This is a genomic window from Methylobacterium oryzae (assembly GCF_036441375.1).
Lineage (GTDB): Bacteria > Pseudomonadota > Alphaproteobacteria > Rhizobiales > Beijerinckiaceae > Methylobacterium > Methylobacterium oryzae_A.
This window is the reverse complement of record NZ_MLCA01000006.1, coordinates 1-109,416: the sequence shown is the minus strand read 5'-3', so window position 1 is coordinate 109,416 and position 109,416 is coordinate 1. Positions and strand designations below refer to the sequence as shown.

Below are 109,416 nucleotides of genomic sequence, written 5' to 3'. Positions count from 1 at the left end.
GCGCGCCACGACCTTGGCGGAGCGGGCCGGCCAGCGCCGCTCCGCCTCGATCCGCTCCAGGCCCTTCAGGAAGCCGCAAAGGTCGATCAGCAGGCCCGACAGGTCGCTCCCGACCGCGTCGAGGGCGCCGCGCACCCGCTGCCGGGCCGCGATCACGTGGTCGGCCGCCGAGGCCGGATCGCGCGGGCCGCCGCCGTCGATCCGCGGCGCCCCGAGATCCGCGCCCATCCGCNCGGCTCGCCGAGGCGCGCCAGCAGGCGCCGGGCCTCCGCCGGGAGGTCGCCGGCACCGCGCGGCCGCGACGGCGCCGCGGCGGAACGGCCGTCCTTGACTGATTTGTTCATGTTTTGTTCCGTGTGTGCTACGACGGACGTGCGGAGCCTCCAGTCTCTCAGGAAAACTTAGAAGGTCAAGGTTTTTTTACCTACAACCCACAGCTATCTCGCGGCGGCGCGTGTCGGCGGCCGGTGCAGGATGTCGGCGATCTCGGTCTCCGACTTGCCGCGGACCTCGTAGCCCATCGCCTCGAACCGGTCGATCAGCGCGGCGCTCTCGGCGGCGGAGCGTGCCGCCCAGACGGCGAGGACGTCGTTCACGCGCTCCAGGTCCGCGGCGGGGTGATCGTCCTGCGGATCCGGCTGCGGATCGGGGATCGCGTCCATGTCGGCACCTCGGCTTCGAACCGGCGACCGTGATCGGCGCCACGGCCCGCGGTTCAACGCCCGAGGCGGGAACCGGCTCCCGGCCGAGCCCGCGCGCCCCGCGGGTCCCGGCCGGATCCCCGCCCGCGTCAGAAATCCCGCTGCACGCGCGCGCGCACCTGGATGACGTCGACGTGCCTGGCGGTCGCGACCGGGTTGGCGGGGTTGTTGACGTAGGCCGCGTTCTGGTTGGGATACCGGCCCAGGTCGAGGATGCGGCCGCTCTGCGGCCCGTAGCGCGTGTACATCGCCTCGACGCCGATATCGAACTCCTTCACCGGCGACCAGATCAGGTTGGCGCCGACGACGAAGCGGTAGCTGTCCCGCAGGACCTGGCTCAGGTCGAAGAACCGGGTGCCGGGGGTGCCCGGCCCCGTCCCGGTCACGCCGAAATAGGCGCCCTGCGCCGCGCGGGCGCCGCGGGCGAAGCTCAGGGCGCCGTAGGAGCCGAAGAAGGCGGAGCGGACCGCGGGCGTCCAGTAATGGAGCATCGCCGCCGTGAACGAGTAGCTCGTCGACAGGTCCAGGCGCTGGGTGAAGGGGTTGATCACGCCGTCGCTGAAGAACTGCGAGAAGGCCGCCCCCTGCACCGCCGTGGCCGCCTGCGCGTAGGGGCCGTTATAGGCCGGCAGGCCGGTATACAGGGCGGCGCCCTCCCCGTAGGCGCCCTGCAGGTAGAGGGTGTCGCCGGCCGCAATGGCCGGCAGGTTGACCTTCACGCCGCCCTGCACGGCCCAGCCGAAGGCGGAGGCCGCCCCGCGCGGGGCGCGGTTGTTGCCCGGCGAGACGGGCGCGCCCAGGTTCGTGCCGGCGAACGAGACGCTGCTGAGCGAGCCGTGGTTGACCTCGTGCACGGCGCCCGAGAGCTGCGCGGAGCCCCAGGACTGGTCGGAGCGCAGCACGCCGACGAGGTCGGGCACGCGGCTGCGCTGGACCGTGTCCACGAAGCCCAGGCCGGTCGGGCGGCCGGCGGCGTCGTACCCGACGAAGATCGGGGCGACGGGGTTCCCGGGCGCGAAGACGGCGCCGGGGTTGGGGATCGCCGGGGGAGCGGCGTTCTGGGACGAATAGACCGGCGTGCGGCGGAACATCGGGTCCTCCACCGACAGCGAGGCGGACAGTCCCTGGCCCAGCGTCGCCGTGTAGGCGGCGAGGTTGGTCGAGGGGGTGTCCGAGCCGATGGAGGCGACGATGAACTCGAAGTCGTGGGCGTAGAAGTCGAAGAACGAGGAGGCGCGGCCGGCGGTGAGGCCGGCGAACTGGATGAAGGCCTTGTCGACGTTGAACTGCTGCTGGGCCCGCCCGAACTGGTCGACGCCCAGGGCCGGGAAGGCGCCGCCGATCCGGTTCAGCGCCCCGGCATGCATGGTGGCGAAGCCGGTCCGGCTCCCGGCGTCGAGGCGGAGGAAGGCGCGCAGCGTGCCGTAGGACGTCTGGGTCCGGGCATCGAGGTTGATCCGGAGGCGGCCCTGGTAGCCGCTGTAATCCCCCGGGGTGGCGGCGGCGGTCCCCGAGCGGCTGTAGGAGGGCTGGTAGGCGTACTCGAAGCGCGCGCGGCCGGAGAGGCGCAGGCAGGTATCGCTGCCGGGGATGAAGAAGAAGGCCTGGCCATAGGCCGAGCAGATCCGCACGTGCTCGATGAGCCGCGATTTCCGCCGATCGGGAAGTTCCGCCGCCTCGACCGGCAGACTCAGCAACCCCGCCATACCCGCCAGTACGCCCGTTGTCCGGCGCTTCGTTCGATGTTTCCGGTACTCCGCACACAAAACATGCATCGAATCGGCCATTGCACCATCCACATATCCCCCATTAGGTCGGACGGATTGCGACGGCCGATAATCCCGGGCCGCTTTTCTCAGGGCTGTGCTCGGCTCGACTTGTCACGATCTGTGCCCGGCCTGCGGAGCGCCGGCACCGGGCGGGCCGAAATCGGCCGTTCCGGCAGGTCCCCGGCGGGTTCGCCCCCGCTGAGCCCGCCCGGTCTGGCGGCGCCGGAGCGGACCCGGCCGCGGCATCGAACCGGCATATCGCGTCCGGGACCGGAGCGTCTCCCGCGCCACCGGTGCCCTCGGCGCGACGGGGCGGCGGGGCCGCGGGCCGCCCCGTTNGCGGCCCCGGCGCCCCGAACGCCTTGCATCCGCGCGCGCGGCGGGACACATCCCCTCACCCGGACGCGACACCCGCGCGCGCCGGGACCCGACGGGAGAGACGATGACGGAGATCGGTCAGGGCTTGCTCGCTCACAGGACCGGCGCGCCGGTGGCCGAGGCCCGGCCGCGGCGCTTCAGCGTCCACGGGCAGGAGATCACCGACGACTACGCGTGGCTGAAGGCCGAGAACTGGCAGACGGTCCTGAAGGACCCGGCCGCGCTGCCCGACGACATCGCCGCCTACCTGAAGGCCGAGAACGCCTTCGCCGAGGCGGCGCTCGCCGGGAGCGCGGATCTGCGGCGGCAGCTCGTCGCCGAGATGCGCGGGCGGATCCAGGAGGACGAGAGCGGCGTCCCGGAGCCGGACGGGCCCTTCGCCTACTACACGCGCCACCGCGAGGGCGGGCAGCACCCGCTGATCTGCCGGCGGCCGGCCAGCTCCCCCGACGTGCCCGATTCGGGCCCGGACCCGGACGAGACGATCCTCATCGACGGCGACCGCGAGGGCGAGGGCCTGCCGTTCTTCGAGATCGCCGCCGCGGTGCATTCCGACGATCACGCCCGGCTCGCCTGGAGCGTCGACACCAAGGGCTCGGAACTCTACACGATCCGGGTGCGCGACGTCGCCACCGGCCTCGACCTCGACGACCGCGTCGAGGCGACCTCCGGCGAGGCGGTCTGGGCCGCGGACGGCGCGAGCTTCTGGTACGTGGCGGTCGACGCCAACCACCGCCCCGCCAAGGTGATGCGCCACCGCGTCGGCACGGGGCAGAGCGAGGACGAGACCGTCTACACGGAGGCCGATGCCGGCTACTTCGTCCATATCGGCAAGACGCAGTCCGGCGCCTTCCTCGACGTGACCGTGAGCGACCACGAGACCTCCGAGGTCCGGCTGCTCGACCGACGGGCGGCGGACGCCCCCCTGCGCCTCGTGGAGCCGCGCACGCCGCTGCTGATCTACGGGGTGGAGCATCGCGGCGACCGGCTGTTCATCCGCACCAACGCGGACGGCGCCGAGGACTTCAAGATCGTCACCGCGCCGCTCGACGATCCGGGCCGCGCCCACTGGACCGACCTCGTGCCGCACCGGTCCGGGGTGATGATCCGCCACCTGCACCTCCTCGCCGGCCACCTGGTCCGGCTGGAGATCGAGAACGCCAGGCCGCGGATCGTCGTGCGCGACCTCGCTGACGGCACCGAGCACAGCGTCGCCTTCGCCGAGGAGGCCTACTCCCTCGGCCTGCGGGCCGGGCTCGCCTTCGACACGGCCACGATCCGCTTCGTCTACTCGTCGATGACGACCCCGTCGGAGACCTGGGACTACGACTGCGCGGCCCGCACCCGGCTCCTGCGCAAGCGGCAGGCGGTGCCGAGCGGGCACGACCCGGCCGCCTACGTGACCCGGCGGCTCTTCGCCACCGCGCCCGACGGCGAGCAGGTGCCGATCTCGCTGCTGCACCGGCGGGACCTCGCCCTCGACGGCAGCGCGCCGCTGCTGCTCTACGGCTACGGCTCCTACGGCACGCTGATGCCGGCGGCGTTCCGCACGAACCTGCTGAGCCTCGTCGACCGCGGCTTCGTCTACGCCATCGCGCATATCCGCGGCGGCACCGAGAAGGGCTGGCGCTGGTACCTCGACGGCAAGCGCGAGAAGAAGCCCAACACCTTCACGGACTTCATCGCCTGCGCCCGCGCCCTGATCGCGGCGCGCTACACCGCCGAGAGGCGCATCGTCGCCCATGGCGGGTCGGCGGGCGGGATGCTGATGGGCGCGGTGGCCAACCTCGCGCCGGAGCTGTTCGCCGGCATCGTCGCCGACGTGCCCTTCGTCGACGTGCTCAACACCATGCTGGACGCGGATCTGCCCCTGACGCCGCCGGAATGGCCCGAATGGGGCAACCCGGGCGAGAGCGAGGCCGCCTTCCGGACGATCCTGTCGTACTCGCCCTACGACAACGTCGCGGCCAAGGAGTACCCGGCGATCCTGGCGCTCGGCGGGCTCACCGACCCGCGGGTGACCTACTGGGAGCCGGCCAAGTGGGTCGCGCGGCTGCGCGCCACCATGACGGGCGGCGGGCCGGTGCTCCTGCGGATCAACATGGAGGCCGGCCACGGCGGCGCCGCGGGCCGGTTCGACCGGCTGGAGGAGGTGGCGCTGATCTACGCCTTCGCGCTCATGGTGGTCGGGAAGGCCTGAGCGCCACGTCCCTGCGGGCGCAGCGCCGATGACGGGGGGATCCGCCTGAGGCGCTCACGGCGGCCGGTCCCGTCCCGCCCTCATCCTGAGGTGCCCGCCCCCGCGGCCCTCGAAGGAGGGCTCCAGGGATCACCGTGGCCCCTGGAGGGCTCCGTCGCGACCTCCACTTCGCTCCGGCACCTCAGGATGAGGGCTGGGACGGGCGCGATCTCAATACGCGGCCTGCCTCACGGCCGGACCTCGGCGGGCGCAGGCGGCTGGGCGATCCCCTCCTCCGGATTGCGGGCCCGCTTCGCCGCCTCCTCGGCGGCCTTGTCCGCGGCGGCCTTCTCGGCCGCCGCCTTGAGGGAAGCCGCGCGAGCCCGGTCCATCTCGATCCGGGCGCGGCGGCGCTGCCGCTCGACCTGGTCGGCCTCGGTCAGCTCGATCGTCTCCAGCTCGCGCTGCAGCACGAAGGCCGCGAGGCCGTTCGACAGGGTGCCGACGTCCAGCACCCGCTCCGGCGCGCCCAGCGGCCCGGTCAGGCCGTACTGGACCGCGAGCGGGCCGGCATTCCAGCCGCGCGGCAGCGGGCCGCCCACGAGCGTGCCGCGGACGTCGAGGCGGCCGGCGCGCAGGTCGTAGCCAGGCGGGCAGCAGGCGGATCTCGCCCACCCAGACCCGCTCGAGCAGGCCGAGCAGCGGCGCCGCCGCCGGCGCCTTCAGGCGCCCGGAGACGCGGCCGGTCCCGTCCGCGCCGATCTGCCCGGACAGCCGGGCGCTGGCGCCGGCGAGGTCGGTGACGTCGAGGCTGTCGACCGTGAGGCCGGCGCCGTCCGACTGGATCCGCGCCGCGATCGTGCCGGTGCCGGAGCCCGCGGCGCCGAACCGGACGTCCTTGGCCTCGAGCGTCAGGGCGAGGTCGGTGTCGCGCAGGGTGCCGAGCGCGGTCCCGAGGGGCGGCAGGCCGGCGATGTCGAGGCCGGTGGCGCGGATCTGGGCCTCGAACCGGCCGCGCTCGGCGCCCTCGGCGGCGGTGTAGCGGGCGTTGCCGGTGATCCGCGCCGGCCCGAGGCCGAGGCGCATGTTGCGCAGCGACAGGCCGGTGCCGGCGGCCGACAGGTCGGCGGCGGCCTCGATCTTCCGCCCGTCGAGGAGCGCGACGAGCGGCCCCTCGGCGCCGAGGCGGCGCAGGTAGCGGCCGAGCGCCTCCGAATCGGGGGCGGCGAGCGCCACCGGGCCGGAGAAGCGCAGCGGCGCCGTCTCGACCTGCCCGCTCGCCGTGACGGTGGACTCGGCCGGGCCGGTCACCGCGAAGCGGCGCAGCAGCAGGCCGCCGGCCCGCTCCAGGGTGCCGGTGACGGCGAGGTTCGACCATTCCTCGCCGCCCAGCACGGCGCTGCCCACGGTGAGGTCGAGGTCGAGCATCGCCGGCAGGCTGCCGGCCGAGCGCGGCAGGCCGCGGGCGATCAGGCTCTGCCCCTCCGCCGAGGCCAGGAAGGCGTCGAGGTCGAGGCGGCGGGCGTCCAGGGTCAGGCCGGCGCGCCACTGGCGCAGGTCCAGCCGGCCGGTGCCGCCGAGGCGCAGGGCCCGGCCGCCCGGATCGATGGCGAGGTCGACGGCCTCGAACCGCACCTGCGTGCCCCAGGCCTTGAAGGTGCCGGCCAGCGAGAACGGCAGGTAGGCGCCGGCCGCCTGGGTCGGCGGCCCGACGACGAGGCGGGCGGAGCCCTCGGCCTCGACCTGGGCGCCGCCGGCTTCGGCGGGCAAGAGGCCGAACCGCGCGTCCGCCTCGAAGCGCGGGGTCGCGTCGCCGCCGCCCGAGATCTTGGCGGCGAGGCGCCCGTCCGGCCCCGGCGTTCCGCTCACCGCCCGGAACGGGACGCCGCCGCTCGTCCCCTCGATCCGCCAGGGCCCGACCAGGGCCGGCGCCTGCAGGCGCAGGTCCTGGACGTAGAGCTGGTCGGTCCGCCCGGTGGCGGGGACCTGCGTGGTGACGAGGAACTGCTGGATCTGCAGGTTCTCGATGGCGAGGTCCCGGTCGCGCAGGGCCCCGCCGAAATCGGGCGGCAGCTTCAGCGTGTCCGGGCCGGCGACCGGCAACTTGATCTCGGCCCGGCCGATCCGGGTCTCGGTGAAGCGGAACTCGCCCTTGAGGAGCGGCGCCAGGGCGATCTCGGCCTTGACGAACCGGGCATCGAGGCTGGGGCGGTCCGGATCGGCGCCGAGGTGGAGGCGGTCGACGCGCAGCCGCGGCGAGGGCAGCAGGCGGACCTCGATCCGGCCGTCGGTCCGGACCTGGACGCCGAGAGACCGGGCGAGCGCCCGGTCGACGAGCCCGCGATGGGCCTGCCAGTCGACGAAGGGCGGAACCGCGAGCGCCGCCACGAGAACCAGGATGACGGCGCACGCCAGCGCGGTCAGAAGATCACGCAATGGTCCCGTTCCGCACCATCTCTGCGCGAGGCCGCGACCGCACCGGGCCGCCGTGCCCCGCGTGCCCCCGCGAGTCAGTCGCCACGGCCATAGCACGATAAGCCCCCGGCGGCGCCAGCGGCGATGCCACGGTCGGGAGCGGCGGTCGGGGCACGCGCGAGGCCGCTCGGACACCCGGGCCCGCGGTCTCCGGTCCGAGCGCGGGTCCCCTCTCCCGTGGGGGAGAGGTCTGCTCTCGCAGAAAGCCGGGTGCGGGATGCGACCCCTCCGGATAATTCCCGCCCCTCACCCCGGCCCTCTCCCGCACGGGAGAGGGGGCTCGTCGCGCTCTGCCACCCCTGGCGCCTCCCGATCACATACATGTGCCGGTCCGTAGCCGCCGGCGGGAAGACGGCTCCACGGATCCGGCTGCGCGGTGACCCGAAGGGTGCGGATCGTCCCGGCGCCGACAGCCGCGCTTAACGGCCCCGCGCCCCCTCCGCGGCGCGTACGGCCTCGACGCCGTTCGCGATTTGGTCCAGGGAAGCGGGATGCAGAACCCCCCGCATCCGCAGTCCGCCGGGGACGGCGCGCCCGCCACGTCCATCGCCGCCCGCGCCATGGGCGCCCTCCGCCGCGAGGCGGCCGGCTACCTCGAGGGGCTGAACCCCGAGCAGCGCCGCGCCGTCGAGACCACGGAGGGCCCGATCCTGGTGCTGGCCGGCGCCGGCACCGGCAAGACCCGGGTGCTGACCACCCGCATCGCCCACCTGATCGCCACCGGGCGGGCACGCCCCTTCGACATCCTGTCGGTGACCTTCACCAACAAGGCCGCCCGGGAGATGAAGCACCGGATCGGCGCGCTGATCGGGCCGGCCGGCGAGGGCATGCCCTGGCTCGGCACCTTCCACGCCATCGGCACCAAGATCCTGCGCCGCCACGCCGAGCTGGTCGGGCTCAAATCCGACTTCACCATCCTCGGCACCGACGACCAGCTCCGGCTGATGAAGCAGGTCATCGCCGACCAGAACGTCGACGAGAAGCGCTGGCCGGCCCGGGCCCTGTCCCACGCCATCGACGGCTGGAAGAATCGCGGCCTCGGCCCCGAGCAGGTGCCCCCCGGCGAGGCCGCGTCCTTCGCGTTCGGCAAGGGCGGCGCCCTCTACACCGCCTACCAGGCCCGGCTGGCGACGCTGAACGCCGTCGATTTCGGCGACCTCCTGCTGCTCTGCCTCAAGCTCTGGCGGGAGAATCCCGACGTCCTGGCCAATTACCAGGACCGGTTCCGCTACATCCTGGTCGACGAGTACCAGGACACCAACGTCGCCCAGTACCTGTGGCTGCGCCTCCTGGCCCAGTCCCGCAAGAACATCGCCTGTGTGGGCGACGACGACCAGTCGATCTACGGCTGGCGCGGCGCCGAGGTCGACAACATCCTGCGCTTCGAGCACGACTTCCCGGGCGCGGTGGTGGTGCGGCTGGAGCGCAACTACCGCTCCACCGGCCACATCCTGGCCGCCGCCTCCGGGCTGATCGCCAAGAACGAGAGCCGCCTCGGCAAGACCCTGCGCACCGACGACGAGCCCGGCGAGCGCGTCACCGTGACGGGGGCGTGGGATTCCGAGGAGGAGGCGCGGATGCTCGCCGAGTCGATCGAGTCGCTCCAAGCGAAGCAGCACCCCCTGTCGGAGATCGCCGTGCTGGTGCGGATCTCCGCGCAGATGCGCGAGATCGAGGACCGGTTCGTCCAGCTCGGACTGCCCTACCGGGTCATCGGCGGCCCGCGCTTCTACGAGCGCGCCGAGATCCGCGACGCGCTGGCCTATCTGCGCGCCACCGTGAATGTCAGCGACGACCTCGCCTTCGAGCGGATCGTGAACACGCCCAAGCGCGGCCTGGGCGACGCCACGCTGCAGCAGCTCCACACCTACGGCCGCGCCAACCGGGTGCCCCTGCGGATCGCCGCCGCGCGCCTGTGCGAGACCGACGAGCTGAAGCCCCGGGTCCGCTCCACCCTGCGGGCCCTCACCGAGAGCTTCTCGCGGTGGGCGCGGCTCGCGGAGTCGCAGCCGCACAGCGAAGTGGCGCAGACCATCCTGGAGGAATCCGGCTACACCGAGATGTGGCAGAAGGACCGCTCCGCCGACGCCGCCGGCCGACTGGAGAACCTGAAGGAATTCGTCCGCTCCATGGAGGAGTTCCCCGACCTCGCGGCCTTCCTGGAGCACGTCTCCCTGGTGATGGAGGCCTCGGAGGCGGAGGGCGCCGAGCGGGTCTCGCTGATGACGCTCCACGCCGCCAAGGGGCTCGAGTTCGACACCGTGTTCCTGCCCGGCTGGGAGGACGGCCTGTTCCCGAACCAGCGGGCGCTGGACGAGAGCGGCCGGGCCGGCCTGGAGGAGGAGCGGCGCCTCGCCCATGTCGGCCTGACCCGGGCGCGCAAACGCGCGAAGCTGTCCTTCGCGGTCAACCGGCGCATCCACGGGCTCTGGTCCTCGACCATCCCGTCCCGGTTCATCGACGAGCTGCCCGAGACGGCGGTCGACGTGGTCGAGGCCCCCGCCCACTTCTCCGCCGGCGCCTCGCGGTTCGACCGCAACCCGGCGCCGTTCGGGTCGAGCTACGGCACGCCGGGCTGGCAGCGGGCGCAGGCCAACACCGCGCCGGGCGGCCGTTCCGGGCTCGGGTCCGGGGGCGGCTTCCGCTCGTCGGGCCCCGGCGGCCGGTCCGGCGGCCCCGCGGGTGGACCTCGCCAGATCGAGGGCGAGCTGATCGCCAAGTCGACCGGCGCGCCCTCGGCCTTCCAGGCCGGCCAGCGGGTCTTCCACACGAAGTTCGGCCCCGGGACGGTCGCGGCGGTCGACGGCAACAAGCTGACCGTTGACTTCGACAAGGCCGGCCGGAAGATGGTCCTCGACAGCTTCGTCCAGGCCGGATCGAGCTAGTCCCGCCGACCAAGCCCGGACGTGTCAGGGCGGCAGGGTCGGCCGGCTTCGCCCCCGCGGGCGGGGAGGATCGGAGATCGTGCCGGATGCCGCACCATCCCGTGTGATACGGTCTCCGGCCGGCGTTCTCCGTCCATGCAGCCCGCGCCGTCGATCGGACGTCCGATCGCGCGGCCCATCACTGATGCATCCGCGCCAGCCGCGCGGCTTTTTCGAAGCCTCCCGAGCGACCGTCACCCCTCAGTCACACCCGGCGCGCAATCGTCGGGCGCGAAGCGCGATGGTGCGCCAGTTGCATCGCGTATTCGGCCGCGTTCGGCACGTCGTGACGCTCTCCACAGGCGGACGAGTGCGGGGCGGAACCTTCGGCTCGGGGCCGGTATTTAGTTCCGCAAACGAGTAGAACCGGGAGCAAGCAGGTAAACGGCAGTTCAGATACAGATCCAGGTTGGCAAGTCCCGTTGGAGTGTACATCCATGAAGAGACGCCGCGCACGACTTGAACTGGTTGAAGACCGCACGTCCCGCATTCATCGCACGCGCTTCGACGAAGAACGCAACCTCGCTCCCATCCAACCGCTGACCGAACGCCAAGCCGAGTATCTCGAGGCCCTCGCCCGCTCCCCGCAGGTCATCGTCCTGGGGCCCGCCGGCACCGGCAAGACCTTCATCGCCGGCACCCGCGCCGCGGATCAGCTCCGCCAGCGCCGGATCTCCAAAGTGGTCATCACCCGCCCGAACGTGCCCTCGGGCCGCTCGCTCGGCTTCTTCCCCGGAACCCTCGAGGAGAAGATCGCCCCGTGGGTCGCCCCGCTCACGGAGGCCATGAAGGAGCGCATGGGCGCCGCCGCCTTCGAGATCGCCGTCAAGACCGGCGACATCGAGATCGTCCCGTTCGAGGTGATGCGCGGGCGGACCTTCAAGAACTGCCTCGTGATCCTCGACGAGGCCCAGAACACCACGATCAACGAGATCAAGATGTTCCTGACCCGGATCGGCGACGATTGCCAGGTCATCATCAACGGCGACGTCTCGCAGACGGATCTCCGCGAGACCTCGGGCCTGCGCACCGTCATGCACATGGTCAAGAGCCGGATGATGCCGATCCCGGTGGTGGAATTCACCCGCAACGACATCGTCCGCTCGGGCATCTGCGCCGAGTGGGTGAAGGCGTTCGAGGAAACGAATCTCTGAATCAAAAGTTGATGGCGGCGGGTCCTCGCAGACCCGCCGTGCCGTCCCCCGGCACGAGACGACTCTCCGCACCTCCCAATCGGGAGGATGAACCGGGCGTCAAACCCGGCCTTCAGAGAACTGGAGTCTCCTCGTGAGGAAACTGACTTTCGCCTTCGCCGTGCTGGCTTCCCTCGGCGGCGCCGCCCTCGTCCAGCCGGCCTCGGCGGCCCCAGCGATGCCCGGCGCGGTCGCGGCGCCCGATGCGGTGACCCATGTCCGCGTGACCCCGATGGAGCGCCGCATGATGCACCGGCGCATGGAGCATCGCATGATGCACCGCCGGATGGAGCGCCGGATGATGCATCGCCGCATGCACCGCCGCATGATGCGCCACATGTGATGAGGGCGTCGGCGGAGCGGGCCGGAACGGCCCTGCTCCGCCTTCCCGGGCGAAGCGGACGTTGCTCCCCATCGCGAAGATTCCTATCTCGTCGTCTCGAATCGCGCCGTCAGGCGGCCGCCGCGGCAGCCGGCCGATCCGGGAGACCCCGATGCCCCCCTCCAATCGACTGTTCGACGACCTCGCCCGCCTGATGACCGACGCCGCCGGCGCCGCCCAGGGCGTCCGCCGCGAGGCCGAGACCGTGGTCCGGGCGCAGCTCGAGCGCGTCGTCCGCGATCTCGACATCGCCTCACGCGAGGAGCTCGACGTGCTGCGCGACCTCGTGACCCAGCTCCAGGCGCAGAACGAGGCCCTGACGGCCCGCGTGGCGGCCCTGGAGGCGCGGTCCGGCAGCGCCGGAGCGGGCGCCGCGGGCCTGAGCGAGGTGGTCTGAGTCTCCGCGGCAACGCCGCGGGCTTTTACACAGGAAGCGGCGGCGACGATCCGGTTTCCTGTTCACTGAACGGGGCCTGCACTTTGTGTCGCGAGTCACGGCCGGTCTATAGTCGGGCATAGGGTGATTCGGGGGCTGCGGGGCGATGTCCGCAGAGCTTCGACAGTCGATCGTATCACCGCCGGCCTAGATCTGCCGGTCGTTCCAGTTCTCGGAGTGTTCTCGCGCTCCGGTTTCGCGTCACCGCCACGTCGGACCGGATCTCGTCCGGGTCGTCCTTTTGGATCGTCATGCCGCTTCTCAACGTCGACTTCCACGACCCGGACCGGAACGAGCATCCGCTCGACGTCGTCGAGCGGCTGGCCTCCCTGCGCGACTGGATCTTCGACCGGGCCGAGACCGACGAGATGTCGGTCACGAGCCCCGGTCGCTGGACCGACTACAACGTCGCCTTCACGTGGATCGAGGATGTCGAGGCGCTGCACGTCGCCTGCGCCTTCGACCTGAAGGTGCCGGAGCGCCAGCGCACCGAGGTGATGCGCCTGATCGCGCTGATCAACGAGCAGCTCTGGGTCGGCCACTTCGATCTCTGGACGACCGACAGCGTGGTGATGTTCCGGCACGCGCTCCTGCTGACCGGCGGCGCCGTCCCGACCCATCCGCAATGCGCCACCATGATGAAGACGGCGGTCGACGCCTGCGAGCGCTACTTCCAGGCGTTCCAGTTCGTGCTCTGGGCCGGCAAGAGCGCCCGCGAGGCCCTCGACGCCGTCCTGTTCGAGACCGAAGGCGAGGCGTGACCGGGCCGGGCGCCTCGACGGCGCGGATGCCCGCCTCCCTGGTCCTGGCCGGGGCCGGCAAGATGGGCGGCGCGATGCTGGCGGGCTGGCTGGACGCGGGCCTCGACCCGCGCCGGACGACGATCATCGACCCGGTGCCCGCACGCCCGATCGTGGATCTCTGCGCCGACCGGGGCATCGCCCTGAACCCGCCCGACCCCGAGCCCGGCGCCGTCCTGGTCCTGGGGATCAAGCCGCAGGGCCTGGACACGGCGGCCCCCGGCCTCGACCCGCTCATCGGCCGCGACACGCTCCTCGTCTCGATCCTGGCGGGCAAGACCGTCGCGGATCTCCGCGGTCGGCTGCCGCGGGCGCGCGCGATCGTCCGGGCCATGCCCAACCTGCCGGCGAGCATCGGCCGGGGCGCCACCGGCGCCTGCGCGAGTTCCGAGGTCTCGCCCGAGCAGCGGGCGGCCGCCGAGGCGCTGTTCGCGGCGAACGGCGCGGTGGCGTGGCTCGCCGACGAGGCGCAGATCGACGCGGTGACGGCGGTCTCGGGCTCCGGACCGGCCTACGTCTTCCTGCTCGCCGAGACCCTGGCGGAGGCCGGCATCGCGGCCGGCCTGGAACCCGACGTCGCCCGCAGCCTCGCCCGGGCGACCGTGTCGGGGGCCGGCGCGCTCCTCGACGCGAGCCCGGCCGAGGCGGCGGAGTTGCGCCGCAACGTCACGTCGCCCGGCGGCACCACGGCGGCGGCCCTCGACGTGCTGATGCGGGAGGACGGGCTCGGCGCGCTGATGCGAGAGGCGGTGGCGGCGGCCCGTCGGCGGGCCGGGGAACTCTCCGGCTGACGCCGGAGGCCGACATCGGGGCCTGACGTCGGGACCCGACATCGGGGCGTGACATCGGGCGGCGTCCGTGCGGCATGGCCGCGCGAGAGCCCTGCCCTTCGCCGCCCGCCTGCCTACATGAGGCGACACGACCGACAGACCGGGCGACCGACCCATGACCGACAGCAAAGCCCCCTCGAAGCGTCCCCGCAAGGCCGCGAGCCCCGCCAAGGCGAGCGCGGCCGACGAGACCGTCGCGCAGGAAAATGTCGCCCACGAGAACGTTGGCCACGAGAACGTCGCGCACGAGGGCGCCGCGGCCGGGGCCTCGGCGCGGGACGGCGCGGCCCAGGGCGCCGAGGCGGCGTCGACGGGCGTCGCGCCGAAGCTGCCGCCCCGGGCGGCCGCCGTCGNCGGGGCCTCGGCGCGGGACGGCGCGGCCCAGGGCGCCGAGGCGGCGTCGACGGGCGGCGCGCCGAAGCTGCCGCCCCGGGAGGCCGCCGTCGAGGCCCTGATGCGCCTCGCCGCCGAGCAGCCCTGGAACGACATCGAGGTCAGCGACATCGCCCGCGAGGCGGGCCTGACGCTCGCCGAGCTGCGCGACCTCTTCCCGTCGAAGGGCGCCGTCCTCGGCGGCCTGACCCGCATCATCGACCGCAAGGTCCTGGAGGGTGACCTCACGGGCCTCGAGGAGGAGCCGACCCGGGAGCGGCTGTTCGACGTACTGATGCGCCGCCTCGACGCCATGGAGCCCTACAAGCCGGCCTTGCGCCGGATCGCCTACGCGCTCCGCGGCGAGCCGCTCTCGATGCTGGCGCTGAACGGCGTCATGCTCAATTCGCACCGCTACATGCTGGCGGCGGCCGGGATCGACACCGAGGGACCGCTCGGGCAGCTCAAGCTGCAGGGCGTGGTCATCGCCTTCGCCCGCGTGACCCAGGTCTGGCTGGACGACGACGATCCGGCCCTGGCCCGGACCATGGCGCGGCTCGACAAGGAGATCCGCAACGGCGAGCGGATCATGGAGCGGGCCGAGGATGTCCGCCGGCTGACGGCGCCCCTGCGCGCCCTCGGCCGCTCGTTCCTGGACCGGCGCCCGCGGGAGCGCCGGAGCCGCGACGGCGACGAGAGCGACCCCGCCGCCGCGATCTAGGCCCGCGGCCTCACGCGGCCTGGATGTCGCTCAGGAAGCTGTCGACCTCGCGCTTGACCGTCAGGGACTGCGTCGCCAGCTCGGACGCCGCGCTCTGAACCTGCGCGGCGGCGCTGCCGGCCTCCCGGGCGGCGGCCAGCACCCGCGCGACGTTGGCCGAGACGTCCTCCGTGCCCCGCGCCGCCTCGCCGGCATTGCGCGAGATCTCGCCCGTGGCCGCCGTCTGCTCCACCACGGTCGCCGCGATGGCGCCGCTGATCTCGTTCACGGCGGCGATCGTGGTGGCGATCTGCGCCATCGCCTCCGCGGCCTGCCCGGAGGCCGCCTGGATGGCGGCGATCTGGCCGCCGATCTCCCCGGTGGCCCGCGCCGTCTGCGCGGCGAGCTCCTTCACCTCGGCGGCCACGACCGCGAAGCCGCGCCCCGCCTCGCCGGCCCGCGCCGCCTCGATGGTGGCATTGAGGGCCAGCAGGTTGGTCTGGTTCGCGATGCCGGAGATCATGACCACGGCGGCGCCGATCTGCTCGGCGGCGGCGCGCAGGCTCGCCATGGCGGCGTTGGTCGCCTCGGCCTCGTGGGCGGCGTGACCGGCCACCTCGTTGGAGCGCACGACCTGCCGCTCGATCTCCTGGAGCGAGGAGACCATCTCCTCGGCGGCCGACGCCACGGTCTGGACGTTCGCCGAGGTCTGCGCGGCGGCCGAGCTCGACGTCATCGCCTGGCTGTTGGTGTTGTCGGCCACCTCGGTCATCGCCCGCGCGGTCGCGTCGAGCTCGCTGGTCGCCGCGGTGACGATGTCGAGCGAGGCGGCGATCTTCTGCTGGAAGGCCTGGACGCGCTGCTCGACCCGCTCGGCCCGGCGCAGGCGGGCCTCCCGCTCGGCGGCCCGCGCCGCCTCCAGCTCGACCCGGGCGACGGCGTTCTGGCGGAAGATGTCGACGGCCTCGGCCATCGCGCCCATCTCGTCGCCCGCGTCGCGGTACGGCACCGCGACCTGAAGATCACCGCCGGCCAGGCGCGTCATCGCCTCCGTCATGCCGGCGACCGGGCGGATGATGCTGCGGGCCAGCACGAAGGCCAGGACGACCCCGAGGAGCAGGGCCGCGGCGACGAGGCCGATCAGGATGTAGCGGGCCCGCGCGGCGGCCTGCGCGGTGTCCCGGGAGATCCGCTCGCCGGCCGCCATGATCCGGTCGCGCAGCGCGATGCCGAGCCGGTCGATCGCGTCGGTATGGGGCTTGATCCCGGTGTCGAACGTCGCCTGTGCCGACGCCGTCGCCTCATCGTGGGCGCGGAAGCCGGTCGTGTTCGCGGTCAGCGCGTCGCGGACGGCCCTGACCTGCTGCGCGAAGACCGCGCCGGCCTGCGTCTCCTTGAACCCATCCATGATCGCCAGGGCCTGCTCGGTCCGCTCCTCGAAGGCTTTGCGGTCCTGCGGATCCCGGCCGATCACGAAGCGGGCCGACGCGATGCGGACTCGCAGGACGGCATTCTCGACATGCTCGACCCGCGCCAGCATCGTCTCGCCGCCGCGGGCGCGCACGTCCGCGAGCAGGTTGTCGAGAAGGGCGGTGAGCGTGTTGCCAACTTCGAACAGCTTCGCCTTGGCTTCGCGCAGGCGCGCGCCCGTCGCCGCGAGGCGTTCCAGCTCCGGTCTCATCGCGCGCGCGTGCTCCCGGACGTCGTCGTACAGTTTCCGCCCCCCGTCCGTCATGGCCAGCGAGAAGTACTTGTCGCAGGTCTGCTCGATCGCCCGCCGGGTCTGCTCCATCGCGCCGATCAGATCGGGATCCGGCTGGAGCCGGTACCGTTCGGCAGCGCCGATGAGGCGTGCGGCGTGACCGTCGATCATCAGGACCGATTGCGCCCCCCGCTCCACGCGCTCCCGAAGCGCGTGGTCTTCGCCGATCACACCCTGCTGGTGGACCGCGAATGCACCGATGATGCCCGTGATCATGACGAGCATCGCAAATCCCGCGTAGAGGCGAGCGCGTATCCCAGTTCTCACAGGCGTATCTTCCACAGAACAGGCCAATTTATCGGCCACCCGATAGACGATACGATCATGACAACATCGTGTCGCCCGATCAAGTTCAACTTGTACTCTAGATATAGAGCGGAATTACATCGGAATAGACTTGATGTTTCGGCCGCGCAAGGCGGCCACAGACGCCGGGCCGCGCTCGCAAACGGCAATCGGGGCGTTCTCGTCGCGATGGACCAGTTCTGACCGCGCGCGCCCGGCCGCCCGAAGGCTTCGCCTTGCGCGTGTCCGCTGCCGGGCCGCGTCGAAACTCCGCGCGGATCCCTCTTTCACCGGATCACGCGGGCGCTGCACTTGGATTGCCGCGCGGCCTGGCCCGCGTTGCTGACATCGGGCGGGAAGCTCCGGTCGCAACAGGCCCGAACCTGCGCGGAGGCGCGGCGACGCCGTGAGTCGCGTCGGCCACGATTCGGTCGACGCGTCGCGCGGCCCCTCGGGCCGTCGCGCCCGACCTCAGGCGGCGCGGCTCGCCAGCGCCTCGCGCATGGTCGTGGCGACCATCCCGTTCTGAAGCTGGTCGCGCGGGACGAGCAGCGCGTCGGGCACGCGGGCCGACGCTTCCGGGCCCATCGCGTCGACCGGATCGCTGGCGAGGATGATGCGCAGGGCCGGGCGCAGGGCCCGGGCCTCGACGGCGAGCTGCGCGCAGCACAGGCCGCCCTGGAGCGCGGTGTCCACCACCAGCACGTCCACCGGCAGGCCGAGGGCGAGCACCGCCATGGCGTCGACGCCGCGGTCGCAGGCGGTGACCTGATAGCCCAGCATCCGGACCTGCGCCGAGACCTCGTCGCGCCAGCGCTTGTGGCGGCCGACCACCAGAACCTGGATCCGGTAGCAGCTGCCCTGGGGCAGGCCGCTCGAGGCAGTCTCGACGTCGGCTGGGGGCATTCCGCACTCGACTTCGCGCTGGCTTTGCGATGCAGCATGCTAAGCTGGGACGCAATCCACGCGCAAGCCCGGCGCCGTGATCGCGCCGCATTCGGCGCCGCCGTTGCACAAACGCGATGCACCCGGGCGGGCTGACCATAGGCTGGGCACGGAGTTGACGCCGCGGGGGTCGCGCGGGCAACACCGGGCCGCCGCGGAACCTGTGCCGCGCGCTGCCGGAGCCCGAGCCGATGTCGTCCGCGAAAGCCCCTTCCGTCTCCCCGCTGGCGCCGGCCGCGATGCCCGAATTGCCGCCCCTGCCGGGGGTTCGAATCGCCACCGCCCAGGCGGGGATCCGCTACAGCGGCCGCACCGACGTGCTCTACGTCGCCCTCGAGCCGGGGACCCGGGCGGCCGGCGTGTTCACCCGGTCGAAATGCCCCTCGGCGCCGGTGGACTGGTGCCGCGACGCCCTGGCGGACGGGTCGGCGCGGGCGCTCGTGGTCAATTCCGGCAACGCCAACGCCTTCACGGGCCGCCTCGGGCGCGACGCGGTGGCGCGCACCGTCGAGATCGCCGCGGCGGCGGCGGGCTGCGGCGCGCGCGAGGTCTACGTCGCTTCGACCGGCGTGATCGGCGAGCCGCTCCCGGCGGAGCGGTTCGCCGGCGTGCTCGCGGATTGCGCGGCCCGGGCCGAGGACGGGCCGGCCGCCTGGGCCGAGGCGGCCCGCGCGATCATGACCACCGACACCTTCCCGAAGCTCGCCACCCGCACGGCCGAGATTGACGGCGTGCGCGTGACGATCAACGGCATCGCCAAGGGCGCCGGCATGATCGCCCCCGACATGGCGACGATGCTGTCCTTCGTGTTCACCGACGCGGCCCTGCCGCAGGACGTGCTGCAGGCGCTTCTCTCGGCCGGGACGAAGACGAGCTTCAACTGCGTGACCGTGGACGGCGACACCTCCACCTCCGACACGCTGATGCTGTTCGCCACCGCCAAGGCCGGCCATCCGGCGGTCACCGACCCCGCCGACGCGCGCCTCGCCGGCTTCCGGAAGGCGCTCGACGGCCTGCTGATCGAGCTGGCCCAGCTCGTCGCCAAGGACGGTGAGGGCGCGCGCAAGTTCGTCACCGTGCGGGTGACCGGCGCCGAGAGCGACGCCTCCGCGCACCGCATCGCCATGTCGATCGCCAACTCGCCGCTGGTGAAGACCGCGGTGGCCGGCGAGGACGCCAACTGGGGCCGCGTGGTGATGGCCGTGGGCAAGGCCGGCGAGCCCGCCGACCGCGACCGGCTCGCGATCTGGTTCGGCGACGTGCGGGTGGCGGTCCAGGGCGCCCGCGACCCCGATTACAGCGAGGCGGCGGCGAGCGCCGTGATGCGCGCGCCGGAGATCGCGGTCCGGGTCGATCTCGGCCTGGGCGACGGCACCGCCCGCGTCTGGACCTGCGACCTGACCAAGGCCTACGTCGAGATCAACGGGGATTACCGCTCGTGAGGGCGTTCCTGTCGGGCGTCGGCCTCGCCGCGGTCCTGGCGGCCGCGCTGGCACCGTCGGCGCGGGCCGACGACGCGGCGTGCAAGCGCCACATCGGCGTCGTCGGGCGCGCGTCGGAGACGCGGGCGCCGGACTTCGCCGAGGTGACAATCGGCATCGAGGCGCGCGGGGCGAGCGCGGCGGCCGCCCTCGACGCGGCCTCGAAGGCGGTGACCGGCGTCTCGGCGCAGGCCCGCGCCCTCGGGGTCCCGCCGGCCGATATCGGCACGGCCGCCGTCACCCTGCAGGCGGCGACCCGCCCCGTCGCCCGGCCGGGGGGCGCCGTGACCGAGGAGCCCGACGGCTACCGCGCCAGCAACATGGTCACGGTCCGGCTGGCCGACATGGACCGCCTCGGCGACCTGCTCCGGCAGGCCCTCGAATCCGGCGCCAACCGCATCGACGGCGTGAGCTTCGGGCTGCGCGACCCGGACAAGAGCGAGGCGGCCCTCCAGGTGGCGGCGACCCGGGACGCCCGCAGCCGGGCCGAGGCCCTCGCCGAGGCGGTCGGTGCCAAGCTCGGCCCGCTCTGCACGCTGAGCACAGCGGCGAACACGCCGTACCGCCCGGCGCTGGAGATGGCCCGCGCGGCACCGATGGCGGCCAAGGGGCGGCGGGTGCCCCTCGAGGCGGGCACGATCCAGATGTCCTCCGAGGTCTCGGCCACCTTCGCGGTGGCGCAATGAGCGCGCCCGGAAGCGCCCCCGCGGCCGCGCCCCCGCGCCTGCTCCTCGTGGTCGCCGTCGCCCTCGTCGACGTCGACGGCCGCGTCCTGGTGAGCGAGCGCCCGGCGGGCAAGCAGCTCGCCGGCCTGTGGGAGTTCCCCGGCGGCAAGGTCGAGCCCGGCGAGCGCCCCGAGCAGACGCTGATCCGGGAGCTCGCCGAGGAACTCGGCATCCGGGTCGAGGAGCCGTGTCTCGCGCCGCTCACCTTCGCCAGTCACGCCTATCCGGACTTCCACCTTCTGATGCCGCTCTACGTCTGCCGGCGCTGGACCGGCACGCCGCGCCCGATGGAGGGGCAGGCGCTCAGATGGGTCCGGCCGAAGGCGCTGCGCGATCTGGCCATGCCGCCGGCCGACGCGCCGCTGATCCCGTTCCTGATCGACCTGCTCGAGGTCTGAGACGGTATCCGGCTGGAGCGACCGGGTGACGGAAACGCTCCGTCATCGCGACCGCAGCGAAGCAACTCAGGGCAGCGCGACATCAGCCGGCGTCGCGCCGACGGGATTGCTTCGCTCCGCTCGCGAGGACGGCGGGACGGGAGCGATCACCGCAGTCCTCGGCCGGCCCGGCGCCCTCCGGCTGACGCCCGGCAACGCCGGCGACGTCACCGCCGCTCCGGCCGTCCTGGCCGAGGCACCCGGCCGGATCCGCCGCCTGAGCGCCGACAAGGGTCATGACGCCGATTGGCCGCGCGCTGACCTGTGCAAGCGCGGCCGCAAGAGAAGGATCCACCACGACAAGCGGCACGACCGGGACCGCTGGCGCATCGAGGCAACCTTCAATTACCTCAAGGACTTCCGCCGCATAGCCACCCGATACGACAAGCTCGCCCGCAACGACGCCTCAACCGTCGCCCTGGCTGCCGTCATCGCCTTCTGGTGCAGAACGAGTCCAAACCCTAGTCCGTCGGATCCAAATTTTTTCTTATCCAAGCGCCGGCCGCACCATCAAGTCGGAGAGCATAAGCTCCGTTCCCACACAGAACGGTATTATAGTATCCATTTGGCAGCCCCCGAATTAGAATACCTATAAGATACTTTACATCATTTTTGCGCGCAAAGACCGGCGACCCTGACTGGCCCTGGCATATCAAATCCGAGCGATCGACGATCATGTTCTCATGCATGCTGATCGAAAACGCCGTCGATCCGGCGCTTTTCGGCTCAGGAAGACTGATACGGCTTTGCTTATCTAGAGACAGAAGGACGACGTCATCGTATCCCTTCGAGTAATGCATAGGCACAATTTCAACGAGCCGGGAACGCGCGTCATGTCCATTGGCGTCAAATGTCTTTAATTCGATTGAGAAACTCTGCTTGTCATTGAAATTCTCGATCGGCTCAGCATCCCCGATGGCGATAACGCCATCAACTTCGGCCGCGAGAGGAACATTCGCCTGGAATATGGCTATGTCAATGATAGGCGAGCGTGAATACAAAGTTTTTACTCTTGATACTTCAGCAAATCCGACCCGACTGCCGACAAAATATCTAACTCCAAGCCCGTTTCTACCTCGGAAACAATGGGCGGCCGTTATGATATCGTTGCCGATTTTCAGCCCTCGACAAACAAATTGATCTTTTTCATATATACCTACGTGCGAATATTCAAACACTTTGCTCGCATACGATGTCGAAACTGAATGCAATAATCCTATGATGCAAATAAGCACAGACAAAATCGTGCAAAAATATTTCATATGACCTAATGCAATTGGGGGCAGGCACCCCGAAAAGCGCCTGCCAAGATTTATAATCCTCTATTTCAATGCTCGTCACCAGGATACCCCGGACCATACGGCGGGGGATCATAGGGAGGCGTTGGAGTTGGTTCCGGGTAGTCCGGAGAGTTCGGAATGATTTCCGGCGGGTTGTCGACTGGATTATTGGGAGGAAGGTCGTCACCCGGATTTTGCGGTATGTTTGCAGTTCGGAATATTGCTTCTCTGCTTGATGGAGACAGCGTCAGAGTCGATCGCGGATCGGCCGACTGCTTCAGCTGTGTTGTTTCGACATCGTCCAGAGAAGGCGCGGCCAAACGATCAGTCGGCAGCGGCACGGTCCGAAGGCGAGATGTCGTGAGAGAGGAAATGGCAGCACTCATTCAACGGCTCCTACAAAGACGTGAAATGACTGATGTTTCCTTTGACAACAGCTATGTTTGCTGCAGCCGAGCCGCGTTTTACGGTCTTACGATTGCATCCGCCCGCCAATAATCGATCCGGACCGATTTCAGATTCCGAGCCCGCATGGAGTCGCCGGGCTGTCATGCTCGATAGACCGCCACTGATACTTCAGCTGCAACCACAGCAACGTTGCCGGAGATGCCGGTAGGACAATCGTCTCAGTTCGTCAAGCATCCTGCTGCACGACAGCGCAGATCATCACTGTTGGCGCGCAGAAGCTCTCAAGCATTCCGCGCCGAATCTTGCCGGGAGCGATCTTCGAGTTTGTAAGGTCAGCTCTGTGAGATGTAGCGAACCGCAATCATGGGAGCATGCGATCGCAATTCCCAATCAGCCGCGCCTGGGATCCTTGCACGGGGTTTGCGGGGTCTGCCCCACACTCCGAGCAACCGGGCGCATATACGCTGCCTCTGGTATCGTCATCGTCGTGGTCGTGCCCAAGCTGATGGCGCGTGTGGCGGACGGGCTCTCGGGGGGCGCGCTCCCTTCGAGGGTTGCGCCCCTGGATCGCTTCGCTCTGCCCGCCAGGGCGGCGGGGCCGAAGCCATCACCCGGACAGGGTCCGAGGGCCTCCGCCCTCACAGCGCCAGGATAGCCTCGACGACCTCCTGCACGTCGAGCGCCTCCGCGAAGGTGGCGAGGTGGTGGGGCTCGCCGCGCGCCATGCGGACCACGCCCTCGATCTGGCGCCGGAGCGTGATCGGCCGCAGCTTCTCGTTCGGGATCGCGTCGGGCTCCGGCTCGAAGCGCCCGTCGGCGCCCCGCCGCTCGGCGATGGCCCAGTCGCGCAGCCGGACGGCGCCCGCGTCGCCCTCCAGCGTCCACGTGTTGTGGTCGTCGGCCGCGACGCCCCCGACCCGGCCGGTCAGGGTGACGGGGATCCCGCCCGCCGTGAGCGTCACGTCGATCGCGCGCTCGGACCGGCCCGGCTCCGGGAAGGCGACCCGTCCGGCGAGCCCCGCGAGCGGACCGAGCTGGCGGCGGGCCAGGAACAGGAAGTGCGAGACCACCTCGCGGGTGAAGCCGCCCTCGCCGCGCGCGTCGAGCCAGCGGGCGGCGTCGGCCTGCCACGGCCGGGGCCAGCGGGCGAAGGCCACCGCGACGGTGAGCGCCCGGGGCGTGCCGACCGCGCCGTCCGCGATCCAGCGCTCGAGCGTCGCCACGCCCGGCGACGAGGCGAACGGGAAGTTGACCGCGCCCGCGCCCCCGGCCTCCGCCACGAAGGCGCGGGCGTCGGCGCGGTCGGTGGCCAGCGGCTTCTCGCAGAACACGCTCCGGCCCGCGGCCAGGGCGGCGCGGGCGTAGCCGAGATGCGAGGCGGGCGGCGAGGCGACGTAGACGCAGTCGCTCGCCGCCACGACGGCGGCGGAATCGGCGACCCGCGGCACCGCCGGGAAGGCCGCGCCGACCCGGTCCAGGGCCTCCGGCGACGGGTCCCAGATCGCCGCGACCCGCACGGGCGAGTCCGCCGCCCCGTGGATCGCGCCGAGCAGGCGCTCCCCCATGATGCCCGCGCCGATGATCCCGAGGGCGAGCGGTGCGTCGGAGGTCGGCATGCGGGGATCCGTGCGGAGGTTGGCGTCTGACGGGCCGCGGCGCGCGGCCCGCCGCAGGCTTTAGGAGCCCGGACCGGCGCGGGAAAGGCCGGAAGTCTCCTCGATCCGAGATCTCAACCCCGGATGAAGGCGAGCAGGTCGGCGCTGAGCCGGTCCTTGTGGGTGGCGGCTAGCCCGTGCGGGGCGCCCGGATACTCCTTCAGCACGGCGCCCGGCACGAGCTTGACGGCGGCGCGCGCCGCGGCGTCGATCGGCACGATCTGGTCGTCGTCGCCGTGCACCAGGAGGGTGGGCACGTCGATGCGCCTCAGGTCCTCGGTGAAATCGGTCTCCGAGAAGGCCGCCACGCAGGCGTGCACGTTCCGCAGGCCGGCCATCATGCCCTGCATCCAGAACGTGTCCCGCAGGCCGCCGCTGACCGCGGCGCCCGGGCGGTTGGCGCCGTAGAACGGACCGCTCAGGTCCTTGAAGAACTGGGACCGGTCGCGCAGGACCGAGTCGCGGATGCCGTCGAACACGTCCCGGGGCAGGCCGCCCGGATTCGCGTCGGTCCGGATCATCTGGGGCGTCACGGCCCCGACCAGCACCGCCTTGGCGACGCGGGCGGTGCCGTGACGCCCGATGGTGCGGGCGACCTCGCCGCCGCCGGTGGAGTGGCCGACCAGCACCGCGTCGCGCAGGTCGAGATGGGCGATCAGCCCGGCGAGGTCGTCCGCGAAGGTGTCCATGTCGTTGCCCGACCAGGGCTGCGCGGAGCGACCGTGCCCGCGCCGGTCATGGGCGATGACCCGGAAGCCGCGCTCCGCGAGGAACAGCATCTGGTCCTCCCAGGCGTCGCCGTTGAGCGGCCAGCCGTGGCTGAAGACCACCGGCTGCCCGGTGCCCCAGTCCTTGTAGTAGATCTGGGTGCCGTCCTGCGCGGTGAAGTAGGGCATCGTGGTCTCCCGAGGGGCGATAGGCGGAGGGCGAGAGGCAGGGGTCGCGCGGATGGGCGGGCCGGTCAGGCCCGGCCCTGCCGCGCGTCGAGGCTGAGCGGGCCGGCCCCGAAGGCCGCGACCTGAAGCAAGCCGCCGGCCATGGCGAGGTTCTTCAGGAAGTGGAACATCTGGTTCTGGTCGCCGAGGGCCGCGTGGAAGGTCACCGCGGTGGCCACCGCGAACAGCGCGAGGACCAGGGCGACCAGCCGGGCGCGGTAGCCGGCGACGAGCAGCAGCCCGCCGACCACCTCCACGGTGGTCGCCCCCGCGTAGGCGAGAGGCGGCAGCGGGAGATGGGCGGCCTCGATGGTGGCGAGCGTCGCGGCCGGGGCCGCGAGCTTGCCGGCGCCGCTCACGAGGAAGATCGCGCTCATCAGGACCCGGCCGGTCACCGGCAGCAGGGCGGTCGCGCTGGAAGAGGAGATCGGGGACATCGTCGAACGCTCCGTGCTGTCGTGCGCGACCGAGTCAGGCCGCTTCGGGAAGTGCGAGGCCGCGCAGCCAGTTCAGCGCCAAGCCGAGATCGGCCTGCGACAGGCCGTGGCCCGCCGGCAGGATCCGGTGCTCGACGCGGGCTCCGGCCGCGGTGAGCTGCTGCGCGAGGCGCCGCGCGTTCTCCGCGGGCACGATCGGGTCCATCGCCCCGGAGAGGATCAGGACCGGCCGGCCGGCGAGATCCGCGGCCGGCGGCTCGGCGAACGGCACCATCGGGCGGATCAGGACCGCGCCCGCCAGGGTCTCCGGCCGGAGCAGCAGCAGCGACGCGGCGATGTTGGCGCCGTTCGAGAAGCCCAGCGCCACGGGCGCCCCGATCCCGTACCGCGTCCGGGAAGCCGCCACGAAGGCCGCGAGGTCGCCAGTGCGGCGGCGCAGGTCCGCCTCGTCGAAGACGCCCTCCGCCAGGCGGCGGAAGAAGCGCGGCATGCCGTTCTCGCTGACGGCGCCGCGCGGCGCGAGCAGGGCGGCCTCCGGCGCGACCGTGCGGCCGAGGGGCAGGAGGTCGGTCTCGTCGCCGCCGGTCCCGTGGAGGAGCAGCAGCGGACGCGCGGTGTCGGGACCGGGCTCGAAGCGGTGGATGAAGCCGGCGTTGTCCTGGGTCATGATGGCCTCACGGGTGACGGGGAGCGGTCCCGCCCCGCGCGGGCGCGGGGCGGGCAGGATGGTGGCGGGGCTCAGGCGACCTTGGGCAGGACGGCCTCGATCTCGGCCCGGTGCGGCTCCAGGCCTGCGGGGAGCTTGAGGGCCTGGCCGAGGGCATCGACCGGCTCGTCGACCGCGAAGCCGGGCGCGTCCGTGGCGATCTCGAACAGCACGCCGCCGGGCTCGCGGAAGTAGATCGAGCGGAAGTACTGCCGGTCGCGCTGCTCCGTGACGTGGAGCCCCCGCGCCTCGAGCGCCCGGCCCATCGCGGCCTGGGCGGCGTCGTCCGCCGCCCGGAACGCGATGTGGTGGACCGAGCCCGCCCCCGGGCGGCCGGGCAGGAAGCCGCCGACCGCCCGCAGGGTGACGAGACCGCCGAGTGCGGCGCTGCCCGCGAAACGGATCAGGCTGCCCTCGCGGCCGACCTCCTCCAGCCCGAGCACCTCCGTGAGGATCGCGGCGGTCGGCTCGGCCCTGTCGAGGAGGAGCGTCACCCCGTGCAGGCCGCGGATCGCGTGCTCGGCCGGCACCTCGCTCGACGCCCAGCCCTCCGCGTCGCCGACATCGACGCCCACCAGCGCGAGCATCATGCCGTCCGGGTCGCGGAACCGCAGCGTCGGCGCGCCGAAGACCTGGACCAGCGGCTCGTGGGCGACGCCCTTCTCGATGAGCCGGTGGGTCCACCAGCCGATGGAGGCGCGGGGCACCCGGAAGGCCGTCTCCTGGGTCTCGCCGATCCCGACGCGGCCCGGCGCGGCGTGCTCGACGGGGAAGAAGGTCAGGATCGTGCCGGGCCGTCCGGCGGCGTCGCCGTAGTACAGGTGGTAGGTGCCCGGATCGTCGAAATTGACGGTCTTCTTCACCAGCCGCAGCCCGAGGATTCGGGTGTGGAAGTCGAGGTTGCGCAGGGCCGGCCCGGAGAAGGCCGTGACGTGGTGGAGGCCGGTCTGAAGCATGGCGATGTCTCCCGACGGAAGGCCGCGACGGGCGGCCTGTTGCGATGACGGGAATGTGCCCCTTGCCATGACCGGCGGAAATAGAAACGATGGAAACCTATCGTTTCCGGATCTGACCGATGAGACTGCCCGATTTCGAGGCCTGGGCGGTGTTCGCCAAGGTGGTGGAGACCGGCTCCTTCGGCCGCGCCGCCGCGGAGCTCGGCCTGTCGAAGGCCACGGTCTCGAAGGCGGTGAGCCGGCTCGAGCTCCGGATCGGCGCCCGCCTGTTCAACCGCACGTCGCGGAAGCTCGCGCTCACCGAGGCCGGGCACGCCGCCAAGGACGGCGCCGCGCGCATCCTGGCCGAGGGCGAGGCCGCGGAGGCGCTGGCGACGGCGGGCGCCGCGGAGCCGCGCGGCCTCGTGCGCCTCGCCGCGCCGATGACCTTCGGCATCCTGCACGTGGCCCCGATCCTGCCGGCCTTCCTCCGGGACCACCCGGCCGTGTCGGTGGACCTCCACCTGTCGGACGCGGTCGTCGACCTCGTCGGCGGCGGGTTCGACATCGGGCTGCGCATCGCGGCCCTGCCCGATTCCTCCCTGCGCGCCCGGAGGCTCTGCGCGATCCGCCGCTCGCTGGTCGCCACCCCCGCCTATCTCGACCGGCACGGCCGGCCCGAGCACCCGGACGACCTCGTCCGCCACACCTGCCTCGGCTACGCCTACCTGCCGACGCCCGACCGCTGGCGCTTCGTGGACGGGAGCGGTGCCGAGGCCGTCGTGGTGCCGGCGGGCCAGCTCCGGGCGAACAACGCCGAGGCGCTGGCACCGGCGCTGCGGGCCGGCCTCGGCCTCGCCCTGCAGCCCGATTTCATGATCTGGGACGATCTCGAATCCGGGCGGCTCGAGCGGGTGCTGCCGGCCTGGTCGCCGCCGCCGATCGCCCTGCACCTCGTCACGCCCCCGGGCGATCCGCGGCCGGCGCGGGTGACGGCGCTGATCGCCCATCTCGGCCAGACCCTCGGCCAGGCGCCCTGGGCCGCGCCGGAGCTCCGGCGCGATCCGGCGGCCCGGTAAGCCGCGCGCCGGCGCCCGCGCCGCTTCCGGCCCCGATCCGGGCGTGTCATTCACCTGGATCAGTGTCGGGGCCGTGCGGCTGCGCTATCGGCGAGTCGCACGGGGCCGAACCGCGGCGTGGTCCTTGCTGCGCGGCGCCTAGGCCGACATCCGCGGTTCGCGATCCCCGTGCAATTCGTCGGGCGAACTAACCTCAGGTTTATTCGGGACAATCTGGCATTGGACAGGCGCGCGTTTTCCGGGCAAGAGGGTGCCGTGTATACATGTATACTCTTCTCCTGAGGCGTTGATGTCCCCCACGGGCCCTGGACGTCCCGCACCCGACCGGCTGCGGCACAAGACCGTGGCGGCGGCCGTCGCGGATTCGCTGCGCGAGCAGATCCTGAACGGGGATCTGCCGCCGGGGGTGCAGCTGCGCCAGGACGCCCTGGCGGAGGAATTCGGGATCAGCCGCATCCCGGTTCGCGAAGCCCTGCTGCAGCTGGAGGCCAGCAAGCTCGTGCGGATCATGCCGCATCGCGGGGCGGTCGTGACGGGCCTGTCGCTCCAGGAGGTCGAAGACATCTTCCAGCTGCGCGTTCAGCTCGAGCCGCAACTGCTCCTGCTCTCGGCCCCGCACCTGACCCCCGACGACATCCGCGATCTCGACGCCCTCTCGAAGGAGTACGGCGCGGCGCTGGAGACCGGCCAGGTCCTCCGCTGGGGCGACCTGAACAGCCGCTTCCACCTCGACCTGATCCGGCACGCCGGCCGGCCGCGCTCCCTGGCGATCGTGTCCGGCCTCCTGCAGGATTGCGAGCGGCCGACGCGGCTGCAGATCTCGACCTCCGAGGACGCGACCCGCGCGGTCAGGGAGCACGCGCAGATCCTGGCCCTGTGCGAGGCCGGCAAGTCCGACGAGGCGGCCGCCTGCCTGCGGCGCCATATCGAGCATATCGGCGCCTCGCTCATCGCCCTCTACCGGGGCGCGCTCGTCGAGGCGTGAGGGGGGGCCCCTCCCCCCGCGCGACCGGGTCAGTCCGGCTTGGCCGGCCGGCCGCCGATCCGGCCCGGAAGGCGGGTCAGGCGGTCCTTCATCTCCAGGACCTTCTGGACCTTCGAGCCGAGGGTGAGGAGCTGGACGAGGCGCTCGGTGTCGAGGCGGCGCACGTCGGCGTACCAGCCGGCGAACAGCTCGAAGAGGTCGTGCATCTCCCGGAGGCGTGCCTGCGCGTGCCGCTCCTCCTCGGTCCCGGGCTCCTGCATCAGGAGCTCGCGCAGGAGGGTCAGCGTCGGGTCGATCTCGCGCTTCTTGCGCTCCTCGACCAGCGTGCGGACGATCTGCCAGATATCCTCGGGCGTCGTGAAGTAGTCGCGCCGGTCGCCCGGCCTGTGCTGGAGCCGGACGAGGTTCCAGGCCTGGAGCTCCTTCAGGCCCATGCTGACGTTGGAGCGCGACACGCCGAGGCCCTCGACGATCTCGTCGGCGTTGAGCGGCCGCTCGGCCACGAACAGCAGGGCGTAGATCTGCCCCACGGTCCGGTTGATGCCCCAGCGCGAGCCCATCTCGCCGAAATGCAGCACGAAGGTCTGGACGAGCGGGGGCAGCTGCACGGCAGGGATCCGACGCGGTGAAGTGTCAGGCGGGCGCCCCCCGGTCTATCAGCTCTTGAGCCAATACCGGAGGACCGTCGCGACGAAGCCGAGGCCGACGATGCTGGAGGCCCAGAGCCCCACGAACCACGCGAGGCGCTTCCAGAGGGGCTGTGCTGCTGCGGGTGCCATCAGTGATATCCGTGCGCGTCGACCTTGCCGCGGAAGACCCAGTACGCGTACGCGGTGTAGGACAGTATGATCGGGATCAAAACCGACGCGCCGGCGAGCAGGAAGATCTGGCTCGCCTCGGGGGCGGCCGCCTGCCAGATCGTGATCCGGCCCGGCACGACGTCGGGGAAGATGCTGATGCCAAGCCCCAGGAAGGTCAGGGCGAACAGCCCCAGGGCGATCAGGAAGGGCGCCCGCTCGGCGCCGCCCCGCAGGGTCCGCCACAGGGCGTAGGCCGCGAGCGCCACGAGCAGCGGCACCTGCGCGGTGACGAGCACGTTCGGCATCGCCAGCCAGCGCTCGTAGTAGCGGCCCTGGAGGAACGGCGTCACCGCGCTGACGAGGGCGATGGCCGTGACCGTCGCCGCGGTGAGGCGCAGAGCGTAGCGCCGGGCCTGCGCCTGGAGTAGGCCCTCGGTGCGCATCACCAGCCACGTCGCGCCGAGGAGCGCGTAGCCGACGACGAGGCTCGCGCCGACGAGGACGCTGAAGGGCGTGAGCCAGTCCCACCAGCCGCCGGCATAGGCCCGCCCCTCGACCGCGATGCCCTGCAGCAGCGCACCCAGCGTGATGCCCTGGGCGAGGGCCGCCACCAGCGAGCCGCCCGCGAAGGCCACGTCCCAGGCGGCGCGGTGGCGGGGATCGCGCCAGCGGAACTCGAAGGCGACGCCGCGGAAGATCAGCCCGAGCAGCATCGCGATGATCGGCGCGTAGAGCGCCGGCAGGATCACCGCGTAGGCCAGGGGGAAGACGGCGAACAGGCCGCCGCCGCCCAGCACCAGCCAGGTCTCGTTGCCGTCCCAGACCGGGGCGACCGAGTTCATGGCGGTATCGCGCTCCGTGCCCGGCCGCAGGACCGGGAACAGGAGGCCGATGCCGAGGTCGAAGCCGTCCATGACGATGTAGGCGAAGACCGCGAAGGCGATCACGAGCGCCCAGACCACCGTGAGGTCGAAGCTGTAGGTCATGGGTTCCTCACTCGGCCGGCTGGAGGTGGCGGTCGGGATCGATCGCCGGGGCGGGCGTGATGCCCGCCGTCCGGATCGGCGCGCCGGGCTCGATCCCGCTCTCGCCGGCATGCGGGGGCTGGCCCATCAGGCGCAGGATGTAGCCGGTGCCCATGGCGAAGACCGCGAAGTAGATGACCACGAAGGCGGTGAGCGAGGCCGCCACCGCCGGCGCGTGCAGCGGCGAGGCCGACTGCGCCGTGCGCAGCAGGCCGTAGACCGTGTAGGGCTGGCGCCCGACCTCGGTGGTGATCCAGCCGGCCAGCACCGCCACGAAGCCCGCCGGGCCCATGGCCACCGCGAAGCGGTGCAGCGGGCGCCACGCGTAAAGGGTGCCGCGCCAGCGGGCGAGAAGGCTGAGGGCGCCCAGGAGCAGCATCAGCATCCCGAGGCCGACCATGATGCGGAACGACCAGAACACGATCGCCACCGGCGGCCACTCCGCCCGCGGCAGGCTGTCGAGCCCCTTCAGGGGCGCGTCGAGGGCGTGCTTCAGCACCAGCGAGGACAGTTTCGGGATCTCGACCGCGTAGCGCACGGTGCCGGCCTCCTGGTCGGGCAGGCCGAACAGCACCAGCGGCGCGCCGTCCGGGTGGCTCCGGAAGTGGCCCTCCATGGCCATGACCTTGGCGGGCTGGTGCTCCAGGGTGTTGAGGCCGTGCGCGTCGCCCGCGAGGATCTGGATCGGTGCGACCAGGGCGGCCATCCACATCGCCATCGAGAACATCGTCCGGGCCGCCGGGTTGGCCCGGTCGCGCAGCAGGTGCCACGCGCCGACCGCGCCCACGACCAGCGCGGTGGTGAGGTAGGCGGCCAGCACCATGTGCACGAGGCGGTACGGGAAGGACGGGTTGAACACGATCGCCCACCAGTCCAGCGGCACGAACTGGCCCTCGGCGTTCGTGCCGTAGCCCGCCGGCGTCTGCATCCACGAGTTCACCGCCAGGATCCAGAACGCCGAGAAGAAGGTCCCGAACGCGACCATCAGCGTCGCCGCGAAGTGCAGCCGCGGCCCGACCTTCGTCATGCCGAAGAGCATGACGCCGAGGAAGCCGGCCTCCAGGAAGAAGGCCGAGAGCACCTCGTAGGCCATCATCGGCCCCAGCACCGGGCCGGTCTTGTCCGAGAAGACCGACCAGTTCGTGCCGAACTGGTAGGACATCACCAGCCCGGACACGACGCCCATCGCGAAGGCGATCGCGAAGATCTTAATCCAGTACTTGAACAGGTCCATGAAGACCTGACGCCCGGTGGCGAGCCAGAGCCCCTCCAGCACCGCGAGGAAGCTCGCGAGGCCGATCGAGAAGGCCGGGAACACGATGTGGAAGGCCACCGTGAACCCGAACTGCATGCGGGCGAGGATCAGGGGATCGAGCCGGGACGGCTTCAGCCTGCTGATCGCGGGCTTCACCGGCGAGCGGGCCCTTAGTTGGAAGCACAGCTATATCAAGGCGTTCAACGTCATTGAGGCGGTGATTCGCAGCCGGACGACGCTGGCGGTCCTCGGCCTCAACGACTCCGGTGCGCTGCGGGGGCTCCTGCTGGGCTATGCCGGGCCGCGCCTCGCGGCGGCCGGGGCGGGCGCGGGCGGCGCCCGGGTCTGGACGTCCGAGCCCGAACCCGTCAGGGTCGCGCCATTCCCTACCGGTCGGGACCTCTCAGGCGCCGCGTGGCTCGCTGCGTCACGACCCGCCGCGCCCCGACGCAAGGAGAGCACGCGCCGCCATGGCCGACACCCCCGCACCCGCCGCGCCCGTCGATCTCGCCGCCGCGCTCTCGGCGCGTATCCGCGGCATCGGCACGAGCCAGATCGGCCTCGTGGCGGATCGCGGGCGCGACGACCCGGAGGTGGTCAAGCTCTGGATCGGCGAGGGCGACCTGCCGACGCCGCCCTTCATCGTCGAGGCGGCGCACCGGGCGATGCTGGCCGGGCACACCCGCTACACCACGTCGCTCGGCCTGCCGGCGCTGCGCGCGGCGCTCGGCGCCTACCACGCCCGCCACTGGGGCGTGGAGATCCCGCCGGACCGGTTCGGCGTCACGGCGGGCGGCATGAACGCGATCATGCAGGCGGCCCAGGTGCTGCTGGAGCCGGGCGACGAGATGATCATCCCCTCCCCGGCCTGGCCCAATCTCGGCGAGGCGGTCCGCATCGCCGGCGGCGTGCCCGTGACGGTGCCGTACCGCCGCCTGCCGGACGGGCGCTTCGCGCTGCCGCTCGCCGACATCGCGGCGGCGATCACGCCGCGCACCCGGGTGATCATGGTGAACTCGCCCTCGAACCCGACGGGCTGGACCATGCCGCTGGCCGAGATGACGGCCCTGCGCGACCTCGCCCGGGAGCGCGGGCTCTGGATCCTCTCGGACGAGGTCTACGCGCATTTCACCTACGGCAACCGGATCGCGCCGTCCTTCCTGCAGATCTGCGCGGAGGACGACCGGCTGATCGTGACCAACACCTTCTCGAAGAACTGGGCGATGACCGGCTGGCGGGCCGGCTGGGTGATCTACCCCCGCGGCCTCGCGCCGACCTTCGCCAAGCTCGGGCAGTACAGCACCACCTCGATCCCGACCTTCGTCCAGCACGCCTGCATCGCGGCCCTCGAGGAGGGCGACGGCTTCATCCGCACGATGGTGGACCGCTGCGCCGAGGCCCGCGCGATCCTGGTGGAGGGGCTGTCGCGCCTGCCGGGCGTCACGGTCGCGCCGCCGGACGGGGCCTTCTACCTCATGGCCCGGATGGGCGGCGACGAGCCGAGCCTCGACCTGGCGCTGCGCCTCCTGCGGGAGGCCAAGGTCGGCGTGGCGCCCGGCACCGCCTTCGGCCCGGAGGGCGAGGGTCTCGTGCGGATGTGCTTCGCCATCAGCCCGGAGCTGGCCCGGGAGGCGGTGCGCCGGCTCGCGGGCGCGCTCGGGACGCGGGCGCCGGCCGCGCACTGAGTCGGGCGCGGGCCTCGCGACCGGGACCCGTGGCCCCCCGCCTCAGCGCCCCCAGCGCAGGACCAGCGCGTCGTTCCGGCGGGCGAGCTCGATCAGGCCGGCCCGCGTCGCCGGGTGCAGGGGCTGGATCGGCAGCCGCGCGGTCTCGTGGGCGATCACCCCGCCCTCGGCCATGAGCGCCTTGCAGGCGAGCAGGCCGCACTGCCGATTCTCGTAGTTGATCAGCGGCAGCCAGCGCGCGTAGGCGTCCATCGCCTCCTCCCGGCGGCCCGCCGCGTAGGCGTCGGTGATCTGCCGGATGCCGTCCGGGTACCCGCCGCCGGTCATCGCCCCGGTGGCGCCGGCGTCGAGGTCGGCCATCAGGGTGATCGCCTCCTCGCCGTCCCAGGGGCCCGCGACCGCGTCGCCGCCCAGCGCGATCAGCTCGCGGAGCTTGGACGCGGCGCCCGCGGTCTCGATCTTGAAGTAGGCGACGTTCGCGATCTCCCGGGCCATGCGCGCCAGGAACGGTGCCCCGAGCGGCGTGCCCGCCACCGGCGCGTCCTGGATCATGATCGGGATGGAGATCGCGTCCGAGACCGCGCGGAAGAAGTCGAAGATGCCGAGTTCCGACACGCGGATCGTGGCGCCGTGATAGGGCGGCATGACCATGACCATCGCGGCGCCGGCCTCCTGGGCGCGGCGCGAGCGCGCGGCGCAGACCTGCGTGGCGAAGTGCGTCGTCGTCACGATCACCGGCACGCGGCCGGCCACGTGGTCCAGCACGGCGTCCATCACCCGCTCGCGCTCGTCGTCGGTGAGGACGAACTGCTCCGAGAAGTTCGCCAGGATGCACAGCCCCTGGCTGCCGGCGTCGATCATGAAGTCGACGGCCCGGCGCTGCCCGTCGAGGTCGAGGGCGCCCGCGGCGTCGAAGACCGTGGGGGCGACCGGGAAGACGCCGCGATAGGCGTGGGCGGGCGAAGTCATGCGCGGTCCTCCTGCCGGGATCGCGCGTCCCGGCGGACGGCCGTGTCCGCGGGCGGGATCCGGGCGCCTCTTAGCACGCGGCCTCTATCCTGGCGCGGGCCGGATCGAACCGACCAAGCTGTCGACAAGCGCACCGACTTTCCTGTACGGCCGAGCTCTTCTTTGCTTTGTCCATCGACAGCCGAGATCGCGCGCGGCGGCCGCACGAGAACAGCGTTTTCTTTTCGGAGCTACTGTAATGCGAATCTTCTCTGCCGGCCGCGTCGCGGCGCTCGTCGTCGCGGCGCTCCTCGGCGCCGCCCCCGCCTCGCCCTTCGCCGCGCCCGCGAAGGCCGACGATCTCGACGCGATTCGCGCCGCCAAGACCCTGCGCATCGGCACCGAGGGCACCTACGCGCCCTTCACGTTCCACGACGCGTCCGGGCAGCTCGTCGGCTTCGACGTCGAGATCGGCCGCAAGGTCGCCGAGCAGCTGGGCGTCGCGCCGCAATTCCTCGAGGGCAAGTGGGACGGGCTGATCGCCGGTCTCGACGGCAAGCGCTACGACGTGGTGATCAACCAGGTCGGCATCACCAAGGAGCGGCAGGCGAAGTTCGACTTCTCCGAGCCCTACATCCGCGCCCGGGCCGTGCTGATCACGCGGGCGGACCGGTCCGACATCACGTCCTTCGCCGACCTCAAGGGCAGGAAGGCCGCCCAGAGCCTCTCCAGCAACTTCGCGCGCCTCGCCGAGCAGTCCGGCGCCGAGCTCGTCGGGACGGACGGCTTCGACCAGTCGGTCCAGCTCGTCCTCACCGGCCGCGCCGACGCCACCGTGAACGACAGCCTGTCGTTCCTGGACTTCCACAAGCAGAAGCCGAGCGCCCCCGTGAAGATCGCCGCCGAGCAGGCCGACGCGGACGCCTCGGGGATCATCATGCGCAAGAACAACCCGGCGCTGAAGGCCGCGATCGACAAGGCGCTGGAGGCGATCAAGGCCGACGGCAGCTACGCGGCGATCGCCCAGAAGTACTTCGGGGCCGACGTCTCCAAGTAATCCGTCCGCAGCGCGCCCGCCCGGGCGCCGGCCCCGCACAGCCCGTCGCTCGATCCGCCCGGTAGGAGACGCCGCCCCGTGCCGCACTGGCTCGACCTCATGCTCCAGTCGCTGGGGCCGCTGCTCGCGGCCGGCCTGCGCTTCACCGTGCCGCTGACGCTCATCGCCTTCGCGCTGGGCCTCGCGCTCGGGCTCGGGACCGCCCTCGTGCGCCTGTTCGCGCCCCGGCCGCTGGCCGCGCTGGCGTGGCTCTACGTGTGGATCTTCCGGGGCACGCCGCTCCTCGTGCAGCTGTTCGTGATCTTCTACGGCCTGCCGAGCGCCGGCATCCTGATCGACGCCTTCCCGGCCGCCGTGATCGGGTTCACCCTCAACGTCGGCGCCTACACGTCGGAGATCGTCCGCGCGGCCATCGCCTCCATCCCGAAGGGGCAGTGGGAGGCGGCCTACGCCACCGGCATGACGCCGTTCCAGGCCCTGCGCCGGACGATCCTGCCCCAGGCGGCGCGGGTGGCGGTGCCGTCGCTGGCCAACTCCTTCATCGCGCTGGTGAAGGACACCTCGCTCGCGGCCGCCATCACGGTCCCGGAGCTGTTCCAGGCGGCCCAGCGCATCGTCGCCGTCACCTACGAGCCGCTGATCCTCTACATCGAGGTGGCGCTGATCTACCTCGTCCTGTCGACGCTGCTGTCCTGGCTCCAGACGCTGCTGGAGCGGCGCCTCGGGCGCTACGGCGGCTACCTGGAGGCCCGCGCGTGATCGCCCTGTCGGCCATCGAGAAGCGGTTCGGCGACAACCCGGTCCTGCGCGGCGTCGACCTCGCGGTGCCGGAGGGGCGCGTCACGGCGCTGATCGGCCCGTCGGGCTCGGGCAAGTCGACGCTCCTGCGCTGCGCGAACCTGCTGGAGGTGCCGCAGGCCGGGACGCTGACCCTCGGCGAGATCCGCCTCACCTTCCGGCCAGGCAGCCCGCCGGCGCGGCGGGACGTGCTCGCCGTGCGCCGGCAGACCGGGATGGTGTTCCAGAACTTCCAGCTCTTCCCCCACCGCACGGTGCTGGAGAACGTCACCGAGGGGCTCGTCACCGTCGGCAAGTGGCCGCAGGCCCGCGCCCGGGCGCGGGCCCTGGAGCTGCTGGAGCGCGTCGGCCTCGCCCACAAGGCCGCGGACTGGCCCGCCAGCCTGTCGGGCGGCCAGCAGCAGCGGGTGGCGATTGCCCGGGCGCTGGCCCCCTCCCCGCGCCTGCTGCTCTGCGACGAGCCGACCTCGGCCCTCGATCCGGAACTCGCCGCCGAGGTGGTGGACGTGCTCGCCGGCCTCGCGGGCGAGGGCACGACCATGCTGATGGCGACCCACGACCTGCGCCTCGCGCGGCGCGTCGCCGACACGGTGGTGTTCCTGGAAGGGGGGCATATCGTCGAGCAGGGCGCGGCCGCGGACGTCTTCGCCCGGCCGGCCGACCCGCGCACCCGCCGGTTCGTCCGGACGCTGCTCGGCGAGGCGGCCGAGGGGGGCTGAGCAGGGGCCTGACCGGCCCGGGCCGGGGCGCGCGGATCAGCGCGTCAGGCAGCGCAGTGTGAGCAGATCCTCGACGGTGAGCGCGGTCCCGAAGATCAGGGGCCGCCAGGCCGGCAGGGTGGCGAGGATCAGGCCGGCCGCGAGGGCGAGCCAGGGCAGGACCGGGCGGAGGCCGGGACCGGCGGCCCTCACGCGGGTCTCCGCGCCAGGGACGCCTCCTCTCCGCGGCCGACCAGCACGAGGCCCAGGCCCGCGGCCAGCATGGCGCCGCCCCAGACCAGGAAGCCGAGGTCCCAGTACAGCCACTGATCCCGGGGCGTCAGCTCGTTGACGTGGTGCACGCCGAGGATCTCGTGGTCGACCACGCCCTCGACGAGGTTGAACAGGCCCCAGCCGATCAGGAGCGACCCGGCGAGCAGCTTGCTGGACCAGTACAGATGCGTGCGGTGCGCGGCGCGCCAGAGGATGAACAGTCCGAGGACCACGAAGACGTAGGTCGCGCTGTGGAAGATGCCGTCCCAGAGGGTGTTCAGCTCGAGATTCGGGATCGTGTCGATCGGGTACCAGCTGCTCAGCATGTGGTGCCATTGCAGGACTTGGTGCAGCACGATCCCGTCGAAGAAGCCGCCGAGGCCGAGCCCGAACAGGATGCCGGCGCTCAGGGGGAAGGCGCGCTCCCGGGTGTCAGCCGCTCTCATGCGCAACTCCAGCGTGGCGGATGCCGAGGCCGCGAGCGCCGCCGGCGTGGCGGGCGCGGGGCGGCGCCGCGGGGCGCGCGACATCCGTGAGCGTCGTGTCGTCCGGACGGCCTCGTCCCGCCCGCGCGGAGGACGGCGCCCTGCGGGGAAACCGGCCGGCGACCCGGCGGATCCGTCACGACCCCCGCGGGGCCGCGTCCGGTGTCGAGACCATCCGCAGGTAGACGGCGAGCCCCGCCAGGAACACGGCGAGGCCGAGCCCCGTGGCGTAGGGCGCGAAACCCTTGCCGGCGATGGCGATCGCCGAACTGTGCCCCGCCAGGAGATCGGTGCCGGCGAGCAGCACGCCGACGCAGCTCTCGCCGACGAGGAACCCGGACGCGAGGAGCACGCCCCGGCGACGGGCGGCCCCCACCGCCCTGTCGGCCCTCGCGTTACCCTTCGCGGTCCTGCTGGCGTTCCCCTTCGCGTCGCCCCCGGCGCCGAGCCGGGCGCGCAGCCGGCGCTCGGCGATCCAGCCGAGGATGCCGCCGATGGCGATCGTCATCTCCACCGAGAGCGGCAGGTACATGCCGATCCCGACCGTCAGCGCGGGGAAGGTGAGGTTGCGCCGCTTCAGCCAGGTCTCGGCCGCCACCAGGACCACGCCGAGCCCGGCGCCGATCAGCACCATGCTCCAGGGCAGCTCGCTGTGCGTGATGCCGCTGGCGATCTGGGTCATCAGCGCGGCCTGGGGCGCCGGCATCGCGCTCCCCGCATCCTGCCCGTCGCGCGCGGGGGCGCCGACGAAGCCGTAGGCCTCGTAGAGCAGCGCCAGGAGCGGGGCGATCACCACGGCCCCGACCCCGACGCCGAGGATGAGCGCGACCTGCTGGTGCCAGGGCGTGGCGCCCAGCACCTGCCCGGTCTTCAGGTCCTGCAGGTTGTCGTTGGCGATCGACGAGGTGGTGATGATCACGGATGTCAGCAGCAGCGCCATGCCGGTGACGAACCGGTCCCCCTCGGGCCCGGCGGAATGCCCCAGGATCAGGGGCAGGAGCAGCGCGGTCGCCATCGTGGTCAGGATGCCGATCCCCGAGATCGGGCTGGACGAGGAGCCCAGCAGGCCCGCGAGGTAGCCGCAGGCCGCCGCCATCAGGAAACCGAACAGGATGGTGAACAGGGTGGCGGCCACCGCCAGCACGATCATCAGGCCGCCGAGGTCGGCCGGCGCGGCGAAGAACCCGAACAGGATTGCGAGCGGCACGCACAGGCCCAGCGTCGCGGCGGCGACCCAGGTGATCGGCAGGTCGCGCTCCTCGCGCGGGTGATCCTTGCCGAGGCCGCCGCTGCCCGACAGGGCGGCGCGGATGCTTCCGAAGATCGGGCGCGCCAGCGAGCCTACGGTCCAGAGCCCGCCCACCGCGATGATGCCGGCGCCCATGAGGCGCACTTGGCCCGACCAGATCGCCTCGGCGGCCGCGCCCGCGGACTTCCCGGGGTCGGGCGACAGGGCGGTGAGGATCGGGACCGCGATCCCCCAGGCGATCAGGACGCCGGTCAGCAGCGCGAGGCAGGCGCCGATGCCCACGAGGTAGCCGACGCCGACCAGCGCCAGCGAGAAGCCGGTCCCGGTGCGGAACACCGCGCCGCCGAGGCTGACCGCCCCGTTGAGGCCCTCGCCCAGGACCTTCAGCCCCGTCGTGGCGAGCCCGATCGTGCCGGCGGCCGCGGCGGCCCCGAGCAGGTCGCGCAGGCCGTGGCCGCCCTCCTCCTCGTGGCCGGTCTTGAGCACCTCCGCGGCGGCGATGCCCTCGGGATAGGGGAGATCGCTGCCCGACACGAGGGCGCGGCGGAGCGGGATCGAGAAGGCGACGCCGAGCAGCCCGCCCAGCAGGCAGACCGCCGTCGTCTGCCAGAACGGGAAACCGTGCCAGTGCCCGACGAGGACGAGGCCCGGCAGCGCCAGGATGACGTTGCACAGGGTGCCGGCCGCCGAGGCCTGCGTCTGCACGATGTTGTTCTCGAGAATGCCGGCGCCGCCCATCAGCCGGAAGGCGCCCATCGAGATCATCGCGGCCGGGATGGAGGACGAGAACGTCATCCCGGTCTTCAGGCCCATGTAGAGGTTGGCGGCCATGAACACGACGGTGATGGCCGCGCCGAGCGCGATCCCGCGCAGGGTCAGCTCGGCCTGACGCTCCTGCGTCGTCGGCGTGATCGTCGGGCTGCGGGCGTCCATCATCCACTCGGGCTGCCATACACACAGCACGCGAGAGGCCGGAAACGTTCCCGCGCCGTCCCTTCCCCGCGCGGCCCGGGCCGCGCCGTCCCCTCCCCGCGCGGCCCCGGCCGCGCCCGGGCCCTGGGGCGATCTGTCCCGCCGCGCAGCGCGGATGTGATGCAGTCACTCGGCACGGCGGCGGGTTTGGCAGCAGACCGCCCCGTCCGGGTGCGGACCGCCCCTCCCCTGGAATGCTCCGCCGTGTCCAAGTGGTACCTCTACGGCCTCGCCCTGCTGGCCGGCGTCGCGAACGCCATCGAGCCGGGCCAGAACGCCACGCTGGCGAAGGTCACGGGGCAGCCGATGCTCGCGGGCCTGTTCTGCTTCGGGCTGGCGATCGCCTGCTTCCTCGTCGCCATGATCGTCGCCCGGCTGCGCGGCCGGGCACCGGCCGAGGCGGCCACGCACGTCCCGTGGTGGGCCTGGCCCGGCGGCGTCCTCGGCGCCGCGGTCGTCCTGGCGCAGCTCTACATCTCCGAGAAGGTCGGCGCGGCGCCGTTCCTGGGCTGCGTGATCACGGCGGGCGTGGTCGGCTCCATCATCCTCGATCACTACGGACTCGTGGGCTTCGAGCGCCACCGCGCCGGCCGCTGGCGCATCCTCGGCGGCGCGCTGATGATCGCGGGCGTCGCCCTCGTGGCGGTGTTCTGACGGGCCCGTCCATCCGCACGCCTCGCACCCTCAGGATTCCCCCATGCTCTTCCTCTACGGCTTCGCGCTGCTCGCGGGCATCGCCACCGCGATCGAGCCGGGCCAGAACGCGGGCCTCGCCAAGTCCCTCGCGCGGCCGCTGCTCGCCGGCGTGGTGAGCCTCGTCGTCAGCATCGCCACGATCTCCGCCGCCATGCTGGTGACGGGGCAGTACGGCCTGCCGGGGCTGGACCGCCTCGCGCAGGTGCCCTGGTGGGCCTGGCTCGGCGGCCTGATGAGCGCGGGCCTGACGATGGCGCAGCTCGCCCTCTCCAAGCGGATCGGGGCCGCCACCTTCCTCGGGCTGATCGTGACGGCGGGCGTGGTCACGTCGATCCTGCTCGACCATTTCGGTCTGGTGGGCTTCAAGGTCCACGAGGCCGGCCTGTGGCGCGTCCTGGGCGGCGCCCTGATGATCGGCGGCGTCGGCCTGGTCGCCGGGTTCTGAAGCCCGCCCGATCAGATCGTCCAGCCGCCGTCGATCACGACGGCCTGGCCGGTCGTGTAGGTCGCGCCCGCGAGGTAGACGGCGAGGTCGGCGATCTCCTCGGGTGTGCCGAGCCGCCCGATCGGCTGGCGGGCGATGAAGGCCGCGCGGGTCTGCTCGTAGTCGCCCTGCTGGCGGATGCGCTCCTGCAGCGACGGGCTCTCGACCGTGCCGGGGCAGATGGCGTTGCAGCGGATGTTGTGGCCCACATAGTCGGCGGCCACCGCCTTGGTCAGGCCGATCACCGCCGCCTTCGTCACCCCGTAGGCGAAGCGGTTGGGCACGCCCTTCACCGAGGAGGCGACCGAGGCCATGTTGACGATGGCGCCGTCGCGGCGCTCCAGCATGCCGGGCAGGACCGCCCGGATCGTGCGGATCATCGCCTTGACGTTGAGGTCGACGGCGAAGTCGAGCTCGTCGTCGCGCATCTCCAGGATGGTGCCGGCGTGCACGGTGCCGGCGCAGTTGAACAGGATGTCGACCGCGCCGATGCGCGCGACCAGGGCCTCGACCGCGTCCGCGTCCAGCACGTCGAGGGTCGCGGTGCTCAGGTCGTCGGCGCGCAGGTCGGCGAGGGCCTGCGCGTTGATGTCGGTGGCGTGGACCCGCGCCCCGGCGCGGGCGAAGGCGAGCGCGCTGGCGCGCCCGATGCCCTGTCCCGCCGCCGTGACCAGGACGGTCTTTCCGGAAAGATCTGCCATTGCTCGCTCCAGCGGGCGGCGCGTCGCCGCGACGGTGTCCGGACCCGGCGCTGCGGGTCGCGCCCGGCGGGACCGCCGATCAGGTCCGGGGGTCCGGCTGAGCGGCCCATCCTTGTAGGTTCTGCCCGCGCCGGGCTCCAGGCCCGATCCCCCCGCCGGCCCCGCTCCGGCGGTACAGAGGCGGCGTTTCCAACATAGGCTATCGCCCGCCCGGCCCCGGCCCCGTATGGCGACTCGGATCACGAGCGGGGCAGCGCGTGCGCCGGAACTTACGACGCCTCTGGTCGAGCGGGGCCGGGATCACCTGGCGCGCCGCCATGCTGCTCGGCCTGCTCAGCAGCACCTTCTCGACCCTGGTCAGCCAGGTCACGGCGGCCCGGATCGGCCGGGACGCCGCCGTCGACTGGATGGTGGTCGCCACGATCCCCCTGCGCGACGGCGCCCTCCAGGCAGATCCGTCCTGGCCGGTGATCCTCGCCGGCATCCTGTTCCATCAGTGGGCGGACTTCTCCTGGGCCCTGGTGTTCTTCGGCCTGCTCGCGCGCTGGACCGGCCGCCTCGGCCCCTGGACGCTCGTGCTGATCGCGCCGGCCTGGGCGCTCCTCACCTCGGCGACCGAGTGGCTGGTCCTCGTCCCAATGCTGCCGTTCCGGCAGCCGATCTTCTCCCTGGAGCAGCCCTACTGGATCGGCTTCCTCGTCCACGTCACCTCGGCCTCGCTCTACCCGCTGTTCCCGTACCTGCGGGACGCCGTGGCGGGGCGCCGCCCCTCGCCGCATCGCCGCTTCGCGGCCGGCTGGGGCGGGGGCGCGCTGCTCGGCGCGGGCGCCCTCGGGGCGCTCGCCCTCCTCGGCTGGCAGGGCCGGGAGATCGCCTGGACGGGCGGCGACCCGGGTTTCGACCAGGACTACATGCGGCGCATGATGGCCCACCACCGGCAGGGGATCGACCTCGCCGGGCTCGGGGCCGCGCGCGCGCAGGACGGGCATCTCCGGGCCCTCGCCCGCCTGATCGCCGCCGCCCAGACCGGCGAGATCGCGGTCTTCGATCAGTGGTGGCGCAGCTGGTTCGGCGCCGCGTCGCAGATCTGCGCCCCCGCGGAGGCGGCGTCGATGCCGGGCATGCTGGAACCCGGCCAGATCGCGACGCTGCGCGGGATGACCGGCGCGGCCTTCGACGCGCAGTTCGTGGCGCTCATGACCTTCCACCATGCCGGCGCGATCCAGATGACCGACGCGGCGATGGACCGGGCGTCCGACCTGCGCCTGCGGATCATGGCGCAGGCGATCCGCCACGCGCAGCGCGGGGAGATCGCCCTGATGCACGGGGTCGACGGCCTCGACTCGGTGCGGGTGGCGCTGGGCGACCTCGTCCTGCCGGCCGGCGACGCGGCCCCCGACCGGGAGGCCGCGGACCGGCCGGCCCCGTAGCGTCGGCGGCGGATCCGCGCCCGCGGTTGCCGCGTTCTCCCGGCAGCACCGTTCTGTGGAGGATCGCCGTGGGGCTCGCCGCCTTCGTCTTCTTCGTCGTCCCCTGGATGGCCGTCGCGATCTGGATGGCGCTGCGGCCGTCCGGCGCGCGCCTCGGAACTCCGGCGGCCCCCTGGCGTCCGCTGACCGACTACCCGCCGCCGGCCCGGGACCAGAGCCGCGCCGGCGAGACGCGGAGCCTGGACGCCGGCACCGCCCACGACGGCAAGCACGCGCCGATCGAGGCCGCGTAGTACAGCCCGGTCAGGCCTCCGCCTGCAGCAGGTGGAGGTTGAAGTCGCCGCCCTCGGCCGTCCAGTGGGCGCGGGGCTGCCAGCCGCTCTCGACCGCGAGCGCCCGGAAGGCGTCGGCCGGATACTTGTGCGACGTGTCGGTCCGGATGCTCTCGGAGGCCGCGAACGCGATGGTCCGATCACCGAGCCGGTATGTGGCGGGCCGCGTCGCGACGAGGTGGGCCTCCACCCGCAGCGGGTCCGGGCAGATCCGGACGGCGTGCCGGAAATTGTCGAGGTCGAAATCGGCCCCGAGCTCCCGGTTCAGGCGCGTCAGGATGTTGCGGTGGAACGCGGCCATCAGGCCGTCCGCGCGCCCGTAGGCGCGCTGCAGCCGGTCCGGATCGGTGGTGCCGTCCGCGCCGACCAGGAACAGGCTTGGCCCGAGCGTCGCGCGCGCGCGCTCGAGGAACAGCCGGGCCTCGCGCGGATCGAAATTGCCGATGCTCGTTCCCGGATAGAAGCCCAGGATGCCGCCCGGCCCGGCCGCGCGGGGCAGCTGCACCGGCTTCGAATAGTCGGCGCAGACCGGCGTCATCGGGATGTCGGGGTAATCCGCGGCGAGCCGCCGGATCGCGGCCTCCAGATAGGCCCCCGAGATGTCGATGGCCACGTAGGCCGCCGGATCGGCCAGCGCGTCGAGGAGCGTGCGGATCTTGCGGCTCGCGCCGCTCCCGAACTCCACCACCGTCACGCCCGGCGCCACCCGGCGCGCCACGTCGGCGGCGACCTGCGGGAGGACTGTCATCTCCTGCGCGGTCGGGTAGTAGTCGGCACTGTGGCAGATCCTGTCGAACAGGTCTGAGCCGGTCTCGTCCCACAGATACTTGCCCGGCAGCGTCTTCGGCTCGGCGGCCAGGCCCGCGAGGACGTCCTGGAGGAAGGTGTCGGTCATGGCCGGGTCACCGGGCGCGTGGCGGTCAGGACGACCAGGGCGAGCCGCTCGACCGCGTCGTAGGCGGCGGTCGCCAGTTCCTCGCCGTACTCGTCCGGGTCGAACTCGCGGTAGGTCCAGTCCAGCCCGGCCCGGCCGCAGAGCTCGGCCACGGCGTCGCGGAAGGGATCCGCTCCGTCGACGATCGCCGCGCCGGTGAACAGGACGAGGCTGCCACCGGGGGCGAGCCGCTCCACCGCCTGCTCGGCCACCGCGAGTGACAGCCCGGCCCCGAGGGGGCCGCCGCCGTGCCGGTAGGCCCGCTCCGCCGTGTCGATCATGAAGGGCGGATTCGACACGATGAGGTCGAACGCGCCCTCGACGTCGCGCAGCATGTCGCTGCGGCGGACATGGACCCCGTCGGTGCCGGCGAGCCGGGCGTTGACGCGCGCCGCCCGCATGGCCGCCGGGTTGATGTCGACGAGCACCACCTCCGCGCCCGGCGCCCTCTTGGCGATGCAGATCCCGGCCGCGCCCGACCCGCAGCCGATGTCGACGGCACGGCGCACCGGCCGCGACCGCGCCTCGAGATGCGCGATCACCGCCGCGGCGAAGCGCATCGTGTCGGGACCGAAGAACACCGCGTCGGCCGCGCTCGGGGGATAGGCGGAATGGGCGAACAGCTCGCCGTCGAGGCCAGAGAACCGGATCGACGGCCGCAGCAGCGGGCCGTCCTCGATCACCGCGCCGGCCGCCCGCATCGGGCGCAGGATCGGTTCAGGGAGCAGATCGGTCCGGAAGGGCCGGCTCCAGCCGAACACGTCGCGCAGGCTCCGGGCCTCGGCGTTCCGCGGCCGGGCGTTGACGTGGGCATGGGTGGCCGGCGTCACCGTGGTGAAGGTGTAGCCGGTCTCGCGCAGCGCGCGCGCCAGCGACAGCACCGCCTCTTCATCCTGGGGAAACGGAACGGAACGCGTCATCTGTCGGCCCTCAGCTGTCCATCTGGCGCATCACGAAGGCGCCCGATGCGAGATCGACGGCGACCTGCTGCGCGTCCCAGGTCGGCGTCCCCTCGCCGCGTCGATACGGGCAGGCCCAGTCGTCGGGGACGGCGCGCCCGCTGAACTGCCGGGCCGCCGAACTCTCGCCGTGGTCGGCGAGCATGGGATTGATCGTCCCGGCCCAGGCGGCGTCGCGGTCGACGATCGCCGCGCGCAGGCGCTCGTAGCGGCCCTCGGCGCGCAGCCGCTCGAACTGGTCGTGCAGGTTGAACACCAGGGCGGGCGTCTCGAAGCGCCGGGCCCGGCGGCTCGCCCCGGGATGCAGCCCGACCAGGAAGAAACCCTGGCCGCCGAGGCTCAGCGTGAAATGCGGATCGTCCGGGTCGGAGGCGACGCGGGGATCGTAGGCCTGTCCGAGGCACCGGTCGGTGTCGGAGAGCGACTGGACCCGCTGCCACAGCGCCGTCTCGAAGGCCTCCTCCGAGAGCGTGCGCGGTCCCTCGAACAGAACCGCGAAGCTCTGAAACAGGTTCGGCTGCGCGCGGTACCGACAGATGAAGGCGAGCAGGGCCGGATAGATGCGGGCATCGTCCCGGTCGGAGGTGATATCGCGGGCGACCACGATCTTCATCTGGCCGCGCGAGAGGGCAGATTTGGCGCCGACGCAGGGAAATGGTGCGTGCTGGATGAAGTCCCGGAACCGTGCGGCGACGGGATGATGCTCGTCATTCGTGGGGAGCTGCATGTGAGCGTAGGTTCACACCATCGGTATCGGGCGCGCACGCCCACCCCCACCCGATCGGCCGAGGTGACGTTCCGACTTGAATGCCCGGGAAACCGGAGGCCGCAGGCATTGTTCCCTGCCGAACACGGTCAACCGCACGCTTAATATATGTTAATTCGAGTCGCTCGAGATCGTAAGCCCGCCAAATACTTACACGGACAGGGCCCGGATCTCGGCCGGACGATCGGGAGGTCGGGGGCATTCGCGCGGCCTGAGGAATAGGGGATCGCGGTGCGGCAGCGCGGCCACGCTCGCCGCGTCGTGATCGTCACCGGGGACCGCGTTAACCAACCGATTACCGTGCGATCCTAGCGCGATCGACTGAAACGGCGCCCCCGCGCCGGCCGGTCGCGCACGATGAACGCCGCATCTTACCTGTATTCCTGGTCCGCCGCCGCCGCGACGCACCTCGATCTGTTTGGGTCCCTGGGCCTGATCCTGGGCTTTACTGCCGGAGTGATGCCGCGGCGGGCCTGGATCCTTGCGGCCTCGGCGGCCTGTGCCGCCTGCTTCGGCGCGCATTACCTGACGCTCGGGGCGCTCACCGGGACGGCGATGTGCGCCATCTCGGTGCTGCAGAGCCTCGTCTCCCTCCGCTGCGTCGGCGCACCCGGCCGGAGCGGCTGGGTCCCGCCCGTCTTCGCCGCGAGCACCCTCGCGGCGGCCTACCTGACGCTGGTCACGTGGAACGGGTGGCCGTCGGCCTGCGCCGCGATGGGCGCGCTGCTCGCCACCGGGGCGCGCCTTCAGGCGGCGCCGCAGACGATGCGCCAGCTCTTCCTCGGCGCCTCCCTGTGCTGGGCCGGGCACAACCTCCTGGTGGGCTCGGTCTTCGGATTGACCTGCGACGTGCTGACGATCCTCGGCCTCGTGATCGCGCTGCTGCGCGCCGTTCCGGTCTCGCCGCTGGAGCCGGTGGCGCCCGACTGCGCGCGGGCGTGAGGCGCACCGCGCCTGCGGCGATCGATCCGGGAAATCCGCCGCGGCTCCGCTGTTGCACAGGTGCGGGGCCGTCCCGCGGCCGTGGAAGAGAGCGGGATTTGCCCGAAGCGACCTATCCGCCCCTCGACGTGCTCAAGCCGGTGGCCGACGGCGTCTGGATCGTCGATAGCGGGCCGCTGCGCGCCCTCGGCATTCCCCTGCCGGTCCGCATGACCGTCGTCCGGCTTGCGGACGGCGCGATCTGGCTGCACTCGCCGACGCGCTTCGACATGAGTCTGTTCCGCGAGATCGCCGCGCTGGGACCGATCCGGCATCTGGTGGCGCCCAACATCGCCCACTGGACCTTCCTGAAGGAGTGGCAGGCCCAGTGTCCGGAGGCTCTGACCTGGGCAGCACCGAACCTGCGCCAGCGCCGTCAGGTTCGCCGCTCCGGTCTGCGCATCGACCGGGATCTTGAGGATACAGCGCCCCCCGACTGGGCGGCGGACCTGCGCCAGCTCGTCGTGCCGGGCGGCTTCGGGTTCCGGGAGGTCGCGTTCTTCCACGGCGCGAGCCGCACCCTGATCCTGACGGACCTTGTCCTCAACCTGGAACCCGCGAAGATGCCGGCGCCCCTGCGTCCGTTCCTGCGCCTCGCCCGCATGACGCCGCCGCACGGTGAGCCGCCCCCCTACCTGCGCCTCGTGATCAAGCTCCGGCGGCGCGACGCCGCGCGGGCGGCAGCGGATCTCGTCGGCTTGGCACCCGAGCGGGTCGTATTCGCACACGGCCACTGGTTCGCCACGGACGGTACGGCGCGCCTCAGACGCTCCCTCCGCTGGCTCGGAGAGCCGTCCTGAGAACTGCTGCCGTCGCAGTCAGGCTGCGGCGATCAACTGCCGCATGATCCAGGCCCGGGCCGCTGACAGGTCCGGGAAGAGCGGCGGCACGACGGGTTCGATCGGGCCGAACCCGGCTTCCAGGAACCATTTTCCGGCATCCGCGTCGTGCTGCGCCGAGAGACGGACCAGGACCGCGACCAGAAACCCGTCGGCGAAGACGAGCTGACTCTCAGCATCGTCGCTGCCGGTCGCGACCTGCACGGCCTGCAGGCTCAGGATCATGCGGCCATCGACTTCCCGACGAAGGCGGATTGAGAGACTGCGACCGGAAGCGATCATCGCAGGACGGCGACGGGCGCGGATCTGCGTGTCGGCTACCTGATCAATCGGCCCTTCGCCCTGAAGTTCCGGTCCCGCATCCACCCGGAACAGGGCCGGGACCGCTCGGTTGGCCAGACATGGACCGGCGGCCGCGCAGAGCAGGATTGCAGATGAATGACAGGCTGATGGCCCGCGGGCTGGCTTGGTTCGGGATCGGACTCGGTCTGGCCGAGACCTTCGCGCCACGCCGCCTCGCCGCCGCGACCGGGCTCGAAGGCCACGAGAATCTGATCCAGCTCTACGGCCTGCGCGAGATCGCATCGGGCGCCGCCATCCTGGCTGCCGACGAGCCGGAGCAGCATCTCGGCCTGCGGGTGGGCGGGGATCTCCTCGATGCCGCCCTGCTGGCGGCACGCGCCACGCCGGCGAATCCGCGGCGCAACCGCACCCTGGCGGCGGCCCTGGCGGTGGCGCCCATCGTCGTGCTGGATGCCGCCATCTGGCTGAAAGCGCGCGACAGACGACGCCGGGCGCCGCGCAGCCCGGCCGACCTCTCCTACGTGCGCTACAGTTCCGCGGTCGAGACGATCGACGCGGACGAGAACGAGACGATCGCGCAGATCCTGGCCTCGCAGACGCGGCTGCACGGACGCAACCTGAAGATCTTCGGACGTCCCGTGCGCGCTTCGCACGGCAAGTTGCACGGCGCCGCTCTGGGCGAACTCGAGGTGCTGCCGAACCTGCCGCCCTGGCTCCGGCAAGGCCTATTCGCGCGACCGGCGCGCTACCCGATCGTCGCCCGCCTCGCCAACGTGCCCGGCGAGATCGCCTCGGACGCGGTCGCCACGCAGCGCGGCCTCTCCTTCAAGGTCATCGGCGTCCCGGGCGCGATGCTGCCCGGGCACGCGGGTGAGGTGACTCAGGACTTCGTGCTCGACAGCGGCCCTCGCTTCGCGGCCGGGACCGCTCGGCAGTTCCTCGCCAACCACCGGGCGCTCGAGCACGGCTCGCAGATCCCGGACGGGGTCAAGGCGGCGGTCTCGACGGTCTCGAGGGCCGGGAACGCCGCCCTCGGGACGATCGGCGCCGGCAGCGCCCTGCTGGACTTCTTCGGGCATCCCCGGGTGCACCCGCTGGCGGAAGCCTATTTCTCGCAGACTCCGCTGCGGTTCGGCGACTACATCGCCAAGCTCGCCGTCGTCCCGGTCGGCCCCGCCCAGCGGGCCCTCGCGGACGCGACGCTCGACAGCGCAAGCGATGCGGACGTACTGCGCACCGCGACGGTTGGCTATCTGCGCGAGCATGACGCGACCTTCGACGTCCGCGTTCAGCTCTGCACCGACCTGAGGCGGATGCCGGTGGAAGATGCCAGCGTCGCGTGGCCGGAGGTGGAGAGCCCCTACCAGACGGTGGCCCGGCTCCGCTTCCCGCGACAGGACGCGTTCAGCGCCGCGCGGCGCGCCTATGTCGACGAGGCGCTGTCCTTCTGTGTCTCCCACAGCCTCGCGGCCCACAGGCCCCTCGGCTCCGTCAACCGGGCCCGAATGCGGGCCTATCCCGAACTGGCCCGTATCCGGCGCGAAGCCGGTGGCCACGCCGTCCGGGAGCCGCGCGTGAGCGCGGACGTCCCGACGTGAGCCCAGGACGAACGGGCCGGCTCAGGCGCCGGCGCGACCCATTCCGACGGTCCCATCCGCCCGGTTCAGGGCGCTGACGCGGGGTCCCCGGAGACCCGGGTTCTGCTGCTCCATGGCATCGAGGACGGCGTTGGCCGCATCGATGATCGCGCCGGGCGATCCGCCCGGGATCTCGGGCCGGATCGCCTCGGCGAGACGTGCGAGGCAGGTCTGCTCGATCTGCGGATGATCGGCGCCGGCGGCCTGGCGCCAATAGGCGGCATAGACGTTCTCGGCGATCGTTCGGGCCGTCCGGCCGGCCCCCGGCGTGTCATGCTCCATCGCGTCCCTGCCTCGATCTCGTGGTGACCGGTACAAGGGTGGCGACGGGAACGGTGCGTTCAAGGCTCTCCGGGCACGTCATCCGCCAGATCTTCCGCCGTGCCTTCCGCGGCGGGCCCGGTTCCCTCGATCGTGCGGGCGAGCTCGGTCAGCACCTCCTCCACCATCGGCGGCCAGGATGCCTTCTCCTCGTCCATCAGGCGCGCGGCGCCGACCAGCGCGGAGATCTGCGCCTCGTAGACCGGCCGACCCACCAGTTGCGCGTAGCGCACCCTCGCCGCGAGCGCCGTGGCGAGGCGCTGAACCTCCGCGATCTTCGCGCTCGGCGCGCCGCTGCCGTCGCCGTTGCCCATCCGTCCACCCCCTCGGGATCCTCACCGATCCTCATAGGCCATGGCCGGGATCCAGTCAGGACCGGCTACCAGGCTTCGAGGATCCGGCCGCCGACGAGCGCGACGACGACGCCGACCAGCAGCGCCGCGGCGATGTCCCAGAGTGGTGCGGTGATCCAGCCGGCTTTTGGAGCCGGCTGCGACACGAAGCGCGTCAGGCTCTCGGGCAGGGCCGGCGCCGGCGATACGGACCTGCGGCGAAAGCCGTTGCGGATGCGGTGCATGGGCGTGATCCCCGCGCGACCTCAGGCGGTTTCCACTTGGCGGGACGCGGCTGCCGCCTGGCCCTTGCGCGCGGAGGTCTTCGGACGGACGAAGTCGCCGAGAGGCTTGCAGGCCGGCAGGCCGATCACCTCGACCGGCCGCGGCGCGGCCTGCGGCAGCGCACTGCGCGGAACCAGGGCCTCGGCCCCGTCCGCGGTCCCGGTCGATCCGTCGCCAACCTCCGGCAGTTCGACGCGGTGCCCGACCAGGTACGCCTCGATGTCGATGAGGCGGTGGCGCAGCCGCCAGATGTCATTCTCGACGCCGTTGATCTGTACCAGGAGGTCGGAGACGGTGCCCTGACGCGCCGCGATGGCCGAGATCACGGTGGCCCGCTCGTTCAGCAGCACGGCCTTGACGGTCGGGTTCATGACGTACGCCTCCGGATGTTACTGCACCACGATCCGCCGATCGGGACTCGAAGACAGTTCTCAAAATGGCTTAGCCGTTACGCCCGAAGGTGAACCGCTGCATTCGGCCTCCGAATGCCTCGCGCGGCGGCGCCGATCGCGCGCGCGGGTGGGAACTTCTCGCGCGCGAAAGCGTCGGTTTTGCGCAGATTGACGCACGCAGTCCTGGGAGCTTCACATGCGCAGATCCGCGATTCTGGCCATGGCCGCCGCCCTGACCCTGGCCTCCGGAACGGCCTGGGCCGATCCCGTGAGCCAGACGGGGACCGGCGGCGGCCCGGCGAGCACCGCCAAGGCCCCCCACACCGCCGCGACCGGCCAGACCGTACCGAACCCGACCGCCCTCGGGCCGAACGAGACCGGCAGCATCGAGCGCCGGGACGCCGTCGAGGAGCGCAACGACGCGATCACCCGCGGCATCTGCATCGGCTGCAGCCGCTGAGGCCGGGCCGGCAGCGGCCGTGCCGGGGCACGACCCCGCTATGTTGACGGTTCATGGCCGGGGGGCCCCGGCCGCGGCCGGGGCTTGAAGCCGCGGCCGCCTTGGCCCAAATCAGCGCCCCTCACCAACCATGAACAGGAGCGAAGGCGTGGCAAACGAGTCTGTCGAACAGACGGCAGAGAAGACCTATTTCGGCCTGACCCTCTCGCAGCACGCGGAGCGGATCCGGAAGCTCGCGACGGAACGCGGCCTGACCGGAGACACGTTCGACCGCGTGACCGCGCAGGCCGTGGCGATGATCCCGACCATCAAGGTGACCGACGCCGCCCAGCGGTGAGCCGGGCCGGGCCGATCACTGTTCGGCTCGCAGCCCCTTGAGGATGCGCCGGGCGATGGCGCGTACGGCCTCGTCGTCCCGCGCCGCCCCCTCGACCGGATCCCACAGGTGGGCGAGGCTGCCCTCGAGCTCGTCCAGCAAGTCCGGATGTTGCCGCCCCAGAAACCGGATCGTCCCGAACAGGAGATGCTCGGTCGCCATCTCGCGCCGACGCGCCTCGGTGACGGGATCCGGGTGCGGCTTGGAGGTCTGATCGCTCATGGTCGGCCAACGGCCCGCGCGGGCCGCGGTTCGCCGGTCCACGCGCGGTGCGAAGCCGCGGAAGCCCCCCGCCCGCGCGACGCTCACGAAGCGGTCAGAAGCGGTCACAGCGCGGGAACAGCGCGGGACGCGCCCGGTTTGCCGGTCAGGATGGAGTGTTCGGAGAGGGCAGCATGGCCGAGACCGATCCGCGCAAACCCGGCGACGAGGCCCCGCCCGGCACGCCGGGCACCGGCGAGAACCTGTGCAGGACCTGCGGCGGCACCGGCAAGGTCGCCGACGCGCAGTGCTCCGAGTGCAGGGGCACCGGCACGGTGACGACGGGCATCGGCGGAGCCTGACACGGCGCCCGACCTGCGACCCGGGACGCGGCCAGCCCGAAGGAACCGCGGCCCTCAGCGCCGCAGCGCGCCGAACCAGGCGGTGAGCGGTTCCGCGAACGCCGCCCAGGTCCGCGACCAGACCGTGCCGGCGCGCGCGTCCGTCGGGCGGGAGCCGGCCATCAGGGCCGCCACCAGGGCATCCTCGCGGGATTTGCACTCGTCGAGGGCGTTGCGCTCGTCGCCGGCGCGGCTCTGCCCCGTGGGCTGATGCGCCGACGCGTCCCGCAGGCAGCGGTGCCAGGCGCGCTCCAGCTCGGCCGGATCCGACGCTCCGGCGGCCGGACCGGCAATCGCAGGTCCGGTGACCAGGAGAAGCATCGCGGACAAGCTGAGCACCGGCATGCGCATGGCCGCTCTATGCCCGATTCGCGCACCGGCGGGATAGAACGTAGCAGCAACAGTGACGGCGGCTCGACGCGGCGGCCGGTCAGCCGGACCGCCAGTGCACGGCCATCCGGCAGCTGTGATCCATGAGGTATTCGGCGCTGGCCTCGGGCTCCCGGTAGGCCAGGAGGATCATCCCGCCCCGCGGGTCCCCGGGATCGGCCTCCACCGCCGCGAAGCTGGCATCGTGCAGGTGGCCCTGCCAGCCCGGCACGCGCGCCAGCGCCGCGAACGGGTTGAACGCCGGCACCGCGTCCGCCGGGACCCGCAGGGCGACGTAGGGCACCTCCTCCAGCGGCACCGGGAACGGGGCCCACCTCTCGCCGACGGCGTCGCCGTGGGCCTTCAGGGCCGCCACGACGCTCCGGCGCATGCAGTCGAGGTGGATGTGCAGCTGATCCTGGCTGCGACCGCCCACAGAGTTGACTTCCAGCCCGACCGCCGACGGGGCCAGCCGGCCCTGCAGCGCGTCCGACACGTAGTGCCGGGCCGCGAGCGCCGCCCGCCAGTAGGCCGCCCCTTGAGGCCCCTGGAGCACGGGGGCCTCGATGCCCGAGACGCTGTCGGTGGGCATCACCACCGTGTGGGTGGGCTGGCCCGGCGCGCGCAGCACCGCCGTTCCCGGGCGGGCACCACCGTCGCCGAGGTCGACCGCCAGGCAGGGAAAGCTCCGGCCCGCGGCCTTCTTGGCGAGCAGGCAGCCCTGCAGCGCCACCCAGAGCACGTCCCGCGCCGGGTTAGCCGCGATGGCGGGCGGGATCGCCGAGAAGGCGAAGAGGGCGGCCGCGACCAGGATACCACGCATGATCAGATGTTCCGGTCCCCGGCCGTCGGTATGATACGGGCGGCGGCGCGCGCCCCTTGTACGCGGCCGCCGTCGGCGTGAGGTTACGTTTCCGCGATGCTGAGATCGAACGCGCAGTGGCAGGGCCTGATACGGGTCGCGGCCTGGATCCTGGTGGCGCTGATCGCCGCGGTCACGCTGGTGCCGATCGGCCTCCGCCCCGTGGTCACGGCCAATCCCAGCTTCGAGCGCATCGCGGCCTACGCGGTGGCCGGGCTGCTCATGACGATCGCCTACCCGCGGCACTGGCTCTGGATCCTGGCCGGCAGCGTCGTCCTGGCCGGCGGCCTGGAAGCCGGCCAGACCCTCACCGGAACCCGCCACGGCCGGTTCGACGACTTCCTCGTCAAGGCGGCGGCCGGTCTCGTCGGCGCCGTCGCGGGCCGCCCGCTCGCGATCCTGGCCGACCGCTCTCTCGCCACCGGCGCCCTGACCGGCCGCTCCCTGGCCGGCCGCGATCTGGGCGACCGCGATCTGGGCGACCGCACCTGCGGATGAGTCCCGCCCGGAGCGGTTCGCCGCCATCTCGGGAGCGGACGGAGCCCGGCGTCGCGGCGCCGACCCTCGCGGGCATGTAACTGCACATGTAACCCGCGCATGGCTGCGGTCCCGGCCCGGTGCCGGCGACGGGCCTCCGCGGGAAACCGCCGAGCTTGACCCGCGTTGGGCTGAGGGGCTCTCACGCGAGGTGCTGCATGTTCGGCGCGGCCAAGCTCACGGGACGGTTCTGGTTTCGCAAGACCTGGACGGGCAAGCTGGTCCTGCTCGTCGAAGAAGAGAGACCGCGGTGGTTCAGCCGCAACGGTCTGACGAAGCTCCGCTGGCGCGACGCCCGCCTGCTCGACCTGGCCGAGGCGCCGATGCGCACGCTGATGACCCTCGAGCGCAGCTACCGCGCCGATTACGCGTCCGGCCCCGCGCGGGTCCTGCAGGCTGTCGTCCCGCCCGGGACGCGCGGCGCGATCGGCACGCCGATCGGAACCGCGGCCAACGCCTGAGCGTCGCCGCGGCGCGAGGGCGCGGGCCGAGCATGGAGGGGCAGGGCTCGGCCCGCCTGTCGTTCGGCTTCATACCCCCAAAGCCGGAGCGACCCTGCCAGTGACCATGGCAGGGTTAACGCTCTCTGAAGCCGCCGGCCCGCCAGGCCGGTGCCGGCGGCCGACGCCCGGCATCCGGGAGGTGGGCCGCAGTGGCGGAAAGATCCGCCACGAAGATCCCCACTGATCTATGTTGGTATTCGCCGCTCCATTCGGTAGATAACAGGCACAATGGGTTATCTTCGTGCAGATAGGACTTGACTGGCGAGAAACGAATCCACGTTCATGGAACACTCCCACGCGAGAGGCGCCCATGGAAGATAGCAATCCTGCACCGCATCAGGACCCGATCGATTTCGTCGAGCTGACCGCCGATATTGTTTCGGCTTATGTCGCCAACAACTCCGTTCCGGTTCCCGACCTCCCGTCGCTCCTGTCCGGCGTCCATGCTGCGCTGGCCGGCCTCGGGCAGACGACGACCTCGGCCGAGCCGGAATTCAAGAAGGCGACGCCGGCCCAGATCAAGAAGTCGATCACGCCCGACGCCCTGATCAGCTTCATCGACGGCAAGCCGTACAAGACGCTGAAGCGGCATCTGACCGGCAACGGCATGACGATCGAGCAGTACCGGCAGCGCTACGGGCTGCCGCCGGACTATCCGACGACCGCGTCCAACTACTCGGCGATGCGCGCCGAGTTCGCCCGCAACGCCGGCCTGGGCCACAAGCGCCGCAGCCCGGCCGCCAAGCGGAGCGAGCCGGCCGAGGCCGTCGCGACGGATGCGGGCGGCGGCACGAAGGCCACCAAGAGCCGCAAGAGCCGGAAGGCCACCGCGGAGGCGTGAGAGCCCCGGCCGCGCGCTACGGCGCGCGATCTGCGGGTACAGACTCCGCGAGGACCTGAGATGACGGGATCGGGTGCGGCTCGGCCGGACCCACCCGTCACCTCCCGGCCGGTCCAGCACCGGCCCCACGCCATACAGGCCCGTCCAGTTCGAGCCCGTCCGCCGGACAGCGCACCGGAACGACGCCTGCGGCCAGCCGTTGGGCCGGTGGAACGCCCGACCGCGCGACGGAGCCACGCTTGACCCGATCGATCCCCGCCCTTCTCCTCGCTGCCGCCACGATGGCCGCCCTTCCGGCCGCGGCCTGGGCGCAGGATCGCTCCGGGGCCGGGACGACGGCTCCGGCCGAGACCGCGCCCAAGCCGGCGGCCGACACGAAGGATCCGGGCAAGACCGCGACGGAGGCCGTCACGCATCCGTCCGCCGTGCCGCCGACCGAGGGCGAGGTCGGCACCGGCAAGCCCCCCGCCACCGGGGATGCCCCGGCCGCCGGCCGGTAACCTTCCCCGCCGCAACCCCGCTCCATCCGCCGGTCGAGCTTTCGCGGCCGGCACGTCTATTCCTGTCACGGCCGGGCATCGTCGCGGCCAAGCGTCGGCCCTGTCGGGCGAGGTGAGCCGGATCATGCGTCCAGACCGGGTCGTTCACGCCGGCCACGAGCCCCTCCTCCCCGCGCGAAGCCCCACCCGCTCCCTGTGGCGTCTCCTGCACCGGCACAGCGCCGGAATCGCCGCCCCGGACCCGCGCCTCTGGGCGCTTACCCTGGCGATCGTCGCGGTCGACGCCGTCTGGATGGCGGCCTCCGGCATGGCCGCCGCGCCCCTGGGCTTCGGCCTCGCCGGCCTGGCCGTCCTCGTCCTGCTGATCGCCGCGGCCTGCCTGAGCACGGTGAAATCCGATCCGCCCCTGCGCGGCATGGCCCTGGCGAGCGCGTTCCTCATCGCCTTCACGGTGCCGGTGGCGGTCCTGCATTTCCTCGCCGCCGGGATCGGGCTGCCCATCGTCGATCCCGCGCTGGCCCGCATCGAGACCGCACTCGGCTTCGACTGGACCGGCCACGTGGCCTTCCTGGCACGGCATCCGACCCTGTCGTGGTGGCTGGCGCTCGCCTACCATTCCAGCGGCCCGCAGGTCGGGCTCGTGGTGATCGCGCTGAGCGCGACCCGCCGGCTCGGCCGGCTGTGGACCTACATCCGGCTGTTCGCCGCGACGCTGCTCTGCGTGATCGTCCTCGCGGCCCTGCTGCCGGCGCTCGGACCCTACGCCCACTACGCCCCGCGAATCGTCCCGTCCGAGCCCCTCGAGACGGTCGGCGCGCTCTGGCACCTGGAGCCGGTGGCGCGGCTGCGGGCCGGGACCCTGCACACGCTGGCGCTCGGCGACCTGCGCGGCCTCGCGACCTTCCCGTCGTTCCACGTCTGCCTCGCGATCCTGACGGCCTGGGCGCTGGCGCCGGTGCCGCTCCTGGGCCGCCTGGTCGTCCTGCTCAACGCCGCCGTGATCGTCGCGACCATCGGGTCGGGCGGACATTACCTGCCGGACGTGCTGGCGGGCGGCCTCCTGGCCCTCGCGGCCCTGGCCTGCCGGGCCCGGCGGCGCGGGCCCGCCGCCGATCCGGCCGCGCGCGATCCCGCCGCCCGCGGGGTCGCGGCGATCGAGGCGATCCGCCCCGCCGACGCGTGAGGGCCGGTCCGGCCGCGAACAACCCCGCGCCCGGCGGATTAGCCGAGGAGCGGAGAGGCGAGCGACGATGACCCGGACCCGGTGGACGATCCGCGAGATGCCGAGCCAGGCCGGACGGCACGCGATCGTCACGGGGGCGACGAGCGGGCTCGGCTACGAGGCGGCCCTCGCCCTCGCGGGGGCGGGCGCCTCCGTGACCCTCGCCGCCCGCGACGGGGAGAAGGCGCAGCGCGCCATGGGGTCGATCCGGCGCCGCCATCCGGAGGCGCGACTGGCCTTCCAGCGCCTCGACACCGCGAGCCTCGCCTCCGTGCGCGCCTTCGGCGCGGCGTGCCGAGCGGACGGGCGACCCGTCGACATCCTGCTGCTCAATGCCGGCATCGCCGCCGTGCCGAAGCGCGAGGAGACGGTGGACGGGTTCGAGCGCCAGTTCGGCACCAACTATCTCGGCCATTTCGCGCTGACGGGGCTGCTCCTGCCCCTGATCCCCGCGCGGGCGACCTCCCGGATCGTCCCGGTGGCGAGCCTCGCCCACCGGCCGGGGCGGATCCACTTCGACGATCTCCAGCTCCTGCAGTCTTACGGGCCGCAGAAGGCCTACCGGCAGTCGAAGCTCGCGATGCTGATGTTCGGGCTCGAGCTCGACCGGCGCCTCAAGGTGGCGGGCGCGCCGATCCGCGCGATCCCGGCCCATCCCGGCGCCGCCCGGACGGACGTGTTCCGCCGCGGCGACCGGGCCGGGCCCGTGCAGCGCCTCGCCGGGCACCTGATCTTCACGGTCATCGGCCAGCCCGCGGCGCGGGGCGCGCTGCCGCTGCTCTTCGCCGCCACGGCGCCGGAGGCCGAGGGCGGCGCCTATTACGGTCCCGACGGGATCTGGGAGCTGCACGGCCACCCTGCCCGGGCCGACATCGCCGCGCAGGCCCGCGACTCGGCCGCCGCCGGGCGGCTCTGGTCGATATCCGAGACCCTCACGGGGGTCGACTGCACCGTCTGATCCCGCGCCCCCGGCGGCCGCCGCTTGCCCCTCGACCCCGCCCTTCATAGATCCCGACGATGACGGCACTCCCCTTCGACAACAGCTACGCCCGCCTGCCGGAGCGCTTCTACGCGCGCCGGTCGCCGACACCGGTGGCGGCGCCGCGCCTCGTCCGGCTGAACCGGGCGCTCGCCGAGGACCTCGGCCTCGATCCGGACTGGCTCGCCGGCCCGGACGGCGTCGCCGCGCTCGCGGGGAATTCCGTCCCGGACGGCGCAGATCCGATCGCCGCGGCCTATGCCGGACACCAGTTCGGCCAGTTCGTGCCGCAGCTCGGCGACGGCCGCGCGGTCCTCCTCGGCGAGGTGATCGACCGGACCGGGCAGCGCCGCGACATCCAGCTGAAGGGGGCGGGCCCGACGCCGTTCTCGCGGCGGGGCGACGGGCGGGCGGCGCTCGGCCCGGTGCTGCGCGAGTACCTCGTCAGCGAGGCTATGGCGGCGCTGGGCATCCCGACCACGCGGGCCCTCGCCGCCGTGACGACCGGCGAGCCGGTGGTGCGCGAGACGCTCCTGCCCGGCGCGGTCCTGACCCGCGTGGCGGCGAGCCACATCCGGGTCGGCACGTTCCAGTTCTTCGCGGCGCGCGGCGACGTCGAGGCCCTGCGGGCCCTCGCCGACCACGCCCTCGCCCGGCACTACCCGGAGGCCGCCGAGGCCGGCAATCCCTACCGGGCGCTGCTGGAGCGCGTCGTCGCCGCCCAGGCCGACCTCGTGGCCCGCTGGCTGCACGTCGGCTTCGTCCACGGGGTCATGAACACCGACAACATGTCGGTCGCGGGCGAGACGATCGATTACGGGCCCTGCGCGTTCCTCGACGCCTACGATCCGCGGACGGTCTACAGCTCCATCGACCGCAACGGCCGTTACGCCTACGGCCAGCAGCCGCGGATCGCGCTCTGGAACCTGACGCGGCTCGCCGAGACCCTGCTGCCGCTCCTCGCCGAGGGCGAGGACGCCTCGGTCGCCGAGGCCGAGGCGGCGCTCGCCACCTACGCGCCGCGCTTCGAGGCGGCCTATCACGGCGGCCTCGCCCGCAAGCTCGGCCTCGCCGAGACCCGGGACGGCGACCCGGCCCTGGCGGGTGACCTCCTCAAGCGCATGGCCGAGAACCAGGCCGACTTCACCCTGACGTTCCGCGCCCTCTGCGCCGCCGCGGAGCGCCCGGACGCCGACGCGGCCGTGCGCGACCTGTTCGTCGACCCGACCGCCTACGATTCCTGGGCGGCCGACTGGCGCGCGCGGCGCGCGCAGGAGGCGCGCGACCCGGCCGAGACCGCCGCCGCGATGCGCCGGGTCAACCCGGCCTTCATCCCGCGCAACCACCGGGTCGAGGCGATGATCGAGGCCGCCGTGGAACGCGACGACTTCGCGCCGTTCGCGACGCTCCTCGCCGTGCTGGCCCGCCCCTACGACGACCAGTCGGACCGGGCCGCCTTCGCCGAGGCGCCCGCGGGCGGCGGCGTCGGCTACCGGACCTTCTGCGGCACCTGAGACCGCTCGCCGCCGGTCAGGGCCGCGGCCAGGTGAAGATCTCGCGCACCCCGCCCGCGTGGCGAAACCAGTGGACGCGGGTCGCGGGGTTGAAACCGTGATCCTGGTACGAAGTCGCGATCACGGAAACGAGAACCTCCGCCGCCGAGCGGTCGTGAATATCGTACGCCAGTAGTTTGCGAGTCCCGCCGGGCTCGCGGGTGAGATCGCGGACCAGAATCGAATACGACATATCCCCCCTCCTCTCGGACGAAAAAATATTCGCAAAACTATATCGCCAGCGCTAGGATTGTTCACGTCAGGCTTGCGTAAAGGTTAAGCAACGTTAACCCGGTTTCGTTGATTTCGTTGATCTTTCCGCGGGAACGGCCGGGCGACCGCGCCGCCGTCCCGGCCCGACCTCAGGCGGCGGGCCGGGACGGCGCGACGCGGCCTGTCTCCGCCAGCTGGAGCAGCGTGAGCATCAGCTTCATCGCGGCCGCGGCGGCATCGGCGGGCTCGATCCCGTTCTCCGGGCGCGCGAGCATCGCCCCGTCCGCGGCGTCCGGCACGACATGGCTCAGCGCGCCTTCGCCGAAGGCCAGCTCGAGCACCGGGCCGCATTCCACCACCTCGATATCGACATGGCGCAGGTCGCAGCAGATCCGGTCGAAGGTCGCCTCCACCGCCGCGGCCGGGCCCTCCAGGGCCTGGACGACGTGCGGCGCGGCGAACAGCAACGCCCCCGTGACGCCGGCCTGCGCGTTCCGGCACCGGGACGCCGCCACGAGGGCGGAGACGGCCTGCCGGACGGCCTCGGCGTCGCCCGGCAGCGCGCTGCGGCTCCGGTAGACGATCCGGAACAGGTCGGTCGGGTCCGGCGCGGTCATGCGGCCTCGTGCGCGTCGACGAAGGACAGGAACTCCGCCACCGGCAGCGGGCGGCTGACATGGTAACCCTGGACCTGATCGCAGCCCGAGGCCGCCGTGAACGCGAACTGCTCGGCCGTCTCGACGCCCTCGACCGTGATCGTCATGCCGAGACAGGTGCCGAGCGTGATGATCGCGCGCACGATCGTGGCGCTCTCGGCATCCCCCGGGAGCTGGCGCACGAAGGACTGGTCGACCTTGATCTTGTCGAAGGGGAAGCGGCGCAGATAGCTGAGCGACGAGTAGCCGGTCCCGAAATCGTCCATCGAGATCCCGACCCCGGCCGCGCGCAGGCGGGTCAGGGTGGCGAGCGTGCGCTCCTCGTCGGCCAGCAGCACGCCCTCGGTGATCTCCAGTTCCAGCCGATCCGCGGCGAGGCCGGAGGCGGCGAGGGCCGCCTTCACCGTCTCGGCGAGGCGCAGGTCCCGGAACTGGACCGGCGAGAGATTGACGGCGACCCGGATCCGGGCCGGCCAGCGGGCCGCCTGGGCGCAGGCCGTGCGCAGGACCCATTGGCCCAGCGGGCCGATCAGTCCGGTCTCCTCGGCCAAGGGGATGAAATCGGCGGGCGAGATGAGGCCGCGCTCCGGATGGCGCCAGCGCACCAACGCCTCGGCCGCGGTGATCCGGCCCGACCGGGCATCGACGAGCGGCTGGTAGTGGAGCTCGAATTCCTGGAGCACGATGGCGCGCCGCAGGTCCGCCTCCAGGCTGCGCCGCGCCTGGACGCGCGATTCCAGCGCAGGGTCGAACCGGCGGAACGCGCCCTTGCCGTCGGCCTTGGCCTTGTAGAGCGCGAGATCGGCGTTGCGCAGCAGGTCACCCGGGGTGAGACCGTCCGCGGGCGCGAGGGCGGCGCCGACCGAGGCCCCGACATTCACGAGTTGCCCCTCGATGAGGAACGGGCGCCCGACGAGCTCGATGATGCGCGTCGCCAGGGCCTGCACCGCCTCTGGGCCGGTCGGGGCGACCTGCAGGACCGCGAACTCGTCGCCGCCGAGGCGCGCGACCACGTCGCGCGGGCCGAGGGCAGCGGTCAGGCGCCGGGCCGTCTTGCGCAGCAGCACGTCGCCCAGGCCGTGGCCGAGGGTGTCGTTCACCAGCTTGAAGCGGTCGAGATCGAGGGCGAGGACCGCGAAGGCGCGATTCCCGGCGCCGCAGGCCTCCGCGTGGCCCGCGAGCAGATCGTGAAAACGGGCCCGGTTGGGCAGCCCGGTCAGCGCGTCCGAGTAGGCCAGGATGCGCATCCGCGACTCGGTCCGCAGGCGCTCCCGCTGGTCCCGGATGGCCAGCACGGTCTGGAGGCCGCTGCCGAGCGGCACCTCGCTGCGGACGACCCGCACCGGGACGCGCTGCCCGTCGGCGCCGACCAGCTCCGCCTCCCGCTCCTCACGCTCCGGAAGCGCCGTCACGGCGAGGCCGGGCAGGAGGTCCGACAGGCGCCGCCCGTCCAGCGCTCCGGCGGCGAGGCCGGACAGCCGCTCCAGGCTGCGATTGGCGGTCTTGATCATCTCGCCGTCGCAGACGGCCAATCCCTCGACGGCCAGGTTGGCGAGCTCGCGCAGGCGCTCCTGATCCCGGCGGGCCTGCGCCCGTGCGCTGAGAGTCAGGCGCAGCCCGACCATCGCCAGCGTCAGGAGCGCGAGGGACACGCCCGCCACGACCGGCCCGATCGCCTCGGGGGCGACCGCCTGGGGCGGGAGCGGGCGCTCGGGATCGAACACCAGCGTCATCGCCGCCATGCCGCCGACATGCAGGATCGCGATGCCGGCGAGCAGCAGCGGCGCGGCCGCGCGGCGCCACGGGCGCCGCCGCTCCCCGGCGACCAGCAGGGCCGTCCCGAACAGCAGCAGGCTCACCGCCAGCGAGACGGCCACCAGAACGGGATCCCAGGTCACGGATCCGGTGACCAGGTAGGAGGCCTCGCCGAGATAGTGCAGGGCCGCGACGCTGGCGCCGAGGGCGAGCCCGGCCGCGAAGCGGCGGATCCGGTCGCGCTGACCGATCGCCAGCCCGATGCTGATCCCGATGCCGCCGACGGCGACGAGGAGCGACAGGGCCGTGAGGGTCGGCTCGAAGCCGGCGTCCATGCCGGGCCTGAAGGCCAGAAGCGCGACCATGTGGGTGGCCCAGGCGGTACAGCCCGACGCGACGACGCTCGCCGCCCCCCAGATCCAGGCGGCGCGCCCTTCCGAGCGCGCGGCGTGGGCCGCCACGGAGAACGAGCCGTAGACGCCGACGATGCAGATGCCTGCCGCGAGCAGGATCAGCCGATGGTCGTGCGCCTCGGTGAGGCACGTATAGACGGATCGCATGGCAAGCTCCGAGACTTTCGGCCTAGGCTCGCCCGACTAAAGAAAGTCCTTATAGCGGCACCACTGATGGCCTTGCTCCGATCAATGGTCGAAAATCGACGTTTGTAGAGATAACGTGAATTAGAATTCGCCGGATCACGTGCCGCCGGGCGGCGACGCGTGGCCGGCGCGCCGGGAGGCGTCCACGAGCCTGCCGGGAGCCTGATGGGAGCGTTCCGTGAGCCGTCCAGGATGATAACGGCCCCGGACATGCTATCGGCCCCGACGCGATCGACCGCGCCGGCGGTGCCGCCACGGACGCGGCCGGGTCGGGCCGGCGGGAGGATGGGGTCGGCCGACGCGAACGGGGGGCTCGAGGGCCATGGTGAAGCGGATCCGCGCGGGGCTCGTCGCCTCGGCCCTCGCGCTGCTGGTCGCCCAGTGCTCCCCGACGCCCGGCGGGCCGGCGGGCGGGATCGTGGTCGCCTCGAAGATCGACACGGAGGGTGGGGTGCTCGGGAACATCATCCTGCAGGCGCTGCAGGCCCGGGGCCTCCCGACCGTCGACAAGATCCAGCTCGGCGCCACCGCGATCCTGCGTCAGGCCCTGATCGAGGGGCAGGTCGACATCTATCCGGAATATACCGGCAACGCCGCGTTCTTCTTCGGGAAGGCGGACCTCCCGGTCTGGAAGGACCCGGAGGCGGCCTACCGCACGGCCAGGGACCTGGATCGCGCGGCCAACGACCTCGCCTGGCTCACGCCCGCCGCGGCCAACAACACCTGGGCGATCGCGGTGCGCGCGGAGATCGCGCGGGCCGCGGGCCTGAAGACCATGAGCGATTTCGGACGCTACGTGGCGGGCGGCGGCGCGATCAAGCTCGCCGCCTCGTCGGAATTCGTGACCGCCCCGGGCGCCCTGCCGGCCTTCGGCAAGACCTACGGCTTCGCCCTCCGGCCGGAGCAGCTCGTCATCCTGGCCGGCGGCGATACGGCCGCGACGATCGCCGCGGCGGCGCGGGGCACCTCCGGCACCAACGCCGCCATGGTGTTCGGCACCGACGGCGGCATGGCGGTCGCGCGCCTCGCGATGATGGACGACGACAGGGGTGTCCAGCCGGTCTACCAGCCGGCGCCGGTGGTCCGCGGCTCGGTCCTCAAGGCCCATCCCGAGATCGCCGCGGTGCTGGACCCGATCTTCCGCAGGCTCGATCTGGCCACGCTCCGGGATCTCAACGGCCGCGTCCAGATCGGCGGCGAGCCCGCCTCGGCGGTCGCGGCGGATTTCCTCCGGCAGAACGGATTCGTGCGCTGACAGGCCGCGACGGGCGCCTCGGCGCTCCGCGTCCGCGGCCGGCCGAGGCGCCGTGCGTCGACAAGCCGAGGCTCTGCCGGCATGGAGTCCCGGCGGGTCGCGGGGACCCGTCGCGAGGCCGGTCGCGCCTGCGCGGGCTCGCGCAGGCGCTCTCGGAGCTTGAGGATGGGGGGATATTCCGCCGGGCGGCTCCGCCCGAACGTCGATCCGCTGGGCGCGGCCTTCGCGGCCCTGCTGGGACTGGGCCTGCTCGCCCTGCCGCTGGTGACGACCCGTCCGAACCGGATCGCGGCCGGCACCGCTCTGGCGGCCTGGTCGGCGCTCCCGTCCGGCGCGGCGCTCCTCCTCGGCGGCGGCGTCGCCCTCGCCCTGCCGCTGCTGGTTCTGCGGGTGGCACCGGCCCTGCGCCTCGCCGCCGCCGCCGCGATCNTCCTGCTGCTGCTCGGCCTCGCGGCCGGCTGGGCGGCCGATCACCTGACCGCGCCCGGCGACCGGTACGGCCGGGTCTCGCCGGATGCGGGCTGGTGGCTCGCCGCCGTGACGGCGGCCCTCGCGGTCGGCGACGGCGTGGCGCGGCTGCGGCCGGGACCGGTCCTGCGCATCGCCCTGCTGGCCCTGCTGGCCGCCGCGACGGGGCTCGCCCTCCGCACCGGGTTCTGGGACAACCTCTCGGTCCTGCGGGAATATGCCGGCCGCTCCGACACGTTCGGCCGGGAGCTGCGCACGCACGCGATCCTCGCCCTCGCCTCGGTGGCGGCCGCCGCGCTGGTCGGGATCCCGGCGGCCGTCCTGGCGCGCCCGGTCCCGCCCCTGCGCTCGGGCCTGCTCACCACCCTCAACGTCGTGCAGACCGTCCCGTCGATGGCCCTGTTCGGCATGCTGATCGCGCCGCTCGCCTGGATCGGCCGCGCGATCCCGGGCGCGGCCGCCCTCGGCATCGCGGGGATCGGCGCCGCGCCGGCTTCCGTGGCGCTGTTCGCCTACGCGCTCCTGCCCGTGGCCGCCGCGACCGTCGCGGGCCTCGACGCCGTGCCCTGGCCGGTGCGAGACGCCGCCCGGGGCGTCGGCATGACCGCGCGCCAGCGCCTGTTCCGGGTGGACCTGCCCCTCGCCCTCCCGACGATCCTGACCGGGATCCGGATCGTCCTCGTCCAGAATATCGGCCTCGCGGTGATCGCGGGGCTCGTGGGCGGCGGCGGCCTCGGGGTGTTCGTCTTCCAGGGCATCAGCCAGAACGCGGGCGACCTCGTCCTGCTCGGCGCGCTGCCGACCGTCGCCATGGCGACCGGCGCCGCCGTGCTGCTCGACGCCGTCATCGACCTGAGCCGCGGCCGCGCGGCGGAGCGCATCCCATGATCGACCTCGCCGGGGTGAGCCGCGTCTTCGAGGGGCGCACGGTCGTGGCGGACGTCACCCTGCGGGTCGAGGCCGGGACAATCCTGACGGTGGTCGGCACCTCGGGATCGGGCAAGACCACCCTGCTGCGGATGATCAACCGCCTGATCGAGCCGAGCGCCGGGACGATCCGGATCGCGGGCCGGGACATCCGGGCGGTGCCCCCGCATCTCCTGCGCCGCGGGATCGGCTACGCCATCCAGGGACACGGTCTGTTCCCACACCGCACGGTCGCGGAGAACATCGCGGTGGTGCCGAGGCTCGTCGGCTGGGAGAGCCGGCGGATCGCCGCGCGGGTCGACGAACTCCTCGGCCTGTTCAACCTCGATCCGGCGGCCTACCGGGACCGCCTGCCGGCGGCGCTCTCCGGCGGTGAGCAGCAGCGGATCGGCGTCGCCCGGGCGCTCGCGGCCGAGCCGCCGATCCTGCTCATGGACGAGCCCTTCGGCGCCCTCGATCCGATCATCCGCGGGCGGGCGCAGGCGGATCTGCTGGCGATCCAGAAGCGCTACGGCACCACGGTCGTGCTGGTGACCCACGACATGAACGAGGCCCTGCATCTCGGCCACCGGGTCGCCGTGATGGATGCCGGGCGCCTGGTGCAGGCGGGCGCGCCGGCGGACCTGCTCGGCGCGCCCGCCAACGCCTTCGTCGGCGCCCTCCTCGGCAGCGGCGACCGGGCCTTCCAGCTCATGGCCCTGCGCGTCGTGGACGATCTGGTCGAGCCTGGCCCGGCGCCGGGTCCACCCATCCCGGCCGGGACTTCGGTGCGGGCCGCCCTCGCCGAGAGCCTGTGGTCCCGGCGGCCCGCCCTGCCGGTCAGCCGCGACGGCGTCGTCCTCGGACGGGTGACGCGGGCGGCCCTCGAGGCGCAGGGCGGCCGGCCGTGACCCGCGCCCCACAGATCGCCCGGGCCGCGCTCCTCGCCCTGCTCGGCGCGTTCCTGGTCGTTCCCGGCCGATTCGCGCCCCTGTTCCGGCCCTTCGCCCCCGGCGACTCCCCGCCGATCTACGCGCAGACGCCGCTGCTGACGCTCGCCGTCAACCACCTCCTGCTCGTCGCCGCCGCGACCCTGACGGCGGCCGCGATCGCCCTCGGCCTCGCGGTCGCGGCCACGCGGCCGGCCGGCCGCGACGCGCTGCCCTTCGCCCGGTCGGTGGCGCGCATCGGCCAGACCTTCCCGCCGGTGGCCGTCCTGGCCCTGGCGGTGCCGATCTTCGGGTTCGGCGCGGTCCCGACCTTGATCGCCCTGGTGCTCTACGGGCTTCTGCCGATCTTCGAGACCGCGCTCACCGGGCTCGACGGCCTCGATCCCGCGCTGATGGAGGCCGCGCGCGGCATGGGCATGACCGACCGCCAGCGTCTCGTCCGGGTCGAGCTGCCCCTGGCGCTGCCGATGATCCTGTCGGGGATCCGCCTCGCCGCCGTCATCGGCCTCGCGACCGCGACCATCGGCTCGACGGTGGCGGCCAGCACCCTCGGCGAGGTGATCATCTCCGGCCTCCTCACCGGCAACACCGCCTACGTGCTGCAGGGCGGCCTCGTCGTGTCGGCGCTGGCCCTCCTGATCGATGCCGGCTTCCGCCACCTGGAGCGCGGGGCCGCACGCCGGGCTGGATTCCCTTCCTAGGAGCGGCTAGAACGCCGGCGGGGCCGTACGCGCGGCCCTGGGGCGTGGAACCCCCTGTCTGATGGTTGGTGCCGACCACAACGGCACCCGCATCCTTGGCCACACGGTCGGGGAGCCTGCGACGTATGTCCAGGCGTTCCGGCGCTAAAGGTCGTAGGGACCGTTCAGACACGGTTTTCCAACTCCCCGACTCGGGATGGTCGAAGGCTCGTTCGCGGGGGCGCACCGCGAGCCAAAGCCCGCCGGGAGGATGGGCCATGGGTTCCAGCGATCCCGACACGCGCAGGCGGCAGCTCGACCGGCTGCGCGCGGCCTACGAGGCCCGTCCGGGACGGCCGGACCCCGCGGCCAGCGGCGCGCGGCACTCGCGGGCGCTCCTGGGACGGATCCTCGTGGTGCTCGGCGGCCTGCCGGACGGGAGCGGCCTGCCGACGATCGGACCGGGCGGGAACGGACGCGCCGGGACGTAGCGGCGCGGGTCGGGACGCCCGACGGCTGAAAGACTTCACGGCGGGCGCCGTCCCAGTCGTCGGCGCGAAGCCGGACTGACGGATCCGGTGCGACGGGACAGGCGGCCCGACTTGGCGGTAAGACATCGCCCATGACGTCACCCCTGACGCCCGCCGACCGGGACCGGTTCGAGAAATGCCTCGCGCTCGCGGCGCAGGGCGCCACGGCGGGCGAGCGCGCGGCCGCCCGGGCCGCAGCCGAGCGCGTCGCCCGGGGCGCCGGATTGACCCTCGCCGAGGCGGTTGAGGCGCTCCGGCGGACCGGGCAGGCCTCCGCCGACCGGGCGGCCCGCCCGCCGCCCCGGCGGTCCTATCCCTGGGCGCAACCCAAGGAACCGGCGACGCCCATCACGGTCGAGGAACTGCTGCGCCAGAAGGCCGAGACGGAGGCGTGGCGCAGGCGGAGCGCGGCGGCCGCGGACCGCCGCCGGAAGCGGGAGCGCGCCGGTCAGGACGCCTACGTGGCGGAGCAGCGCGCCCGGCAGGCGGAGCGCGACCGGGACTGGCGACCGGAGGGCCGGGCGCGACGCCGTCATGGGCCGCGACGACCCGGCGAGCCTCCTCGACGCTCATGTCGCAGGCGCTCGTCATGCCCTGCAGGGCGCCCAGGGCGCGGTTGTACTCGGGGAGGTTGGTGCATCCGGGGACACCCCACGCCCAGGCGGGGGCCGGCGCCGCGCCCGCCGCCGCCAGCACGAGGGCGGCAAGACCGTTCCTGACCGACACGGATCCCTCTCCTCGTCACCGGGACCGGGATTCCGGTCCCCGGGAGGCAACACGCTCACCCGAGCGGCGGGTTCACGGGAGCCCGATCACGCCCCGCCGCACATGTGCTGGGAGTCGGGCAATGTCCAGGAATCCAGGGTCCGCAGATTGGTCGTCGTGTACATCTTGCCGCGATCGTCGCCCTTGGGGCAGCCCGTCGGCAGGAGGACGAGGCAGGTCATCACCCGGTCGCCGACCCGCGACCGCGCGACCGCGTCGATATACGCGTAGGAGACGCCGTAGACGCCGTTCCTGAGATCGACGCTCGTCCCCGCGTCGATCCCGTCGCCGTTCGGCTTCACGAGCGTGTCGCTGAACCGCGTTCCGATCCGCGCGATAGTGGTCGCCGCGCAGGTGCCGACCCGCGTCGGCACCTGCGCCCCGGCGGCGCCGGGCGCGAGCCCAGGACCGCCGACGACCAGCGCGCCGGCGAGGATCGCTCCGAGGCGAGCCCCCATCAGGCGGCTTCGAGCAGGAATTTGGCCCGGCGGAACATCAGTTCGCGCCGGTAGAAGTAGACGCCGCGGCTCCGCATCGCCGCGTGCGCCGCGTCCGCGTCGAACCCGTACGGCTTGTCGCGGGCGGTATCGATGCACCCGACATACATCCAGCGCACCCCGTCGATGAGCGACGGGATCGGCTGATCCTGCCGGACGGCGCAGAACTGCTCACCGTCCGAGGCCGAGACGAAAATGTAGAAGGTCTTCCGCGCGCACATCCGAACCTCCATGGGACTCGGGGGTGTAACCGCAACGCCACGGTCAAGCTATAAACCGCCTAAGACAGAATAGTCAAGCTTCTGCCACATTTTCGTCACGTGTCGGACGCAGCCGCCGGGCCAGCGGCCTCACAGGCAGCCGACGCGCCGCAGGGCGCCGATCAGCTTCCGGCCGACGCGGTAGCCGTTGAGGGATTCGGCTCCGAGGATGCGGACGGTCTCGGCCGCCGCCGTCCGATCGTAGAGGAACAGGTGGAAATCCGCCCGCCCCCGCTCGGCGGGCCCGGTGCTGACCTGGCCGCAGAACGCCACCGCAGGCCCCGCCTCGGTGGTGATCGGCCGGATCTTGCGGAATCGCACGAGGCCCGCATCCGGGAACGCCGCCGCGACCCGCGCCCGGATCTCGGCCTCCGGCAGATCATCCGCGCCCTGCCCGTGGACGGACGGCGCCGAGAACAGCCCCCCGAGGAGCGCCGCCAGCACCGCGCATCCCGCACCGGTTCCGGGCACGGCGCGGGATTTCCGGATCTTCGACCTCGGCACGGACGGGGGGCGTGTGTCGGCCATGGAGAGACTTCGCGATGCGGTCGGACTGTATTGGACCATGAAGATCCGCGAAGCGGAAGCGTCGAAAACCTGCCAACCCCGCGCCTCGCGCGCATGCCGCGGAACCGACCGGAACAATCTGAACCTTAGACGCGACGACAACCGGAATATCGACGGGATGCGGCGCGACAGTCCGCGAAAATTCTGCATTCAAAATTCGTTACTTGCCGAGCCCGTCTTTCTTCATTGACACCCTGTAATGTCCGAGTATTTATCGTTAATGATAGGTCTCGTGAGGATCGCAGATGGGGTCGATCGAGTTGCGCAAGAACCAAGACGGTCGCGGAGCGACGATCAGCGACGTGACCCTGCGCGTCGTGACCGCCTATCTGTCGAACAACGCGCTGCCGCACAGCAGCGTACCGCCCCTTCTGGCCACCGTGCACGGCGCGCTCTCCGCGCTCGCCGACCGGCCGACAGCCGCCGAGGCGCCACCCGAGCAGCCCAATGCCGCGCAGATCCGCGGGTCGGTCCGCGAGAACGGCATCGTCAGCTTCATCGACGGCCGGTCGTACAAGACCATGAAGCGGCACCTCACGGCACACGGGCTCACACCCGACTTGTACCGCGCGCGCTACGGGCTGCCGGACGATTACCCGATGACCGCGCCCGGCTATGCCGAGCGCCGCTCGGAGATCGCCAGGGCGATCCGGCTTGGCCGCAAGGCGGCCTGACCAAGACGGGACCCTCCGGCTGCCGCGCCGCCCGTCAACCGATCGCCGGCACGGACGTGGACGTGCCGGTCGGGGCGACACCGCGCCCGCCCGCACCGGCCACGGCCTGAAATCGTTCTGTAATCCCCGGCGGTCACGGTCCCGGCCATGACGGACGCGCGCTCGACGCCTCGGACTGTGATCGCCCTCGCGCTTCTGCTGGCCTGCGCTCCGGCCCGAGCCGAACCGCGCTGGCAAACCTTGCCGCCAACCCCCGCGCCGGTCGCCGGCACGAGCTCGGGGCGGGCCGCCGTCAACGGCATCCGGATGTATTACGCGACGATCGGCAGCGGTCCGCCGGTCGTCCTGCTGCACGGCGGCCTGTCGAACTCCGATTACTGGGGCCATCAGGTCGCGGCGCTGGCCTCCCGCCGCACGGTCATCCTCGCGGACAGCCGCGGGCACGGCCGCAGCACGCGGGACGACCGGCCGTTCGGCTACGACCTGATGACCGACGACGTGGTCGGTCTGCTCGACGCTCTGAAGATCCCCCGCGCCGACATCGTCGGGTGGAGCGACGGCGCGATCATCGGCCTCGACATGGCGATGCGCCACCCCGACCGCGTCGGCAAGGTGTTCGCCTTCGGGGCGAACGCGGATCCGTCGGGCCTGGTCGAGGGCGTGGAGAAGAATCCGACCTTCGCCGCCTTCATCGACCGGGCCGGCGCGGAATTCGGGGCCCTCTCGCCGACCCCGAAGGCCTATGCCGCCTTGGTCGACGCGGTCGGCCGGATGTGGGCCGGGCAGCCGCGCTGGACCGAAGCCGATCTGAAGCGGATCCGCGCGCCGGTCCTCATCGCGGACGGCGACCACGACGAGGGGATCAAGCGCGCGCACACCGAGTACCTCGCCGCCACGATCCCCGGGGCCGGGCTGCTGATCCTGCCGAATGCCAGCCACTTCGCGTTCCTCCAGGATCCGGCGCTCTTCAACGCGGCGCTCCTCGCCTTCCTGGATGGGCCGTGATGTCCATGGGCGCCGGGGCCTGACACGGCGCCCCGGCATCGCGCGTCCGGTTCGAGACTCTGGAAGCGATCGGAGCGGCGCAGGCCGGCCCGGCGGCCGGAGCGACGCGCGCACCGTCCTGGCCGAGACCGCGCCTCAACGCGGCCTCATCCACGATGGTGCGGGATGCTCGCGCGACCGGAGCACCTGGCAAGCAGACGTGGCCTCTTAATCGTCGAGCAGTCGATTGCCGACTATCGAGAACATCGGTGACCGGCAGTCGAGCAGGAGCGGGTTTCAGGCCTCCGGCGCGACGATAGCGAGCGGCGTCGAGCCGCGCAGCTCCGCGGAGACATACCAGCTGTCCCATTGTGAAAATTGCGGGAACACCCTTCTATAGCCCTTCGACACGAGAATTTCATCGACCGCCCGACCGTTCTTGCGGTTGTTCTCGATCGAGAGTGTTCGGAATTTGTGCCGGAAGCTGTAGGACGACAGGATCTCCAGCTCGCTCCCCTCCGTATCGATCGACATGTAGTCGATGACCGCGGGCGCATCGTACTTGCTCAGCAGGTCATCCAGGGAAATCGTCTCCAACTCGATGCGTCGGCCCCGGCTTCGCGTCTCGGAGAAATGATCGGCGTCGGAAAATTTCTCGATCCCGCTCAATTCGGGGTCGGTATCGTCGGTCGTGACGAACGCGACCGTCTCTCCGGACTTCGAGGAAACACACTTCGTCTCGATGAACGCGTCCCTGTTCCGCAACAGGTCGGCGTGCCAGACCGGATTTGGCTCCGCCAGAATCCCTTTCCACCCGAGTTTTTTCTCGAGAAGCCACGTGTTGCTGTTCTTCAGACCGTTCGTTGCCCCGAACTCGACGAAGAAGCCGCCCGTCTTCTCGCCGAGCTCGAAACAGGCCCAGAGGTCTTGCAGGATCTGCGCCCTCGAGGAATCCCTGCGCGCCATGCAATAGCCGAGAAATCTCAGATTCTCGTCCCTGACAAGCCCGCCTGTCTCTGCCCTATCCAGGCGCATTGCATTGAACAGGTACCCTTGCATGACCGGCAGCCTCGCGACCCTCACGCCCAGACCCGCAAAGGTGGAGAGGATAGATTTCCTTACGGCGACCACGTGAAACCCTTCTGATGGCATCGGACCGATGCGGGGAGAGCTTGACGACTGAGGAGAGCCGATGGGCCGTCCGCCGGAACCCGCGACTTCAACAGCGCGATGCGTTCGGGATTCCCGCGCTCGGTGGCTGAGGGAGCGCCGAGCCTGGCTAATCGCGAAGCTGTGCGCAGGAGGCAGAAAGTCATCGCGCGTCGACGTGGAGCGGCGGCGAATACCGGCCGCCTTCGGGAGCCCATGCAATCTTCAGCATGCCCAAAGAGGATCGCAAACAGCCTCTTTCGGAGAGTACCGATCGGCAACTCCGGATCACCCGCAGGGCGCGGGGCGCCGCTCCCGATGCGGCCGGTGCCCCGTGGCCGCGGCACACATGGTGCCTTGGTGAACACAATCCCATTTGCCGGCGCGGAGCGCGACGCTATGGCGGTGCGTCACCGGTTGCGCACACGCTCCGGTCCGAGGAGGACCGACACGTTTGATCGACGCCCGAACCCAGGCCGCGAGATCCTCCGAAGCCGCCGCGCAGGCGGACGGGTCGGTCGAGGCCGTCACGCGGCGCCTCGATTCCCTGCCGATCACGCGGCTTCACGCGGCGGCCCTCGCGATCTGCACGCTGGGCCTGTTCACCGACATCGCCGAAGTCGCCCTGAGCAACGCCCTGGCGGCCCTCTTCCTCGCGCCGCCCCACAACATGCCGCGGGGCAGTCTCTCGCTGCTCCTCGCCTCCGTCTTCGCCGGCGGGGCCGTGGGCGCGCCCGTCTTCGGGATGCTGGGGGACCGCCTCGGCCGCAGGCGCGCGCTCCAGGCCTCCCTCGCGCTGATGGCCGCCGGATCGCTGGCCGCCGCCGCGAGCCAGGGGCTCACGGCGCTGACCGTCGCCCGGACGGTCTCGGGGTTCGCGATCGGCGGTTTCCCGCCCCTGGTCGCCACTTACCTCGCGGAGGTGACGCCCGCGCGCCGTCGCGGCGCGACGCTGCTCATCTGCGCCGGCATCGGGCTCCTCGGCGGCCTGGCCGCCATCGTCCTGATCCAGGCGCTCGCACCGGGCGCGCCGCTCGGGATCGAGCCGTGGCGCTGGGCGCTGATCCTCGGGGGCGCGCTGGCGGCGCTCGGCGGCATCCTGTTCGCGCGGCTGCCGGAATCGCCGCGGTGGCTCGCCTCGGTCGGGCGCCCCGTCGAGGCCGACGGCGCCTGCCGCCTGTTCGAGCGGGCGGCCGGCCGGATGCCGGTCGTCGTCCACGCGGGCCCGGACCCGGCGCCGGCCGCGACCGGTGCCGGGTCCGCCGGTTTCCGCGCGCTGTTCGCCGAGACGCGCCAGCTGCGCCGGACGGCCCTGTTCGTCGGGCTCTACACCCTCGCCCCTCTGGCGACGATCGCCTTCCCGCTGCTCAGCGCCGTCGTGATGGTGGAGAAGGGCTTCAAGGTCGATCAATCCCTCGTCTTCGCCGCGCTGTCGATGATCGGCCCGCCGCTGGGCACCCTGCTGACCGCGCTCGTGATCGACCGGCTCGAGCGGCGCGCCTGCCTGACGGCCCTGGCGGCGGCGATGGCGGCCCTCGGCACGGCCTTCGCGGCGAGCGGCACGTTCCTGACCCTGGTCGCGGTCGGCATCGCCTTCAACACCGCGGCGGCGACCTACGGCAGCATCCTCGCCGTCTACGCGACGGAGCTGCTCCCGACCCCGCTGCGGGCCTCGGCCATGACCTGCGCCTGGGCCGGCGGCCGGGTCGCGGCCGCGCTGGCGCCGATCATCCTCCTGCCGATCCTCTCGGCCTACGGGCCGCACGCGATGTTCGCGGTGATCACGAGCGTCCTCGCGGCGAGCGCGGCCCTGCTCCTCGCCGGACCGCGCGGCCTGTCAGGGCAGGCCGTCGCGTAGGGCGCGCCGGGGGCGGCGCGGGCTTCCGACCCGCGGGGCCGGACCGGGCGGCGTCGGTTGCCAATCCGGCAAGATTCACACGATAGAGTTGCGCAGGCGTTGGGAGGGCCGACGGGCACGACGGGGATGTCACACGTGTCTAGCCCGGTGCTTGTCCCGAGCCTCGTCGAGACGACAGGCCATGTCGACCCCAAGCAGGCCTTCGACTTCTGGCGCTGCACGGCCCTCGCCGCGTTCGGCGATATCGGCCGGCGCCACCCCCGGGAGCGGTTCTCGGCCAAGCGCCTGACCGTGGCCTCGGCCGGCTGGTCGCTGACCCACACGGTCAGCAGCCCGGTCGCGCTGGAATTCCGGTCCCGCCACGTCGACCGGAACGCCCGCGCGATGGTGGTAATCGGCCTCGCCCTCGACGGGATCGGCTACCAGGAGCAGAACGGCCGCGGGGCCCAGCTGACCCCGGGCGACATCGGCTTCCTGTCGCGGAACCGGCCCTTCGTGGCCGGCACCCAGAGCGCCTACGACGAGATCCGCCTCGCCGTGCCGCGCGAGATGTTCGAGGCCTTTGTCGGCGACGCCGAGGCCTTCGCGGGCCGCAGCCTCACCCCGCACCCGTCCGGGGCGGAGGTCCGGGCCCGGCTGCGCGGCGTCGCCGGGGCGATCGCCTGGATGTCCGCGGACGAGGCGCAGGCGGCGATCGAGGGCGTGCTCCACCTCCTCGGCCACCTCGTCGACGGCGCGGCCCGGCGCGGCGATCCGGAGGCGGTCTCGCAGGCGGCCGTCGTCTCGCTCGCCCGCGCCCACATCGCGCGGCGGATGCACGATCCCGACCTGAACCCGCAGGATATCCAGCGCGCGCTGGGTCTCTCGCGGACAAGCCTGTACCGCGCCTTCGCGGAGACCGGCGGCATCGCGGCGGCGATCCGCGACGCGCGCCTCGACCTCGCGCGCCGGCGCCTCGAGGGTCCTCGCCACGACAAGATGCGGATCGCCACGATCGCCTACGCGTGCGGCTTCACCGACGTACCGACCTTCAACCGCGGCTTCCGCAAGCGCTTCGGCCTGGCGCCGGGCGACCTCCGGCCCGCCCTCACCTGAGGCGCAGCGTCAGCCCGCGGCGGCCAGATCCACCGGGCCCCGGACTTGGGCGGGGAAATCGAACACCGCGTCCGCGTGGGCGATCGTCGCCGGGCGGTGGGCGACGATGACCCGCGTCATCCGCAGGTCCCGCAGCGCCTGGGCGATCACCGCCTCGGTGGCCTCGTCGAGATGGCTCGTGGCCTCGTCGAGGAACAGGATCTCGGGCCGCCGGTAGAGGGCCCGGGCCAGCACGACGCGCTGCTTCTGGCCGCCCGACAGGGTCGAGCCCATGTCGCCGACGAGGCTCTCGAAACCCATCGGCATGCGGCGGATGTCGTCCAGGATCGCCGCCCGGGCGGCGCATTCGGCGATCCAGCCCGCGTCCGGATGCTCGTCGAAGGCCGCGATGTTCTCGGCGATCGAGCCGGCGAACAGGCCGTCGCTCTGCATCACGCCGGCGATCCGGCGCCGGTAGGCCCCGGCGGTGCGGATGTCCTGACCGTCGGCGGTGACGGTCCCCTCGGTGGGCGGCGTCAGGCCCATCATCACCTTCATGAGCGAGGTCTTGCCGCATCCCGAGGGGCCGGTGATCGCGAAGCAGGCGCCCGCCCGGACCGACAGCGAGACGCCGCGGAAGATCCAGGGCTCGTCGGCCCCGTAGCGCAGCCCCAGGCCCGCGCCGCCGAGCGAGCCGGCTTTCAGGGCGACGACCGGTGCCGCGGCGGCCTGCGGGGCGGGCTCCGCGGCGGCGAGATCCTGCGCCTCGGGCTCGCACAGCACGATGTCGGCGAGCCGGTCGGTCTGCACGTCGAGCATGCGCAGCTTGAACCACGCGTCGATCAGGCTGCCGATCCGGGTGGCGAACTGGTCGCGATAGGCCAGGAAGGCCACCAGCATGCCGAGCGACAGCGACCCGCCGATGACTGCGCGGGCGCCGAGCACCAGCAGGATCAGCCGGTCCAGGCCGAACAGGAACTCGTTGGCGCGGCCGAACACGAGGTCGAGGCGCTGCAGCCGCAGCCGGGCGTTCAGGGCCGTGACGAAGTGGTTCATCCAGGCGCCGCCGCGCCGCTCGCGCAGGTCGAGGAGCTTGACGCTCGCCATGCCGCGGACCGTCTCGATGAAGTGCGTCTGCTGGCGGGCCTCGGCCACGAGGGCCTCCTCGCTCCCCTCCCGGTAGGCGCCGTAGGCGAGGACCCGCAGGACCGCGTTGAGCGCCGTCGAGGCCAGGACCACGGCGACCAGCCAGCCGCCGTAGACCGTCAGCATGACCAGCATGCCGACCGCCATGAGCCCGTCGAGCATGGCCTGGACGAGGTCGGTCGTCAGGCCCTTCTGGATGGTCGCCAGGGAGCCGAACCGCGAGATCACGTCGCCGACATGGCGCTTCTCGAAATAGTCGAGGGGCAGCCGCGACAGGTGGTCGAACAGGCCGGCCGACCACTGGTAGTTCAGCCGGGTCCCGGCCAGCATGATCGCCCAGGTGCGGGCGATGCTGAGGCCGAGCTGGAGCAGCAGCAGCAGCGCGAGGCCGATCGCCACCACGAGGAGCAGGTCGTGGTCGGCGTTCACGATCACCTCGTCGATCACGACCTGCGAGGCGATGGGCATCAGCAGGGCGACGAGCTCGATTCCCAGCGACAGGGCCAGGATCTGGGCCAGGGCGGCGCGGATGCCGGCCATGTTGCGGAACAGGTCGCGCAGCCGCAGGCCCGGGGCGGCCCGCTCGCGCCGGAAGGCCGGGTTGGGCACCGCCTCCAGGGCGACGCCGGTGAATTCCCGCGACGCCTCCGCGAGGCCGATCCGGCGCCGGCCCCGGCCCGGATCGTTGATGACGAGGCCGCCGCGCTCGACCCGGGTCAGCACCACGAAGTGGTTGAGGCCCCAGTGCAGGATGCAGGGCAGCCGGAGCCGGGGCAGATCCGTGAGCTCGACCCGCAGGGCGCGGGCGGTCAGGCCCTGCGCGCCGCAGAGGTCGATCAGGTTGCGCAGGGTCATGCCCTTGAGGGACAGGGGATGGCGCCGCCGCAGCGTCGCGAGGTCGATCTGGCGCCCGTGATAGGCCAGGACCATGGCGAGGCAGGCCATGCCGCACTCGGCGGCCTCGGCCTGCAGCACGACCGGCACCCGGCGGCGGAGCCCGAAATCCAGCCGGGCGGCGCGGGACGGCGCCGTCACGGCGCGGCCTTCCGGACCGGCAGGGCGTCGAGGCCGCCGCGCGTGACGAGGGCGAGGCTCTCCCGGACATGCGCCACCGGATCGAGCAGCCAGCGGTAGAGCGACCGCTTCTCCAGGGCGATATCGGCCTCGACCCGCATCCCCGCCTCGAGGCTGCGCCGCTCCTCGTAGGCCAGCACGGTGTCGGAATCCGGCCGGACGACGATGCGGTAGAGGTCGGTTCCCTCCCCCCGGGCGGCGGCGCGCCGCGCGAAATCGGGCGCGTCGTCGCTGCCCAGCGGCGCGCGCGTGACCTCGGTGACGACGCCGCGGTGCAGGCCGAAGCGCTGGAACGGGAAGGCGGCGTAGCGCAGCATCACGGGCGCGCCGGCCTCGGCGAAGCCGATGGCCGACGAATCCACGAACAGGTTGGCCTGGAGGCGCCCGGCGCTCGGCAGCAGGGTCAGGAGCGTCGCCCCGGCCGCCACGGTCTGGCCGGCCTGCGCGCGGATCGACGTCAGGGTCCCGGCCTCCGGCGCCCGGACCTCGATGGCGCGGCGCGCCTCGCTCTCGGCCTTCTGCTGCGCCAGCTGGGCGGCGGTCCGGTCCAGATCGGCGAGGTCGCGGGCCAGCCGGTCGTCGTAGGCGGCGAGCTGGGACCTCGTGTCGGCGAGCTTGCCGTCGATCTGGAGGCGGCTCTGCTGGAACTGGGCGAGCTGCGCGCTCGCCTGCATGTAGAGGTAGTTCTGGCTCTGGAAGTCGGCGGCGCGGGCGTAGCCGCGCGCCACAGCGTCGGCAAGTTCCTCGACCCGCGCCCGGAGCGGCGGCACGAGCTTGTCCTGCAGGTCGATCTGCTTGGCGAGCTGGGCGGACTGCTCGCTCAAATTCGCCACCTGCTCGCGCAAGGCCTGACGCTCGGTGCCGGCCAGATCGGCCCGCGCGGCCCGCTGCCGCTCAACGCTCTGGCGCTGACGCTCCAGCTCGGCGATTACGCGCTCCTGGGTGGGACCGCTCGACGACACGGCGTCGAGGTCGATCGTGTACAGGAGCTGCCCGCGGGCGACCTTGTCACCCTCCCGAACGCCGGTCGAGCCGACGCGCCCCGCCACCGGGCTGGCGAGGCTGATCAGCCCGATATCGGGGGCGAGCAGGCCGACGGCGTGGATCCGGCGCGTGTAGGTGCCCTGCCAGGCATAGAGGCCGAACGCCGCCGCCATGATCACGCAGGCCAGGGCCACGATGCGAATCGGCAAAGGCTGGATGATCTGCGCCTCGCCCAGCCACGCATTGCGTCGTGCCTCGATGACCTCAAGTCGAAAGAGCGGACTTGGCACCCGGAGAAAGCAACCTTCCTGAAGGAATCGACCGTCTTCGAGGATAACGCTCCGCGCATCCTCTCCCTTACTCGGTCGCATCGCAGGAGTTGCGTGTCAACACTTCCGATCACAGCGAATTTTGAATACTTTCTGCTGCGTCAGAACGTCGCATTTATGGTATAAAATTCAGCCTGATCAGAGACTTAGTGGAATTTAGTTCCTGACTGGTTTTGCGGCGCGAAATCATGTCAGTTTTTGCGCTATCTGATGCTGCACCGCAAAGATCCGGCCTCGGCTACAGCGATGGAACGCGCCACTTCCCAGCGCGCGGGGCGACCGAGGCGGCGACGCCTGGAGCACGGTCCAGCAAAGGCAAGCCCTGTCAGTTTTTGCGCATCGGCCGATTTCGGGCGACCGCGTACCGTATCGATCGCTCGGGACCGATTGACACGAAGCACATCTCTGTAATCCTAAAGGCAGGCGCCGACGTCCAAAGCGCCTCGACGCTACGATCAGGCAATAGATCGAGCAGAATAACCTTCTTCCTGAATCTCAATCTGGAGAACGATCATGCAGGACAGCATCGATACCGTCCGCGAGTTGAGCGCTGCCGAGCTGGACCAGGTCGGCGGCGGCCTCGGGGTCGGCCTCACCGTCGGCCTCGGGGTCGACGCGAGCCAGGAACTCGGTGCGGTCTCGGGGGTCGTCGGCCAGGTCGGCGGTCTGGTGAGCGGCCTGGTGGGCAGCGTGCTCGGCGCGGTCGGCGGTGTCGTCGGCGGCGTGACAGGCTCCCTGCGCTGACGGTCTGAGACCGGGAGGGCGGCCGCGGGGCCGCCCTCCTCCGCCTCGGGCCGAGACCGGGGCGCCGGCGCGACGACACCGGGATCGACAAGTCCGCATGGACAGCACAGCCGAGCGCACAGCCGAGACGTTCGCGTACGCCACCAGCGGCAGTTCCGGGCACCTCTCCGGCCGTCCCAAACTGACCTGCTACGCGCCGAGCGACCGCGACCGCCCGGGGATCGCCTTCGTCGATTTCCGCTTCCCCGTCGGCGGGTGGAGCACGCACGCGGTCACCGGCCTCGAGGTCGCCGCCAGCACGCAGCCCGCGGGCGCGCACCACGCGGTCGATTACGAGGTCGCGGCGCGGCTGAGCGAGCGCGAGGGCCTGCTGGTCCGGCGCCCCGGCCTGAACGGCACGACCCGGTGGGTGGGTCCGTATGCCGGCCGCGTCCTCTCCTTCTCGGCCGCGGCCGTCGAGCGGCTGGCGGAAGCGCCGATCGGCAAGATCGCCTTCGCCTCGGACGGGCGCGATCTCCGCGCCTGCCGCAGCACCTGTCACATCCTCGACGCGCTGGCTTGCGCACACCGGGACGATCCGTCGCCCGACCCGCTGCTGATCGAGAGCCTCCACCTGGCGGTCCTGCGCTCGGTCGTCGCCGCGCGCGCGCCGGGCCGGTCGGCGACGCCCGACCTCTCGGCGTCGCAGGCCGGACGGGCTTGCGCGTATATCCGGGAGCACCTGGACCGGGAGATCACCGTCTCCGCCCTGGCCGGCATCGTCGGGCTGAGCGAGGGCTACTTCATCCGGGCCTTCCGCCAGACCACCGGGGTGACCCCCTACCAGTACATCATGCGCGAGCGCGTCGGCCGGGCCGAGGCCCTGATCCGCTCCGGCGCGGGGTCGATGGCGGAGGTCGCCGCGCGATCGGGCTTCACGAGCGCCAGCGCCATGAGCCGCACGTTCCGGAAGCTCGTCGGGCGCTCACCGACAGGGCGCACGGCCGGCCGGCGCGCCTGAGGCCCTACCCGGCGGCCCGCCCCGCCGTCCCGCGGAACAGGTCCTCCATCTCGCGCCGGACGCGGATCGCCTCCTGACCGGCATCGAAGGCGACGTCGCACCAGCGCACGGTGCGGCCGGCGGGCACGTCGGTCTTGAGGACCATGTTGTGGGCGAGGCCGATCGGCAGGGCGTCCTGCGCCAGGGAATCCGCCGCCGGCATCAGCTTGCCGTAGACGGTGAACCCGCCCTCGCCGTCGAGCCGCTCGCCGGCCCGCAGCGGCCGCTTGGCGGTGGCGGCGACGTCGCCGCGCCAGTCGCCCGTCGCCCCCGTCGCCTCGCCGCGGACCGCGATGGAGGCGACCGAGATGCCGAGCTCGAGCCCGATCAGGTGATAGGGCTTGTAGGTCGCGGCGAACCGGCCGCTCGAATCGGTCTTGAGGCCGTACTGGGCGAAGCAGTCGCGCACGTAGGGGCTCGGCGCCTCGAACACCGCGTAGACGCCCCAGCGCAGGTCCCGGAAGACCGGCCGCCCGTCCCGCTCCACCGACGAGACCACCTCGACGGTGCCGCGCTCGGTGAGGAGGCCGCCATCCGCCGCGGGCTTCAGGATGCTCGGCAGGTCGTCGACGCCGCAGGGCGGGAAGGCGAGGCCGTCGCGCGGCGGGGTCAGCCCGCAGGCATTGGCCACCGCGGCCATCTCCAGGGCAGACTTGGTGCCGTCGAGGAAGGAGTTGAACATCTGCGGGTTGAAGTCGCCGCCCGCGACCTGACTCTCGCTGAAGCCGTAATGGCCCCAGACCGTGTCGGGCGTGGAGGCGTGGTAGGCCGGGAGGTACTTGGTGCCCTTGCCGGCGCAGATCACCTCCAGCCCGATGGTGCGGGCCCAGTCGACCAGCTCGGCGATGAGCGCCGGCTGGTCGCCCGAGGCCATGGAGTAGATCACCCCGGCCTCGGCCGCCCGGCGCGCCAGCAGCGGCCCGGCCAGCACGTCGGCCTCGACGTTGACCATCACGACGTGCTTCCCGTGCGCGAAGGCCTTCAGCGCGTGGCGGATGCCGGCGGCCGGGCTGCCGGTGGCGTCGATGACGATGTCCACGAACGGGCTCGCGATCATGGCGTCGGCATCCTCGGTCACGAGGGTCGTGCCGCCGCGCGCGGCCTCCTCCAGCCCGCGCGCGGCGAACCGGGCGTCGTCCCAGCCGACCCGGCGCAGCGATTCGCGCGCCCGGTCCGGCGACAGGTCGGCCACCGCGACGAGGTGGATGCCGGGCGTGCGCGGCGCCTGCGACAGGTACATCGAGCCGAACTTGCCGGCGCCGATCAGGCCGACCCGGACGGGCCGGCCCTCGTCGGCGCGCCGCTGCAGCTTGGCGGATAGGGACATGGGGGTTTGTCTCCCTGAGCGGCGCGCGGTCTGTCGGGATCCGATCCCCGCCGCGCTCGCCTTGTTGGACCTGCACCTAGAGCGGTTCCGAGAGCCGGTGAGCCCCGACGCATGACAAGACGGGCACCGTCGGTTCGAACCATGTGACGCGATGGCGGGCCGCCGCGCGCCCCCGCGTCAGGCCGGGACCGCCCGGCTCTCCGCCTCGACGTCCAGGAGCCAGCGCCGGAACGCCCGGATCTTCTCCAGGGACCCGTCGCGCTCGCGGTAGCAGATGAAGTGGAGGTCGCGGATCAGGCTCTCGACCTGGCCGTCGCCGAGGCGCACCAGCTGCCCGGCGGCGAGCTCGTCCCGGGCGAACCGCAGGGTCTCCAGAGCGACGCCGAGCCCCTGAACGGCCGCCGAGATCACCAGGGAACCTCGGTCGAAGGCCGCCCCCGCCGCCCCGGTCGGCACCGGCAGGCCGTTCTGGACGAACCATTCCGGCCAGCGGACGGGGCTGAACGACGAGTCGAGCCGCGTGAAGGGCCCGATCGATCCGGGCGCCCCCGTCCGGGCGGCCCGGGCGATCTCCGGCGTGCACAGGGCGGCGATCTCCTCCGGGCCGAGGGATTCGACCGTCACGCCGGGCCCGCGCGGCGGGCGCCCGTAGGCGATCAGGATGTCGATCCCCTCCTGCCGGCCGAGATCCACCGGGTCGGCGCTGGTGGAGAGCCGAAGGGTGATGCTGGGATGCGCCGCCACGAAGGCGGGGAGCCGCGGCCCGAGCCACTTCGCCGCGAAGCTCGGCGTGCAGTGGACGGCGAGCGCGGAGGCGGGGCCCGCGGGCGGCGGCGGGCCGAGCTCCGCGCAGACCGCCCCGATGGCGTCGAAGGCGGTGGAGAGCCCCGCGAGCAGGCGCTCGCCGTCCGGGGTGAGCGTCGCCTGCCGGTTCGCCCGGCGGAACAGGGCGCGCCCGAACCAGCGCTCCAGCGCGCGGATCTGGTGGCTCACCGCCGAGGGGGTGAGGTGCAGCTCCGCGCTCGCCCGCGCGAAGCTGCCGAGGCGCGCGGCCGCCTCGAAGGCCCGCAGGGCGGGGAAGCTCGGGATCCGGCGCATCGGCCATCCGTGAATGAGATTCACGAAAAGCGTGAGAAAACGTCGTTTGTCAACGAACCGGGGGCGCAGGATAGTGCCGGCCACCGCGCTCCCGGCCGCCCGGCGGGCGTACCGACCGGAGGACACGCCATGCTCGACGATCATTCCCACGACGCGGCCGTCGCCCTCGACCTGCCGAACGACGATGCCGGCCGCAGGCGGACCTCGATCTACCAGCCCGAGCAGGCCGGCCTGATCTTCCCGGAGATCCCGGACTTCGCCGACCACGCCGAGGAGCGGGACTACCGCAAGAAGCACCTCGTCGCCGCCTGCCGCGCCTTCGCGATGCACGGCTTCGATTACGGCTTCGCCGGACACCTGACGATCCGCGATCCCGAGCGTCCGGAGCTGTACTGGACCAACCCGATGTGCGTGCACTTCTCGCAGGTGCGGATGTCGAACCTGATCCTGGCCGACCACAAGGGCCGGGTGGTCGAGGGGCGCCACGCCATCAACCGGGCGGGCTTCGTCCTCCACGCCGCCGTGCACGAGGAGTACCCGGAGGTCATGGCGATGTGCCACGCGCACACGACCTACGGTACCGCGTGGTGCGCCACCGGCCGGCCGCTGGACATGATCAGCCAAGACGCGGCGGCCTTCTACAACAGCCACGCCGTGATCGGCGCCTCGGCGGGCGCCGTGGCGGTGGAGAAGGAGAGCGGCCTCTCGGTCGCGCAGCAGATCGGCCGCAACCGCGGCGTGCTGCACCAGAACCACGGCCTGCTGACCTGCTCGCAGCACAGCATCGACGACGCGGCCTTCTGGTTCATCGCCCTCGAGCGGGCTTGCCAGCAGCAGCTCCTGGTCGAGGCCTCCGGCATCAAGCCGCAGCTCCTCTCGGAGAAGACCGCCCGCTACAGCCGCGAGCACGTCGGCAGCGATTATATCGGCTGGCTGCACTTCCAGACGCTGTACAACCACATCGCCGAGACCCAGCCCGACATGTTCGGCTGAGTTCGGGTGCCGCCCCGCGCGGGGCGGCACCGGGGCGCGGACCGGGGCCGGCCCTTCCGCTACGGGCCGGGGCGGTCCGCCGGGCTCCGCCGCCCCTCGTACCGGGCCCGCGGGCGGATCAGCGTCCCCTGGCGGCCCTGCTCCATGGCGTGCGCCGCCCAGCCCAGGCTCCGGCCGAGCAGGAAGATCGTNGCCGCCGTGGCGCGGGCCCGACAGGGCGCTCAGCCCGGCCATGAGGCAGGCCGCGACCGGCGCGCCCGTGGAGGCGGCGACGCGGGTCGCGAAGGTCGAGGCGTTCAGCTCGTGGTCGGCCAGCAGCACCATCGCCTGGCGGACCCGGTCGGCGGCCGCGGCGTCGAGGGACCAGAGCCGCGCGAGACCGAGATGCAGGGGCGCCCGTCCCGCGGGGATCCCGCAGGCGCCGGCGAGATGCGCGACGGCGCGGCGCGCGTCGCGGCACAGGCGGGGATGCCCGCGGCCGAGCGTGGCCTCTGCGCCCTGCAGGAGCCCGGCCAGCGCCAGGAACGGCGTCGCGGCGGCGCCGGCCGGAACGTCGAACAGCGTCGGCTCCGGGCTGTCCCACAACAGGTCCGCGGCCGCCTCCAGGCTCGCGTGGCGGGCGAACGCCACGGCGTCGCGGCCGCGGTAGATCAGGCTGCCCCGGTGGACGGTGCTGATCGCGGTGACGACCGACGGCTCGCCCCAGGCCATGGCCCCCGCGGCGATCGCCGCGCTGGCGCGGCTCCGGCCGCGCCGGTCGGCGAGCGTCGCGACGTCGCTGGCCCGGTACTGGCTGTGGCGCCGGCCCGGCGCCCGCCGCGCCTCGATCAGCCCGCGGCTGACATAGGCGTAGAGCGTCTGGGCCCGGATCCCGAGGGCGTCGAGGACTTCGGCGCGGTCCAGCCAATCCGTCATGTTGATCAGATGTATCAAGATTGATCGCTCCGTCGACGGCCGGCAGCCTGGGCGAACCGACCGAGGGCCGCGACCATGCACGACCGACATGCCGACCACGACGCCCTGCCGACGATCCTCGCGGAGGCGCTGGCGGCCCTGGCGCTGCCGCCCGAGGCCGGGGACCGGCTGACGGTGACCGGCACCGGGAGCCTGCCCTCCTGCTTCCCGGTCACCGCGCTGGCGACGGCGTCGATCGGTGCCGCCGGCCTCGCCGTCTCCGAACTCCTCGGCCTGTCCGGACGCGCGCGCGCCGTCACGGTCGACCGTCACCTAGCCTCGGCGTGGTTCGGCACCTCGGTGCGGCCGTGCGGCTGGACGCTGCCGGCCGCCTGGGACCCGATCGCCGGCGACTACCGGGCGGCGGATGGCTGGATCCGGCTGCACACCAACGCGCCCCGTCACCGCGCCGCCGCCCTGGCGGTTCTCGACTGTCCGGGCGAGCGGGAGGCGGTGGCGGCCGCCGTGGCCCGCGCGGCGGCCGAGGACCTGGAAGGGGCGATCCTGCGCGCCGGCGGCTGCGCCGCGGCGATGCGCGGTCCGGACGACTGGGAGGGCCTGGACCAGGGCCGGGCGGTCCGGGCCGAACCCCTCGTGGCGGTCGCGGAATGGCCCGTCCAGCACCGGTCATCGTGGCGCCCGGACCCGGCCCGTCCCCTCGCGGGGATCCGGGTCCTCGACCTGACCCGCATCCTGGCCGGGCCGGTGGCCACGCGCGTCCTGGCCGGCCTCGGGGCCGACGTCCTGCGGATCGACCCGCCCGGTTGGGACGAACCGTCCCTGGCGCCCGACGTCACCCTGGGCAAGGTCTGCACGCGCCTCGACCTCCGGCAGGTCGATGACCGCCGGCACTTCGAGACCCTGCTCGCCGAGGCCGACATCCTCGTGCACGGGTACCGCCCGGACGCCCTGGAGCGGCTCGGCTACGGCGCGGCGCGACGCCGGGCACTCAACCCGGACCTGATCGACGTCGCGCTCTGCGCCTACGGCTGGACCGGACCTTGGGCCGGACGGCGCGGCTTCGACAGCCTCGTCCAGATGGCGACGGGCATCGCGGCGGCCGGGCAGCGGTGGAAACAGGCCGACCGGCCGGTGCCGCTGCCCGTCCAGGCGCTCGACCACGCCACCGGCTACCTGATGGCGGCGGCGGCCGTGCGAGGCCTGATCGCCCGGCAGCGCGACGGGCACGCCGTCACCGCGCGGCTCTCTCTGGCCCGGACCGCGCGCCTGCTCACGGACCATCCCGGCAGCGCGCCGGGGCCCGCCTTCGGCGGATATCGGGACGCGGATTACGCCCCGGAGATCGAGGACACGGCGTGGGGACCTGCCCTCCGACTGCACGCGCCCGTGCGGATCGACGGCGCGCCGCTGCGGTGGGATCGCCCGGCCTGCGATCTCGGCACGACGGAGGCCGCACAAGTCAGACATTTCGGCAGCGCGCGCTTGTCCGGCTCGAAAGCCGCTCCGGGGAGCAGAAGCGCTATAAATTGACCAATCGCGGGAATGTTTTTGCAGCCTCCGCGCGGCGGAACGCTTGACACCGATCTATGTTATCTGGCAATTCGCATTCATGATCTGTAATGCGTTTTGTCGGCGTTTTTAATACTAGGTTTAAGTGAAGATTTAATAGTCAGCTTTCTTAAAATCTGCACATATCCACCGAAGACCGAAATTAATACCACCGTTTACGTCAAAGCGCACCCGGTTCGCCGAACCCGTCTCGCACTGTGCCAGACGGTCCGACACCGAGAAGGATGACGATGAACGAGTCTGCCCCGGGCCACCCCATCCTGCGCGACGTTCCGATCGGCATCGCCGCCACCGGGATGCGGCACGAGACGGACTCGATGGGCGGGATCGACGTGCCGGCGGACCGCTACTGGGGCGCGCAGACGCAGCGCTCGCTCCAGCATTTCTCGATCGGCGACGATCGCATGCCCAAGCGGGTCTACCACGCCTACGGCTACGTCAAGAAGGCCGCCGCCCTGGTCAACGCCGCCGCCGGCCGCCTGGAGGACTGGCGCGCGCAGGCCATCGTCCAGGCCGCCGACGAGACGATCGCGGGCAAGCTCGACGCGCACTATCCGCTCTACGTCTGGCAGACCGGCTCCGGCACCCAGTCCAACATGAACGTCAACGAGGTGCTGTCGAACCGCGCGATCCAGCTCCTCGGCGGTGTGCTCGGCTCCAAGAGCCCTGTCCACCCGAACGACCACGTCAACATGGGCCAGTCGTCGAACGACACCTTCCCGACCGCGATGCACGTCGCCACGGTGCTCGAACTCGACGAGGTCCTGCTCCCCAAGGCGCGGGCGCTGGCCGACGCGATCGACGCCAAGGCGCGGGCCTGGATGGACGTGGTCAAGACCGGCCGGACCCACCTGCAGGACGCGACGCCGCTCACCGTCGGCCAGGAATGGTCGGGCTACGTGGCCCAGATGCGCGACGCGCTGGCCCTCGTCGAGGCGTCGCGCGCCGGGCTGTACAAGCTGGCGGCCGGCGGCACCGCGGTCGGCACCGGCCTCAACGCCCCGGAAGGGTTCAGCGCGGAGATCGCCGCCAAGATCGCCGATCTCACCGGCAAGCCGTTCGTCACGGCGCCCAACAAGTTCGCCGCGCAGGGGTCGCTGGACGCCATGGTCGCCGCCATGGCGGCGGTGCGCGGGCTCGCAGTCGCGCTGATGAAGATCGCCAACGACATGCGCTGGCTCGCCTCGGGGCCCCGCTGCGGCCTCGGCGAGCTGCTGCTGCCCGCCAACGAGCCGGGCTCCTCGATCATGCCCGGCAAGGTCAACCCGACCCAGTGCGAGGCCATGGTGATGGTCTGCATCCAGGTGATCGGCGAGGACAACGCGGTCGCCTTCGCGGGCTCGCAGGGCAACTTCGAGCTCAACGCGATGCGCCCGATCATCATCAACAACACGCTGCATTCGATCCGCGTGCTGGGCGACGCCTGCGAAAAGTTCCGGACCTACTCGGTCGCGGGCACCGAACTCAACCGGACGCGGATCGACGAGACCGTGAACCAGTCGCTGATGCTGGTCACGGCTCTGTCGCCGGTGATCGGCTACGACCTCGCCTCGAAGATCGCCCACCGCGCCAACGACGAGGGCACGACGCTGCGCGCGGCCGCCCTGGCCGCGGGCGTCCCGGCCGAGCGCTTCGACGCGGTGTGCGATCCCAGGACGATGATCGGCCACGGGCTGGCCGGCGCCTGAAGTGCGCCGGGACCGTCCGGCCGCCCCCTCAGCTGAGCGAGACACCATGAGCACGAAGGTCGCCGATCTGTTCGTCCGGGCGCTGGCGCAGGCCGGCGTGAGGCGCATCTACGGCGTGGTCGGTGACAGCCTCAACGGCCTGACCGAGGCCCTGCGCCAGGACGGCTCGATCGCCTGGATCCACACGCGCCACGAGGAGAGCGCCGCCTTCGCGGCCGGCGCCGAGGCGCACCTGACCGGCGAGCTCGCGGTCTGCGCCGGATCCTGCGGGCCGGGCAACCTGCACCTGATCAACGGCCTGTTCGACGCGCACCGCTCCCGCGTGCCCGTGCTGGCCATCGCGGCCCAGATCCCCTCGGCGGAGATCGGCCGGGGCTACTTCCAGGAGACGCACCCGCAGAACCTGTTCCAGGAATGCAGCCACTACTGCGAGCTGGTCTCCTCGCCGGCCCAGCTGCCCGGCGTGATCGAGACCGCGATGCGCGTCGCCATCGCCGAGCGCGGGGTCGCCGTCGTGGTGATCCCCGGCGATGTCGGCCTCATGGCCATGCCGGGGAACGCGCCCGAACTCTCCGCCGCCCTGGTGCCGCCCCCGCCCGTGGTGCGCCCGCGCGAGGCCGACCTCGACGCGCTCGCCGGGATGCTCAACGCGGCCGGGCGCGTGACCCTGTTCTGCGGCCGCGGCTGCGCCGGCGCCCACGCGGAGCTGCTGCAGCTCGCCGAGGCGCTGAAGGCGCCTGTCGTCCACGCGCTCGGCGGCAAGGAGCACGTCGAGTGGGACAATCCCTACGACGTCGGCATGACCGGCCTGATCGGTTTCTCGTCGGGCTACCGGGCGATGCTCGACTGCGACACCCTGCTGCTGCTCGGCACCGGCTTCCCCTACCGCCAGTTCTACCCGGAGGACGCCAAGGTCGCGCAGGTCGACCTGCGGGCCGGGAGCCTCGGGCGCCACTGCCGGATCGATCTCGGCCTGATCGGCGACGTCGGGGAGACGATCGCGGCGCTGCTCCCGAAGCTGCAGGCCAAGACCGACCGGGCGCATCTCGACGACAGCCTCGCCCATTACCGCAAGGCCCGCGCCGGGCTCGACGCCCTGGCGGTGGGCAAGCCCGGCGGCAAGATCCACCCGCAATACGTCGCCCGGACGCTCAGCGAGGCGGCCTCCGAGGACGCGGTCTTCACCTTCGACGTCGGCACGCCGACGATCTGGGCGGCGCGCTACCTCGCCATGAACGGCAAGCGCCGGCTGATCGGCTCGCTGAACCACGGCTCGATGGCCAACGCCCTGCCGCAGGCGATCGGCGCACAGGCGGCCTATCCCGGGCGGCAGATCATCTCGTTCTCCGGCGACGGCGGCTTCGCCATGCTGATGGGCGACCTGCTGACCCTCAACCAGCACAAGCTGCCGGTGAAGATCGTGGTGCTGAACAACGGCACGCTGGGCTTCGTCGAGATGGAGATGAAGGCGGCGGGCTTCCTCGAGACCGGCGTCGCGCTGGTGAACCCGGACTTCGCCGCCATGGCGCGCGGGGCCGGCATCTTCGCCCGGCGCGTGGAGGACCCGGCCGCGCTGCCGGGCGCGATGGCCGAGATGCTCGCCCATGACGGCCCGGCGCTGCTCGACGTCGTCTCGGCCCGCCAGGAGCTGTCGATGCCGCCGAAGGTCGGCCTCGAGCAGGTGACGGGCTTCGGGATGTGGCTCGCCCGGGCGGTCATCGACGGGCGCGGCACCGAGATCATCGACCTTGCCAAGACCAACCTCTGGCGCTGAGGCGCCGTTCCGAAGCCGGAGCTCTGCCCGATGATCCGCTGCGTACGCATCTGGACCGGTGACGACGACAATTCCTACTTCGAGGAAGGCGTCATCGACCTGCCCCACGGCGAGCGCGGCGACGTCCTCAGCGGGACGACCGACGTGGTCTCGATCTCCTTCCGCGAGACGCAGGCCGGCGGCACCTACGCGTGGCACGCGGCGCCGACCCGGCAGTTCGTCATCACCCTGCGCGGCACCCTCGACTTTCAGACGAGGGCCGGCGCGCACTTCACGATCCGCCCCGGTGACATCCTCATCGCCGAGGACACGGCCGGCTCCGGCCATTCCTGGCGCCTCGTCGACGACGAGCCCTGGTGCCGGGCCTACGTGATCCTCGCCCCCGGCGCCGAGGCCCGGCTCCCCTTCGTTCCGAACAAGACCGCCTGAGGAGGGGCCCGATGGCCGCCATGAGCTTCGACGACGCTCCCGACGTGGTGCTGATCGGCGCCGGGATCATGAGCGCGACCTTCGGCACGGTCCTGAAGGAACTGGAGCCGTCGCTCAGGATCGCGATGTTCGAGACGCTGCACGACTGCGCGCAGGAGAGCTCGGAGGGCTGGAACAACGCCGGCACCGGCCACGCAGCCAATTGCGAGCTGAACTACACCCCCCAGCGCCCCGACGGCAGCGTCGACATCGCCAAGGCGCTCGAGGTCAACACCGAGTTCGACATCTCGCGCCAGCTCTGGGCGCACCTCGTGCGGAAGGGCGCGATCCCGGACCCCCGCGCCTTCATCCATCCCTGCCCGCACATGAGCTTCGTCTGGGGGGCCGAGAACGTCGCCTTCCTCAAGGCGCGCTACGCCGCGATGTCGGCCCACCACTGCTACCACGGCATGGAGTACAGCGAGGACCCGCAGGTCATCGCCAGCTGGGCGCCGCTGATCATCGAGGGCCGCGGTCCCGGCGAGCCGATCGCCGCCACCCGGATCGTCACCGGGACGGACGTCGATTACGGCGCCCTGACGCACCTGCTGGTCAAGCAGCTCGCGGCGCAGCCCGGCTTCGCCGTCCACTACAACCGCAAGGTCGTCGCCCTCGACCGGGTCGACGACGGCCGCTGGGCCGTGACCGTCGAGGACACCTACGACGCCACGCACCAGACCATGACGGCGAAGTTCGTGTTCATCGGCGCGGGCGGCGGCTCGCTGCCGCTGCTGCAGGCCTCGAAGATCCCGGAGGGACGCGGCTACGGCGGCTTCCCGGTCTCGGGGATCTGGCTGCGCTGCGACGTCGACGCGGTCAGCGCGCGCCACCACGCCAAGGTCTACGGCAAGGCGGCCTCGGGCTCGCCGCCGATGTCGGTGCCCCACCTCGACACGCGCATCATCGGCGGCAAGCGCTCGCTGCTGTTCGGGCCCTACGCGGGCTTCTCGTCGCGGTTCCTCAAGCACGGGTCGCTCACCGACCTGTTCACCGCGCTGACGCCGCACAACGTCGTGCCGCTGCTCGACGTCGCCAAGGACAACGTCGCGCTCACCGAGTATCTCGTTGGCCAGGTGCTCCAGAGCTCCGACCACCAGTTCGCGACCCTGAAGCAGTTCTTCCCCAAGGCGCTGAAGCAGAACTGGACCTCGGCGGTGGCCGGCCAGCGGGTGCAGACGATCAAGCCGACCGGCAAGACGAACCCGCTGGAGGAAGGCTACCTCGAATTCGGCACGGAGCTGGTGGCCGCGGCCGACCACTCGATCTGCGCGCTGCTCGGCGCCTCGCCGGGCGCCTCGACGGCGGCGTTCATCGCGGTCGAGGTGCTGGAGAAGTGCTTCGCCGACCGGCTGACGCCGGAGGGCTGGCTGCCCCGCCTCAAGGCCGTGATCCCGAGCTACGGCATCGACCTCAAGCGGGACGCCGAGGCCTGCCGGCGCAGCCGGGCCGAGACGGCGCCGATCCTGCGGATCGACAACGTCTGACAGTTCCGCGAGGCGCGGTTCCCCGCGCCCCGCCGGCGGACATCTGAGGGTGCGGCGCGCCCGCCCCAGGGCGGCGGACCGGCGGGCTACGGCCGGAGAGAGGAACGATGGACATCTCCGCCCTGATGCTCTCGCGCATCCAGTTCGCCTTCACGGTGTCGTTCCACATCATCTTCCCGGCCTTCACGGTCGGGCTGGCGGCCTGGCTCGCCTTCCTGCAGGCGCGGGCGATGATCTCGCGCGAGCCGGTCTACGACCGCCTGTTCGACTTCTGGCTCAAGATCTTCGCGATCGCCTTCGGGCTCGGCGTCGTCTCCGGCATCGTCATGGCGTTCCAGTTCGGGACCAACTGGAGCGAGCTCGCCCGCCGCACCGGCCCGATCCAGGGGCCGCTGCTCGGCTACGAGAGCTTCACGGCCTTCGCGCTGGAGGCCTCGTTCTTCGGCGTGCTGATGTTCGGCCGCGCCCGCGTGCCGCGCTGGTTCTACCTGTTCGCCTGCCTGATGGTCTGCCTCGGGACCAGCCTGTCGTCGTTCTGGATCCTCGTGAACAACTCGTGGATGCAGTACCCGACCGGCTTCGCCCTGCGCCCGGACGGCGTGTTCGTGCCGACCGACTGGTGGGCGATCCTCTTCAACGGGGTCGTCTGGGTCCGCTTCCCCCACATGGTCCTGGCCGCCTACGTCACCACCAGCTTCTGCGTGGCCGCGACGGGGGCGTGGTACATGCTGCGCGGCAGCGACCGGATCGAGGCCCGCGCCATGATCCGGATGGGGCTCGGCCTCGCCGCGATCCTGGTGCCGCTGCAGCTGTTCTTCGGCCACCTCACCGGCGACTACGTCGTCAAGCACCAGCCCTCGAAGATCGCCGCGATCGAGGGCCACTGGGAGAGCCAGGCACCGGCCGGCGAGATCCTGTTCGCGTGGCCCGACGAGGCGCAGGAGAAGAACCACTTCGTCGTCGCGCTGCCCGCCCCGATCGGCAGCCTGATCGACGACGGCACCCTCACCGGCACGGTGATCGGCATCAAGGACATCCCCAAGGCCGACCGGCCGCCGGTGCTGATCCCGTTCTTCGCCTTCCGCATCATGGTCGGCTGCGGGCTGCTGATGCTGGCGCTGGCCTGGGGCGGGATGGCCTTCTACGCCACCGGGCGGCTGGAGCGGGCGCGCTGGCTGCAATGGGCGATCTTCCTGTCGTTCCCGCTGGGCTTCGTCGCGACGCTGACCGGATGGTTCACCGCCGAGGTCGGGCGCCAGCCCTGGACGGTCTACGGGCAGTTGCGCACCGCCGACGCGGCGACGCCGTTCCTGACATCCCCGCAGGTGGCGACCTCGCTCGCCGTGTTCGGCGCGGTCTACGCGCTGATCTTCGCGGCCGGCACCGTCTACATCTACCGCATGCTCAGGGCCGGCATCCTGCCGACCCCGGCCCATGCGGGGAGCACCGCCAACCCCAAGCGGCCGCTCGCCGTGCCGGGCGACAGTCCCGGTGCGCCCGGCGGGACGCCGAGCGGCACACCTGCGGAGTGAGCGGCCATGATCACGTTCTGGGCCGCCGCCCTCGCCCTCACCCTGATGCTCTACGTGCTGCTCGACGGGTTCGACCTCGGCGTCGGCATGCTGTTCGGGATCGCCCCGGACGAGACGGCGCGCCGGCACATGGTGCAGGCGATCGCCCCCGTCTGGGACGGCAACGAGACCTGGCTGGTGCTCGCCGCCACGATCCTGTTCGGGGCCTTCCCGACGGTCTACGCGCTGCTGCTCTCGGCCTTCTACCTGCCGCTCCTCCTGATGCTCGCGGCCCTGATCCTGCGCGGCGTCGCCTTCGAGTTCCGCTACAAGTCCCGGCGGCTGCGGCGGGTCTGGGACGCGGGCTTCGTCGGCGGCTCCTATTGCGCGGCCTTCGTGCAGGGTGTGACGGTCGGGGCGCTCGTGCAGGAACTGCCGGTGCGCGACGGGCTCTACGCCGGCGGGGCGTTCACGTGGCTCACGCCCTTCTCGCTGCTCTGCGGACTCGGCCTGTGCCTCGGCTACGCGCTGCTCGGCGCCGCGTGGCTGTGCGGCAAGACTGAGTCCGACGTGCGCGACCTCGGCTTCCGGCTGCTGCCGCGGCTCCTGCTGGGCGTCCTGGTCTTCCTCGGCGCGGCCTTCGCGTACGCGCTGGCGATGAACCTGCGGGTGCTGCACCGCTGGGTCGAGCGGCCCGAGATGCTGGTGCTGCCGCTCGTGGGGGCCGCGGCCTGCGCCGGCCTGCTGTACGCGGTGCGGCGCCGGAACGACGCCCTGCCCTTCCCGCTGGTGGCGCTGATCTTCGCCGCCGCCTTCGCGACGCTCGCCGCCTCGTTCCTGCCCTACATGGTGCCGTTCAGCGTGACGGTGAAAGAGGCGGCGGCGCCGGAGGCGAGCCTGTCCTTCATGTTCTGGGGCGCGGGCGTCGTGGTCCTGCCGATCACCCTGATCTACACTCTGGTCGTCTACCGGGTGTTCAAGGGGAAGGTCGACGTCGCCGAGCACTATGACTGAGCCCGCGGCCGGGCGCCCGGACGCGCCCCGGCCGGTGAGGCCGCGCCGTGGCCGGTGAGGTCGCGCTCGACGCCGACGCGCCGGGCCTCCTGCAGCGGCTCGCGGCGTGGTGGCCGCGCGAGGCGGCCGAGGCCGTGCGCATCGCGCTCACCGCCATCGCGGCGATCTGGCTCGCCATGTGGCTCGAGCTGGCGCTGCCGCACTGGGCCGGCTGGACGGTCATCTCGGTGACGCTCGCCACCCGCGCCGCCTCCCTGCGCAAGAGCCTGTGGCGCGCCGGCAGCACGCTGGTGGGCGTCACCGTCGCGATGGTGCTGGTGGCCAATTTCGCCCAGGCGACCCTGGCCTTCGACCTCGCGCTGGCCCTGTGGATGGGCCTGCTCACCGCGGCCTCCAGCGTCGAGAGCGGCCAGCGCGCCTACGGCTTCGCCTCGATGGGCTTCACCGTGCCGATCATCGCGCTGGCCGACGTGCAGAACCCGGAGGCGGTGTTCCAGATCGGCGTCGACCGCTGCTCGACGATCCTGCTCGGGATCGGCTGCGCCTACGCGTCGAACGTGTTCGTGGCGCCGGGCGTCCCCGCCGTCAGCCGCGCCCTGGCGGGGCGGCTCGAGGCGGCCGCTGAGGCCTGCGACGCCTGGATGGCCGCCCTGCGGCGGGGTGAGCGGCCCGGCCCGATGCCGATCGCCGCGGTCATGACCCTGGGCGAGGAGGTCACCGACACGTTCACCGAGCAGCCCTCCCTGCGCTCCGGCGGCCGCGGCATCCGCAACGCCGCCCCCCGGCTGCGGCGGGTGCTCGCCGCGGGCCTGCTGCGGGCGCTGCTGCCGGACCGGCCGGGATCGCGCTCGACCGACCTGATCGGGGCCGGCGGGGCGATCGCCGTCCGCGGCGCGGCCCTCGACCCGGCGCTCCTGCTGCCGCCCCGCGACCGCTACCTCGCCCGGGGCTTCGGCCGGCTCGCCCTCATCGGCGCGGATGCCGACGCGGTCCGGAGCGGCGAGCGCCTGCTCGTCATCGGGCTCCTGCTGCTCGCCCTGCGGGAGACGGACGACCGGGAGGGCCGCCGCGTCGGCCGGGCGGTCTGGGCGCGGCTCGCCGCGCCCAGACCGGCAGGGACGGAGACGGCGCCGGATCCCTTGCGCGATCTCGCCGACCGGGCGACCCTGCCGCTCCAGGCGGAGCGCATCGGGGCGCTGGCCGCCCACGTGTCGGATCTCGACCGCGCGGGCTGGCCGAACCTCGATCCGGGAGTGCGGGCGTGATCGGCGTGGTCGGATTGCGGGCGGTCGACGTGCTGGGGCTCTTCGTCGAGCCCGCGGTGATCTGCCTGCTCGCCGCCCTGGTGATCACCTGGGGCCTGCGCTGGATCCTGGACCGGATCGGCATCAACCACCTCGTCTGGAACCGCGCCCTGTTCGACTTCAGCCTCCTGACCGCCGTGACGGCGCTGCTGATCCTGTCCCTGCGCGTCCAGGGTCCGTGACATGGCCCTGAAACCGCGACCGTCGCTGCGCGACTGGCAGCCGCCGCCCGCCTACAACGTCGCCGCCACCCTGCTGGCGCTGGCGGCGGCCGTGGGCCTCGCCTACCTCGCCTTCCTCTACTACGCCTACACGCCCTGGACCCGGGACGGGCGCGTGCGCGTCTACACCGTGCAGGTGGCCCCCGAGGTCTCCGGGACGGTGGTGGCCGTCCGGGTCCGCGACAACCAGTTCGTCCGCAAGGGCGACGTGCTGTTCACGATCGACCCCGGCACGTTCAGGAACGCCGTGACCCAGGCCGAGGGCGCCCTCGCCAGCGCCCGGGCGCAGGCCGGATACCTCGCGGGGATCGCGCGGCGCACCGCCGATCTCGACGATCTCGCCACCACGCCGGAGCAGAAGCAGACGACCAGCGGCCGGGCGCAGGCCGCCCAGGCCGACGTGGTCCAGGCGGAGGGCGCCCTGGCGCAGGCGCGGCTCAACCTGGAGCGCACGACCTTGCGGGCGACCGTGAACGGCTGGGTCACCAACCTGCTGCTGCAGGAGGGCGGGTTCGCCGCCACGGGGCAGCCGGCGCTGACGCTGGTCAACGGCGACAGCTTCTGGATCGAGGGCTACTTCGAGGAGACGCAGCTCCCGCGCATCGGCGAGGGCGACGCCGCGCGGGTGTCGCTGATGGCGTGGCCGGACCGCCCGATCCGGGGCCGCGTCACCGGTCTCGGCCGCGGGATCAGCGTCGCCGACGCCGCCCCGGGCATCCAGGGGCTGCCGACGGTCAACCCGATCTTCACCTGGGTCCGGCTGGCGCAGCGGGTGCCGATCCGGATCGACCTCGACGACGTGCCCTGCCCGATCGTGCTGGCGGCCGGGATGACGGCGAACGTCGCGATCCTGGCCGAGACGGCCAGATCCCCGGACGCCCTGCCGCCCGACCGGCGCACCGGCGCGGCCGCCGGCCGGCGCTGCGACGGGTCGCCGGTCGTCGAGTCGCGGCGCTGAGAGCCCGCGTCGGGCCGTGCCCGGCTGTGCTGCCCCGGGAAAGCCGGGGCGTCTCGCCGCGTTACATCGGCAGGCGCGCCGACGCGCGGCGCCCGCGATCGCGACGAGGATTCGATGGACTACAGGCAGTTCGGACGCTCCGGCCTCACCGTTCCGGTGCTCAGCTTCGGCACCGGCACCTTCGGCGGGACGAACGAGTTCTTCCAGCGCTGGGGGCAGACGGACGTCGCCGAGGCGACCCGCATGGTCGATCTCTGCCTCGATTCGGGGGTCAATTTCTTCGACACGGCCGATATCTACTCGGGGGGCGCCTCGGAGGAGATCCTGGGCCAGGCCCTGAAGGGCAAGCGCGACCGGGCGCTGATCTCCACCAAGGCGACCTTCCGGTTCAACGGCGACCTGAACCAGGTCGGCTCCTCGCGCTACCACCTGATCCGCGCCTGCGAGGCCAGCCTGAAGCGTCTCGGCACCGACCATATCGACGTCTACTTCATGCACGGCTTCGACGCGCTCACCCCCGTGGACGAGACGCTGCGGGCGCTGGACGACCTCACCCGCGCGGGCAAGATCGGCTATATCGGCGCCTCGAACTTCTCGGGCTGGCAGCTCATGAAGGCGCTCGCCACCTCCGAGCGCCACGGGCTGTCCCGCTACGTCGCCTATCAGGGCTACTACTCGCTCATCGGCCGGCACTACGAGTGGGAGCTGATGCCGCTGGGCCTCGACCAGGGCGTCGGCCTGATGGTGTGGAGCCCGCTGGGCTGGGGCCGCCTCACCGGCAAGATCCGCCGCGGCCAGGCCAACCAGAGCGGCCGCATCGCCGCCGGCGGTGCCGAGGGCGGACCGCCCGTCTCCGACGACTACCTGTTCGGCGTGGTCGACGCCCTCGACGCCGTGGCGGCCGAGACCGGCAAGACGGTGGCGCAGGTGGCGCTCAACTGGCTGCTGACCCGGCCGACCGTGTGCAACATCGTGGTCGGCGCCCGCAACGAGGAGCAGCTGAAGCAGAACCTCGGCGCCCTCGGCTGGACCCTGACGGCCGAGCAGGTCGGCCGCCTCGACGCGGCGAGCCAGGAGACGCCGATCTACCCGTACTGGCACCAGAAGGGTTTCGACGAGCGCAACCCGAAGCCGACCCCCTGGTAGGCCCCGGGACCGGGACCCTAGGCGATGATCGGAAACGATGCGTTTCGATCGTTTCTGTTTCAACCCGGACGATCCCGGTCCAGGATGCCTGCGAAGGGTGGGAGAGACCCCGACAACGTCGGCCCCGCCCCCCGCGCGAAGGAGCAAGGCGATGAGCTGGCACAGTGCCGAGGACCCGATCCCGGGCGACCATTTCAGCTGCGACGCGATCAAAACCCTGATCGTGCCCCGCTCGCGCGATCTCGGCTCCTTCGCGGTGCGGCGGGCGCTGCCCTCCACCGAGTGCCGGATGGTCGGGCCGTTCATCTTCTTCGACCAGATGGGCCCCTCCGAGTTCCTGTTCGGGCAGGGCATGGACGTGCGGCCGCACCCGCATATCGGCCTCTCCACCGTCACCTACCTGTTCGACGGCGAGATCATGCACCGCGACAGCCTCGGCACGGAACTGCCGATCCGGCCGGGCGAGCTGAACTGGATGACCGCAGGCCGCGGCATCACCCACTCGGAGCGCACCGCTCCCACGCTGCGGCAGTCCGGCTCCCGCCTGTTCGGCATCCAGAGCTGGGTCGCCCTGACGGATCGCGACGAGGAGAGCGCCCCCGCCTTCGAGCACTACGACGCCGCCGCGCTGCCGGTCCTGACCGGCGAGGGCAAGACCGTCCGGCTGATCGCCGGCGAGGCCTTCGGCGCGCGCTCGCCGGTCCGGACCTCGAGCCCGATGGTCTACGCCGACGTGGCCCTCGAGGCCGGCGCCGTCCTGCCCCTCGATCCGACCTACGACGAGCGGGCGATCTACACGTCCGCGGGCGCCATCGAGATCGCCGGCGACGGCTTCGGCCCCGGCCAGTTGCTGGTGTTCCGGCCCGGCGACCGCATCAGCGTGCGCGCCACGGAACCGGCCCGGTTCATGGTGCTGGGCGGCGAGCCGATGGACGGTCCGCGCCACCTGTGGTGGAACTTCGTCTCGTCCCGGCCCGAACGGATCGCGCAGGCGAAGGAGGATTGGCGCCAGGGCCGGTTCGATACCGTGCCGAACGACGCCGAGTTCATCCCGCTGCCGGAGGATCCGCAGCCCGTCCGCTACCCGTGAGACGGCTCCCGATCCGGCCGGTCCGCGCAACGCCAAGCGAGCATCGTTGTAGTAACGCAACCCTAGCGCGAACATTAAGGAGTTGTTAACCATTTTCCGTCGGTGTGGGCCGGACCCCGATGCCTCACCGAAGGCTTGCGCTGCACCCTGTCGGCAGGACGCGTGATGGAACAGACGAAGCACCCCAAGGTCGAGGCGCTGGACCAGATCGAAGCCGCCGCGCGCGACGCCCGCGAGCCGACGACCCGGATCCGCACCGGCAACCTCGTCCTGCTCGCCGCGGACGAGCGCGCCGCGCCGCAAGGGCGGAGCCAGAACCCGTCGCCGGTCGAGCGGTGGCCCGACCTGCTGGAGCGGGTGCAGGGCGCGGCGCGCTACATCCGGGACGTCGAGGACCGGGCGCAGGAGCAGGAGACGCACGTCCAGGACCTGCTGCGGCAGGTGCGCGCCGACATGGACGCGGCCCGCGCCCAGGTGCTGGCGGCCGAGCGGGAGACCCACGAGGTCCACGCGCAGGCGATCAAGCTTATCCAGGCCGCCGAGGACCGGGCCGCGGCCGCCGAGGAGCGGGCCGCGGCGGCGGAGCAGATGCTCCAGCGCATCGCAGAGACGATCGACGCGGAGTTCGTGATGCAGCCGGGCGGACAGGCGGCCGGACACGCGGCTGGCCCCCAGGACGCCCGCGCCCGGGCCCCCGCCGCGCGGGCGGCCTCGTGACCGGCGGGCGGCCTCGTGACCGGCGCGGCCCCGGCGGGGGCGCGCCGGCGATGAACGCGGCGTTCTGGGCCCAGCTCGACGCACGCATCGCGCGCGCGGGGGCGGAACCGGCGATTGCCGACGGGCTTCGCCCGGCCGATGCGCCGAACCCGCCAGCGCCTTCCGAAGCGCCTTGCGATTCCGGTGCGGATCACCCGTCGCGGCCGGTGGCGGACTGGAGCCAGATCCTCGACACGCTGTCGGCCGCGAGCGTCGCGGCCCAGGCGCGGGACCAGCGCCTGCGCCAGCAATCGACCACCTGCGAGACGCTATCGGCGGATCTGGAGGCCGCCCAGCAGGAGATCCAGACCCTCAGGGAGCTTCTGGAGGATGCGCGGGCGCAGGCGGCGCGGCAGGTCCACGCCATCGAGATGCAGGCCGACCGGCGCGTCCAAGAGGCGGAGGCGCGCGCGGAGGCCGCGACCCAGCGGGCAGCCGCGGCCGAGGACTGGCTGAAGCGGATCGAGCAGGCCAGCCGGGATCTGCTGCCGGAGGGGCGGCACGCGGCCGCCTGAGACCGGGAGCACCAGTCGGGGGAGGCGCCCGAGCGGGCGCCTCAATGCACCGAGCCGGGAAGACAACCCCGAGCGTCGGACGCGTATCGGCCGCGGCCTGCCGGGGCTCGCCGGCTCAGGCGGCGCGCTCGCTCGGCACGCCGAGGCCGATGGAGCGCGCCAGCGCGGAGCGACGCTCGGCATATTCCTGCGCGACCATCGGGTAGTCCGCCGGCAGACCGTAGCGCTCGCGGTAGCTCTGCGGGTGCAGGCCGTGGGCCGTGAGATGGCGCTTGAGCGTCTTGTAGAGGCGCCCGTCGATGAAGCTCACGATGCCCTCGGGCCGGATCGACTTGCGGATCTGCGCGGCGCTCGGCCGGTCGCGCGGCGCTTCCAGATCCGCGGCCGCCTCGGTCGATGCATCGCCACCGGCGGCCAGCGCGGCGATCGCGCCGTGACACTGCGCGATCAGGGCCGGCAGGTCGGCTGCGGAAACCCGATTGTTCGATACATAGGCGGCGACGAGCCCGGCTGTCAGCACGATACTGGATTGGGGGCCGACGGGGGTGGATTCGGACACGTTTTAGGCTCCTGAAAAGGTCAAGAACCCTCATAAGTTGGCGCGCGCCGTTGCGCTTGCCTGAGAGCGTGCTACCGTTTTCCCAAGCGCGCGCGGCGAAGCATGAATACAAGAAGTTGCGATGAGGACTTTGTTCTCGACGGCGGATTTCAAGCCGAAAGACAGTTTCCGCCTCTGGCGTGAGACGATCTTCGAGCGGATCGTGCCGGTCGAACTTACGCCTGCCGCGGCACACGCCTTCACCGGCACCCTGGAGGCCGCCGAGGTCGGGCCGCTGCTGATCACGCGCGTGACGCAGAGCGCCGTCACCACCGTCGCGACCCCGGACACGATCCGCCGGCACGGCAAGCACGAGACCTTGAACGTCGCGTTCACGCTCCAGGGCCGCGTGTTCAGCGCGCAGGACGACCGCACCGCGATCCAGAATCCCGGCGACATCGTCGTGATGGACCGGCGACCGGCGACGATGGCCTCCGACGTCGACACGCAGACGCTGTTCGTCGAGGTGCCGCGCGAATCGCTGGAACGCGCCCTCGGGTCGACGCGCCGGTTCACGGCCCTCACGATCAGCGCGGATCAGCCCGGCACGTCGATGGTCACGGCCTTCTTCCAGCAGCTGATCCGCAACGCCGGGCGGCTGACGCCCGACATGGCGAACCGCATGGCGTCGGTCGGCGTCGATCTCATCGTCGCCAGCATCGCGGAGCGCCTCGCGCACGAGACGCCCAAGAACATCCAGAGCGTCCTGATCTTCCAGCGCGCCCTGGCCCATATCGAGGCCCATCTCGGCGACGTGAACCTCGACCCGGCCCGGCTCGCGGCGGCCGTCGGCGTGTCGCTGCGCCACCTCCAGGCCCTGTTCCGCGAGCAGGATCGCAACATCGCCGACTGGATCTGGCGTCGGCGCCTGGAGATCGCCGCGCAGCGGCTCGCCGATCCCGGCTTCGCTCATCTGGCCGTCGGGGAGCTGGCCTATAGCTGCGGGTTCTGCACCCAGAGCCATTTCAGCCGGCGATTCAAGGAAACCTACGGGATCTCGCCGAGCGAGCACCGGTGGCGCAATCGGGGCGCGCCCGAACACGCCGGCTGAGGGCCCGCTACTGCAGGAAGGCGCCCGCGGTGTTCGCGCGGATCCAACCCGGAGCCAGAATGTCGCCATCCTCGGTGATGATCCAGGGATTGGCGTCCTCGGCCTCGATCGCCGCGACCGCGGCGGCGAGGGCTGCCCGCAGCGTGGGGAAGCTGTGTGACACGGCCACCTGGGCGGGTGCGTAACCCGGCCAGAGGGTCAGTTCGGCGGGTCTGTCGAGATCGGTCGGCATCATGGGTCGCGCGAGGCTGGAAGGGGACGCCGCCTCCCGGCGGACGTGCCGGGGAAGCGATCGGAGGGCGAGAGCGCGGTCAGGCGGCTCTCGGCTTCGGCCGGGGCAGGCGCACCTCGACCATCTGTCCGGTCGTCGGATTCAGGATCAGCATGACAGCACGTCTCCGGTGGAACTGCCCGTAGAACGCCCGCCGATCGCGCCCGGATCGGGGCGGTCGGCGCAATTGTGCGGGTTGGGTAAACCAACCGTTCACCGTGGCGGCACGCCGTTCATCCGCCCCGTGTCCGTCTCAGACTACAGCCGGAGCGTCATGCCGGCGGAAGGCCGCGCGCATACCGTTTTAGGGGTAGAATCGGGCAGGCAGGCGACCCCGACTCCCGGCCTCGGACCCCGCATTGATCCGGCGCGCGTCACCGGGACGGCCGTCGCCGCGGGCAGACAAAAGCCCGCCACGACAGGGCCGGGCGGGCGGAGTGGCGGCATAGGGTCGGGAGGTTCGCCGTGGCCGCGACCTGCCATCCCGCCCATGACGGCCACGTGACGGCCGCGTGACGGTTGCGCGACTGTCGCGCGACGATCGGCCGATCCGGTCAGACCCGCTCCGGCTCCGCCAGCAGGATGGCGGCGCGGATGGCGGCCCGGCGCAGCCCGGCATCGGCCCAGGGCTGATCGATCAGTGTCCGGGCGAAGGGATGCGAGGCCACCGCCGCCGCGGGATCGATGCGGTAGCCGTCCCCGAACGCCACCGAACCGGATGCGGGATCGGCCAGGTAGGCGTCGACGACGGCCGAGACGTCGTCGTCGACGATATCCAAGGTCGTGAACAGGTCGAGGGTCATCGGGCGCTTCGCCATGGCGGCGCTATAGCCGCACCACCGCGACAGGATCACGACTCCCGCGCCGCCGGCACGACCATCGCGGCGGGGACCGGCCCGCGCACGTAGTCCGCGTGCCGCAGGCGCTCGGGCAGGTGGACCGACGGGTGCTCCGCGCTGCCGCAGGGGATCTGGGCGAGCAGGTGGGGACGGAGCGCTGGAAATACCGTTGCGTCCGCTCGCGCTCGCTCGGGGCGGCCACGCGGCAGACGCGGCAATCGAGGCGCCCCTCCTCGAGCCCGAGTTCCAGCTCCTCGTCGCAGCTGTCGACCACATCGCGCCGGATCGTCTCCGGGGTGGCATCCAGGGCAGCGCTGTCGTCGGGCCGCATCGCCGGTTCTCCTGCGCGTCGCGGGGCCGAGCCGGAGCAGCCTTTCCGTGACACGCCTGAGAAAGCGCCGCGCCGGCGGCGGCCGATCCTATGTCGCGCCGGTGATCGTTCCGTCATACGGTTTCGCCAATCGAGCAGGGCGAGCGGAGATGCGTCATGGCTGGAGAAGCGACGAGGTCCTCGCCGGAGCGTCGCCGGGATGACCCGGACCCGGCACGCGCCGAGGGCGAGAAGGTCGGCGCGCGGATCGATGCCGCTTTCGGGAAGCTGGCCCGGAAGCTGCGCGCCCGCGCCGACAAGGCCCGCGCCAAGCTCGACGCGGCGGGGAAGGCCGACAGGCGCGCGATGCTCCTGCGCCGCTACGAACTCTACGCGGACGCGGCGGCCTATCTCGAAGAGCGGCTCGTCGATCGCGGGGAGCGATCCGCGTGATCTCCATCGACCCGGGCGGGCGCGGCGGCGCCCACCGCAGCTGACGGCGAGGATTCCATGTTCGACGCGACCAAGATGCTCGCCGACGCCCTCGGCGAGCACCTCGCCCTCACCTATCAGCGGACATTCGGCAGCCGGGAGCCGCGCTACGCCGAGATCATCGAGGCCGCGGCGCGCCTGACGATCGAGCGGCTCGTCGGGAGCGATGCCCTCTACCATGACGGCGACCACACGGCCCTCGTCACCCTGGTCGCCCAGGACATCCTCCGCGGCCGCTTCCTGCAGCAGGGCATCACGCCGGAAGACTGGCTGCACATGATCCTGGCCGCCCTCTACCACGACATCGGCTACGTGCGGGGCGTCTGCGCGGGGGACCGGCTGCAGGCCTTCGTCATCGACGCGCAGGGCACGACCGTGAGCCTGCCCCGGGGAGCCTCGGACGCGGCGCTGGCGCCCTACCACGTCGAGCGCTCGAAGCTGGCCGTTCAGGAGCGCTTCGGCACGCACGATCTCGTCGACGCGGCCCGGGTCATCCGGGCGATCGAGCTGACCCGCTTCCCGGTCCCGGAGGACGATTCCCATCGCGAGACCGGAACCGAGGCCGGCCTGTTGCGGGCGGCCGACCTGATCGGGCAGCTCGGCGACCCGCTCTACCCGCGCAAATTGAACGCCCTGTTCCACGAATTCGCCGAGATCGGCGTCAACGCGGAACTCGGCTACGACAGCCCGGCCGACCTCGCGGAGCGCTACCCGTCCTTCTTCTGGGGGAAGATCGAGCCGGTGATCGGCGACGCGATCCGGTTCCTCGACCTCACGGTCGAGGGGCGGGGCTGGGTCGCCAACCTCTACGCCCATGTCTTCGCCATCGAGCACGACCGCCGGCGCATGGGGCCGCATCCGGGACCAGGCCCCCTCTGAGGCCGCGCCGGAGGGTGCGGCGGCCTCAGGCGGCCGCGACGAGCTTGGTCACGGCCCGGACCAGCTCCGCCGCCACGAACGGCTTCTCCAGGATGGGCCGGCTCGCCTGGGCCGGGGCGCCGGTGACCCGCACGTCGCCGGTGGCGAACAGGTACGGCACGCCGAGGACGCCGAGACGCTCGGCGACCGGATAAACGCTGTTCCCGTCGCCCAGATTCACGTCGAGCACCGCGGCGTCGGGCGTCTGCTCGGCGATCAGGTCCAGGGCGAGATCCGCGCGCGGGACCGGGCCGATCACCTCGGCCCCGGCGCTGTGCAACTAGCGCTTGACCTCGCTGGCGATGAGATACTCGTCCTCGACGACGAGGACGCGGCACCCGGACAGGGGCGGAACAGCCTCGGGCACGATCCCCTCCCATCGGCGCGCGACGATCCGAGAATAACCGCGCGACACGACCGGAGGTTCGCGCCGTTCGCATGATCCGCCACGCGCCCCGACGGCGCGGGCCCGCGCCGGCCCGCGCAGCGGGTCGATCAGCCCCCTGGCCGAGCCGGGGCGTCGGGCGGGAAGAAGCGGTTGACCGGCCGCGCGAGGCCGAGATGGTCGCGCAGGGTCGTCCCCGCGTAGTCGCGGCGGAACAGGCCGCGCCGCTGCAGCTCGGGCACGAGCCGGTCGACGACGTCGTCGAGTCCCTCGGGCACGAACGGGAACATGACGTTGAAGCCGTCGCAGGCGCGGGTCTCCAGCCATTCCTCCATCCGGTCGGCGACCTGGGCGGGCGTGCCGACCATCTGCAGGCCGCCGTAGCCGCCGACCTTGCGGGCGAGTTCCCGCACGGTCGCCCCCGTGCGCCGGGCGTGGTCGACGATCTGGGCCTGCCCGCTCTTGCTGGCGTTGCTCTCGGGGAGTTCCGGCAGCGGCGCGTCGAGGTCGAAGCCCGTGGCGTCGACGCCGAGGTGGACCGATAGGTTGGCGAGCCCGCTGTCGGGATGGACGAGGTCGTCGAGGCGCGCCTTCTTGGCCCGCGCCTCCGCCTCGGTCTCTCCCAGCACGACGAAGCAGCCCGGCAGGATCTTGAGCTGGTCCGGGTCGCGCCCCGCCGCCGGCATCCGGCCCTTCACGTCGGCGTAGAAGGCTTGCGCCGCCTCCAGGGTCGAGCCCGCGCCGAACACCATCTCGGCGGTCTCGGCGGCGATCTGCTTGCCGGCCTCGGAGGCGCCGGCCTGGACGATCACCGGCCAGCCCTGCACCGGCCGGGCGACGTTGAGCGGGCCCTTCACCTTCAGGAAGTCGCCGCGGTGGTCGAGGGCGCGCATCTTCGCCGGGTCGACGAACAGGCCGCTCTCCGGATCCATCGTGAAGGCGTCGTCGGCGAAGGAATCCCACAGGCCGGTCACCACGTCGAAGAACTCGCGCGCCCGGGCGTAGCGGGTGGCGTGCTCCAGATGCGCGTCGCGGCCGAAGTTCAGGGCCTCGTCCGGGTTGCCGGAGGTGACGAGGTTCCAGCCGGCCCGCCCCTTCGAGATGTGGTCGAGGGAGGCGAACTTGCGGGCCACGTGGTAGGGCTCGTTGTAGGTGGTCGACGCGGTGGCGATCAGGCCGATCCGCTCGGTGAGCACGGCGAGCGCCGGCAGCAGGGTCAGCGGGTCGAACGACGTCACGGTGGCCGAGCGGCGGAGCGCCGCCACCGGCATGTTCATCACCGCCAGATGGTCGGCCATGAAGAACGCGTCGAACTTCGCCGCCTCCAGCCGCCGGGCGAAATGCGCCAGGTGCTCGAAGTTGAAGTTCGCGTCCGGGTAGCCGCCCGGATAGCGCCACCACGCGGTGTGGATGCCGACCGGGCGCATGAAGGCGCCGAGATGCAGCTGGCGGTCCCGGCTCATCGCTGTCGTCCCCGGTCGCTCACGGGTGCTTGTGGATCGGGTCGACCCAGTACACGGTCTCGGGCGCCTCGGCGGCCTCGACGTCGGGCAGGTTGACCACCACCGCCTCGTTGTCGGAGCGCACCAGCACGCAGTGCAGGGGCTCGTCGGTCGAGGCGTTGATCTCCTGGTGCGGCACGAAGGGCGGCACGAAGATGAAGTCGCCCGGCCCCGCCTCGGCGACGTATTCGAGCCTGTCGCCCCAGCGCATCCGGGCGCGGCCCGAGACCACGTAGATCACGCTCTCCAGCGCGCCGTGGTGGTGCACGCCGGTCTTGGCGTCGGGCTGGATCGCCACCGTGCCGGCCCAGATCTTCTGGGCGCCGACCCGGGCGGCGTTGATCGCGGCCTGCCGGTACATGCCGGGCGTCTGCGCGGTGTTGGCGTCGAGCCGGTCGCCGGGGATCACCCGAACGCCGTCGTGCTTCCAGCGCTCGGACGCGCCGCGGTCGTGGATCGGGTCATGGTCATGCGCGTGATCGTGCGCGTGGCCGTGGTCGTCGCCGTGGTCGTGCATGTCGGGTCCTCCGGCGCCATCATTGCACGGCGGCGCCGCTTTGCGAGACGCTCGTGTCGAGGATCGCCTCGGCCCGCGGCGTGCGGGCCTTCGGGATCAGCCCGGCGCGGACGTAGAGATCGATGTTGCGCTGCTCGTCGGCGATCACGGACGCGTCGATCGGGACGGCCCGGTAGGCGGCGCGGCCGAACCAGCGCAGCGGCACCGCCTCCGGCAGGCCGATGAGCTTCGACCAGACGGACGCGTAGGGCGCCGGGTCCTTCAGGGCCCATTCCCGGGCGCGGGCGAGGCGCGCGCCGAAATCGGCGAGCAGGGCCCGCTTGGTCCGGATCGCCTCGTCGCTCGCCACCGCGAAGGTCAGGCCCGGGGTGATGCCGTTGCCGTCGCGGATCACCCGGACGAGGCCGGCGAGCTCCGCCGTGGAGGTGTAGGGCTCCCAGGTCGCCCAGGCGTCGACCGCCCCGGAGGCGAGCGCGATCTTGGCGTCGGCCGGGGGCAGGAAGCTGAAGGTCACGCTGTCGGCGGGCAGCCCCCCCTCCTCCAGCGCCGCCAGGACCACCTGATGGCCGATCGAGCCGCGGTTCGTGGCGACGCGCCGGCCCTTGAGGTCTGCCACGGTGCGGAGGGGCGAATCCTTCAGGACCAGGATCGCCAGCCCGTCCTGCCGGTTGCGGAAGGCCAGGAAGGCCTTGACCGGCACCCCGGCGGCGGCCGCGAAGGTGAAGGGCGCGTCGCCGACGCCGCCCGCGTCGATCGCGCCGGCGTTCAGCGCCTCGAGCAGGGGCGCGGCGGCCGGGAACTCGCTCCAGTCGAGCCGGTAGGGCAGCCCGTCGAGCACGCCGGCCGCCTCCATGAGCGCGCGGGCGCTGCCGCGCTGGTCGCCGACCCGCAGCACGTCCTGGGCCAGCGCC

At 72.2% G+C, this 109,416-nt stretch carries 112 protein-coding genes and 3 pseudogenes (1 of these 115 only partly in view); 65 read left to right on the top strand and 50 right to left on the bottom strand.

Annotated elements, in window-relative coordinates; genetic code table 11:
* From MOTC310_RS10810 to MOTC310_RS10800, 3 genes and pseudogenes are all read right to left on the bottom strand, one after another.
* Nucleotides 1–219, bottom strand: a pseudogene (locus MOTC310_RS10810) (DUF6456 domain-containing protein) (its annotated part extends 90 nt beyond the left edge of the window); the annotation flags it as partial.
* Nucleotides 220–437: 218 nt separating this feature from the next.
* Nucleotides 438–662 (bottom strand): hypothetical protein, encoded by a 225-nt coding sequence (locus tag MOTC310_RS10805; protein ID WP_331291490.1) that lies wholly within the window; start codon nt 660–662, stop codon nt 438–440.
* 128 nt (nt 663–790) lie between these two features.
* The gene (locus MOTC310_RS10800; protein ID WP_331301760.1) at nt 791–2,407 is read right to left on the bottom strand and encodes a porin; all 1,617 of its coding nucleotides are present in this window, start codon (nt 2,405–2,407) and stop codon (nt 791–793) included.
* Between the two features lie 505 nt (nt 2,408–2,912).
* Between MOTC310_RS10800 and MOTC310_RS10795 the strand changes: the two genes are divergently transcribed.
* Complete coding sequence (locus MOTC310_RS10795; RefSeq protein ID WP_331301759.1) at nt 2,913–5,048, top strand: S9 family peptidase; 2,136 nt, start codon at nt 2,913–2,915, stop codon at nt 5,046–5,048.
* A gap of 210 nt (nt 5,049–5,258) precedes the next feature.
* Here the strand turns inward: MOTC310_RS10795 and MOTC310_RS10790 are convergent, their stop codons facing one another.
* Nucleotides 5,259–7,463, bottom strand: a complete 2,205-nt coding sequence (locus MOTC310_RS10790) for an AsmA family protein (RefSeq protein WP_331301758.1) — start codon at nt 7,461–7,463, stop codon at nt 5,259–5,261.
* A 530-nt stretch (nt 7,464–7,993) separates the two neighbouring features.
* Here MOTC310_RS10790 and MOTC310_RS10785 point away from each other — a divergent pair.
* From MOTC310_RS10785 to MOTC310_RS10755, 7 genes are all read left to right on the top strand, one after another.
* The gene (locus tag MOTC310_RS10785; protein WP_331301757.1) at nt 7,994–10,387 is read left to right on the top strand and encodes an ATP-dependent helicase; all 2,394 of its coding nucleotides are present in this window, start codon (nt 7,994–7,996) and stop codon (nt 10,385–10,387) included.
* Nucleotides 10,388–10,863: 476 nt separating this feature from the next.
* Nucleotides 10,864–11,580 carry a PhoH family protein gene (locus tag MOTC310_RS10780; RefSeq protein WP_331294548.1) on the top strand — a complete coding sequence of 239 codons (717 nt, stop codon included), beginning with the start codon at nt 10,864–10,866 and terminating at the stop codon, nt 11,578–11,580.
* Nucleotides 11,581–11,713: 133 nt separating this feature from the next.
* Nucleotides 11,714–11,962: a hypothetical protein gene (locus MOTC310_RS10775; RefSeq protein ID WP_331294549.1), complete on the top strand. Its 249-nt coding sequence runs from the start codon at nt 11,714–11,716 to the stop codon at nt 11,960–11,962.
* A 151-nt stretch (nt 11,963–12,113) separates the two neighbouring features.
* Nucleotides 12,114–12,398 (top strand): accessory factor UbiK family protein, encoded by a 285-nt coding sequence (locus tag MOTC310_RS10770; RefSeq protein ID WP_020090941.1) that lies wholly within the window; start codon nt 12,114–12,116, stop codon nt 12,396–12,398.
* 290 nt (nt 12,399–12,688) lie between these two features.
* The gene (locus MOTC310_RS10765) at nt 12,689–13,198 is read left to right on the top strand and encodes a type III secretion system chaperone family protein (protein WP_020090942.1); all 510 of its coding nucleotides are present in this window, start codon (nt 12,689–12,691) and stop codon (nt 13,196–13,198) included.
* Nucleotides 13,199–13,224: 26 nt separating this feature from the next.
* Nucleotides 13,225–14,028: a pyrroline-5-carboxylate reductase gene (gene proC, locus MOTC310_RS10760; protein WP_331301756.1), complete on the top strand. Its 804-nt coding sequence runs from the start codon at nt 13,225–13,227 to the stop codon at nt 14,026–14,028.
* Nucleotides 14,029–14,488: 460 nt separating this feature from the next.
* Nucleotides 14,489–15,160: a TetR/AcrR family transcriptional regulator gene (locus MOTC310_RS10755; protein WP_331294553.1), complete on the top strand. Its 672-nt coding sequence runs from the start codon at nt 14,489–14,491 to the stop codon at nt 15,158–15,160.
* Nucleotides 15,161–15,170: 10 nt separating this feature from the next.
* Here the strand turns inward: MOTC310_RS10755 and MOTC310_RS10750 are convergent, their stop codons facing one another.
* Together MOTC310_RS10750 and MOTC310_RS10745 are read right to left on the bottom strand one after the other, a co-directional pair.
* The gene (locus MOTC310_RS10750; RefSeq protein WP_419539901.1) at nt 15,171–17,117 is read right to left on the bottom strand and encodes a methyl-accepting chemotaxis protein; all 1,947 of its coding nucleotides are present in this window, start codon (nt 17,115–17,117) and stop codon (nt 15,171–15,173) included.
* Between the two features lie 540 nt (nt 17,118–17,657).
* Nucleotides 17,658–18,092: a response regulator gene (locus MOTC310_RS10745; RefSeq protein ID WP_331301754.1), complete on the bottom strand. Its 435-nt coding sequence runs from the start codon at nt 18,090–18,092 to the stop codon at nt 17,658–17,660.
* 230 nt (nt 18,093–18,322) lie between these two features.
* Here MOTC310_RS10745 and argJ point away from each other — a divergent pair, with 230 nt between their 5' ends.
* From argJ to MOTC310_RS10725, 4 genes and pseudogenes are all read left to right on the top strand, one after another.
* Nucleotides 18,323–19,573 carry a bifunctional glutamate N-acetyltransferase/amino-acid acetyltransferase ArgJ gene (argJ, locus tag MOTC310_RS10740; protein WP_331301753.1) on the top strand — a complete coding sequence of 417 codons (1,251 nt, stop codon included), beginning with the start codon at nt 18,323–18,325 and terminating at the stop codon, nt 19,571–19,573.
* The gene (locus MOTC310_RS10735; RefSeq protein ID WP_331301752.1) at nt 19,570–20,298 is read left to right on the top strand and encodes an SIMPL domain-containing protein; all 729 of its coding nucleotides are present in this window, start codon (nt 19,570–19,572) and stop codon (nt 20,296–20,298) included. Before argJ ends, MOTC310_RS10735 begins: the two co-directional genes overlap by 4 nt.
* Complete coding sequence (locus tag MOTC310_RS10730; protein ID WP_331294542.1) at nt 20,295–20,735, top strand: (deoxy)nucleoside triphosphate pyrophosphohydrolase; 441 nt, start codon at nt 20,295–20,297, stop codon at nt 20,733–20,735. The genes MOTC310_RS10735 and MOTC310_RS10730 overlap by 4 nt, the downstream gene beginning before the upstream one ends.
* Nucleotides 20,736–20,877: 142 nt before the next feature.
* Nucleotides 20,878–21,219 (top strand): annotated as a pseudogene (locus MOTC310_RS10725) (transposase); the annotation flags it as partial.
* Nucleotides 21,220–23,100: 1,881 nt separating this feature from the next.
* On the opposite strand, the gene MOTC310_RS10720 reads toward MOTC310_RS10725, so the two are convergent.
* The 5 genes from MOTC310_RS10720 to MOTC310_RS10700 all read right to left on the bottom strand — a co-directional run bounded on the left by MOTC310_RS10720 (nt 23,101) and on the right by MOTC310_RS10700 (nt 27,151).
* Nucleotides 23,101–24,078 carry a Gfo/Idh/MocA family protein gene (locus MOTC310_RS10720; RefSeq protein ID WP_331301751.1) on the bottom strand — a complete coding sequence of 326 codons (978 nt, stop codon included), beginning with the start codon at nt 24,076–24,078 and terminating at the stop codon, nt 23,101–23,103.
* Nucleotides 24,079–24,191: 113 nt separating this feature from the next.
* A complete protein-coding gene (locus tag MOTC310_RS10715; protein WP_331301750.1) occupies nt 24,192–25,013 on the bottom strand; it encodes an alpha/beta fold hydrolase in 822 nt (273 codons plus the stop codon).
* Between the two features lie 65 nt (nt 25,014–25,078).
* Complete coding sequence (locus MOTC310_RS10710; RefSeq protein WP_331294537.1) at nt 25,079–25,489, bottom strand: DoxX family protein; 411 nt, start codon at nt 25,487–25,489, stop codon at nt 25,079–25,081.
* Between the two features lie 34 nt (nt 25,490–25,523).
* Nucleotides 25,524–26,156, bottom strand: coding sequence for an alpha/beta hydrolase (locus tag MOTC310_RS10705; protein ID WP_331301749.1), 633 nt, complete (start codon nt 26,154–26,156; stop codon nt 25,524–25,526).
* A 71-nt stretch (nt 26,157–26,227) separates the two neighbouring features.
* Nucleotides 26,228–27,151, bottom strand: coding sequence for a ring-cleaving dioxygenase (locus tag MOTC310_RS10700; RefSeq protein ID WP_331301748.1), 924 nt, complete (start codon nt 27,149–27,151; stop codon nt 26,228–26,230).
* Nucleotides 27,152–27,270: 119 nt separating this feature from the next.
* Here MOTC310_RS10700 and MOTC310_RS10695 point away from each other — a divergent pair, with 119 nt between their 5' ends.
* Nucleotides 27,271–28,209 (top strand): LysR family transcriptional regulator, encoded by a 939-nt coding sequence (locus tag MOTC310_RS10695; protein WP_331294534.1) that lies wholly within the window; start codon nt 27,271–27,273, stop codon nt 28,207–28,209.
* A gap of 289 nt (nt 28,210–28,498) precedes the next feature.
* Nucleotides 28,499–29,194 carry a GntR family transcriptional regulator gene (locus MOTC310_RS10690; protein ID WP_331294533.1) on the top strand — a complete coding sequence of 232 codons (696 nt, stop codon included), beginning with the start codon at nt 28,499–28,501 and terminating at the stop codon, nt 29,192–29,194.
* A gap of 29 nt (nt 29,195–29,223) precedes the next feature.
* Here MOTC310_RS10690 and MOTC310_RS10685 read toward each other — a convergent pair whose 3' ends face one another.
* The 4 genes from MOTC310_RS10685 to MOTC310_RS10670 are packed head-to-tail and all read right to left on the bottom strand — an operon-like array spanning nt 29,224 to nt 32,370.
* Nucleotides 29,224–29,802 (bottom strand): GbsR/MarR family transcriptional regulator, encoded by a 579-nt coding sequence (locus MOTC310_RS10685; protein WP_331294532.1) that lies wholly within the window; start codon nt 29,800–29,802, stop codon nt 29,224–29,226.
* 48 nt (nt 29,803–29,850) lie between these two features.
* Nucleotides 29,851–29,973, bottom strand: a complete 123-nt coding sequence (locus tag MOTC310_RS10680; RefSeq protein WP_331294531.1) for a DUF2474 family protein — start codon at nt 29,971–29,973, stop codon at nt 29,851–29,853.
* Nucleotides 29,973–30,980, bottom strand: coding sequence for a cytochrome d ubiquinol oxidase subunit II (gene cydB, locus MOTC310_RS10675; protein WP_331301747.1), 1,008 nt, complete (start codon nt 30,978–30,980; stop codon nt 29,973–29,975). The genes MOTC310_RS10680 and cydB (MOTC310_RS10675) overlap by 1 nt, the downstream gene beginning before the upstream one ends.
* 7 nt (nt 30,981–30,987) lie before the next feature.
* Nucleotides 30,988–32,370 (bottom strand): cytochrome ubiquinol oxidase subunit I, encoded by a 1,383-nt coding sequence (locus MOTC310_RS10670; protein WP_331302220.1) that lies wholly within the window; start codon nt 32,368–32,370, stop codon nt 30,988–30,990.
* Between the two features lie 374 nt (nt 32,371–32,744).
* On the opposite strand from MOTC310_RS10670, the gene MOTC310_RS10665 reads away from it, so the two are divergent.
* Nucleotides 32,745–33,959, top strand: coding sequence for a pyridoxal phosphate-dependent aminotransferase (locus MOTC310_RS10665; protein ID WP_331301746.1), 1,215 nt, complete (start codon nt 32,745–32,747; stop codon nt 33,957–33,959).
* 42 nt (nt 33,960–34,001) lie between these two features.
* Here MOTC310_RS10665 and MOTC310_RS10660 read toward each other — a convergent pair whose 3' ends face one another.
* Nucleotides 34,002–34,928: a dihydrodipicolinate synthase family protein gene (locus MOTC310_RS10660; RefSeq protein ID WP_331301745.1), complete on the bottom strand. Its 927-nt coding sequence runs from the start codon at nt 34,926–34,928 to the stop codon at nt 34,002–34,004.
* A gap of 238 nt (nt 34,929–35,166) precedes the next feature.
* Here MOTC310_RS10660 and MOTC310_RS10655 point away from each other — a divergent pair, with 238 nt between their 5' ends.
* The 3 genes from MOTC310_RS10655 to MOTC310_RS10645 all read left to right on the top strand — a co-directional run bounded on the left by MOTC310_RS10655 (nt 35,167) and on the right by MOTC310_RS10645 (nt 37,481).
* Nucleotides 35,167–35,964 (top strand): amino acid ABC transporter substrate-binding protein, encoded by a 798-nt coding sequence (locus MOTC310_RS10655; protein WP_331301744.1) that lies wholly within the window; start codon nt 35,167–35,169, stop codon nt 35,962–35,964.
* 78 nt (nt 35,965–36,042) lie between these two features.
* Nucleotides 36,043–36,723 carry an amino acid ABC transporter permease gene (locus tag MOTC310_RS10650; RefSeq protein ID WP_331294525.1) on the top strand — a complete coding sequence of 227 codons (681 nt, stop codon included), beginning with the start codon at nt 36,043–36,045 and terminating at the stop codon, nt 36,721–36,723.
* A complete protein-coding gene (locus tag MOTC310_RS10645) occupies nt 36,720–37,481 on the top strand; it encodes an amino acid ABC transporter ATP-binding protein (protein WP_331301743.1) in 762 nt (253 codons plus the stop codon). Before MOTC310_RS10650 ends, MOTC310_RS10645 begins: the two co-directional genes overlap by 4 nt.
* A 36-nt stretch (nt 37,482–37,517) precedes the next feature.
* On the opposite strand, the gene MOTC310_RS10640 is transcribed toward MOTC310_RS10645, so the two are convergent.
* The 3 genes from MOTC310_RS10640 to MOTC310_RS10630 all read right to left on the bottom strand — a co-directional run bounded on the left by MOTC310_RS10640 (nt 37,518) and on the right by MOTC310_RS10630 (nt 40,400).
* The gene (locus MOTC310_RS10640) at nt 37,518–37,673 is read right to left on the bottom strand and encodes a hypothetical protein (RefSeq protein WP_331294523.1); all 156 of its coding nucleotides are present in this window, start codon (nt 37,671–37,673) and stop codon (nt 37,518–37,520) included.
* Nucleotides 37,670–38,179, bottom strand: a complete 510-nt coding sequence (locus tag MOTC310_RS10635) for a DUF2243 domain-containing protein (protein WP_331294522.1) — start codon at nt 38,177–38,179, stop codon at nt 37,670–37,672. Before MOTC310_RS10635 ends, MOTC310_RS10640 begins: the two co-directional genes overlap by 4 nt.
* Before the next feature lie 175 nt (nt 38,180–38,354).
* Nucleotides 38,355–40,400, bottom strand: a complete 2,046-nt coding sequence (locus MOTC310_RS10630) for an OPT family oligopeptide transporter (RefSeq protein ID WP_331302219.1) — start codon at nt 40,398–40,400, stop codon at nt 38,355–38,357.
* A gap of 243 nt (nt 40,401–40,643) precedes the next feature.
* Between MOTC310_RS10630 and MOTC310_RS10625 the strand changes: the two genes are divergently transcribed.
* Nucleotides 40,644–41,093 (top strand): DMT family transporter, encoded by a 450-nt coding sequence (locus MOTC310_RS10625; protein ID WP_331301742.1) that lies wholly within the window; start codon nt 40,644–40,646, stop codon nt 41,091–41,093.
* A gap of 43 nt (nt 41,094–41,136) precedes the next feature.
* Entirely contained in the window at nt 41,137–41,580 is a 444-nt protein-coding gene (locus MOTC310_RS10620; RefSeq protein ID WP_331294520.1) for a DMT family transporter, read from the top strand.
* Between the two features lie 11 nt (nt 41,581–41,591).
* Here the strand turns inward: MOTC310_RS10620 and MOTC310_RS10615 are convergent, their stop codons facing one another.
* Entirely contained in the window at nt 41,592–42,320 is a 729-nt protein-coding gene (locus tag MOTC310_RS10615; RefSeq protein ID WP_331301741.1) for an SDR family oxidoreductase, read from the bottom strand.
* Between the two features lie 257 nt (nt 42,321–42,577).
* On the opposite strand from MOTC310_RS10615, the gene MOTC310_RS10610 reads away from it, so the two are divergent.
* Together MOTC310_RS10610 and MOTC310_RS10605 are read left to right on the top strand one after the other, a co-directional pair.
* On the top strand, nt 42,578–43,750 hold the full coding sequence (locus tag MOTC310_RS10610) for a DUF305 domain-containing protein (RefSeq protein WP_331301740.1): 1,173 nt from the start codon (nt 42,578–42,580) through the stop codon (nt 43,748–43,750).
* Between the two features lie 68 nt (nt 43,751–43,818).
* On the top strand, nt 43,819–44,043 hold the full coding sequence (locus MOTC310_RS10605) for a hypothetical protein (RefSeq protein ID WP_331294517.1): 225 nt from the start codon (nt 43,819–43,821) through the stop codon (nt 44,041–44,043).
* A gap of 10 nt (nt 44,044–44,053) precedes the next feature.
* On the opposite strand, the gene egtD is transcribed toward MOTC310_RS10605, so the two are convergent.
* The 3 genes from egtD to gntA are packed head-to-tail and all read right to left on the bottom strand — an operon-like array spanning nt 44,054 to nt 46,702.
* Nucleotides 44,054–44,977: an L-histidine N(alpha)-methyltransferase gene (gene egtD, locus MOTC310_RS10600; RefSeq protein WP_331301739.1), complete on the bottom strand. Its 924-nt coding sequence runs from the start codon at nt 44,975–44,977 to the stop codon at nt 44,054–44,056.
* Nucleotides 44,974–45,936, bottom strand: coding sequence for a class I SAM-dependent methyltransferase (locus tag MOTC310_RS10595; RefSeq protein ID WP_331301738.1), 963 nt, complete (start codon nt 45,934–45,936; stop codon nt 44,974–44,976). The genes egtD and MOTC310_RS10595 overlap by 4 nt, the downstream gene beginning before the upstream one ends.
* Before the next feature lie 10 nt (nt 45,937–45,946).
* Nucleotides 45,947–46,702 (bottom strand): guanitoxin biosynthesis heme-dependent pre-guanitoxin N-hydroxylase GntA, encoded by a 756-nt coding sequence (gntA, locus tag MOTC310_RS10590; protein ID WP_331301737.1) that lies wholly within the window; start codon nt 46,700–46,702, stop codon nt 45,947–45,949.
* Between the two features lie 396 nt (nt 46,703–47,098).
* Between gntA and MOTC310_RS10585 the strand changes: the two genes are divergently transcribed.
* Both MOTC310_RS10585 and MOTC310_RS10580 read left to right on the top strand, forming a co-directional pair.
* Nucleotides 47,099–47,683 (top strand): YgjV family protein, encoded by a 585-nt coding sequence (locus MOTC310_RS10585; protein WP_331301736.1) that lies wholly within the window; start codon nt 47,099–47,101, stop codon nt 47,681–47,683.
* 98 nt (nt 47,684–47,781) lie between these two features.
* Nucleotides 47,782–48,522: a DUF4336 domain-containing protein gene (locus MOTC310_RS10580; protein WP_331301735.1), complete on the top strand. Its 741-nt coding sequence runs from the start codon at nt 47,782–47,784 to the stop codon at nt 48,520–48,522.
* 18 nt (nt 48,523–48,540) lie between these two features.
* On the opposite strand, the gene MOTC310_RS10575 is transcribed toward MOTC310_RS10580, so the two are convergent.
* Nucleotides 48,541–48,927, bottom strand: a complete 387-nt coding sequence (locus MOTC310_RS10575) for a hypothetical protein (RefSeq protein WP_331301734.1) — start codon at nt 48,925–48,927, stop codon at nt 48,541–48,543.
* Between the two features lie 68 nt (nt 48,928–48,995).
* Here MOTC310_RS10575 and MOTC310_RS10570 point away from each other — a divergent pair, with 68 nt between their 5' ends.
* Nucleotides 48,996–50,462 carry a catalase family protein gene (locus MOTC310_RS10570; protein WP_331301733.1) on the top strand — a complete coding sequence of 489 codons (1,467 nt, stop codon included), beginning with the start codon at nt 48,996–48,998 and terminating at the stop codon, nt 50,460–50,462.
* A gap of 21 nt (nt 50,463–50,483) precedes the next feature.
* Here the strand turns inward: MOTC310_RS10570 and MOTC310_RS10565 are convergent, their stop codons facing one another.
* The 4 genes from MOTC310_RS10565 to MOTC310_RS10550 all read right to left on the bottom strand — a co-directional run bounded on the left by MOTC310_RS10565 (nt 50,484) and on the right by MOTC310_RS10550 (nt 51,810).
* Nucleotides 50,484–50,783 carry a hypothetical protein gene (locus MOTC310_RS10565; RefSeq protein WP_331301732.1) on the bottom strand — a complete coding sequence of 100 codons (300 nt, stop codon included), beginning with the start codon at nt 50,781–50,783 and terminating at the stop codon, nt 50,484–50,486.
* A 59-nt stretch (nt 50,784–50,842) separates the two neighbouring features.
* The gene (locus MOTC310_RS10560; protein ID WP_331294508.1) at nt 50,843–51,136 is read right to left on the bottom strand and encodes a hypothetical protein; all 294 of its coding nucleotides are present in this window, start codon (nt 51,134–51,136) and stop codon (nt 50,843–50,845) included.
* A gap of 65 nt (nt 51,137–51,201) precedes the next feature.
* Entirely contained in the window at nt 51,202–51,399 is a 198-nt protein-coding gene (locus MOTC310_RS10555) for a hypothetical protein (RefSeq protein ID WP_331301731.1), read from the bottom strand.
* A 21-nt stretch (nt 51,400–51,420) separates the two neighbouring features.
* Nucleotides 51,421–51,810 carry a hypothetical protein gene (locus tag MOTC310_RS10550; RefSeq protein WP_331301730.1) on the bottom strand — a complete coding sequence of 130 codons (390 nt, stop codon included), beginning with the start codon at nt 51,808–51,810 and terminating at the stop codon, nt 51,421–51,423.
* A gap of 217 nt (nt 51,811–52,027) precedes the next feature.
* Here MOTC310_RS10550 and MOTC310_RS10545 point away from each other — a divergent pair, with 217 nt between their 5' ends.
* Nucleotides 52,028–52,291, top strand: a complete 264-nt coding sequence (locus MOTC310_RS10545) for a hypothetical protein (protein ID WP_331294505.1) — start codon at nt 52,028–52,030, stop codon at nt 52,289–52,291.
* Between the two features lie 148 nt (nt 52,292–52,439).
* On the top strand, nt 52,440–52,628 hold the full coding sequence (locus MOTC310_RS10540; protein WP_331294504.1) for a hypothetical protein: 189 nt from the start codon (nt 52,440–52,442) through the stop codon (nt 52,626–52,628).
* Nucleotides 52,629–52,643: 15 nt separating this feature from the next.
* Here MOTC310_RS10540 and MOTC310_RS10535 read toward each other — a convergent pair whose 3' ends face one another.
* Entirely contained in the window at nt 52,644–52,889 is a 246-nt protein-coding gene (locus MOTC310_RS10535; protein ID WP_331294503.1) for a hypothetical protein, read from the bottom strand.
* A gap of 173 nt (nt 52,890–53,062) precedes the next feature.
* Here MOTC310_RS10535 and MOTC310_RS10530 point away from each other — a divergent pair, with 173 nt between their 5' ends.
* Entirely contained in the window at nt 53,063–53,230 is a 168-nt protein-coding gene (locus MOTC310_RS10530) for a hypothetical protein (protein WP_273561291.1), read from the top strand.
* 54 nt (nt 53,231–53,284) lie between these two features.
* Here the strand turns inward: MOTC310_RS10530 and MOTC310_RS10525 are convergent, their stop codons facing one another.
* Together MOTC310_RS10525 and MOTC310_RS10520 are read right to left on the bottom strand one after the other, a co-directional pair.
* Complete coding sequence (locus MOTC310_RS10525; RefSeq protein ID WP_331302218.1) at nt 53,285–53,590, bottom strand: hypothetical protein; 306 nt, start codon at nt 53,588–53,590, stop codon at nt 53,285–53,287.
* A gap of 109 nt (nt 53,591–53,699) precedes the next feature.
* On the bottom strand, nt 53,700–54,461 hold the full coding sequence (locus MOTC310_RS10520) for a CDP-diacylglycerol diphosphatase (protein WP_331301729.1): 762 nt from the start codon (nt 54,459–54,461) through the stop codon (nt 53,700–53,702).
* Nucleotides 54,462–54,557: 96 nt separating this feature from the next.
* Between MOTC310_RS10520 and MOTC310_RS10515 the strand changes: the two genes are divergently transcribed.
* The 7 genes from MOTC310_RS10515 (at nt 54,558) to MOTC310_RS10485 (ending at nt 60,596) form a co-directional block, all read left to right on the top strand.
* Nucleotides 54,558–54,998, top strand: a complete 441-nt coding sequence (locus MOTC310_RS10515) for a hypothetical protein (protein WP_331301728.1) — start codon at nt 54,558–54,560, stop codon at nt 54,996–54,998.
* A gap of 197 nt (nt 54,999–55,195) precedes the next feature.
* Nucleotides 55,196–55,498, top strand: coding sequence for a hypothetical protein (locus MOTC310_RS10510; RefSeq protein WP_331294499.1), 303 nt, complete (start codon nt 55,196–55,198; stop codon nt 55,496–55,498).
* Nucleotides 55,499–55,850: 352 nt separating this feature from the next.
* The gene (locus MOTC310_RS10505; RefSeq protein WP_331294498.1) at nt 55,851–56,381 is read left to right on the top strand and encodes a Ros/MucR family transcriptional regulator; all 531 of its coding nucleotides are present in this window, start codon (nt 55,851–55,853) and stop codon (nt 56,379–56,381) included.
* Between the two features lie 239 nt (nt 56,382–56,620).
* Nucleotides 56,621–56,881 (top strand): hypothetical protein, encoded by a 261-nt coding sequence (locus MOTC310_RS10500; protein WP_331294497.1) that lies wholly within the window; start codon nt 56,621–56,623, stop codon nt 56,879–56,881.
* 124 nt (nt 56,882–57,005) lie between these two features.
* A complete protein-coding gene (locus MOTC310_RS10495; RefSeq protein WP_331301727.1) occupies nt 57,006–58,064 on the top strand; it encodes a phosphatase PAP2 family protein in 1,059 nt (352 codons plus the stop codon).
* A 67-nt stretch (nt 58,065–58,131) separates the two neighbouring features.
* Nucleotides 58,132–59,061 (top strand): oxidoreductase, encoded by a 930-nt coding sequence (locus MOTC310_RS10490; RefSeq protein WP_331301726.1) that lies wholly within the window; start codon nt 58,132–58,134, stop codon nt 59,059–59,061.
* A gap of 59 nt (nt 59,062–59,120) precedes the next feature.
* A complete protein-coding gene (locus tag MOTC310_RS10485) occupies nt 59,121–60,596 on the top strand; it encodes a protein adenylyltransferase SelO (RefSeq protein ID WP_331301725.1) in 1,476 nt (491 codons plus the stop codon).
* A 16-nt stretch (nt 60,597–60,612) separates the two neighbouring features.
* Here MOTC310_RS10485 and MOTC310_RS10480 read toward each other — a convergent pair whose 3' ends face one another.
* The 3 genes from MOTC310_RS10480 to MOTC310_RS10470 form a co-directional block, all read right to left on the bottom strand.
* The gene (locus tag MOTC310_RS10480) at nt 60,613–60,828 is read right to left on the bottom strand and encodes a hypothetical protein (RefSeq protein WP_331294493.1); all 216 of its coding nucleotides are present in this window, start codon (nt 60,826–60,828) and stop codon (nt 60,613–60,615) included.
* Between the two features lie 169 nt (nt 60,829–60,997).
* Nucleotides 60,998–61,465: a BLUF domain-containing protein gene (locus tag MOTC310_RS10475; RefSeq protein WP_331301724.1), complete on the bottom strand. Its 468-nt coding sequence runs from the start codon at nt 61,463–61,465 to the stop codon at nt 60,998–61,000.
* A complete protein-coding gene (locus MOTC310_RS10470) occupies nt 61,462–63,819 on the bottom strand; it encodes a bifunctional diguanylate cyclase/phosphodiesterase (protein WP_331301723.1) in 2,358 nt (785 codons plus the stop codon). The genes MOTC310_RS10475 and MOTC310_RS10470 overlap by 4 nt, the downstream gene beginning before the upstream one ends.
* Before the next feature lie 361 nt (nt 63,820–64,180).
* Between MOTC310_RS10470 and osmF the strand changes: the two genes are divergently transcribed.
* The 5 genes from osmF (at nt 64,181) to MOTC310_RS10445 (ending at nt 68,608) form a co-directional block, all read left to right on the top strand.
* On the top strand, nt 64,181–65,113 hold the full coding sequence (gene osmF / locus MOTC310_RS10465; protein WP_331301722.1) for a glycine betaine ABC transporter substrate-binding protein OsmF: 933 nt from the start codon (nt 64,181–64,183) through the stop codon (nt 65,111–65,113).
* A 165-nt stretch (nt 65,114–65,278) separates the two neighbouring features.
* A complete protein-coding gene (locus MOTC310_RS10460) occupies nt 65,279–66,469 on the top strand; it encodes an ABC transporter permease (RefSeq protein WP_331301721.1) in 1,191 nt (396 codons plus the stop codon).
* A complete protein-coding gene (locus tag MOTC310_RS10455) occupies nt 66,466–67,398 on the top strand; it encodes an ABC transporter ATP-binding protein (RefSeq protein WP_331301720.1) in 933 nt (310 codons plus the stop codon). The genes MOTC310_RS10460 and MOTC310_RS10455 overlap by 4 nt, the downstream gene beginning before the upstream one ends.
* Entirely contained in the window at nt 67,395–68,138 is a 744-nt protein-coding gene (locus MOTC310_RS10450) for an ABC transporter permease (protein ID WP_331301719.1), read from the top strand. Before MOTC310_RS10455 ends, MOTC310_RS10450 begins: the two co-directional genes overlap by 4 nt.
* A 257-nt stretch (nt 68,139–68,395) precedes the next feature.
* Nucleotides 68,396–68,608 (top strand): hypothetical protein, encoded by a 213-nt coding sequence (locus MOTC310_RS10445; RefSeq protein ID WP_331294487.1) that lies wholly within the window; start codon nt 68,396–68,398, stop codon nt 68,606–68,608.
* An 851-nt stretch (nt 68,609–69,459) separates the two neighbouring features.
* Here MOTC310_RS10445 and MOTC310_RS10440 read toward each other — a convergent pair.
* The 3 genes from MOTC310_RS10440 to MOTC310_RS10430 form a co-directional block, all read right to left on the bottom strand.
* A complete protein-coding gene (locus MOTC310_RS10440) occupies nt 69,460–69,870 on the bottom strand; it encodes a hypothetical protein (protein ID WP_331301718.1) in 411 nt (136 codons plus the stop codon).
* Nucleotides 69,870–70,130: a hypothetical protein gene (locus MOTC310_RS10435; protein ID WP_331294485.1), complete on the bottom strand. Its 261-nt coding sequence runs from the start codon at nt 70,128–70,130 to the stop codon at nt 69,870–69,872. The genes MOTC310_RS10440 and MOTC310_RS10435 overlap by 1 nt, the downstream gene beginning before the upstream one ends.
* Nucleotides 70,131–70,259: 129 nt before the next feature.
* The gene (locus tag MOTC310_RS10430; RefSeq protein WP_331301717.1) at nt 70,260–70,640 is read right to left on the bottom strand and encodes a hypothetical protein; all 381 of its coding nucleotides are present in this window, start codon (nt 70,638–70,640) and stop codon (nt 70,260–70,262) included.
* Between the two features lie 341 nt (nt 70,641–70,981).
* Here MOTC310_RS10430 and MOTC310_RS10425 point away from each other — a divergent pair, with 341 nt between their 5' ends.
* Nucleotides 70,982–71,410: a Ros/MucR family transcriptional regulator gene (locus tag MOTC310_RS10425; RefSeq protein WP_331301716.1), complete on the top strand. Its 429-nt coding sequence runs from the start codon at nt 70,982–70,984 to the stop codon at nt 71,408–71,410.
* A gap of 147 nt (nt 71,411–71,557) precedes the next feature.
* Entirely contained in the window at nt 71,558–72,415 is an 858-nt protein-coding gene (locus MOTC310_RS10420; protein WP_331301715.1) for an alpha/beta fold hydrolase, read from the top strand.
* A gap of 276 nt (nt 72,416–72,691) precedes the next feature.
* Here the strand turns inward: MOTC310_RS10420 and MOTC310_RS10415 are convergent, their stop codons facing one another.
* Entirely contained in the window at nt 72,692–73,453 is a 762-nt protein-coding gene (locus MOTC310_RS10415) for an FkbM family methyltransferase (RefSeq protein ID WP_331301714.1), read from the bottom strand.
* 544 nt (nt 73,454–73,997) lie between these two features.
* On the opposite strand from MOTC310_RS10415, the gene MOTC310_RS10410 reads away from it, so the two are divergent.
* Nucleotides 73,998–75,401 carry an MFS transporter gene (locus MOTC310_RS10410; protein ID WP_331301713.1) on the top strand — a complete coding sequence of 468 codons (1,404 nt, stop codon included), beginning with the start codon at nt 73,998–74,000 and terminating at the stop codon, nt 75,399–75,401.
* A 135-nt stretch (nt 75,402–75,536) separates the two neighbouring features.
* Entirely contained in the window at nt 75,537–76,496 is a 960-nt protein-coding gene (locus MOTC310_RS10405) for a helix-turn-helix domain-containing protein (RefSeq protein ID WP_331294478.1), read from the top strand.
* Between the two features lie 9 nt (nt 76,497–76,505).
* On the opposite strand, the gene MOTC310_RS10400 is transcribed toward MOTC310_RS10405, so the two are convergent.
* Nucleotides 76,506–78,656 (bottom strand): peptidase domain-containing ABC transporter, encoded by a 2,151-nt coding sequence (locus MOTC310_RS10400; RefSeq protein WP_331301712.1) that lies wholly within the window; start codon nt 78,654–78,656, stop codon nt 76,506–76,508.
* A complete protein-coding gene (locus MOTC310_RS10395) occupies nt 78,653–79,969 on the bottom strand; it encodes an HlyD family secretion protein (protein WP_331301711.1) in 1,317 nt (438 codons plus the stop codon). Before MOTC310_RS10395 ends, MOTC310_RS10400 begins: the two co-directional genes overlap by 4 nt.
* 552 nt (nt 79,970–80,521) lie before the next feature.
* Here MOTC310_RS10395 and MOTC310_RS10390 point away from each other — a divergent pair.
* On the top strand, nt 80,522–80,752 hold the full coding sequence (locus tag MOTC310_RS10390) for a hypothetical protein (protein ID WP_012321783.1): 231 nt from the start codon (nt 80,522–80,524) through the stop codon (nt 80,750–80,752).
* Nucleotides 80,753–80,849: 97 nt separating this feature from the next.
* Nucleotides 80,850–81,752 (top strand): AraC family transcriptional regulator, encoded by a 903-nt coding sequence (locus tag MOTC310_RS10385; RefSeq protein ID WP_331301710.1) that lies wholly within the window; start codon nt 80,850–80,852, stop codon nt 81,750–81,752.
* A 4-nt stretch (nt 81,753–81,756) separates the two neighbouring features.
* On the opposite strand, the gene MOTC310_RS10380 is transcribed toward MOTC310_RS10385, so the two are convergent.
* Nucleotides 81,757–83,118, bottom strand: a complete 1,362-nt coding sequence (locus tag MOTC310_RS10380; protein ID WP_331301709.1) for an NAD(P)H-dependent oxidoreductase — start codon at nt 83,116–83,118, stop codon at nt 81,757–81,759.
* 177 nt (nt 83,119–83,295) lie between these two features.
* Nucleotides 83,296–84,216 (bottom strand): LysR substrate-binding domain-containing protein, encoded by a 921-nt coding sequence (locus MOTC310_RS10375; RefSeq protein ID WP_331302217.1) that lies wholly within the window; start codon nt 84,214–84,216, stop codon nt 83,296–83,298.
* 129 nt (nt 84,217–84,345) lie between these two features.
* On the opposite strand from MOTC310_RS10375, the gene MOTC310_RS10370 reads away from it, so the two are divergent.
* On the top strand, nt 84,346–85,209 hold the full coding sequence (locus tag MOTC310_RS10370; protein WP_331301708.1) for a class II aldolase/adducin family protein: 864 nt from the start codon (nt 84,346–84,348) through the stop codon (nt 85,207–85,209).
* Between the two features lie 249 nt (nt 85,210–85,458).
* Here the strand turns inward: MOTC310_RS10370 and MOTC310_RS10365 are convergent.
* Nucleotides 85,459–85,533 (bottom strand): annotated as a pseudogene (locus tag MOTC310_RS10365) (citrate/2-methylcitrate synthase); the annotation flags it as partial.
* Between MOTC310_RS10365 and MOTC310_RS10360 the strand changes: the two are divergent.
* From MOTC310_RS10360 to MOTC310_RS10290, 15 genes are all read left to right on the top strand, one after another.
* Complete coding sequence (locus tag MOTC310_RS10360; RefSeq protein ID WP_331301707.1) at nt 85,513–86,148, top strand: hypothetical protein; 636 nt, start codon at nt 85,513–85,515, stop codon at nt 86,146–86,148. The pseudogene MOTC310_RS10365 and the gene MOTC310_RS10360 overlap by 21 nt on opposite strands.
* A 51-nt stretch (nt 86,149–86,199) precedes the next feature.
* Complete coding sequence (locus MOTC310_RS10355; protein ID WP_331301706.1) at nt 86,200–87,654, top strand: CoA transferase; 1,455 nt, start codon at nt 86,200–86,202, stop codon at nt 87,652–87,654.
* 269 nt (nt 87,655–87,923) lie between these two features.
* Nucleotides 87,924–89,381, top strand: a complete 1,458-nt coding sequence (fumC, locus tag MOTC310_RS10350) for a class II fumarate hydratase (protein ID WP_419539887.1) — start codon at nt 87,924–87,926, stop codon at nt 89,379–89,381.
* Between the two features lie 46 nt (nt 89,382–89,427).
* Nucleotides 89,428–91,155, top strand: a complete 1,728-nt coding sequence (gene poxB, locus MOTC310_RS10345; protein WP_331301704.1) for a ubiquinone-dependent pyruvate dehydrogenase — start codon at nt 89,428–89,430, stop codon at nt 91,153–91,155.
* 30 nt (nt 91,156–91,185) lie between these two features.
* Entirely contained in the window at nt 91,186–91,584 is a 399-nt protein-coding gene (locus tag MOTC310_RS10340) for a cupin domain-containing protein (RefSeq protein WP_331301703.1), read from the top strand.
* 11 nt (nt 91,585–91,595) lie between these two features.
* Complete coding sequence (mqo, locus tag MOTC310_RS10335; RefSeq protein WP_331301702.1) at nt 91,596–93,107, top strand: malate dehydrogenase (quinone); 1,512 nt, start codon at nt 91,596–91,598, stop codon at nt 93,105–93,107.
* 107 nt (nt 93,108–93,214) lie between these two features.
* Nucleotides 93,215–94,639: a cytochrome ubiquinol oxidase subunit I gene (locus MOTC310_RS10330; RefSeq protein WP_331301701.1), complete on the top strand. Its 1,425-nt coding sequence runs from the start codon at nt 93,215–93,217 to the stop codon at nt 94,637–94,639.
* 6 nt (nt 94,640–94,645) lie between these two features.
* On the top strand, nt 94,646–95,632 hold the full coding sequence (cydB, locus tag MOTC310_RS10325; RefSeq protein ID WP_331301700.1) for a cytochrome d ubiquinol oxidase subunit II: 987 nt from the start codon (nt 94,646–94,648) through the stop codon (nt 95,630–95,632).
* A 47-nt stretch (nt 95,633–95,679) separates the two neighbouring features.
* Complete coding sequence (locus MOTC310_RS10320) at nt 95,680–96,897, top strand: FUSC family protein (protein WP_331301699.1); 1,218 nt, start codon at nt 95,680–95,682, stop codon at nt 96,895–96,897.
* Nucleotides 96,894–97,118, top strand: a complete 225-nt coding sequence (locus MOTC310_RS10315; protein ID WP_331301698.1) for a DUF1656 domain-containing protein — start codon at nt 96,894–96,896, stop codon at nt 97,116–97,118. The genes MOTC310_RS10320 and MOTC310_RS10315 overlap by 4 nt, the downstream gene beginning before the upstream one ends.
* Before the next feature lies 1 nt (nt 97,119).
* Nucleotides 97,120–98,115 carry an HlyD family secretion protein gene (locus MOTC310_RS10310; protein ID WP_331301697.1) on the top strand — a complete coding sequence of 332 codons (996 nt, stop codon included), beginning with the start codon at nt 97,120–97,122 and terminating at the stop codon, nt 98,113–98,115.
* Between the two features lie 114 nt (nt 98,116–98,229).
* A complete protein-coding gene (locus MOTC310_RS10305; RefSeq protein ID WP_331294462.1) occupies nt 98,230–99,261 on the top strand; it encodes an aldo/keto reductase in 1,032 nt (343 codons plus the stop codon).
* Between the two features lie 151 nt (nt 99,262–99,412).
* Nucleotides 99,413–100,351, top strand: coding sequence for a pirin family protein (locus tag MOTC310_RS10300; RefSeq protein WP_331301696.1), 939 nt, complete (start codon nt 99,413–99,415; stop codon nt 100,349–100,351).
* Between the two features lie 165 nt (nt 100,352–100,516).
* A complete protein-coding gene (locus MOTC310_RS10295) occupies nt 100,517–101,068 on the top strand; it encodes a hypothetical protein (protein ID WP_331301695.1) in 552 nt (183 codons plus the stop codon).
* Between the two features lie 206 nt (nt 101,069–101,274).
* Nucleotides 101,275–101,622 (top strand): hypothetical protein, encoded by a 348-nt coding sequence (locus tag MOTC310_RS10290; protein WP_331301694.1) that lies wholly within the window; start codon nt 101,275–101,277, stop codon nt 101,620–101,622.
* 115 nt (nt 101,623–101,737) lie between these two features.
* On the opposite strand, the gene MOTC310_RS10285 is transcribed toward MOTC310_RS10290, so the two are convergent.
* Nucleotides 101,738–102,181 carry a Ros/MucR family transcriptional regulator gene (locus tag MOTC310_RS10285; RefSeq protein ID WP_331301693.1) on the bottom strand — a complete coding sequence of 148 codons (444 nt, stop codon included), beginning with the start codon at nt 102,179–102,181 and terminating at the stop codon, nt 101,738–101,740.
* 121 nt (nt 102,182–102,302) lie between these two features.
* On the opposite strand from MOTC310_RS10285, the gene MOTC310_RS10280 reads away from it, so the two are divergent.
* The gene (locus MOTC310_RS10280; RefSeq protein WP_331301692.1) at nt 102,303–103,271 is read left to right on the top strand and encodes a helix-turn-helix domain-containing protein; all 969 of its coding nucleotides are present in this window, start codon (nt 102,303–102,305) and stop codon (nt 103,269–103,271) included.
* A gap of 7 nt (nt 103,272–103,278) precedes the next feature.
* Here the strand turns inward: MOTC310_RS10280 and MOTC310_RS10275 are convergent, their stop codons facing one another.
* Nucleotides 103,279–103,506 (bottom strand): hypothetical protein, encoded by a 228-nt coding sequence (locus tag MOTC310_RS10275; RefSeq protein WP_331294456.1) that lies wholly within the window; start codon nt 103,504–103,506, stop codon nt 103,279–103,281.
* 590 nt (nt 103,507–104,096) lie between these two features.
* A complete protein-coding gene (locus MOTC310_RS10270; protein ID WP_331301691.1) occupies nt 104,097–104,360 on the bottom strand; it encodes a hypothetical protein in 264 nt (87 codons plus the stop codon).
* A gap of 508 nt (nt 104,361–104,868) precedes the next feature.
* Here MOTC310_RS10270 and MOTC310_RS10265 point away from each other — a divergent pair.
* Both MOTC310_RS10265 and MOTC310_RS10260 read left to right on the top strand, forming a co-directional pair.
* Nucleotides 104,869–105,144, top strand: a complete 276-nt coding sequence (locus MOTC310_RS10265; protein ID WP_331301690.1) for a hypothetical protein — start codon at nt 104,869–104,871, stop codon at nt 105,142–105,144.
* A 57-nt stretch (nt 105,145–105,201) separates the two neighbouring features.
* On the top strand, nt 105,202–106,062 hold the full coding sequence (locus MOTC310_RS10260) for a metal-dependent phosphohydrolase (RefSeq protein ID WP_331294452.1): 861 nt from the start codon (nt 105,202–105,204) through the stop codon (nt 106,060–106,062).
* Nucleotides 106,063–106,087: 25 nt separating this feature from the next.
* Here MOTC310_RS10260 and MOTC310_RS10255 read toward each other — a convergent pair whose 3' ends face one another.
* The 4 genes from MOTC310_RS10255 to MOTC310_RS10240 form a co-directional block, all read right to left on the bottom strand.
* Nucleotides 106,088–106,381, bottom strand: coding sequence for a response regulator (locus MOTC310_RS10255; RefSeq protein ID WP_331301689.1), 294 nt, complete (start codon nt 106,379–106,381; stop codon nt 106,088–106,090).
* A gap of 215 nt (nt 106,382–106,596) precedes the next feature.
* Nucleotides 106,597–107,949, bottom strand: a complete 1,353-nt coding sequence (locus tag MOTC310_RS10250) for an LLM class flavin-dependent oxidoreductase (RefSeq protein ID WP_331301688.1) — start codon at nt 107,947–107,949, stop codon at nt 106,597–106,599.
* 19 nt (nt 107,950–107,968) lie between these two features.
* Complete coding sequence (locus MOTC310_RS10245; protein ID WP_331301687.1) at nt 107,969–108,505, bottom strand: cupin domain-containing protein; 537 nt, start codon at nt 108,503–108,505, stop codon at nt 107,969–107,971.
* Between the two features lie 19 nt (nt 108,506–108,524).
* Nucleotides 108,525–109,416: ABC transporter substrate-binding protein (locus MOTC310_RS10240; protein ID WP_419539886.1), on the bottom strand; the 892-nt coding region annotated here is incomplete at its 5' end.

What these genes read in the sequence shown, in the direction of transcription:
- MOTC310_RS10455 (WP_331301720.1), top strand. Translation starts at nt 66,466, where the DNA reads ATGATCGACCTCGCCGGGGTGAGCCGCGTCTTCGAGGGGCGCACGGTC.
- MOTC310_RS10250 (WP_331301688.1), bottom strand. Translation starts at nt 107,949, where the DNA reads ATGAGCCGGGACCGCCAGCTGCATCTCGGCGCCTTCATGCGCCCGGTC.
- MOTC310_RS10505 (WP_331294498.1), top strand. Translation starts at nt 55,851, where the DNA reads ATGGAAGATAGCAATCCTGCACCGCATCAGGACCCGATCGATTTCGTC.
- MOTC310_RS10510 (WP_331294499.1), top strand. Translation starts at nt 55,196, where the DNA reads ATGTTCGGCGCGGCCAAGCTCACGGGACGGTTCTGGTTTCGCAAGACC.
- MOTC310_RS10805 (WP_331291490.1), bottom strand. Translation starts at nt 662, where the DNA reads ATGGACGCGATCCCCGATCCGCAGCCGGATCCGCAGGACGATCACCCC.
- MOTC310_RS10295 (WP_331301695.1), top strand. Translation starts at nt 100,517, where the DNA reads ATGGAACAGACGAAGCACCCCAAGGTCGAGGCGCTGGACCAGATCGAA.
- MOTC310_RS10375 (WP_331302217.1), bottom strand. Translation starts at nt 84,216, where the DNA reads ATGCGCCGGATCCCGAGCTTCCCCGCCCTGCGGGCCTTCGAGGCGGCC.
- MOTC310_RS10720 (WP_331301751.1), bottom strand. Translation starts at nt 24,078, where the DNA reads ATGCCGACCTCCGACGCACCGCTCGCCCTCGGGATCATCGGCGCGGGC.
- MOTC310_RS10485 (WP_331301725.1), top strand. Translation starts at nt 59,121, where the DNA reads ATGACGGCACTCCCCTTCGACAACAGCTACGCCCGCCTGCCGGAGCGC.
- cydB (WP_331301700.1), top strand. Translation starts at nt 94,646, where the DNA reads ATGATCACGTTCTGGGCCGCCGCCCTCGCCCTCACCCTGATGCTCTAC.
- MOTC310_RS10330 (WP_331301701.1), top strand. Translation starts at nt 93,215, where the DNA reads ATGGACATCTCCGCCCTGATGCTCTCGCGCATCCAGTTCGCCTTCACG.
- MOTC310_RS10570 (WP_331301733.1), top strand. Translation starts at nt 48,996, where the DNA reads ATGAATGACAGGCTGATGGCCCGCGGGCTGGCTTGGTTCGGGATCGGA.
- argJ (WP_331301753.1), top strand. Translation starts at nt 18,323, where the DNA reads ATGTCGTCCGCGAAAGCCCCTTCCGTCTCCCCGCTGGCGCCGGCCGCG.
- MOTC310_RS10265 (WP_331301690.1), top strand. Translation starts at nt 104,869, where the DNA reads ATGGCTGGAGAAGCGACGAGGTCCTCGCCGGAGCGTCGCCGGGATGAC.
- MOTC310_RS10370 (WP_331301708.1), top strand. Translation starts at nt 84,346, where the DNA reads ATGCTCGACGATCATTCCCACGACGCGGCCGTCGCCCTCGACCTGCCG.
- MOTC310_RS10595 (WP_331301738.1), bottom strand. Translation starts at nt 45,936, where the DNA reads ATGACGCGTTCCGTTCCGTTTCCCCAGGATGAAGAGGCGGTGCTGTCG.
- MOTC310_RS10715 (WP_331301750.1), bottom strand. Translation starts at nt 25,013, where the DNA reads ATGCCCTACTTCACCGCGCAGGACGGCACCCAGATCTACTACAAGGAC.
- MOTC310_RS10620 (WP_331294520.1), top strand. Translation starts at nt 41,137, where the DNA reads ATGCTCTTCCTCTACGGCTTCGCGCTGCTCGCGGGCATCGCCACCGCG.
- MOTC310_RS10420 (WP_331301715.1), top strand. Translation starts at nt 71,558, where the DNA reads ATGACGGACGCGCGCTCGACGCCTCGGACTGTGATCGCCCTCGCGCTT.
- MOTC310_RS10525 (WP_331302218.1), bottom strand. Translation starts at nt 53,590, where the DNA reads ATGCTTCTCCTGGTCACCGGACCTGCGATTGCCGGTCCGGCCGCCGGA.
- MOTC310_RS10260 (WP_331294452.1), top strand. Translation starts at nt 105,202, where the DNA reads ATGTTCGACGCGACCAAGATGCTCGCCGACGCCCTCGGCGAGCACCTC.
- MOTC310_RS10280 (WP_331301692.1), top strand. Translation starts at nt 102,303, where the DNA reads ATGAGGACTTTGTTCTCGACGGCGGATTTCAAGCCGAAAGACAGTTTC.
- MOTC310_RS10655 (WP_331301744.1), top strand. Translation starts at nt 35,167, where the DNA reads ATGCGAATCTTCTCTGCCGGCCGCGTCGCGGCGCTCGTCGTCGCGGCG.
- MOTC310_RS10635 (WP_331294522.1), bottom strand. Translation starts at nt 38,179, where the DNA reads ATGAGAGCGGCTGACACCCGGGAGCGCGCCTTCCCCCTGAGCGCCGGC.
- MOTC310_RS10800 (WP_331301760.1), bottom strand. Translation starts at nt 2,407, where the DNA reads ATGGCGGGGTTGCTGAGTCTGCCGGTCGAGGCGGCGGAACTTCCCGAT.
- MOTC310_RS10585 (WP_331301736.1), top strand. Translation starts at nt 47,099, where the DNA reads ATGAACGCCGCATCTTACCTGTATTCCTGGTCCGCCGCCGCCGCGACG.
- MOTC310_RS10275 (WP_331294456.1), bottom strand. Translation starts at nt 103,506, where the DNA reads ATGATGCCGACCGATCTCGACAGACCCGCCGAACTGACCCTCTGGCCG.
- MOTC310_RS10695 (WP_331294534.1), top strand. Translation starts at nt 27,271, where the DNA reads ATGAGACTGCCCGATTTCGAGGCCTGGGCGGTGTTCGCCAAGGTGGTG.
- fumC (WP_419539887.1), top strand. Translation starts at nt 87,924, where the DNA reads ATGAACGAGTCTGCCCCGGGCCACCCCATCCTGCGCGACGTTCCGATC.
- MOTC310_RS10490 (WP_331301726.1), top strand. Translation starts at nt 58,132, where the DNA reads ATGACCCGGACCCGGTGGACGATCCGCGAGATGCCGAGCCAGGCCGGA.
- MOTC310_RS10780 (WP_331294548.1), top strand. Translation starts at nt 10,864, where the DNA reads ATGAAGAGACGCCGCGCACGACTTGAACTGGTTGAAGACCGCACGTCC.
- MOTC310_RS10475 (WP_331301724.1), bottom strand. Translation starts at nt 61,465, where the DNA reads ATGACCGCGCCGGACCCGACCGACCTGTTCCGGATCGTCTACCGGAGC.
- MOTC310_RS10795 (WP_331301759.1), top strand. Translation starts at nt 2,913, where the DNA reads ATGACGGAGATCGGTCAGGGCTTGCTCGCTCACAGGACCGGCGCGCCG.
- osmF (WP_331301722.1), top strand. Translation starts at nt 64,181, where the DNA reads ATGGTGAAGCGGATCCGCGCGGGGCTCGTCGCCTCGGCCCTCGCGCTG.
- MOTC310_RS10535 (WP_331294503.1), bottom strand. Translation starts at nt 52,889, where the DNA reads ATGAGCGATCAGACCTCCAAGCCGCACCCGGATCCCGTCACCGAGGCG.
- MOTC310_RS10700 (WP_331301748.1), bottom strand. Translation starts at nt 27,151, where the DNA reads ATGCTTCAGACCGGCCTCCACCACGTCACGGCCTTCTCCGGGCCGGCC.
- MOTC310_RS10520 (WP_331301729.1), bottom strand. Translation starts at nt 54,461, where the DNA reads ATGCGTGGTATCCTGGTCGCGGCCGCCCTCTTCGCCTTCTCGGCGATC.
- egtD (WP_331301739.1), bottom strand. Translation starts at nt 44,977, where the DNA reads ATGACCGACACCTTCCTCCAGGACGTCCTCGCGGGCCTGGCCGCCGAG.
- MOTC310_RS10310 (WP_331301697.1), top strand. Translation starts at nt 97,120, where the DNA reads ATGGCCCTGAAACCGCGACCGTCGCTGCGCGACTGGCAGCCGCCGCCC.
- MOTC310_RS10745 (WP_331301754.1), bottom strand. Translation starts at nt 18,092, where the DNA reads ATGCCCCCAGCCGACGTCGAGACTGCCTCGAGCGGCCTGCCCCAGGGC.
- MOTC310_RS10480 (WP_331294493.1), bottom strand. Translation starts at nt 60,828, where the DNA reads ATGTCGTATTCGATTCTGGTCCGCGATCTCACCCGCGAGCCCGGCGGG.
- MOTC310_RS10550 (WP_331301730.1), bottom strand. Translation starts at nt 51,810, where the DNA reads ATGAACCCGACCGTCAAGGCCGTGCTGCTGAACGAGCGGGCCACCGTG.
- MOTC310_RS10305 (WP_331294462.1), top strand. Translation starts at nt 98,230, where the DNA reads ATGGACTACAGGCAGTTCGGACGCTCCGGCCTCACCGTTCCGGTGCTC.
- MOTC310_RS10495 (WP_331301727.1), top strand. Translation starts at nt 57,006, where the DNA reads ATGCGTCCAGACCGGGTCGTTCACGCCGGCCACGAGCCCCTCCTCCCC.
- MOTC310_RS10355 (WP_331301706.1), top strand. Translation starts at nt 86,200, where the DNA reads ATGCACGACCGACATGCCGACCACGACGCCCTGCCGACGATCCTCGCG.
- MOTC310_RS10470 (WP_331301723.1), bottom strand. Translation starts at nt 63,819, where the DNA reads ATGCGATCCGTCTATACGTGCCTCACCGAGGCGCACGACCATCGGCTG.
- cydB (WP_331301747.1), bottom strand. Translation starts at nt 30,980, where the DNA reads ATGACCTACAGCTTCGACCTCACGGTGGTCTGGGCGCTCGTGATCGCC.
- MOTC310_RS10435 (WP_331294485.1), bottom strand. Translation starts at nt 70,130, where the DNA reads ATGTGCGCGCGGAAGACCTTCTACATTTTCGTCTCGGCCTCGGACGGT.
- MOTC310_RS10665 (WP_331301746.1), top strand. Translation starts at nt 32,745, where the DNA reads ATGGCCGACACCCCCGCACCCGCCGCGCCCGTCGATCTCGCCGCCGCG.
- MOTC310_RS10765 (WP_020090942.1), top strand. Translation starts at nt 12,689, where the DNA reads ATGCCGCTTCTCAACGTCGACTTCCACGACCCGGACCGGAACGAGCAT.
- MOTC310_RS10425 (WP_331301716.1), top strand. Translation starts at nt 70,982, where the DNA reads ATGGGGTCGATCGAGTTGCGCAAGAACCAAGACGGTCGCGGAGCGACG.
- MOTC310_RS10750 (WP_419539901.1), bottom strand. Translation starts at nt 17,117, where the DNA reads ATGATCACGGGCATCATCGGTGCATTCGCGGTCCACCAGCAGGGTGTG.
- MOTC310_RS10390 (WP_012321783.1), top strand. Translation starts at nt 80,522, where the DNA reads ATGCAGGACAGCATCGATACCGTCCGCGAGTTGAGCGCTGCCGAGCTG.
- MOTC310_RS10660 (WP_331301745.1), bottom strand. Translation starts at nt 34,928, where the DNA reads ATGACTTCGCCCGCCCACGCCTATCGCGGCGTCTTCCCGGTCGCCCCC.
- MOTC310_RS10670 (WP_331302220.1), bottom strand. Translation starts at nt 32,370, where the DNA reads ATGCAGTTCGGGTTCACGGTGGCCTTCCACATCGTGTTCCCGGCCTTC.
- MOTC310_RS10615 (WP_331301741.1), bottom strand. Translation starts at nt 42,320, where the DNA reads ATGGCAGATCTTTCCGGAAAGACCGTCCTGGTCACGGCGGCGGGACAG.
- MOTC310_RS10270 (WP_331301691.1), bottom strand. Translation starts at nt 104,360, where the DNA reads ATGGCGAAGCGCCCGATGACCCTCGACCTGTTCACGACCTTGGATATC.
- MOTC310_RS10785 (WP_331301757.1), top strand. Translation starts at nt 7,994, where the DNA reads ATGCAGAACCCCCCGCATCCGCAGTCCGCCGGGGACGGCGCGCCCGCC.
- MOTC310_RS10565 (WP_331301732.1), bottom strand. Translation starts at nt 50,783, where the DNA reads ATGGAGCATGACACGCCGGGGGCCGGCCGGACGGCCCGAACGATCGCC.
- MOTC310_RS10560 (WP_331294508.1), bottom strand. Translation starts at nt 51,136, where the DNA reads ATGGGCAACGGCGACGGCAGCGGCGCGCCGAGCGCGAAGATCGCGGAG.
- MOTC310_RS10630 (WP_331302219.1), bottom strand. Translation starts at nt 40,400, where the DNA reads ATGGACGCCCGCAGCCCGACGATCACGCCGACGACGCAGGAGCGTCAG.
- MOTC310_RS10385 (WP_331301710.1), top strand. Translation starts at nt 80,850, where the DNA reads ATGGACAGCACAGCCGAGCGCACAGCCGAGACGTTCGCGTACGCCACC.
- MOTC310_RS10300 (WP_331301696.1), top strand. Translation starts at nt 99,413, where the DNA reads ATGAGCTGGCACAGTGCCGAGGACCCGATCCCGGGCGACCATTTCAGC.
- MOTC310_RS10705 (WP_331301749.1), bottom strand. Translation starts at nt 26,156, where the DNA reads ATGACCCAGGACAACGCCGGCTTCATCCACCGCTTCGAGCCCGGTCCC.
- MOTC310_RS10440 (WP_331301718.1), bottom strand. Translation starts at nt 69,870, where the DNA reads ATGGGGGCTCGCCTCGGAGCGATCCTCGCCGGCGCGCTGGTCGTCGGC.
- proC (WP_331301756.1), top strand. Translation starts at nt 13,225, where the DNA reads ATGCCCGCCTCCCTGGTCCTGGCCGGGGCCGGCAAGATGGGCGGCGCG.
- MOTC310_RS10545 (WP_331294505.1), top strand. Translation starts at nt 52,028, where the DNA reads ATGCGCAGATCCGCGATTCTGGCCATGGCCGCCGCCCTGACCCTGGCC.
- MOTC310_RS10770 (WP_020090941.1), top strand. Translation starts at nt 12,114, where the DNA reads ATGCCCCCCTCCAATCGACTGTTCGACGACCTCGCCCGCCTGATGACC.
- MOTC310_RS10555 (WP_331301731.1), bottom strand. Translation starts at nt 51,399, where the DNA reads ATGCACCGCATCCGCAACGGCTTTCGCCGCAGGTCCGTATCGCCGGCG.
- MOTC310_RS10340 (WP_331301703.1), top strand. Translation starts at nt 91,186, where the DNA reads ATGATCCGCTGCGTACGCATCTGGACCGGTGACGACGACAATTCCTAC.
- MOTC310_RS10415 (WP_331301714.1), bottom strand. Translation starts at nt 73,453, where the DNA reads ATGCAAGGGTACCTGTTCAATGCAATGCGCCTGGATAGGGCAGAGACA.
- mqo (WP_331301702.1), top strand. Translation starts at nt 91,596, where the DNA reads ATGGCCGCCATGAGCTTCGACGACGCTCCCGACGTGGTGCTGATCGGC.
- MOTC310_RS10445 (WP_331294487.1), top strand. Translation starts at nt 68,396, where the DNA reads ATGGGTTCCAGCGATCCCGACACGCGCAGGCGGCAGCTCGACCGGCTG.
- gntA (WP_331301737.1), bottom strand. Translation starts at nt 46,702, where the DNA reads ATGCAGCTCCCCACGAATGACGAGCATCATCCCGTCGCCGCACGGTTC.
- MOTC310_RS10530 (WP_273561291.1), top strand. Translation starts at nt 53,063, where the DNA reads ATGGCCGAGACCGATCCGCGCAAACCCGGCGACGAGGCCCCGCCCGGC.
- MOTC310_RS10710 (WP_331294537.1), bottom strand. Translation starts at nt 25,489, where the DNA reads ATGTCCCCGATCTCCTCTTCCAGCGCGACCGCCCTGCTGCCGGTGACC.
- MOTC310_RS10680 (WP_331294531.1), bottom strand. Translation starts at nt 29,973, where the DNA reads ATGGCACCCGCAGCAGCACAGCCCCTCTGGAAGCGCCTCGCGTGGTTC.
- poxB (WP_331301704.1), top strand. Translation starts at nt 89,428, where the DNA reads ATGAGCACGAAGGTCGCCGATCTGTTCGTCCGGGCGCTGGCGCAGGCC.
- MOTC310_RS10245 (WP_331301687.1), bottom strand. Translation starts at nt 108,505, where the DNA reads ATGCACGACCACGGCGACGACCACGGCCACGCGCACGATCACGCGCAT.
- MOTC310_RS10380 (WP_331301709.1), bottom strand. Translation starts at nt 83,118, where the DNA reads ATGTCCCTATCCGCCAAGCTGCAGCGGCGCGCCGACGAGGGCCGGCCC.
- MOTC310_RS10690 (WP_331294533.1), top strand. Translation starts at nt 28,499, where the DNA reads ATGTCCCCCACGGGCCCTGGACGTCCCGCACCCGACCGGCTGCGGCAC.
- MOTC310_RS10515 (WP_331301728.1), top strand. Translation starts at nt 54,558, where the DNA reads ATGCTGAGATCGAACGCGCAGTGGCAGGGCCTGATACGGGTCGCGGCC.
- MOTC310_RS10730 (WP_331294542.1), top strand. Translation starts at nt 20,295, where the DNA reads ATGAGCGCGCCCGGAAGCGCCCCCGCGGCCGCGCCCCCGCGCCTGCTC.